This window comes from Rhizobium tibeticum (genome assembly GCF_900110205.1).
In the GTDB taxonomy this organism is placed as follows: domain Bacteria; phylum Pseudomonadota; class Alphaproteobacteria; order Rhizobiales; family Rhizobiaceae; genus Rhizobium; species Rhizobium tibeticum.
In genome coordinates, this window is the sequence record NZ_FOCV01000007.1 from 1 (window position 1) to 114,754 (window position 114,754).

The window sequence follows — 114,754 nt, forward strand, 5'->3', positions numbered from 1 at the left end:
CTGCTAAACGCAACATACAATCTTCTCATCACCTCCAACGGCCCAAGCCGGAAACAAAGGGCCGCCCAAAGCGGTCCTTTCTGCTTTCCAAACGCCGAAATGCAGAGCAAAATGCAACATGAGACAAATTGCGACCCAATTTGCTCAGGCACAATGCAGCACCGCAAAGCGGTGACGCAACCGTGACAAATCCAAAACGGATTTGCACACACCGGATAAACCGCATAGCGGTTTACCAAGATGGCGCGGGGTGGAGCAGCCCGGTAGCTCGTCAGGCTCATAACCTGAAGGCCGCAGGTTCAAATCCTGCCCCCGCAACCAAATACACAAAAGCCCGCCTCGTGCGGGCTTTTGTGTATCTCGGTAACAGGTCGAGGATCTAACCCTAATCAGGGGCCGAAAAGAAGGCCAAGCCGACCCAGCGGCACTCAAAACTGCAATGCCTGCAACCAAAACCAAATCTTTCCCAAGTTAAAAGGCAGATGGCCATTCAAGTCGCTTCAATGAAAGCTCCTCAGCGTAAGCGTCGAGGAGCTTTTTTTGTTTCTGCTCCGTTTCGAGCTCACCGGCCTCCAGCTTCTCGATGAAAATCCGCTTGCACTTCGGCGACGAAGCGGGTTGATTTCGCAATAGAGTTTCTGTCTAGTTATAAGAATAGTAAGTATATTTCAAATATTGAAGTATATTTGTTGGATAAGTTGTTTGGGTGGATGGTATGCGCATATTTTCGGACGAGAACCTTGAGGTGATACATCGTCCAGGATCATCTCCATATCTTCTGGTCACCTTTAATGAGATGGAAATGAAGGCGAACGGGAGCCGGTTCTGGGCGCAGCGATTCTGCGAGAAAGCCGACATTTCGGCGCTGGGCTTCATCAGTCGACGGCCGAACTGGTTTCCGGCGGCGAGCGTCGTCAAGGCAGTCGAAGCGGCCGCGCCCATTCTTCGTGCGGCACCGGAGCGAATACTTTACGGGCACTCGCAGGGCGGTTACGCGGCGTTGCGCTACCGCGGGCGCTTCAACGCCTCCGTTGCCATCGCCTTTTGCCCGCAAGTTTCGATAGATCCGAAGGTCGCTCCCTTCGACGGGCGGTTCGCACGGCATTTCTCGCCCGACCTGCACGCCAATATGGGGATAGCGCCGGATCACGCGGCTGGGCGCGCCTATCTCTTCTTCGATCCGTTCCACGCCGTGGACCACCGGCACGCCGCGCGGATCGCGACGCTGCAGGAGAGGACGCACCTCGTGCCGGTCCACATGACCGGCCATGGCACCGTTCGGGCTTTCACCGGGACCGAGCGCGCGCTGTCGTTGATCGAGGCCTGCCGCGGAGACGATCTTCGGGGGCTACGCGCTCTGGCCCGAGCTGCCCGCGTGGTGGCGCCGATGCGACCCTATCAGATCGCTGTGACGGCGATAGCCCGGCATCCTGCCTGGGCCGACCGATTTCATGCGCGCTTCGGTTCGTCGTTTTCTCCGGTGGAGCGAGCAAACTTCCTCTATCTTCGCGCCAACCGCCATATTCGCGACGGTGAGCTCGCGACGGCGCGGACCATGCTTGTGGACGCCATGACGTGTCAGCCGGAAAATGCCGGCTTCGCCGGCCGGCTAGCGGAACTGGACGGCCGTATTGCACGCAGCCGCAGGGCGGATGGCACCGCGCTTTCGTGATCGAAATGTTGCCAAGCCTACAAGACAAGATGGCCTTCGCGGCGGGTGAAGCCCATCTCCGATCCACCCGCGGGCTGGCCTTCTGGCCAATGCGGGTCTCCCGAAAGAGGGCACTGGTTTTTAGAACTACGAGCAAAACAAGTGCAAAGACCGGAAGCAGATCCCGTGATCCGCCTCACGCGACGTGCTTTTGATGCGCTGTTCAGGTGACCGAGGGCCACCTAGCGGCGAGGGGTTCGATCTCCATGCTGACGGAGGAACCGACGTCGGCGCGGTTACGCGCCAAGTGCGAGTTGGCAGACACAAAGCCTGCTGCGACTTGCCATCGAAAGTGCCGCCGCGGAACTCGAACCGCCTGATCATGTGCTCGCCCACAAGAGCGATGATGGCGTCGCAAGCTAAATCTCGCCGCCGGAGTTGGTTGCGTCGATCGTCTCTCAGGATGAGCGTGGTCAAAGCGCGTGCGAGAGAAGTGCAGGATTTTCCGCCATGGCGGCATCGCGTTTCTGCCGCAGCAGCGTGCGGTAGAGCTTGAAGTGGTCGCGCGCGCAACCGAGGTGGTCGGCGGGTTGTCGCATGGACGCGCGTAGCCGATCCCAGGTTTGGTTATCGCCCAATACTTCAACGATGCGGTCCGCGAGATCCTGGCTGCTTCCTGCGCGGAAGTGCAGGCCGTCCTGCCCATTCCGCACCTTCTCGGCCATCCCGCCGATGTCGGAGCAGATCATCGGCCTGCGATGTAGCAGGGCCTCCTGGATCACAACGGGCGAATTTTCCCACCAGACGGAGGGTAGAACCACCCAGTCGACCGAACGCATCAGGCGCGGCACGTCCGCGTTCTGGTAAGCGCCATAGAATCGGACGCGCTGGCCGGCGTCTGCAATAAGCTTCTTCATCCGTTCCTGGAATTCGACCGGCTGTCGCTCGAGGTTGCCGCCGAAGATCATCAGGCAGGAGTCGTCGCCCCATATGTCCTTCGGGATGCGCAAAATAGCGTCAATCAGGACGTCGACACCCTTGAATGGGGTCATCTGGCCGAAATAGGCAAAGCGGTTGCGACGCGGCTTGAGACCTTGCAGCTCGCGCGCGGGGGCACCCGCTTCCAAAGCGATCCCGTTTTCGATCACGCAGAGCTTGTCCTTATCAATGCCCCATTTGATGTAGCGCTCTGCCAGAAACCGGCTGGGCGAAACGAAGGCGTCGGCAAGGCCAAGCATCCCGCGTGCAAACAACTCCCGCTTCAAGAAATGCGAGACAGGGATGTCAGGAAAACAGCCGTGGCAGGCGATGGGGGAGGCCGTTTCGCAGAGCTGGCCGGAAGGTCGTTTCACCATTTGCCCGTGATTGTGGCAGATCGAAAGGTATTCGTGGAACGTGACCAGTATGGCCGCGTGAGGAAATGCCTCTCTAAAGGCATAGAGCGCTTCGAGACCGATACCGAGAACATGATGGAAATGCACGACATGGGGCCTGAGATCCCGCGCGAAGCGCAACAGGTCCCGACTGATCGCCTGCGTATCGCCATTGGACAACAAGAAGTGGTCGTAGTCGTCCGTGTGAAATAGCAACTCATCTTCGGCAAGGCGATAGCTCATCAGCGCGGACGCGGCATGCCGGGGTACCGGGTGGCCGACCCGGGCCAAGTAAACCGACCTAACGTCCGGCAATGCGTTTAGGCCACGATGCAGGTTGTGCGAAGCGATTTCTGCCCCGCCGAGCGACACTGTCGGGTGAGCATGCGAGACGACAAGGACACGAAGCTGCTCGTTCATGCGGGCCTCTTTTCTGGATGTTTTTCACCTACGAGGACAGGCGACCATTGGCTCTTGAAGATCTTTCGATCGATCTCTTCCACCAGAGCCGCCATTGCCGGACTGTTCCAGTCGCGTGCGTCGTCGCAGCCCCATATCTGCACCGATGGCAGCAAATAGGAGTTGATGCCGGACCGGCTGAGACGGAGACCGAGATCCAGGCCTTTTTCCTGCGCGCCCAGATAGCCGCCGGAAAAGCCGCCCAAGCGCGACAGGGCGTCCCGGGGCGTGACGCAGCATTCGAGCGAGGCCGCCGCGATGCGGGTCAGTTTCATTTCGGTAACTGCTTTGAGCGGATATCCGGCATAGCGACCCACAACTGGCTGATCGCCGTTGTCAACATCGATCCAGTTTCCCGCCCAGCGAACGGAATGGTCCTCGTAAGCCAGTACAGGCGAGATGATGCTTCCTTTCACGGTCCCAGCCGTGGCCAAGAGCTTGCCGTACCAGCCTGTCCCGCGCGGGACCAGTGAGGCGGAGAGCGACACGACCGTTTCACAGGAGAGTGCCTGCGTGCCCGCTTCAAGCATGTCGTAGAAGTCGCCTGCGCCCTTGACCGATACGAACCTGGCCGAAAGGCGATAGAACCGTACGAGTTCTTTGAGGCGGGCGGCTTGTCTGCGAAAGCGATCGGCAGGCATGGCGATCACGATCGGCGCGCGTCGGGTCTCCGGATCTAGCGCGAGCAAGGCCAGCAGCGGGGCGATGTTCTCCTCTCCCTCCCCAGCGCCGATGACGATCGGCGGGCTGCTCTCCTGATCGAAGGCGCCAGCGTCCAGGACTGCGTCGGTGACCGGCGTCGACCGTCCGGATTCGCTGAGGAACGGTACAATTTGTGTGTCGACGATCGCCGGCAACGCACAGTTCGTTGGATCGATGGAACCGATCTGGCGCAATGCCGCCAGGCGCGCCGAAACCCGCGTTGGTTTGACTGGCAAGAACGCACGACGCGAATCGCGTAGCGTCAGTTCGAAGTAGAGAGGCGCACCATGATCTTCACTGGGCAAATGGGCGTGGGCGATGAACCCATGGGCACGCTGTTCAGCTCGAATGCTCGGCGCGAAGTGCTGCTGGTCATTGAAACTGTCGGTGACATCGGGGCGATCGAGGCGCGTCCAGCGTTCGTCGAGGCAAGCCGCGCCGTCACCTCTACGAAGTCTTACCGCCGTGACGTGAGCGTCGGGATCATACAGCCAACCGGAGGCGAGGAGTTTTCCTCCATCGGCCTCAAACATATTGTCTATTCCCATCCGGACGGGAAACGGCAGGCTGGAGACGGTTTCTTTGCCATCAAAGCTGTTAGCGGCCGCGCGCAGGGATAGGAGCATGTCTGGCGCACCATGTGCGCGCGGCAGGATTGACCTGACGTGTTCGGGCGTTTCCAGCGGGCTGAGGATGCGCTTTCGGGGGTGGACTGGGGCATACCTCCAGCCGGCGCGCCCCCGAATGACCAGACCTTCGATGTCGCGCGCGCGGACATCCTTGGTTGCCGCGAGAAGACCAACAAAACCCGGGGCGCCATCGGGCGCATCCGGGCGGGAAAAGACGGCGATGCCGCACTCAGAGGCCACCGGTGTCGCATTGCCAACCACCGACACCCGGCAAGGACCGGGCGCCATGCCGCGGCTCCAGCCCTGCAGGAACGTCGCGCCTTCATGGCTTTCACCAATCAACTCGATGAAACCATCGTTTGCGTGGGCTGCCTGCAGAAGCGCGGTGACGGTCAGAAGTCCACGGCGGTTAAGGTTGCCGGCCATCATAACGTCCACAAGCCGGTCAATGACGGCGGCTGACTGAGGTCCCGCGGTTTCGGCCACGATCGCGGCTGCTTCCTCCGCGGAGGCAAGTCGGGGCGCAAAGATATAGCGTACGCTCGTTTCCTCCTCGCCGAACCGTATCGCAGTCATGGCGCGGTCCGTGCCCTCGGTCGGTAGGAGCGCCGCGAAGCCGTGCTTGGCCCTTGGGGAAGGAGCGGCCAGTCGCCATTCCGAGACAAACGCGCTTCGCGTGCCCGTTTGATCGCCGTCGACGCCGACTATCACTTCGCCGGCCACCACTTCGCCTGCCAGGACACGACCGAGACCGACAATCAGCAAGGTGGTCTCGTTTACGGGGCAGCCGATAACCCTTCCAGGGCGCATCGCCCTGTTGGCCCCATGCTTAACGGCCGTGGGGTTCCTAACCGCGGGGGACTGTTCTGTAACCAGCACGCCTCAACCTCCCCGTGTCAGATCCTGGCAATGAGCGCGAGGCCAGCGCCAGCGGCAAATCCCACAAGAGCGAACAGCAGCAGCAGCAAGGGTTTCAACTCGCCGTTCTTGCGCTTCTGCAACGCAGTCAGGTTCTTCTCCATTCCCGCCACCACCCCATCCAGCCGCATCAGATGGACATCGAGATCGTTCAGCCGCTGGCCGATATCCACCCAGAGACTTTCGACGGCGTTTCTGACGTCGGTCAGGCCAGTCCCGGTCTTGTCGGCATCGATTTCCGGTGTGCGCTGCAGCGAGCGCTGTGAGACCTGCAGCTGCCGCTGCGACGCCATCAGTACGTCGAGCTTGTCGAGCACTTTCGCCAGCGGCGCGGCGATCAGAGCTTCGGCCGCCTGCTCGTCCGGCTGCGGAACGCGCAGGGGCTGCTCGGAACCGCTTCCATTTCGCGCCACGACCACGAGATCGTTCGCGCGCGACTGGACAGGATCGGGCAATGCTATTTCAAATGCGTGATTACCGTCGCCGATACCGTTGCGCCGCAGGTCGGGACGATTGCGATCGGCAACCGTTTCGGCAATCACCTTTCCATCGAGCAGGACTCGGATGGTCAGTCGTTGGTCCGGCGAAACCGGGTCGAACGCCCAGCCGAAGATCCGGCCCATGTCGATGGCATCCACCCGGCCGTTCATCGGCTTGGCGTTGTCCTGTTCGGATGCGGCATCCGGTCGTTCAGCGGGACTTGCCATGAGTTCTCCTATGCCGGAAGCAGTGCCGGCTCGATCCGCTTGAGGTAGCGGCGGGCGGTCGTATCGATGTCGTCGGGCTTGCGAGCGTTTTCGGCGAACTGGCGCAGCAGGTTCGGCTGTTCCAATATGCTACGCATAGCCGCGGCGAGTGCTCGCGCATCGTTGGGTGGCACAGTCAGGCCGTTGACGCCATGCTCGATCATTTCAGCCATGCCCCCGATGTTGCTGGCGATGACCGGACGCCCCTGAACCTGGGCTTCCTGAATGACCAACGGCGCGTTCTCCCACCAGACGGAAGGAACAATGGTGCAATCGACCGCGGCCACCAAATCGCCGATATCTTCTCGTCGATAAGGACCCCGGGGCTGAACGCATTCCGCCGTTTCGGCGAAGCGGCGATCGACCTCGTCGACGAAGGTCTTGCTCTGGAATGGCGCGCCGCCATGGACGCGCAGCTCGAATTCGTGGCCATCGGCCAGAAGCTGGCGCGCAGCGTCGAGCAATACGGTCACCCCTTTCCAGGGATTGAGATTTCCGAAATAGCCGAAAATAGGCCGCCCGCCTTCGAGCAGCTCTCGTTGCGCGCCGGCCTTTCGGACCGGGATGCCATTGGGAATGACGCTGACCGCATCTTCGTCCAATCCCCACTGCACGAAGCGATCCTTTAGAAAAGCGCTTGGTGATACGAAGTGGTCAACCGTGCTCAGCAGGGCCTTCAGGTGCCGTTCGCGCAGGACAAAGCGATCGAGGGGAATGTCCTTGAAGCAGCCATGGCAGCGGTCCGGGCTGGCTTGATGGCAAAGCTCCTTGGTGCCGGTGCGCACCATCAGGCCGTCATGATGGCAAATCGGGTAGTAGTCATGGAGCGTCATGACGATCTGGCAGTGGGGCAGGGTGCGGCGGATAATGTGAGGGAACTCAGCGCCAAGCAGCAACAGGTGGTGGATGTGGACTACATCCGGTCGGAACTCGCGCAGCAACTCCGTTATATCCGGCACCACGCCATAGAGGTCGATCTGGCTCATGAAAAAGTGGTCGAAGTGTCCCGACCACAGCAGGAGCTCGTCTCCCGCCGGGCCGACGCCCTGAAAGCTCGTGCCCGGCCTCGCCTCGCGATGGATCTGGTTCGTGGCACCGAGAAACAGAGCCTCGTGCCCGGCGCGCTGGTAGGCGCGAAACAAGTCGTGGGCGAATATCTCCGTTCCACCCGGATGGAGGGACGGATGGTTGTGGGCGGCCACGAGAATGCGCTTGCTCATCGACCATTTCCCCGGCGCTTCGCCACGATGAAGTCCTGATGGTGGCCAGCGTTTGTGCCGCGCCAACGGCCAAGCGATTTCAGCGCGACGGAGAGACCGGCCCGTTCGAGCGCCTTGTCCAGAAAGCCTTCATCGAAGCCGATCGCGGCAAGCGGTGGCTGGTTGGGTACGAACCAACATGGGCTTTCGCGATAGCGACGGAAAGCGAGACGCGGATCGCGCCGTCCGTTTTCGTTTGCCGCGGCGATGCCGTCGACCACGAACGCGGTCATGAACAAGCGGCCCCCGGGTGACAGCACTCGGCGGACCTCGGAGAGGTAGACAAGCACCTCCGCGGGCGGCAAATGAGTGACCACGGACGTCATGATGACGAAGTCGAAATGATGATCGGGAAAGGGCAGCGCCAGCGCCTTTCCGCTGATCTTGCCGTTCGGGTTGTAGAGCTCGTGCGCGATATCCAGTCGCTGAAAGCCGAAATTGGGGTAGGCAGGCGTGATCGTACGCTGGCACCAGCCGATGCCGTCCTCGACCGGGTCGAGGCCATCGTAGCGGCTCTTTTGCGGATCGAGGTACTGGGTGAGCGGCACCGCCATCCTGCCGATACCGCAACCAATGTCCAGCACGCGGCTGTCTTCGCGCAGGCCGCCGATGCGAATAAAGTAACCGAGAAACTCCGCCCCTATCGCGCGAAAATCACCGTCTCCGACGACGACGTTGCTTGAATCCGGTTGCGGCAGAAAACGATTGCACCGAACGGAATCGATCAGCCAGCGAACACGGCCTTCATCGATCAGCCGGGCCGGCGCGGGCGGATGCATGAGTGCCGCTTGCGTCACGCCGCGTTCCTTTCCGGGATTCTCCCACCAGTGGCGGCGTGTCGATCCGGGTCTTTGCCGAATTGAATCGCCATCAGTTCGGTGATGTCGTCCTCCCAACGCTGGGTGTGTAGCCATGAATTGTATTGGCTTGCCACGCCGCGCATGTAGTCCTCGCTGCGGCGGATCGAGCGACGCTCGAAATGATACAGGCACGCTGCCGGTTCGTAGACTATCTGGAGCCCGAGGCGACGGATCTTGAGGCACAGGTCGCTGTCTTCGTAGTCGCCGATCACGTAGTCCTCGGTGTAACCACCAACGCTCTCGTAAGTGTCCCTGCGGGTCACGAGGCAAGCGCCGGTGACGCCGGGAACCTCGCGGGCATGTTGCGCCGGCGCGTAGTCGCGCGGCATGCCCTTGTGGAAATGGTGGTTCAGCCAGATCCCGCGCTGGTCGCGGCCGAAGTAGAGCCCGGCATGCTGCAGCGATCCGTCTTCGAAAATCAGCTTCGGACCGATCGCGCCCAGGTTTGGCCTTTCCAGCAACGGACGCGACAACACTTGGAGCCAGCCTGGCGCTGACGGCACAACATCCGAATTGAGCATCACCAGAATGGCGCCGCGTGCAAAACGTGCGCCGGCATTGCAAGCGCGCGCGTAGCCTCCGTTGCGATTCATCACGACGAACTTCATCGCTAGTCCGTGCAGAAGGTGCAGGCCGCCCAGCAGGTGCTCCGTCTCGTCCTGAATTTCCGGGGAATCGAGGACATAGATGATCTCAGCGTTGTCGGCGAGCCACGGATCCGTGGCCATCCCGGATAACTGGAAACGCAGGAAGTCGAGAACCCGGTATAGTGGGACTACGATGGAAACGAGGGGCGCAACTTTGGGAATGCCGTAGTCTTTGGTGCGGCTGACCTCTATGGTCTTGCCCAATCGCCGCTCGACATTCTGCAAGGAGGGGGCGAGGATTGTACGGAAGGCGCGGTCGACCGCATGCTGCGGGGGCACGGCGCGAAGGAGGTGGTTTCGTTGCATTGCGGCCTCGAAGGCCTGAGGCTTCGGGACGAGAGCCATTGTCGCTCCAGAGGCGAGGCGCATCTGAAATCGTGGCTGCAGGAGCGGCCCGGGCGATTCCGTCAGAGGGACCCAGGCAACGAAACCGGTCACATCGGTCTTACTCTTTTCATCGGTCCCTTGCGCCCATGCCGGAAATTCGTAGCTGTTCCCGTCGAGCGGCACGGCCGTGCCGTCCTCTTTGAGGTAATCGATGCCGGCGAAGGCGGTTGACGGCGCATGGAACCAGCCGCCGGCCAGAAGACCGCCGTCGAGCACCAGAGCGAGATCGACCTCTCCGGACGGATGCATCGATGACTTGGCGATCCGGCTTGTCGCCAGTGGTGCGCGAACTTGGAGGTCGATCGCCGTGGCCGCGCCGTTTTCCGGCAACGTGGCGAGCCGACGGACAATCATTTCGCGCAACTCCACCGCCTGGCGGTTTTTATCCCACCAACTCTGAAGGCTGGAATAGCGAGACTTGCCGTCGGCGAGCTGGCGGATGGCGACGCCATTCTTGCTCAGAAGGACGATGAGCAACGGAGGAGATGGGGAAGGCGCATCCGTGATGAAATGGCACGACCGCGAGCCGTGTTTCGCATTGCGCCCGAGGACAACCCTTACGGCCAAGCGTGTGATCGACGCCGCGCCGACCGCATAGATCGCTGTGATGTCGCCCAGATCCGGATTGATGGTCGTCTCAATCAGATGGCGCCCTTGCGCAACCTGACACACGATGCTGGCGGACTGCGGTTCGGGTACGAGCACGTGAAGAGCGTCTTCAACCACCATGCTGAACAGATCGTCGCTGGCAATGCGGAAGGCGCTTCGCCACACAGTCAGGAGGTTGTTCACGAACTTGATGCGAGCATCTGGCGCGAGATCAGCGAATAGGGCCTCAACATCGAGCGGCGCGAGCATGCGCGCCGGCTGCATCACGATGGTATCAATCGTGCAGCCGTCTTCAGTGCAGATGTCTACGCTCTCCGGCTGCTTTCCTGGCCTCATCGCCCAGAACATGCGTTGCCGTCCGTTGCCAAGCGGGAGCGTCATGCTGACGAGCGGTACCGGCGACTGGTCCATGGACAACAGGCACCTTGTGGCTGAGGGAAGGGCTGGGGGGAGATCCAAGATGAGGACGGCCAGATTGGCGCCGAGCCGAAAAATCTCTGCATTCCTGAAATCGCCCGTGGCGTTTATCGATACGTCGAACGTCACACGCTATCCTCTGAATTGGAATGGCGCGCCCCACGGGAGGAAGCAGGGCGCGCGGTTCACGCTCAGTGAACTGTGAAGTAGTGCTCGGGATTTGCCTGGATGTCGTCGGCATCGACATTGACCAGGGTGAGCGTGTCACCATGTCCGAGATCCACGACGACATTGCCGCCGACCTGGGTGATACGCGAGGCCAGGTCGTCGGGCGAAGACACGTCGAGGCCATTGATGCCCTTCGAGATCTGCAGCAGATCCTCGCCCGCGGTAAAGTCGAGAATGACGTCATTGCCGCCGCCGCCGTCGAAGACGAAGACGTCATGGCCAGCACCGCCTGCCAACACATCGTTGCCGGCGCCGCCGTCGAGGATGTCGCCACCATCGCCGCCATAGAGGATGTCGTTGCCCTTGCCGCCGGACAGAAGGTCGCTTCCGTGTCCCCCGAAAAGGATGTCGTTGCCCTTGTCGCCGTACAGAAAGTCATCACCCCAGCCGCCGACGAGGGTGTCGTGACCGTCTTCACCGTTCAGCAAGTCGCTGCCCTCACCGCCGAACAGGGTATCGTTTCCCTTTCCGCCGAACAGCAGGTCGTCACCATCATCACCGAACACGATGTCGTGTCCGTTGCCGCCGCTCACGAAATCATCGCCCCCATGGGCGCGAATGAAGTCGCTGAAACGGGAGCCGAACAGGGCGTCGTGGTATGCACCGCCTTCCAATGTTGCCATCTGCCTCTCCTCTTCAGGTTTCTATGCACGCGTTGCTCGCACGGGGTGCGACAATTGCGCGCCAGGAATGTGCATTGCAACAAAGAACAACGCAAGCGTCCCATGAAGAGAAAACGTCTATTTTTGAGAAATAAATTTCTTATTTTAAGTCATGTTGGTACATTGTTTCATAAATGTCGGCTTTTATAATGTAAAATACCCGCAGTTTACTTGGAAATAACTTCAAAAATTGAAACAAACTACAATTGAGATGTCGCGAGTTTATGCTCATTTCCTAGTCTTCTCTGAAGGCACGATTGAAACTCTCGGCGACGGGAGAGGTAAGGTATTCGATCGCAAGGCGTGACTTGTGGATGATCAGCACCTCCGCGGGCATGCCGGGATAGAGGCGGACATCGGGGTTTGCGTTGAAGGACGACGCGTCGATTTTGGCGCGCGCGACGAAAAACGCGGAATTTGACTTCTCATCGACCGACTGGTCCGCGGCGACATATGTGATGGCGCCTTCCATGGGCAGGCGGGAACGCTGATTATAGGCTGTCAACCGGATTTGCGTTTTGGAGCCCACGGCGATGCTGTCGATGTCACGAGGATTGACGCGCATTTCGATCAGGAGCGGCTCGTTTTCCGGAACGATCTCGAGCAGAGGCTGGCCGGGCGTGACCGCGCTGCCAGGGGTGCGCAAGAAGATGTTGCTGATGATCCCGTCCTGCGGAGAGCGGATCTCAAGACGCCGCAGCACGTCTTTTGAAGCCGTGATCTGCTCTTCGACATCCGCGAGCTCGACGCGCGCCGTCGTGATTTCGCCGGCAATCGTCGACTGAAACTCGCTTTCGATCCCGGTCAGCGCAAGCTGTGCGCCCGCTGCGGCCTTTTCTGCCCGGGCCCTGTCGCCGGCGAGTTCGCTCCGCTCCCGCGTAACCCCGCTGAGCCGGGCCTCGATCTCGATGAGTTGCGTGCGCGATACGGCGCCTTTTTTCTCCAACGTCGCCAACGCCGACCGCTGCTCGTTGATGAGGCCGAGCTGCTGGTCGGTCGCCTCGATCTGGATGCCGAGTGATTTCGCTTGTTCGAGGTACTCCTCGATGGTTTTTCTCTGGACCTCTATCCGCCCGGCCTGCATCTCGCGCCGCTTTTCGAAAAACACCGTCTCCGCCCTGATGGCGTCGTCGACGGCGACGTCCTCGGCATCGCCGAGTTCAGGTGGAAAGATGATCCGCGGCATGTTGGTCTGCTCGTCCTTCAATCGCGCCAGTTTCGCGATCAGGCCGATGCGCCGGATTTGGAGTGACCGCAGGCTGGAACGGGCGCGTGTATCCTCCAACTCGATCAGGGGTTGTCCGGCGGACACCTTGTCGCCCTCCTGAACCCGCAACCGGCTCATGACGCCGCCTTCGAAATGGCTGACGGTCTTTCGCTTCGAATCGACGATGACCGTGCCGCTGGCGACCGTCGCGCTGCTGAGTTCGGTCGAAAGCGCCCAGGCAAAAAAACCACCGAAGGACACCACGATCGTGGCGATCCCCGAGATGACAAGACGGCGGAGCGGCGAGCGGGTATCAAATTGGTCGAATTCCAGGTCCGGAGGGCTGACACTCAGCGGCACCGGCTGATGCGTCTGTAGACGCCGTTCGGAAAGGTCGGGGCTGGCTGCAAGGGGCTTCTTCTCCGTCATTGCGCAGCCACCTCGCGGCGTGCTTCGCCCGCCGTTGTGGCTGGAACCACGTCCGTGCGCGGCCCGAACTGCGTGACGCGGCCGTTTTCAAGCACGAGCAGTTTGTCGGCGACCTGCATGATGGCTGGCCTATGGGCGATTATAATGACGATGGCGCCGTCGTCGCGCGCGTGCTGGATCGCGCGGATAAGGGCCCGCTCGCCAATCGCGTCCAGGTTTGCGTTCGGCTCGTCGAGCACGATGAGGCGAGGCCGGTTGTAGAGGCAACGTGCCAACGCTATGCGCTGCCGCTGTCCTCCCGAAAGGGTCAGGTGTCCGTCACCGACGGGCGTATCGTAGCCCAGTGGCAGGCGTCCGATCATCTCGTGGATGTCGGCCAATCGCGCCGCCTCCAGCACCTTGTATGGATCGCTGTCCGCCATCCGCCCAATGTTTTCTCGAATCGAGCCCTCCAAGAGGGAGACGGATTGCGGTAGATATCCGACCACTTGGCCGAACGAACTGCGCTCCCAGAGATAGGTGTTGTTGCCGTCGAGGAAGACACCGCCTGACGTGGGGCGCAAGATCCCGACCAGCAGCCGGGCGAGGGTCGATTTGCCAGCCGCGGAGGGACCGACCACACCCAGGACCTCGCCCGGGGAGAGGGAGAACGAAATGCCCTTGATGATCGGCACATCCAGCCCCGGGGCTGCGTAAACCAGTTTGTCGACGACGATGTCGCCAGACGAATGCGGCGTGGGCATCGTTTGGCGAATAGCAAGGTCCGCCTTGAGGGTGGCCTCAAGGCGACGCCAGCCTGCGATCGCCAGCACCCATTGCCGCCAATTGTCGATGACCGAATCGAAAGGTATCAGGAGGCGTCCGACAAGGATGCTCGATGCCATCATTGCGCCGGGCGTGATTGCCTGCTCCAGCACCAGGAACGCTCCGGCCGCCAGGGTGATGATCTGGATGGAATAGCGGAGGCTGCGGGTGATGGACGACATCGCCTTGCTCCTGCTCCCACTCGCTTCAAAGCCGTCGAGGGCTTGCATTTGCAGGGCGCGCCAACGATTCGCCAGAGCCGGCAGCATGCCCATTGCCTCGATAGCCTCGGCATGTCTGAGTGATGCGCCAATCTTCGAGATAGCTTCAACATTTGTCTGGTTCGCTTCCTTGGTGAGTTGGCGTGTCAGCATGTCCGTGATCAGGCCGCCGCAAAGGAGCAGCGTCGCGGAGACGGCCCCGATGAGGCCAAACAGCGGATGCAGAACGAAAAGGGCGCCGAGAAAGATCGGTGACCACGCCGCGTCGAGGGGCGCGGTTACCGCTGACGAGGTCAGGAAGCTTCGCAGTTCCGCGATGTCCCGAAGCGACTGGGTCGCGCGCGACAGGCCCTGGTCAACGGAGGCCTGAACGGCGGCGGCAAGGACTGGCATGTTTAAACGGCGCACGAGTGCGCCACCGATGGCTTGGAAGGAGAGGGCGCGGATGAATTCCAGAACACCGAGCACCACAAGGGCGCCGATCGCCAAAATCATGAGCATGACCAGTGTCTCCATGCTCTGACTGTTGAGGACCCTGTCATGAACTTGCAGCATGAAAATGGGCATCGTAAGTTGCAGCAAATTCAGGCACACGCTAAGCGCCGCCGCATATATTAGCCCGGACACGAATACGCGCTTCCCTTGCGCGATCAGCAAGCCTGGGTTGTTTTTATCGTTGCCTCCCAATGATTGACCCTTGCTTCTTGTCTCATTTTGAACAGTATCACGCATGGCGATTTGCCTTGAATTAACGTTGTGGCCATCTGCCGGAGGACGGAATTGGTTATAACCGGGCGGGAGTGTAGTATTGCTTCGACCAATCTGGCATAGAAGGGCGGGGGTGTGCAAGGTCACACTAATTGTGGTCGATGGACATATTTGAAGATTACTTCAATTTTTGAAGTAGTTTTCCAACACGGAGAATATAGTGAACGACGATAGTGTGCTTAATCCTTCCGATCTGAATGACGATCTGAGAATTGGAAATAGGGGGCGGGCTGTGCAAGCAGATCCCGGGCATGCTCAAGATCTCGAGTTCGGTGACCTCCGGCAGATTACGTATTTTGAGCTCGCTCGCCTCATGGAGCGGGCAAGTCGACGGTTTTCAGGCTTGATCCGCGCAGAGCTCACCAAGCTTCGTGTAGATGATGTTGGGCCGGCACAGGCGATGATACTGCTCGCAATCGGCGATTCGGAGCTTTCGGTCGCCGAGCTTCTGGAGCGTGGGCATTATGTTGGTTCCAATGTTTCCTACTATTTGAAGCAGCTTGTTGACGGCGACTACATTGATCGCGTCGCCTCCCAGCGCGACAAGCGGTCCGCACGCATCAAGCTGACGGAGAAGGGGAGGCAGCTTAGGGCAAATCTCCGCGACGCGGCGACGGCCTACGAGCGTGCGGTGAAACGTGGTGATCAGGATCAACGGATGCTTGAGACGGCCTTCCAGACGCTGCACGAGCTTGAACTGGCCTGGGCCAACGCTTCACGGTTCGGCGTCTAAGCGGTGAGTGGTGCCGTGGGACTGGCCAAGGCGGACTAGACGCGATGCATGTGGCGTTTGTTCATCGCAGGGGCTTCGGCCAGTTCGCTGCCCTTGCCGCTCAACTCGCGCAGGCGGGCAATGAGGTCAGCCTTATCACCGAGACCATAGACCGGAAGATCCCATCCGTTCGGGTCGTTCGACATCGAACGGAACCAGGCCCGCGCGCAAATCCGCACATGGCCCGGCACATGGGTATTCCGGATCACCACGCGCGAATCGGCCATCGTGTTGCCGAAACGCTCGATGCCATGGTGCGGCAAGGGCTAGCGCCGGACGTTGTCGTCGGCCATATCGGCTGGGGCAGCATGATGTTCTTGAAAGACGTGCTGCCACAGGTGCCCGCATTGGGATATTGCGAGTTCTTCTACCGGCCGCAAGGCGCCGACATCGGGTTTTCGCCCGACGATCAGCCGGATCTGGAGACGCGCAAGAGGCTGCGCCTGCGCAACATCGCGCAGCTCTTGTCCCTCGAGGCCATTGAGGCGGGTATCAGCCCCACCCATTGGCAGAAAAGCCTGTATCCCACCGATGCCCAGGGGCGCATTTCAGTGTGCCACGAGGGTATCGATACGGTGCGGTTTCGACCGGATCCGACAGCATCGGTGACGCTTCCGGATGGACGTGTGCTCACTGCAGGCGGGCCTCCGATTGTCACCTTCGTCGCGCGCGACCTCGAGCCGTACCGCGGATTTCCACAGGCTTTGGAGGCTGCCGCCAAGGTTGCGCGGCAATGTCGCGATGCGCTCTTCGTTTTCGTCGGCGGAGATGGCGTCAGCTATGGTGTGCCCCCGCCAGGCGGTGGGGCCTGGAAGGACCATCTCCTGGAGACGCTGGATATGCCACGGGAGAATATCCTCTTCCCCGGCGTGGTGCCGCATTCCGTTTTGCGGCGGCTTTACCAGATTTCGTCCGCGCACCTCTACCTGACCTATCCATTCGTTTTGTCTTGGTCGGTGCTGGAGGCAATGGCGTGCGGAGCCCTGGTCATTGGGTCGGATACCGCTCCTGTCCAGGAAGTTATACGCGACGGCCGGAACGGCCTGTTGGTGCCATTTTTTGACACGGACGCACTTGCCAAGGCCATTCTCGACGCCCTGAAGGAGCCGGAACGCTATTTCGGGATGCGCGCAGCGGCGCGCCGGACGGTCGAAAATCGCTTCCGGCTGACGGACTGCCTCGATCGGCAATGGGATATTCTCGAAGGTTTGATCGGAAAATCGTTTATTCGTCGCTCGTGAATGAGAATAATCAATTATTACTTTGATTTTTAAAGTATATCTGAAGTTATTTTCTTATAAGTTGTCGATTTTTATTATTGTGCACCGCAATCGTAGTTGTTAGATTCTTGCTCGTGACGCCGCGATGATTTGAGAAAGAAACTGATTGTCTGGCGTCGTTGGTTCTTGTTCCGAAACAATTCTTCAGAGGCCGAAAGTGCGAGAGTTGATGTCCTCCGGCATTGGAAAACGACTGGCGACGAGAAAGCTGATAGCGGCATCGGATCGGGATCGGTCATGCTTCGAAGGCAGCGATATCGAGCATCTGATCGTTCACCTCGAGAATGGCCACTCTTCAGCGACATTGCAGAATGCATTTCCATTGATCGCCGTCGCCTTTTCCGACGATGGCGAGGCGGATCTGCAGGAGCGTCTGGCGCTGCTTGGATCGCTGGCGACGGTCCCCGCGGTTCCCCTCCAGCGGCTTGATCCCGTCAACAAGTCGGACAGTTTCGCGCTTCTGCGGGCGCTGGCCGAGGGTGGCGTCGGCCGGCTCGCCCAGTACAGCGCCTCGATCACCTCGGAGCTCGCGATCCTGCGCCGGGAGCGCGAAACGCTGCTGGAAAACTACCGGGCCCTTGAAGATGCGTTTCAGGCGCGAAACTGGGAGCCGGTTTCCGAGATTTTTTCCCACGATCCCTATGCCGATCCAAAGGACGACGGGATCGGGCAGCTGCTTGCCACCGCCTTTGTCGAGCAGCTGCTGCCGGTATCCAGCCTTGCCGTGGCTGGTTTTGCTCTTCACCTGCATTCGGTGCCCAGGGTCAGTGGAGAGCTCGTCGTCGCACTGAGCTACCTCGAAAGCGGCGAAGGGGTGGCCGAGTGGACCGTACCCTATGCGCAACTCGTGCCGAACTGGAATTTCTTCTCGTTGCCCCGTGCCTGCGGAGGGGCGGCGCGCACGCTTCGGCTGCGAATCTCCGCGACCGGACCCGAGACCGTCGGCGTTTCGCTCGGCTATCCGATCGCCGGCGAGCGCTATTCGGCGCGGTCGGAACTTCCGCATCCGGATCTCGACCTGCGCCCGCTGGCGTTCAAGGTGTTTACGGGACTGCCCGGCGTCAAGCCCGCCTACGCACTCAACATGATTGCGCCGAGCAATCTGCTAGAAGGTCAGTTCATCGTCGATTATCGTTTGCCGGTCGACACGTTGAGCCAGATCGCGGACGTTTCGGTCACGCCCATCGTCCCGGAATTCCAGACCGTGCGCTTCCTTGAGCATGAGCATGCGATCGTCTGCCACCCGTTGCCGAGCGGCATATCCGCGGGCGCGGTCAGTCGCGCCGTCGAGCCCGGAACGATATCCTTCTCGGCAAGCGCCGTCATTGATCATCCTCAAGGTCAGCCCGCGGCGGTCGGCTTCCTGCTCGCCCCGGCGAATTCGAATGCGCGTTCCGAAGTGGCCGAACTCGCGCGAAAGGGCGCGGCCAGGCCATCAGCATTCTTCAGCGGATGGCGCGAAGTCACGTCAAATCAGGTCGTCAACATCAACATCCAGCTGGAGCAGCCGGTCCGCGGCCCGATGGATCTGATGATCCTCAGCCGCGCAGTGACGGATTCGGTCGATTTCTCCTGGCTCAAGGTGTCCGGCTTCAGGCTGGTCAAGCAATCGACGGAAGCCGCCGATGTCCGGTAACAGGGAGCTCCCCGAACTGATCGCCGTGGCTATGCCCCTCTATGGTCACGCGGCACTCGCCCTGGAGGCGATCGAGTCCGTCCTTGCCTCGAATCTGAGTAGCTGCCGGGTCGTCATTGTCATCTCGGTCGACGGCGATCCGCGGCATGAGACGTTCGACCAACTGTTGCTCTATGCCGCTGCCCATCCTTCCGTCCATGTCGTGATCGGCCAGAACGCCGGCCCGGGCGGCGCACGCAATCGCGCCATCGAATACGTCCTCGAGTGTTTTCCCGAGGCGAAGGCCGTCTATTTCCTGGATGCCGACAATCGCGTCCTTCCCGGCACCATCCAGACGCTTTACCGGCAGCTCCAAGCCAGTGGTTGCGGGTGGGTCTACACCAATATCGACACGTTTTCCGTCAGCTGGCGCGCCCACTACGGCAACCGCTATTCGCGGTTGGTCCACTGCATAACCGACAATATCTGCGACACGGGATCGATGATCTCGATCGACGTTTTCCAGTCGGGCGTCCGCTTCAACGACGACAGGCAGAACGGCTTCGAGGATTGGGAGTTCTGGCTGTCCTGCATCGAGCATGGCTTCGTCGGAACGCCCTGCCATGACACGGTCTTCGAATACAGGCTGCGGGCGGAGAGCCGCTTCAAGGAGGCGAACCGAGACCGCGCCACGTCGGTGAGCTTCCTGCGCAAGCGCCACAAATCACTATTCCAGCGACCGATGCTGGTGGATTTCGAGCATGAGGAGTGCCCGCGCTACCTGTTTGCGCGAACGGAAGATACTGCGATCTCCTTCTTCAGCGATCCCACCAAGCCACCGGCGATGCTTCGCCTCGACGACATCATCCGGGCGTTCTGGGCCAACATCGGCGAACCCGACAATGAACACTTCCCGCCATTCATGGTCGCCGGAAGCGGCGCGGCGCTCGACCTGCTCCGGCGTTCGCGCATGCTGCCCAACGTGCTTGCCCATCTTGAGCGCCTGAGCGAGAGCAGCAACGTCGTCTTCGTCCAACTTGCCAACGATGCCGCCCAGCGCAAGATCGAGCCGATCGTTCATGGAGCGGGCGGAGAACGGATCGGCCCCGCCGATCTCATCTTCCTTTCGACCCGGCTCATCCAAGACGTGGTCCAGAACAACGCGGTGGACTGGTTCGCTTCGATTGGCAGCCAGCAAGTATGGCCGACATCGACTGTACTGAAAGTGCGCTTCCCGTTTCCAAGAAGCCTCCCGCGCCGGTCTCTCATCACGCCTCAGCAGGTGATGATCAATTGCGTCAACGCGATTGCCGCGAGCCCCCTGCGTGAGACGGCGGGCAGGCGGTGGACCTGGCGCCCGGCACGGCTCGTGCCCTACGCCGATCTGCACAAGGCGCTGCGCAAGGAAGTTGGGGGATCACCGGTTCTGCCGCTCGGGCACAGCGAAGGCAAGCGGACCGTAGCACTACTCGTGCCGAACGCCTCCTTCGGCGGGGCCGAGAAAGTCGTCTACGCGGCATGCCGGGAATTGAAGGCGGCGGGTTACGAAACCCATCTCTTCGTGCTCGGCACGTCCCGGATGGATGTGATCGATGAGTTCGATTCCAGCTTCGACTACATTCACTTCTGGGACGCGGGAATTCCGGCCTGGGGAGGGTCGGGTTCCTTCCTGGGGCAGGACTTTATCGCCGAGGGGCATTCGGTCGATTGGGAGGCGCTGAAGGGACAGCTTTCCGGGTTCGACCTGGTCATCAACAATCACGTGATGGCCGTCCATCCCCTCATCGCACGACTGCGCGCCGAAGGCACGCGCACCGCCTGCTATCTTCACGTTGTCGACAATACGGCCTTCAAGAGGCCCGCCGGGCAGCCCTTCGCAGCGATTGCCCACGAACATTGCTACGATGCCTTCCTGACCTGCTCCGAACAGCTCAAGATCTATCTGCACAGCTACGGCGTCCCGCATGAGAAAGTTTTCGCCGTTGCCAATGGGGCGAGTTTCACGGTGCCGCCCAAAGCCCTGGCGGAGGTTCTGGCGGTCAGGCGGATCGAGCGCAAGGACGACAGGTTGCGGCTTCTCTACATGGGGCGGCTCGATCAGCAGAAGGGCATCGATCGACTGGCGTCGACGCTCGCGGAACTGCGGGCCTCCAACGTCTCCTTCGACGCCCGGGCCATTGGAGGGGAAATCCTTGCCGATTCCAGCTTGTCTTGGAGCGAACGATTGAAGGACCTCGGCGTCGACGTGCGTCCGCCCGTCTTCGCCAGCAAGGATCTGATCAAGGCGCTGGGCTGGGCCGACATTCTCGTCATGCCGTCACGCTGGGAGGGCGCGCCGCTGATGATCGCCGAGGCGCAACAGCTCGGCTGCGTGCCAATCGCGACTGCGGTCGGCGCCGTGGACGAACTCATTTCCGACGGCGAGGACGGCATACTCGTCAACGCGGCTTCCGATCCTCAGGTGGTGAGGGAGATGGCGCGGATCATCGAAGAGGTCGCGCAAAATCGCGAGAGGCTCGCGCCGCTCATGGAGGGCTGCCTCCGGACTGCAGCGCGCCGGTCATGGGCTTCCTCCTTCTCGGACTTCATCGCGTGGAGCGATCACTATGTGAATAACTCATCACTGTCCCGCGCCGCAGTCTTTCGCGAGCCGCCGGTGACAAATCCCGTGGTTGCGGCGATCGGCTGATTGCCGGGCCGCCCCCTGAAACAGAAAGGTCTAGTCGAATGCGTCCACGAATTCTCGTGACGGGTATTCCTGGTCACTACACGCGCCTTGCCAATGGCGCCCATGGCTTGTCCATCTCCTATGCAGAGCGGCAGAAGCAGCCGGAATCGAAAGAGGATTTCCTGCAGGAGCTGCGCAACATCAGCAACACCGGCAACTACCTCATCGGTGAGGGCGCCCTGCGCGCACTTGCGCCGCATGCGAAGCAGGTTCCCTTCTGGCATCTCTACAATTTGAGCAAGAGCGGCGGCGGGTTCGACGAGTTCAACGCCAACTTCGACATCTGCGTCTTTACCTGCGCAAACCTGTTGCGCAAGGGGCTCTCCGCGGACGCCGAGGCGGAGGTCCTCAGCCGGCTCAACATGCCGATCGTCATGTTGGGCATCGGCCTGCAAAGCCGCAAGGACCTGGAGAACAATCTTCCTGAAGGAACCAAGCGGCTCCTGGCCATCCTGAAGGAGCGGGAGCACTACTTCCTGACGCGCGGCTACGAGTCGGCCGGCTTCCTGAAGGACCAGGGCTTCTCCTTCGTGCGCCCGACCGGCTGCCCTTCCGTCTATTTCATGCCGGACAACATGCGCCGCTCCATGACGAAGCTGTCGAGCGTAACGATCGGCAAGGCGCGGACGATCTTTTCAGGTTACCTCGGCGGCAATCAGGATGCGATCCTTGACGCCAATGCGCTGGCCCCACAGGACACGGTTCCGCAATACGTCGTTCAGGACGAGTTTCTCCACTTCGACATGAAGGTGGAGCCCAACGAAGAGGGTCGCGTCTATGATTCCGCGTCGGGCCTGATGATCGGCGATCTGGCGTACCCCGGCACGGAGCGGGAGAAGCAGCGGTTCGAGGTTCGTACTTTCTACGACACCAACCAGTGGCGCGCCTGGGCCTCGTCGATGGACTTCAATCTCGGCCGTCGTTTCCACGGATCGATCATCGCCATGCAGGCGGCGGTGCCGAGCCTGATGGTGGCGGTGGACGACCGCATGCGTGAGATGCTCGGCTTCACCGGCCTGCCCGCCGTCGACATCAACGAGATCGACAAGGCGGAGAACCGCGCCGAGTTCGTGGCCGATCATCTGGCAAAGCTCAACACGAGCGAACTTGTCGACCGGTACTCCGACCGCGAACGCGCCTTCCGCACCACGCTACGTGAAATCGGCATCGGACACTAGCGGCCCCAGGGCCATCTCTTTTCGGTTAAGAGGACAGCTATGCGTATCTTGCTTACGGGAATTCCATCCCACCTGCAGCGGACGATTGCGGACGTCTCCGGCACGACCGTCATCCATCGGCCCTATTTCGACGAGGCCAGGACCAGGAAAGGCCTGATCTCGCAGGTCAGGAAGATCGCCAACACCGGCAACTACCTGATCGGCGAAGGCGCGGCCGAAAGCCTGCGCGGCCATGACGTCACCTATCTGCCGTTCTGGCATCTCGTCAACAGTCGGGATTCGCACGAGCTCTACGAACGCGTGAACCGCGAATTCGACTTGTGCGTCTTCGCCTCCGCCAATCTCCTGCGGCCCGGTTATTCCGCCGATCTCGAAGCGGAGATCTTCGCCAAGCTGAAGATGCCGGTCGTGGTGATGGGCATCGGCATTCAGCGCAAGGAGGGCCTCAAGGAGCAGCTGCCGGCTGGCACGCTAAAGTTCCTGGAGGTCTTGAGAAACAAGGAAAGCTTCTTCCTCACGCGGGGCTATTTCACCGCCGAGTTCCTGAGAGAGCAGGGAATGAAGTTCGTCAAGCCAACCGGCTGCCCGTCGCTCTACTTCTCGCCGAACGACATGAAGCGCTCGCTCTCGGCGCTTGCCAATCCGGGACTGTCCGAAGCCCAGAAAATAGCCTTCGGCGGCTATCTCGGCAGCGTTGCCGATACGATCGTCGATGCCCACGCGCTTCTCAAACCCGACAGCGTCGCAAGCTATGTCGTCCAGGACGAAGTGGTTGCCTACAATCTCTCTCTGACCGGCGACGACAACGACATCGTCTATGACCGGGCGAGCGGGCGTATCACCGGGGGGACCGAATACAAGCATTCTGAGAAATGGCAGCGGAAACACGAGCTGCTGGTCTATTTCGACACGAACCAGTGGCGAACCGCGATGTCCGCCCGCGATTTCTGCTTCGGTCGTCGTTTCCACGGCTGCATTATCGGCATGCAGGCCGGCACGCCCGCGCTCATGATCGCGGTCGATGACCGAATGCGTGAAATGCTGGAGTTCATCGGCTTCCCCTATATCGAGGCGGCCACTTGGAACAGGGAGGTGGACAAGCGCGCTTATCTCGCCAATTTCCTCGGCAAGATCGACACGCAGGCCGTGATTGACCGCTATTCCGCCTGCGAGGCGAATTTCCGAAATGCTCTGGGGCAGATCGGACTTTGAGCAGATGACGGCGAGGCTGCGATTGCGCGCGCTACTCGCTTGCGCGCTGGCAGCGCTCTGGGCATTAGCCCCGGCGCGGCCGGCGGACGCGGACGATGTGCTCGCCGATCGCATCGGCATTAACCGGGTAAACCTTGCCTGGCTTTCCCGCGCCGATCAGGAGCGGGTGCTGAAGGAGATAGCGGCAAGCGGCATCACCCATGTCCGACTTTCACTGTCGAGACCCGTGGGCAAAAGCATCGAAGCGCTCGAAATTGCGGATCGGCTCGGGCTGAAGATCCTCCTCGAGATCCAGCTCGGGAACAAGGACTACTATCCGCCGGAGACGCGCCCTCGGACCGGTTTCGGCCGCGTCTGGGACGTTCAACGGCTTTCGGATCTCGACCTCGATCTTTACCGTGCGCACCTGCGCGCGGCGCTTCGCCGTATCGACGGCATGGGCATCCGCATCGACGCCGTCGAGCCCGGAAACGAGATAAATTACAGCGCCTACAATGGCGACCTCGTGGTCTACGAAAACCCTGGGCGGCGCACGCCGCGCAGGGTTTCGGAAGTCGCAAATCGCTCGGCGTTCGAGCGCGGCCTCGACGCCTATATCGGCACCGTCCGCGTCACCCGGGAAGAATTGCGGGCGACGGTCCACAGCGGCGACGCGCTTCTGATTTCAGCCGGGCTTTCCGATGCCGGCACTGTCGAGGCAGATCGCCGTGGCATGGAACGGCTCGATCCCTCGGCGGTTATTTCGCTCCTGCGGGAGCGGGGGATCGACGCGCTGGTCGATGGCTACGGCATCCATGTCTACCCAGGGCGCAAACGTGACGCGGCGCTTGCGCGCTACGTGACGACGGTCCTCGATTTTTGCCAGCCCGAAGGGCAGGGCAGGCCGTGCTGGGTGACCGAATGGGGCATTGCCAACACCGCGCTGTCCTGCCCGCTCGACGACCGTGAGCGGGAAGAGGCGGTCCGTGCCGTGCGCCGCGCCTTCTCTGAGATGATGGAGGAAGGGAGGCTGGAAGCAGCCTTCTACTACGACTGGGACACGCAACCGGTCTACAGCGTTTGGCGCTGCGGCGTCTTAGGCCCAGCCGGAGTCGCGGCCACCGAAACGAATACCGGCGGTGGGGTGGCAAGAGGATCGCCGTAGCCGGGAACCGGGAGATTTGATGGTGCGGGCACGCGCGTTGCCCCACCTCGAGCTATTTACCTTGCGACGTCCAGAGCTTGATCTGGCCCGGTCCGAGACCAGCCTGCCGGCGTCTATGGGATCAACGCGGTCGGCGCCAGGGCAGTCGCCGAGGCGGTGAACCGTCTCGCCCAAAACTCCGCGGCGCGCTGTCGACAGACTGTAAACCCGAATATGCCCGACGGCCCGAAAGCCCTCTCACGAAAACAACTCCCGGAAAAGGAGGGGGCCAGCCTCTTCCTCCGCGAGGGCCGCGCTGTTGGCAGCCTCGCTGAGTGCCTGGAAGGCGGATTGGTCCCCGACCCTGGTGCCGCCAAACCGCACCGTCACGGGTATCTGCCGCTCTTGTCCGGCTATGAAGGTGGTTTCGTATACCCGAGCGCGGATGCGCTCGCAGATTTTGTTGACATTTTCCATTGTTGCGTTTGGCAGATAGATCCCGACTTCGTCGGAGGCAACGCGGGCGACGAGATCACCATGGCGCACGGAAGAATGGACGATCCAAGCAATCGACTGAAGCAGTGTATCTGCCCATTGCGGTCCATAGCGACGACCGATCTCATCGAAGTTGCCGACCCTGACAACGAGAATGACGCCATCCGGGCTTTCCGCGGTGCTCACGCGCCTGCGGTCTATCGCATGCTCGACGGGGGTCGCAAATGCGTCGGCGCACAGTGTAACTATGATGGGATCGTGGTGGAGGGCGTGCTGAAGTTCTTTCTGGAGATCACGAAGCGCTTTTTTGCGTCGGTGAAGCGCAAATTGCAGCGGAAATGTAACAGCCGCCGATATCAACGCCACAGCCGTTAATTCTACCCAAAACGGACGTTCGGGAACAAGCAGGCTTAACAAGCAAACGACCGCGGTCATCCCAGCTGCCGAGGTAAGGGCGCCGAGCGTTGCGCTCTTGATATGCGCGACTATTGCGGCTGGGCGAAATCGAAATTGCAGGGTCATCGGTTAAACGGAGCTATTGCAGTGGTCGCTATATTTGACAGATTCGGCGAGAATAGCAGGTGAATAAATCCGACGGCATTTTAGCTATAGCCACCCAAAATTTTATGGTCACACCAACCCGATCGCGGCCTAAAGGGCCAAGGCCTATGCGCTCGTTCAAGAAACCCATTCGCACCTTCGGCGTTGGCATCCCGAATGTTTGCTCCTAGCACATGAAACCGTGGAGACCCCCGGTTCGATTGACATTGAGGTGAGAAAAACAAGTCTCTGTGGGCTCAGGCCCCCGCAACCAAAATTTACACGCAATATCAAAGGGCTCCGAGGAAACTCGGAGCCCTTTTTGTGTTCAAAATATCCCTAACACAACGATAGCACAAAACCGGGGGCGGTTTGACAAGTAAGCATACGGTGAAGGCTGCATATACCGCGCTTGGCGTCAAAGTTGGCAATCCCGACAAGGCCGTCGTATCCGTGTCAGGTGACGGCGGGTTCATGTTCGGCGTCCAAGAGCTGGCGACCGCTGTTCAACACAACATCGCGGTTGTAGCGATCGTCTTCAACAATAATGCCTACGGTAACGTCCTGCGCGACCAGAAGCAGACCTATTCAGGTCGCTACCTCGGTTCCGAAGTGACAAGCCCGGACTTCGTGAAGCTGGGCGAAAGCTTCGGCGTCAAGACATTCCGTGCCACGTCGCCAGACGAACTCACGTCGCTAATCATCGACGCATTGAATCGGAGTGCTCCTGTCCTTATCGAGGTTCCGATCGAGAAGGGTTCGGAGGCTAGCCCTTGGCCCTTTCTCCATCCAGCGCCGCCTATTGTGTAGACTCTGGGCTCGACGCGCGTCGCGCGGCTCAAGATCGCATTGGATAACCGATCCTTGTATTGAAAACCTCCTGTCGAAGACGCTGTTCCAAGTCTCCGAGAAATCAGAAAGTCAATTTATGTGCAAAGATGACCTACCCCTGAAACTTGATAAAATTGAGAGCTATCATGCCCATGTCTATTTCGACGGCTCCGAGCAGCGCGAGACTGCGGAATTGTTGCGGGAGGAGATAGCCGAACGTTTCTCCGTTCTCCTCGGTCGCTGGCATGATCGACCGGTCGGACCACACGCGCTTGCAATGTATCAGGTGGCTTTCTTGCCCGTCGAGTTCGCCCGTCTTGTGCCCTGGCTCATGGTCAACCGGCGCGGTCTGACCATACTCATACATCCCAACACGGGTGAGCCCAAGTCTGACCATCTTGAACGCGCGCTTTGGCTGGGCGCGGTATTGGAGATCGATTCCGCACCATTATCCGACCGTGAAGATTCAGAGGTGGAGATTGTCCCTCATACCCGTCCGACGGTCAGCCCATAATCAATCTATAGCGCGACGTTCAGGATGAGACATCGTATTGCCTCACGCAGCGATGCTCCCGCTGGCCTGATTGTCGCCTCATGGGTTTTGCTTCCCGCTTGGGGCGAAGGAGGCGGGCGCGAAGACGGTCAGGATTTCGCACCGCTCCGCCTCCTTCGTGAGCACCTAGTGCTGATCAATGGGGCGTTGCAACCTCAAGGACCTCCTACGTTATTTCCGGGAAACCGAACAGCAACGCGTGGGCTTTTTCACTTCGCCACGCCTTGAGGCGACGCTAAAGCGTTCGCGACGGCAACCTGCCACTCCTCGATATAGGCTATTGAGAATTGACCCATGTTTGAACCCAGCCCCGCGTGTTTCAGCGAGGGCTACGGAGTGATCGACATGGCATTACTGAGCCTGATTCGACGAGAGCATCTATCGATCGTTCGCGCGGCCAGTTCTGGTATTTCGCTCTCGAACAATCGCAGGAATCGTTGCTTGTAAGCCCCTGCAACCAGAATTTACAAAGACTATCAAGACTTTGTCGGCCTCCGAAGGGAGCAGTCCCTTGTCCGGCCACTCCCATCCCCGCGTGCCGGAGCTTATTCATCGAAACGAAAGTCCCCCTCATAAGCAGAACCTTGACGAACCACGCTGGTTCACCAATAATCAAAGTGAACCAAGGAAGACAGGTGCCATGACTGCTGCATTTACCGTGCGGGTTTCGGATGAAACCGCGAGCAAGCTTAATCAGATTGCGGAAAAGCTGGATCGCTCCCGTGCCTATATGGCTGCCGAGGCGATCGAGGCTTTCGTTGAGCAGCAGGAGTGGCAGCTTGCCGAGATCGAAGCCGGGTTGGCTGAGGCCGATCGCGGCGAATTTGCCAGCGCCGAAGACGTGGCGAAGGTTGTTGGGAAGTACGTCAAGTCTACCCGCCAATCATGAGCGGGAAACGTATTCGCTGGACGCTTCGGGCGTTGCGGCGACTTGATGAAATCGGCGCTCATATTGAGCAGGACAATCTGGATGCGGCAGCGCGCGTGATCGCAAGGATCGTGACCGCCGTAGATATGCTAGCCGAATTACCCGCAAGTGGGCGGCCGAGCCGCATCAAGGGCACACGTGAAGTGGTGCTGGCCGATATCCCTTACATTATTCCGTACCGTGTCAGTCGGGACATCGAGATTATCACCGTCATGCACGCCCACCAACGGTGGCCGTCGGCCTTCTAAGCCGCTAATTTAGCTTTGGGATGGGCCATTCAACCAATTGCAGGAATCGTTGGTTGCGTGCCCCCGCAACCAAATCTTCCAAAGCAACCGAAATAACCAGGCCCAGATAGCGCTGGCGATCCTAGCTCCTCCGTCGTGCTCGATTCCGACTTCACGACTTCACCGCAGTGACGGTATCGAGGAATTTACGCTTGAAGCGCTCCTCAAGCATCGTGGTTGCTTCCATTGCCGGCAGCATCGCTGCGATGCGACCGTGAACCGCAAGCGTCGCGGATGGTAGTCCCGCGACGCGCGTCGGTACTTGATGCTAATTTACCACAACCCGCCGAGCGAGTGCCATGACGTAGTCATCGGCGATATCAGCCAAAGTCAGGGCGACCTCCGGTTCATCCCACCCCGCCGCGAGAGCCCTTTGCACGAAATCGCGAAACGTCGCCGCGAGTACCTCCTCGCGACCAAGAGCTCGGCAGGGATCATTCGCGGCTTGCATTATCAGACGGATAGCTTTCATTGATGCGCCCCCTATAACGGTTTGCCTTGTTGCACCAGAAGTGCATTCGTCATGCACTCCGACTCTTGTCATGCGCTATTATGCTTCTTTTCTAATGGCTTACGCGGTGCGTGTCGTTAGCCGCCGATCCCAAAACTTGCAGCGGCGTCCATTTCTGCGGCTGGGAGGACACTTGCCGATCATTCTCCTCGCTCAGCAACGATTGGAATGACAGCGCGTTCGATAGATCGGACTAAAGTCCGATATCGCCCTAACGTCACAGTTTGGCCCGATTGCCCCGAATTTTAAGAAGCGCTTTGGCACCTCAATCCGATCCATCCGGAACGGAATCAACAGCACAAAAGCGGGTCGTGAGAATGTCATTGGGAGTAGGCTCCGACAAGGCGAGCTCCCTAGAGACCAAGGGGGATCCATGCTTCATGCACGAGAACGGCAACTGGACGGACTTCGTACTCTCGCCGTCGCAATGGTCCTATACCACCATTTCTTCGCCGTCGATGGATCAGTTTTGGGTCATCTCGGCGTGCGCCTGTTCTTCGTACTCAGCGGCTTCCTGATAACGCGGCTCCTTTTAGATGCACGTTCCGCTATCGACTATGAACCGGGCACTGCGCTGAAATCGTTCTATATTCGCCGCGCTTTGCGCATATTCCCTCCCTATTTTGCGATGTTGGGCTTCGTTTGGTTTGTAAACCTTGAAGGAGCTCGCGGTAGCCTCAAGTGGCACGCGCTTTATCTCTCGAACTTTTGGTATGCCCTCCACAATGAATGGACACCTTGGGTGTTGTGCCACACCTGGAGCTTAAGCATTGAGGAACAGTTTTATATTGCCTGGCCGTTGGTGATCCTCCTGGCTCCCCGCCGCTTCGTTGGACCGATTTGCGTCGCGGTCATCGCATTCTCGCTAGCGTATCGCTTCTACTGGCCGTTCACAGGCACACCCGCCCTCGCGCGTGATCTTCTTCCTCCTGCGTCGCTGGATGCGCTGGTAGCCGGCTCCCTCCTCGCCGTCCATCGAAGCAGGACTGAGGTTTGGCCCCGCTGGATGCGGGTAGGCGTTGCTCCCTTGACCGCCGGCACCGTCATTTTCCTATGGCTGAAAGCAGTGCCAATGACACCAGCGCTTGAATGGCTGACGTGGATCGGTGCGGAGATTTTTCCCATCGTACCCCTCGTCATGCTGGTCGGAGCTTGTTCGTTAGGCTTGCAAGGAGGGTTCGGTCGCTTCCTGGAACTCCCGCCGATCACCGCGATCGGACGCGTAAGTTACGGCGTTTACCTTTTCCATCCGATTGTGCTTTCGCTGATCGTCAAGGCTCAGGCTTGGATCCCGGTCAATGTTTCGGAGCAGGGTCCCGGTCGGTTTGTGATTGCGACCGCAACCACGTTGATACTGGCTTCGATTTCCTGGACGATCTTCGAAAAGCCGCTCAACCAGCTCAAACGCTACTTCCCCTATGTCCGCTCCAAAAGTCGGGCCCACGTTCCTTCGTCGATCAAGGCCAGTGAGGCTGACGGACGACCATATGACGTTTCAGCGTACCGCCCAAGCTATGCCAACCGCGATGAACATGGGATTTAATAGATGCCTGATCCTTTGATCTCGGTCGTGCTGCCTGTTTACAATGGCGAGCCTTACATTGCCGCTGCGCTCGAAAGCATTCTGCGCCAGGACTACGACCGCTTTGAAGTCATTGCGCTTGACGACGGCTCGACCGATCGTTCGCTGGAGATCCTTCAACGGTGTCGAAAAGCCGACGATCGTATTCGCATCGTCTCGCGGGAGAACCGCGGGCTCATTGCGACATTGAACGACGGAATCGCCTTGGCGAGTGGGGATCTTATCGCCCGAATGGACGCAGACGATATTTCCTATCCATCCCGCTTTTCGCGCCAGGTCGCACTCTTTGCCAAGCAGCCTCAGCTCGCGATCAGTGGTACGGGCATTGATCAGCTTCTCGGCAATCGCGTGGTACGCGGCAGGCCAAATCCGATCTATCAGACCGGAGATTGGCACATACTGTCGACGTTCTTTACCATCTTCTTGCACTCGACGGTGATGTACAACCGCAACGTCATCCCTGAAGACATGCTGGTGTATGACGCAGGCTATGTCCATGCCGAGGATTTTGATCTCTTCGGGCGCATTGCCCGGCAGTTCCCTGCAGCCATGATCGATGAGAGCCTCGTTGCCTATCGCATTCACCACGACAGCGTCTCAAGCCGACACAAGCAGCAGATGCGCCAAACGCACCTGAAGATCGTCGCGGAGAACCTCGAACGACAATCTCTTTGCGACGATCCCGATGCTCTTCATGCCATCGGGGCAGCGGTTACGCCGGACACGGTACGCCGTGCTGCAAATTGCCTCCTTGCGATCGAAGGGAAAATCGCGGAGCGTGTTGGTCCGACGCGTTCCAGCTACGCGCACGGAAGCTTGTGTTTCTTCTATTTCCTCTATCAACTCATTATTGATGAGCAGCGACCGGAGCTTACACACGCGTTTTTGACGCTGACAGGAAAGTGGCAGCTCATCCGGCGTCGAGAACGGTACGGACTTCGGTCCGCTGCTTATGCGCCGTGGTTGTGCCGCTTTTCAGGCGGCGCGACCCGGCGACTGGATCTGATGGCGCGCTACTATCAATCGGTGCCCGCTAAAACCGTACAGTCGCTTCAAGGGCTCGCATAGTGGGCGAGAACCACGTATTCCCGCGCGCCAGAGCCTGCCACCAGCTGAGGTCACGACAGCCATGCTAGAATTCGTTTGGTCGAGTTTTCGGCTATTGCGTCAGGCGCTCGGCCGGCAGATCTACCTGCTTGCGATTGTCGTCGTTTTAGGATTAAGCACCGCCGTCCTCGAAGGCACGGGCATCGGTCTCATTATTCCGATGCTCGGCATTATCGGCGGCGAGAAGGATCCCTCGGGGATGGCTGGGCTTTCAGCCGTCTTCCAACAGGTGGGCGCCGGTTTGGATGATCGGGCAAGGCTTATTGCGATCGCTGCCGCCATCCTCGGATTGATCACAGTGAAGAATGTGCTGGCGTTCGCCAACGCCGTGCTCACCAATTTCATCTACGGCCGAGCCGGCCACGCCATGCGAAGTTCTCTTGCCGGCCAGCTTTTGACGATTGGATACTCATTTTTTCTGCAGCAGAGCCCGGGGCGCCTGCTCAATATCATCTCCAACGAATCCTGGCGGGCTTCTGACGCAATACAGACAACCCTTGCGGCTGTCGTAAACGCATCAGCCGCCGTCATCTTGCTCATCTTCCTCTTGCTTCTTTCATGGCAGATGACCCTGTGCGTCGCGCTGGGGCTCGTTGTGATCCAGGCTATTCATGCGATCCTCTCTGCCAGCCTGAAAGGGCCGAGCCGCAACGTCACGTCGTTCAACAGTGAACTTGCCTCGAAGATGCTTCATCTCGTACATGCCGGGCGGCTCATCCGCGCATTCGGACAGGAACTGCGTGAAAAGGCGCTCTTCGATTCCTCTTCAGATGCCGTTCGAAAAGCGAGTTTCGTTCTGCAATCCCGACAAGCGATATTGCCGCCACTGACAGAGATGCTGCATTCAGCCGTTTTTTTGACGGTCGTCGTCAGCGCCTGGCTTTGGGGCGTGAGTTTTCCGATTATCGTCGCTTTCGTGGTCCTGCTCTATCGGCTGCAACCGCATGTGCGTGCGCTTCAAATGGCGTGGAGCGCGGTGCAAGGCTGGAGTGGTTCCTTGGAGGAGGTCAGATGGCTCTTGGATTCGTCTGATAAGCCAAAGCCACCGGCGGGCGACGACCCGGTCCAGGGGCTCCGCCAGCAGATTGGCTTTGACTGCGTAACGTTCAAATATCCGAGCTCGGGCTCGCGACCGGCCGTGCTGCGCGCCGCGAGCTTCGACATTCGCCAAGGTCGATCGACAGCAATCATCGGACGATCGGGCGCTGGAAAGACCACAATCGTCAATCTCCTTTGTCGATTTGTGGAGCCCGACGAGGGAGGGATTCTGATCGATGGCATCTCACTCAATCAAATCGATCCTCTCCAGTGGCGAAGACAAATTGCGCTCGCCAGCCAGGACCTCGAGCTGATTGATGGTACAATCCTGGAAAACATCACCTATGGTCACGACGTTTCGTTTGCCGACGCTGAAAACGCCGCCAAGCTTGCTGAGGCGCACGAGTTCATCGAGAAACTGCCTGACGGGTATGAGACCGTGGTCGGTTACAGGGGAGCGACCGTCTCGGCAGGTCAGCGACAGAGGATCGCGCTAGCAAGGGCGCTCGTGCGAGATCCGGAAATCCTGATCTTGGACGAGGCCACGAACGCCCTGGACGGATTGTCGGAAGCTGCGATCGTCGAGACCTTGAAATCAAGGGCCGGCCGTCGCACGACAATCGTCATCAGCCATCACCGCAGCACCATTTCATTCTGCGACGAAGTCGTAATACTTCATGACGGCAGCGTCAGGAATCAGACCTCTTTTGCCGAGGTTGCAACACTAAGCATGGATCAGCTCTACGAGCATGAAGCGCTTTCTCCCTAGGTGAGATTGCGGGACTTTCGGCGGGCGCGGGCATTGCATCGGGACTTGAAGGAATGAAGCGGCGCATCCGCTCCGGCGGTTGCCTCCGGCGCACGCTAAGGCACTTTTCACGCCAGTTTCAATCGACGGTGTCGGGATGCGTCGATGCCTTCAGATCGGCCAGACCACGGTTCGCGTCCTTGCTGCCGGTCGCCGCGGCGGCCGTGAATATCCGTTCCGCGTCGCCGTACATCTTCATGTTCAAGTAGGCATATCCCCGAAGCACCAACAAATCGATCGGCTCCTGGCGCAGCTGGGCGCGCTGATCGAGATATATCAAGGCTTCGCGATAGCGCTTGGCGTCGAAGGCGGCCAAGGCCCTGTCGGCCAAGATCGCAATCTGCAGCTCCGCCGCGCGCTGTTGTGTCTGCGGCGCCCTTGTGGCTGCAACAGCGGCATTGTTGGATAGGCCGGCCCGCAGGTAGGCGAGGCTCTGGCCATAGGCCGCATCTTCGCGCGTTTTGCGATTTGGACTGACCAGCGCTGCCTCGAACGCCTTTACCGCCTCCATCGGTCGATCGATGTCCATCAGGCACCAGCCACGCGACAGTGCCGCTTCCGGCTGGAGCAATTGCGCATTGACCGTGGTTGTGCATCCGCGCAACTGCCGCGCGCTGCGGCGAACCGTCACCGTTTGCATCGCAGGCTGGCGCGAGACCTCAACACTGGCTGGTGGGTTCGCGGCCGCATCGAGACTCGGTGCCCTAACGATCTCAGGGGGCGAGGCGGCTGCGCCTTGCGGCGCCGTCTGCCCGGGAGCGGGCAGGGGAGGTTGCGTGGTTTGCCGGTTGGTTGTCTCGCCCAACTGGGCGATGCGCTCGGATTTTCCCGCCCACAGCCGTTGGATCTCGGCCACACCCGCCCGGTCGCGCAACTGCTGGCGCGTGATGGCCAACCCGTAGGCGGACGGCTCGTCATCCGGCTTCCAGCGCAACGCCGTTTCGAACCAGCGCGCTGCCGTTTGCGGTTGGTTGAGACTGCGCGCGAACCAGCCGAATTGCTGTGCTGTCGGCACATACTTCTGCGCAATGATTTCTGCCGCGATGCGTGAAAGCACCTCTTCGCTGAGATTGGCGGGTGGCTGCAGAGCCATCAGGTTTGCCGTCGCCGCGAGATAGGTCGCGGTGGCATCCTTGGAGGCGCCACGCCATTTGTACATGATGTCCTCTGCCTCCTGGGGCTTTTTTTCCGCGATCAACGCCAGCGCCAGACCCTGGGAAGCAATTGCCGTGTCTTCCTTGTCATGGGCTGCCCGGAACCATTTCTCGGCATCCGCATAGTTCTCCCGGCGAAGCTGGTACCAGCCGAGAATAAGGCTGTCGGATGCCAGGCCCTCGGTTTCGGCAAGTCGTTGAACAATCGAAAGGTAAGCCGGCGCCACAGCGAGATCGGGGTCATCGTTGCCAGCCGCGACAAAGCGGCGGGCAAGGTCATTGCGGATGCTGTCGAACTCGCGACCGCCGTTGCCATCGGGGCGTTCGAGCGCCAGAAGATCCTGCATCGTTGCGTAGGACAGCAAAGCAGACGCTTTCTGAATGGTCGCCAGGCGCTCCTGCGGATTCGTGCAGTTCTTGAGGATATAAACATAGGCATCCCGGGCGCGGGGCGCGCGATCCGTCCTCGCGAAGGCTTCGGCAACCCGCCAGAGCACATCGATGTCGCTGCATGTCAAAAGGCTCGGCGTGTTGGCGCCGATCTGGACGACGGTTGCGTATTGCTTCAGGTCGGATGCATTGACGAGACGTGCACGGGCTTCCGCGACATCCAGTCGGTCAAGCAAGTCGGGCGGCGGCTGCCATCCCGATTCGGAGACCTGTCGATCGGCAATGGCCTTGCGAAGCTCCGCGTAGCGTCCCTCCGAATACAGTTGCCACATTTGTTCCAGTTGCCTGTCGCCGCTCTGCGGCACGGCCAGAGGGTCGGCGGGCGGCACCCAGTTCGGGTAGAGCGCCTGGAGGCGCGCGATCTCGGCCTGCAGTCGAGCCTTGTCGCCACGGCTGGCGAAATAGCGCAACGCACTCTCGTCGACTTTCGGCTGAGCCGGCTTTGCTGGCTGAGCAGCAGGAGGCTGCCCTTGCGGTGCCTGCGCGACCGTTACGGATTTTTCGGCCTCGTCACCGGTCTCGCTCTCCTGAGGCAGCAGCGGGACCGTCGTTGCGGCTTGCAGCCGATCGGCAATCGCCTGCACGTCGATCTGAGGCTTGGGGCTGATCTCCGGCCCCGTGACACGACCCATGAGCATGAATTGTGGCGCGGGCGCGTGACCGGATCCGCCGAAGCCCAGCATCTCCTGTAGTGCCGCACGATCCTTCAGGGCGGTCACCAGACCAGCCACCGCCACCGCGACAACAATTGCAACGGATGAGGATCTTACAGACACTCCGGATGCTTCTCCCCGACAAATGCCAACCCAAGAAGATGAAGGGTCGATGGATAGTAGAGCGATGGCTCAAACTGCTGCGACGACTCAGGCAGCTTCGTTCCGTCTGTCACACAGGCCACGACATCGTTAACAATTCGATAACCCGGGTCCGACAGCAGCGTCTTTGGCTTGCCGGACGCGAGGTTGATCGTCGCCGGAGTGCCGTCCTCGGCGGTCATTCCCTGGCGTAATCTTGACAGCAGAGCCTTGTCCGAAACTCCCGCGCGGACAAGGTAGAGCGGTATGCGCAGGCTGTTGTATCCGAATTCCGCATCGAAGCCCTTGGCGGGTTCCGGCATGTGATCGAGGCTCACCCAATCGCCGGGCAGCTTTCGTGGGCCGAATTGCATCGACCGCAACAGCGACAGGCCGTCATCCGACAGTTTCTGCCAAGCGTTAGACGGCGCCAGCAGCGCCATGATCGGGATCGCCTCGTAGACCCAGTAGGAGGGATTGATGATGGGGCCGTCCTTGCGATCAGAGGAATCAAAACCGCTGACGCCCGGCAGCAGCAGCATGCGTCCGCCTGAACTGACCACGACATGCGAAAGAAGCGCCTGGGCCATCTTCGCGGCCGCCTCGATATAGTCGCTTCTGTTCCAGGCAGACCCCGCAAGAGCCAGCGCATAGGCAATCAACAGATCGCCGTCCGACGCGTTGTTGACATCGGTGACATGCGGCGTAACGGCCGGATCCCATTTCCAGGCCGCCAGGCCATCGTCGCGCAGCAGCAGTTCGGTGCGCGTAAAATACCATATCTGCTCGAAGTCTGCGGGGCTGTCGGCAAGGTAGGCAAGCAGCAGACCATACCCTTGGCCCTCGCTGTGGCTGATATTGCCATTTGCACCATCGACGATGCGGCCGCTGGCATCCAGGAACTTCGCCTTATAGGCGCCCCATGCCTGCGGGTTGATCCCCGGACCTTGCGCCTGCGCGGACTGGCAGGCGGCGGCAACCGCGAAGCTTGCGGCGCAGATCAGTTTCAACAGTCTCTTCATTCGTGCCTGCCCAGCCTGGAAAGCATGCTTGCCGTGGCAACGCCGATCAGAAGCGAAAGGACGACCAGAAGGAAGGCATAGGACAGGATGTTCGTAGACAACCAGTTCGCAGCGATCAGACGATAATTTGCGATTGACCACGGCTGAGAGGCCACGAAATCGAAGCGACCGACCGGGACGCTTTCGACCTTGCCGGTCTTGCTGGAATAGGTAGTGATATGCCCGGCGACCTGCGGCCAGTTGACCCGTGCGGCAACTGCCTCGGCGCCCTCGCGCAGGTCCTCGGCGGAAGGAGCAGTGACGATGGTCCAGGACGATCCCCCCGCGGCGCTTTTGCCCTGAGCGATCAAGAAGCTGTCGTCGTTCGAGGGCGTGAAGGCTTCTTCCGACCCGGGCACGAACTGCAGCGAACTCAGCGAAATGTCGAAGTTGCGGCGAAGCCACTCCTGAAATGAGGTGATCTGCCCGCGCCATACTCCGCCGCTAACTTTCGAGCGCCAATCGTCAAAGGTCACGGAAGGTTCGGTCTGGTTCGATTGGGCCGCGGCGGGGGGCCGCCAAGAGGCCTGACTGCTCGTCGCTATGTTCAGCTGCGTCAGCACTGCCGGCGGCATCTGCGAGATCGATCCAATGAAAATGGCGTCTCGCTCGCCGATGGCGCCCGGTGTCGCAGCCGGCTCAACGTCGATCGGGCGGCCGGCAACGATCGCCATTTGTCCGAGCAGCGTAGCGGTCGCCGTCAGTGTATCGCTATCAATCCGGTCGATGAAGAGGGGCGTTGGCTGCGTGGCGCGATTATAGGGATAGCCGGTTCCAGATAGGCCGGCGAGGTTCGGACGTTGCCCGATCCGGGCAAAGTCGGGAATGTGAAGCTCGCTGGTATCGAAGAGCGCAAAGCGCGGTGCTGCGCCGGCCGTCGTACCAGGCACGCAGACCTCGTCCTCCTTCGTCATCAGGATGGCTTCAAGCGACAGCGTGTTCAAACCCGGCTTGAAATGCCGCATCGTCACGCGAATGGGCAAGTGCCGGAAGATGCCCCCCCCTGTCGACGAAATGGGCACCGTCGATGCGATGTTGCCGTTGACATAGATGTCGATATGGCTGCCGGGCAGGACATTCTGCGTAAAGGCTGCGTCGAGCAGTACTGTGGCTTCGCCATAGGCGTTCGCGTAGAAATCGGACGGCACGGCGATATTGAAACTGGTACGGAAGCGCCGTCCTGAAAACTCCGTCGTCGGCACGCCCAGCTGCGCAAACGTCAGGTTCGCGGCGGACAGAACGAGCGGCGCATCGGGCGCGCTCCAACGCTGGGTTACCAGCGTGTCGCGAACGGCCGTCGCTGGGCGATCCGTTGTCGAAACGATCGTGTCGATAGCGGACGAGATTGCTGGCCAGGACGGGCCGCTGATCAAAAGAACGGGTGCCCCAGACTTCGGGTCCGTCACGAACGAGGCCAGCGGCGCTGCTTGCGCGGCTGGCGGCGTCGCGATGATTGATTGAAGCTCGGCCGGCGTTCCAACTACGACAGTCATGCGACCCGCACCCGTTTGCGGCAACATGTCAGGCGTGAATGAAAAGGTTTCATTCGGCATGCCGCTTAGAACCGCGAGGCCCTGGGCAAGGCGTAAGAGAGGCTTTGTCGTGCCCGGCTGCTCGAGCGCCGGCACGACGAAATTGAACTGCGTCTTGCCGGTTTCGTCGACGCCGATCGCGCGGATGGCGTCTGTACTGGAAAACTTCGCGGCCTCTTGCCCAGTAAAGCTCAGATAGGTCTTTGCCGGGTCGATGTCCGTCCAAAGCTCATACGTCGATTGAACAGTGCAGTCGGTGCGATGGCGTTGGGTGGCTTCGAATGTCAGAAGATTCGCGCCCGGTTGTAGCAGTCCCGCGGGCACGTCGAAGGAGACGTTCGATGGCGCATCCGATGAGGCGATCGGTTGTTGACCGACGATCCTGTTGTTCAGAAGCACCGTTAGTTGCGACGCCTCCGGGGCAACGACGACGGCATTTTGATAGGAGAAGTTGAACTTCGCTGGCGCGGCAGCCTGCTCTGGCGTGATGTAGATCGACCACGACCTGCGATCATACTCGCCATCCAGGCCGAACTTGGCGAAAGGGATGATGTACCTTTGAACCGAGCTTTGACCAGCTCGCTGGATGGCCGGTTGCGCAGGGCGTTGCGCCTGCGCCGGGACGACTGGTGGCGCAGCCTGCGGTTGCGAGGGCGGCGTTGCCGAGGCTGATGGTGAAGCGGGTGCCATGGAGAAAGGGGCTGTGGGCGCGGCAGGCATGGGGGCGGGTGTCGGTGCAGGCGATGCAGACCGTGGGGGCGCCTCTGCCGGTGCAGGCGTGGCCGGGAATGTCAGTCTCGGCACCATCGGCGCACTGCCCTGCTCACGTTCACCGGACATGTCGAAAGGCGGCGTTTGCGCATAGGCAACCGCTGAAGCCGCGAGGAGAAACGCCAAGATCGATGTGATCTTTTTCATCGGTTGCCTGCCTTCGCGACCTGGCTCTGCCGCTCGCGTTCGGGCCGCATGCTGCGGAAAAGGTACACGAGGCCGCGGCTAGTCTGATAGAGCGACAGGCCGAGAAACCAGATCGTTCCGCGAATGAGACCTGGGTTGTGGCGGCGCGCCTGCTGGAACTGCGTCCACTGATCGGAATTCGCAAACATCAGGTCGGCGATCAGGCGGTGGTCGAAGGCGCTCTTCGGACTATATTGGCAGCCAACAGCCAGAATCTCGCCTGAAGGCTGGATATTGCGGACGATAAGCGGCAGCGTTTCGATGCTTGCGCCGCTGTGAGGCTGGAAGCGTATCTCGCCCTCGGCGCCAATCACCATCGGATCCAGCTGCTTGTTGAACACATGCAGCCGGGCGCCGTGCACCGAGACGTCCTCGATGGATGCCGTGTGCCACTTGCCGTTGACCCCGAATTCACAACGCCGGTTTACACGCACGCGACGGGACGCAGCCCGCTCGCCACGTTCGGAAACGACGCCTAGGGCGCAGCCGGCCATGATCAGGTTGATGATGTTCCAGCCGCCGACCACCAAGGTGACGTCGGCCTTATACGGCTCTGTGTAGATCCGAAAGATCGTCACCACCAGAGCAATCAGTAGTACGGCAAAGATGACGAAGAACGGTCGGCTGATTTCCGAAAGACGGCTGACCGCGATCGACTCGTCCTTCGCCGTAACCTTGAACGTTGGCTTTCGCGGATTGAGCATGACCGAAACCACTGCCGGGAGCAGGTGAACCGTCTGAACATACTCGTAGAGTTCCGAGATCCACGGCCAGCGGAAGGAACCGTAGAGGTAGTTCTGCATCATCAGGTTCACAAGCATGTATGCCAGCGTATAGGCAAGGAACTCGCCGCCCGATGCGGTGAAGATCTCCAGATCGAAAAAGAGGTAGAAAAGCGGCGCGAACAGAAAGATCGTGCGCGGAAACGGGAAGAGCCAGAAGAGCGTCGACGACATGTAGCAAAGGCGTTGCGGCAGTGTCAGGCCCCGCTTCAACAAGGGGAAGCGGAAGCGCAGAATTTGCATCATTCCCTGTGCCCATCGGCTGCGCTGGCCGATGAAGCTTGCAAAGGTCGCCGGCTGCAGCCCGGCGATCAGGGGCTTGTCCACATAGATGCTGTTCCATCCGCTGCCATGCAGCGCAAGGGCGGTTTCGCAGTCCTCCGTGATGCTGATACCGCTGAATCCGCCCTGGGATTCCAGTGCCCTTCGGCTGAGGACGGCAGCTGAGCCGCAGAAGAATGCTGCGTTCCATTTATCGAGACCGCGCTGGATGATGCCGTAGAACATCTCGTTCTCGCTCGGCATTCTCTCGAAGGTTCGAAGATTTCGTTCCAGGGGATCCGGGTTGATGAAGAAATGCGGTGTCTGGACAAGGAACAGCTTCGCATCGTCGTCGAAATAGCCGACAGTCTCGAGCAGGAAATCGCGGGCCGGCGCGTGGTCGGCATCGAATACGGCAATCAGCTCGCCGCTCGAATGCTTCATTCCGTTGTTGAGGTTGCCTGCTTTGGCATGCTCGTTTCGGTCGCGCGTGAGGTAGCGTACGCCGAGATCCTCGCAGAGCTTCTTGAGCTCGTTGTGACGCGCCGCTGCCGCCTGGGCTTCGAGAAGCTTGTTGGAGTTGCGCTTCTGCAATGTGCCGCCATCGTCCAGCAGCCAGACATGCAGCCTCTCAGCGGGATAATCCATGGCCTTGGCGGCGGCCAGCGTATTGGCGAGGAGGTGCGAGTCCTCGTTGTAGGTGGGGACGAACACGTCGACGTGGGGAAAGCGTTCTTCCTTGCTCGCCCGCGAAGGGCGCGGCGGCAGGGGCGTGGCGACGATGAACAGGCTGAGTGCCAGCATCGCCACGCTGTACATTTCCGCAAGGTAGAGCAGCAGACCGGGGATGAAGTTTTCTGGCTGATTGATCGGCGGCAGCGTGCTGGTCGTGCGCCAGTAGACATAGCGAAGAACAATTGAGGTGCCGAAGGCAAGCGCGATCAGCCTCCAGGTGCCTTCAGCCTTCAGCCCCTTGATGATCGCCATGACGGCGACGACGACAATGCTCGCAATCAGCTGGGTCTGCAGGTTCACCGGCAATGTGATCAGCGCGATCACACACAGAGAAACGAAGGCCCACGTAATGATGCTTCGGGCTTTATGCATCAAGATCCCTTTGACAATGCAGGCCAGGTGCTTGGGAACACCGACGCCTTCCCACGTCTATCTTCGGCACGCGGCCGTCATGGCCGAATCCCCTATACACTCTGGCGACGGCACCGTTAGGCCGCTCGCCGTCGCGGATCTCGGTTGCGTCTGTTCGTTCGAAGGCACTGCTGACATGCCTGGCTGTGGCAAATCGCTCGAGGCGTCCGGTAACGGCACGCGAGGACCTGTCGGCAGCGGCAACTGGGCAGGCGCCTCCTCAGCTTTCGGCTGAACGCTGCGTACGCGAACGACACGCGATTGGATGTCCGGGCGGCCAGGTTCATAGCCAAAGGCCATCGGCATGTTCCTGTAACCGGCTTGATCCGGATAGATCGGTCCCCCAGGGCGCCCGAGCGTCGGATCAATACCCTGCGGAGATCCAAATGGATTCCAGATTTCTCCGTCCAGCATCCCGACGATCGTGTAGCCGTACATGATTCCAAGCAACTGTCTTTCGGTTGCCCGCGCATCGCAGAGGCGCAACCGCACCTGGATCATTCCGAAGTTACGCGCTTGCGTATGAGCGGATCTGCTCGAGCGGATCTGCTGCCACCCATAAATACAGGTATCGCCCGAACCGCTCTCGCCCGAGGCATAGCCGAACGGTCCATAGCTGTTTTGTAGATAGGTCGTGGACCGCGTCATTTGCACACCGGGAACGGCCACAAAAGCCTCGCGGATTATCCCGTTCTCGCTGATCATCTTATACGAGGCATTTCCAGTACCGGGATTGGCACCCGACGCGCCGAGGAACTGTACCTTGAGAAAATTCTGCCCTGGCACCGATGACGACGTGTAGAGTGAAATCATCTGCTCGGTGCCGTTGCCACGCTTGTGCTCGACGACGCTGACGATCGAGGGGCCGCCAGGCGGAGGCAAGGCCAGCGCCGTCTCGGCGGGCACCGTCTCGGAAATGTTTGGGGACCTGACGTTTCCCGATGACTGACATCCGACGACGAGCCCGGCAAGCAATGCGAAGCATGACGCCTTCAGCAAACTGAACGTTTCGGGTCGCCGCAATCGTCTTTCCTCACATCCATGCGCAGATTTCGCGGTGGACTTCCGAATCAACGACCCTTGAGGCCGCTACCCATGGTAAACGACGATTATGGTTAACCCAAAGTTAATGTGAGAGCGGCAGCGGTAGCGATCCGCCCTATCTCCACGGTAACATTGAGCACGACACCAGCTCGTGAACCATTTCGGGACCGATGAGTTTCTCCAAGACCGCGCAACCGATGGAGATCATCATGCCCAGGAACGATAAAGAACTGTCGCGTGAAGAAGACTATCGCGATTTCGAAGAGCGCAATATCGATGAAGGCTGGCCTTATGCCGACAAGGAGCCAAAGCGGCCCGCTCCGGCAAATCGCCCCTATGGCGAAGCTTCAGGTGATCCCGGCCGAGACAACAACCGCGGCTTGCGGGTGGATGGTGTGGATGAGAACGGCAACGAGAACCCTGTTAAGGACCCGCTGCGCCCCGGGATGATCGATCGCGACGACAGCGACGCGCTGGAAGCGAAGGTGACGAAAAATCTCGAGAACATCCCTGATGTTGATCTCGACAGTATCGACGTTCATGCAGACGGCCATACCGTGACCCTTAAAGGAGAAGTCGAAACGATCGGAATGGCACGGAAGGTCGAACTCGCTGCCCTTGCGGTCGACGGCGTGCGGCATGTCCGGAACAAGATCGAGACAACCGGGGTCGATTCGCATATTCCCACGCACGATTGACCCGATTGCGGTCATCGGGAGCAGTAGCATTGGTGCGGCGAACCAGACGGTAGATCGCTTGCGCTTCTCAGTCAGACAAATGGGTGCCTTTCGCCAGACGTTCACGGGCCAAGGGCTGACAAATGCGCTCAATTGAAGAGTTCAGGCAGTTCCGCGCGTGCGATCTTGCTCAGCCGCTCGGCTTCGGTTTTTTCAATGGAACGGTATGGCCAACGGAGTTTCGTTCCAACCGGCCCCCACTCACCGATTGCACAAAGCAACTTGTCGAGCGCCGCATTCGAATAGCCCTGGGTCTGGCGAAATGGAACGATGTGGCTGTCCATGAAGGCGCAAATCCGTTCCTCGATCGCCAGAGCGGCGTCGATATCTTTGGCCATGAGGTCGGTCCACCATTGGGCGCCGCGCGGACTGAGGCAGGCCACATTGGAAAACGCGCCGGCGGCACCGCCGTGTTTCATCCCGGTCGCAAGATGATGGCCGGGGACGAAAAGCGCGAGCTCCGAGAGGTGTTCGCGTGCCGCCGCATACCAATCCGCATCGCCGTCGGCGAGCTTAATGCCGACAACACTAGGGGAGGGGCCGCAGATGGCGGCCAGTTCCCCGGGCGTGAGGACCCGCTTTGCATGTGGCGGATTGTAGAGGATCAGGGGGATGCCCTCGGCGCAGTCGGCCGCGCGCTTCAGAAAATCGATCGCCTCCAGATCGGCAACCGGCCACCAATCCGGCAGAATGACCTGGATCGCCAGAGGCTTCAGGGCCACCGCACGCATGATCCGGGAGAGTGCGATCCGCGGGTCCGGCTGACACGCGCCGATCACGAAAGGTATGCCGGTCCCTGCGCAACGCTCGGCAAGCGCTGCCTGGATCCTGTCGAACTCGGCTTCGGTCTGATTGTGGAACTCACCAGACGTCCCGTTGGAATAGATGCCGTCGACGCCGGCTTCTACAAGGATGTCGATCTCTTCGCGAAGTGCAGAAAAGTCGATCTCGTCGTTCTCCATGATGGGCAACAGAAGGCTCGCCCAATTGCCGGCGATCGAATGCCGTCTTTGCGTCGTCAAGGCATGGCTCCCAATGGTATGTCATCGCGAATGCAGGCCTTGAAGTGTCCCGGCGCGACTTCCCGCAGTTCCGGTACGGCCTGGCCGCAAGCCTCGATCGCGTGCGGACAGCGGGTGCGAAAAACGCAGCCGCTCGGAGGGTTGGCGGGGCTCGGGATTTCGCCCTTCAGCACCTGCCGCCCGCGCTTGGCGCCGACGTCGGTCGTGGGAATGGCCGAGAGAAGCGCGCGCGTATAGGGATGCTGCGGCCGGGCGTAGAGATCGCCGCTCGCAGCGATTTCCATGATCCGACCGAGATAGAGGACGATCACCCGATCGCAAATATACTCGACGACCGCAAGGTCATGCGAGATGAACAGCATGGTCAGCCCCAGCCGCTGCTGCAGATCGCGCAGCAGGTTTATGACCTGCGCCTGGATGGAGACATCGAGCGCCGACACCGGCTCGTCGGCGACGATCAGCTCCGGGGTCAGTGTCAGTGCGCGCGCAATGCCAATGCGCTGGCGCTGCCCGCCTGAAAACTCGTGGGCATAGCGAGTGATCGCCTCGGCGGGCAGGTCGACCTGCTCGAGTGCGACGCGGGCGCGCTCCATCCGCTCCTTGCGGGTTCCGATGCGCTGGATTTTCAATCCCTCCGTCAGGATTTCGCCGATGGTCATGCGCGGCGAGAGACTGGCGAACGGGTCCTGAAAAATATACTGCATGCGCGGGCGCATGCGGCGCATCGCCGATGGTGAAAGGCCGGTCAGTTCGACGCCGTCGAAACGGACCTTGCCGGCGGACGGCTCGACCAGGCGCAGCACCGAGCGGCCGATCGTCGTTTTGCCGCTTCCGGATTCGCCAACCAGCCCCACGACTTCGCCTTTGCCGATGTCGAAGGAAATATCCTTCAAAATGGTCAGCCGCGTGCCGTGGGAAGCGTAGTGTTTGGACAGATCGCGGACGGAAAGCAGAGGTTCGGTCATCTAGATCTCCCGCCAGCGAATGCATCGGCTCTTATGAAGCGGTCCAACGGGTTCAAGCGCCGGCACCGCCTTGCGACAGGCCTCGATCGCAAATTGACAGCGCGGCGCAAAAGTGCAGCCCGAGGGCATCTTGACGAGGCTTGGAACAACGCCCGGAATGGCGGCGAGCTTTTCGCCGGCTTGTTTCATCCGTGTTGCGTCGCCAAGCCGGGGCATCGAGGCGAGGAGGCCCTTTGTGTAAGGATGCTTCGGATTGCTGAAGACCTCGCCGACCGGCCCTTCCTCGACGATGCGGCCGGTGTACATGACGGCGACGCGATGGGCGATCTGGGCCACGACGCCGAGATTGTGCGTGACGAAAAGGATGGCCATGCCGCGCTCGCGTTGGAGCTTCAGCAGCAGATCGAGGATCTGCGCCTGGATCGTCACATCGAGTGCGGTCGTCGGTTCATCCGCAATCAGCAATGTCGGATCGCAGGCAAGTGCCATGGCGATCGTCGCACGCTGGCGCATGCCGCCGGACAGCTCGTGCGGATACTGGCCGGCGCGACGTTTGGCATCGGGGATCCCGACGCTTTCCAAGAGCGAAACGGCAGTAGCCATTGCGGCTTTTCGGGTTGCGCCGCGATGAATGCGAATTGGCTCGGCGATCTGGTCGCCAATCGTGTAGACGGGATTGAGGCTGGACATCGGCTCCTGGAAGACCATGCCGATGTCGTCGCCGCGAATGTTGCGCATCTCCTCGTCGGTCAGCGTAACGAGGTCGCGCCCGGAACCATCCTTGCGGCGCAGCCGGATGCTGCCCGCTGCGATCGATCCGATGTTGCGGGTGAGAAGGCGCATGACGGAAAGACTGGTCACGGATTTGCCCGAACCGGATTCTCCCACCAGAGCCACGGTCTCTCCTGCGCCCACGGTCAGGTCGACGTCGTTGACGGCCGTGACATCGCCGCCGCGAATGCGGAAGATTGTCTTGAGGCCCTGAATGGCAAGAATCGGTTCGGCTGACGGCATGGTGGTCACCCGCCAAGCAGACCGGTTGCACGCAGGATCTCATTGATCCTTGCTGTCTCTGCTTCATTGAGGGCGGCGCGCGGACGCGGCATGACCGCGGTATCGATAATGCCGAGGCTCTTCATTGCGGTCTTGAAGCCACCAATGCCGGCGGCACCGCCGCTGACGCGGCCCTGGGCGACCCAGACGATTTCGAAGAGATGGCAGAGCCGCTCCTGCTCCTTGCGCGCGGCGACCCAGTCCCCACGCTGGGCGGCGTTCCAGAGGCGCACATAGCCATGCGGATCGACATTGGCGATGCCGGGAACAACGCCATGGGCCCCCATCAGCAAGGCATTGTCGACGACGATTTCCGAACCGGTCATCAGGAATACGTCCGGCCGGTCGGCAAGATCGAGCAGGGCATAGCGGAAATTGCCGTCGTCGCCGCTGGAATCCTTAAGGCCGATGATCGTGCCTTCCCTGGCCAAGGTCACCGTCGTCTGGCGTTGCAGCTTGACGTGCACGCAGACCGGAATGTCGTAGGCGACGAGCGCGACGTCGACGGCGTCACGGATAAAGCGGAAGTGGTCGAGGATTTCCGATTGGCTGGTGACGGTATAAAACGGCGCGGTGGCCACCACGGCGTCGGCGCCCGCCCGCTTGGCGACGTCTGCATGATGAATGACGCGATCCGTGGTCGCATCTATGACGCCGACGATCAACGGTACGCGCCCGTTCACCACCTTTGCCGAATGCTCGATGATCTCGCGGCGCGTCTTGTCGTCGTGAAAGATTACCTCGCTTGTCGAACCAAGCACGAAAACGCCGTGGCATCCGCCGTCGATAAGATGCTCCAGAACCCGCGTATAGGACGGATAATCGACCGTGAAATCCGCATTGAGAGGCGTCACGACTGGAGGAATTACACCCTTGAATTTTTTCATTGTCTCTTTCTTTCAGTTTAGTTCAGCGCGAGGGTCGAAAGCGTCCCGAAGACCGTCGCCGATGAAGTTGATGGCAAGAACCGCGAGGATGAGAGCCCCGCCTGGGAACAGCCATTGCCAGGGATATTGTTCAAGCACCGACGTCGAGCGGGCCGCGTTCAGCATGTTGCCCCAGCTGGCGGCCGGCGGGGCAATGCCGAGACCAAGGAAGGAAAGGCCGGCTTCGAGCAGGATGGCGTTGGCGATCTGCAGCGTCGCGTAGACAACCAGGATATCGATCGAGTTCGGCAGACCGTGCCGGAGGAGGAGGTGCGGCAGGCCAGCGCCCATTCCCCGCGCGGCGATGACGAAGTCGCGCTCGCGCAATTCCAGGAGCCGCGCGCGCACCATTCGTGCCAGGAGCGGCCAGGACAGCAGCGAAATGACAAGGACGGTCGGCCAGATGCCCGTGCCGGCGATCGAGGCGAGCACAAGGAGAAAAATCACGGGTGGCAGCGTCATGACGAGATCGACAAACCGCATGCCGACGGCGTCTGCCCAGCGGCCGGCAAGGGCGGAGACGGCGCCGAAAAGAAAGCCGATGATAGCGGACAGCAGCGTCGAGGCGACGGCCACGAGGAGCGAGATGCGTCCGCCTTCCATCACGCGCGCAAACACGTCGCGTCCGACACCGTCCGTGCCGAAGACGTGTTTGGAACTTGGACCGCTGTTCATGGCCAATAGGTCAATGTCGTTTGGCTTGAAGTTCCACCAGAGCGGGTAGGACAGGATCATTGCCAACACAGGAAGAGCCAGACAGACGCCGAAAACGGCAGCGCGGTTGATCAGGAAGCGGTCGAGCGCGCGGGCGAGAGGACCGGGACTGCGGGTGGGGGTTCTGGCCAGCATGCTCAGCCCACCTTGATGCGCGGATCGATCACCGCATAGGTCATGTCCGTCAGCAGATTGACCAAGATGACGCAGGCTCCGATGATGAGTGTGGCGCCCATGATGACCGGATAGTCACGGGTTTCGACCGAATCGACGAGCAGCAGACCCATGCCCGGCCAATTGAAGACGCTCTCGATGAAGATGGCGCCGCCGATGGCAAGACCGATGGTCGAACCAATGAGCGTGACAACAGGCAGCAGCGCATTGCGCAAGGCGTGCTTGACGATCACCCAGAATTCGATGACGCCCTTGGCCCGCGCCGTGCGCACGTAGTCCTGATTGAGCACTTCCAGCAGGGAGGCGCGCATGTAGCGCATGATCAACGCTGCCTGGGCGACTGCAAGCAGGCAGGCAGGCAGGATCAGGTGATGCACCAGATCGAGGACCGAGAACGGCTCGCCGGGTGTCAGCATGCCGCCAGATGGCATCCAGTTGAGCCGTACGGCAAAGACGTAAAGTCCGATCAACGCACTGAGAAAAGCCGGGCTTGAAATGCCGGCAAGCGCAAGCACCGAGAAGGAAACGTCGGTGACCGAATTGCGTCGCACGGCGCTTATGATGCCGGTGGCGATGCCAACAATAATTGAGATGACGAGAGCCGTTCCCATGAGCAGGATGGTGGGACCGATGCGTGACATGACGAGGCCGAGCACCGGCTGATCCATGCGCTTGATCGAGTAGCCGAGATTGCCGGTCAACGCCTGCTGCAGCCAGGCCAGGTATTGCACAGGCAGCGGTTGATCGAGGCCGAGCCTGCTGCGCAGTTCAGCCAGATCAGCGGGCGACAACGGAATGTTCGGATCGATATAGGCATCGATCGGATCACCAGGGGTGAGGCGCAGCAGAAGGAAAATCAGCACGCTCAATGCGAGCAGCATGCCTATCCCGATCGCCAAGCGCCGGAGGCTAAATGTCAGCATTGCAACTCCGTCCTGAAAGGGTGGCGAACGCCACCCTCTCGTACCCATGGGCGGCCTTATTCAGCGATCGACCAATGTTGCGGATCGGCCTGGTAGGGACCACCTCCGGGAGCGGGGGTCCAGACGAAATCCTTGATCTTGGTGGAGACCACGCCATAGCGGTTCGCCACCCAGAGCGTGCCCCAGGGAAGCTGACTGTTCATGACCTTGCAGACCGTTCGGTAGCGTTCGTCACGCTTTGCCGCATCAGGCTCGGCAAGGGCCGTGTCGAGCGCGGCAGTCAGGTCGGGCATGCGGGCGCGAACGACGTTCGGGCCGGCGGGCGGAATCTGCTTTTCATTCAGCCCGACATTGATGCTGCCGGCATCCGGTCCGTTTTGCAGCCCGGCATAGACCAGCTGAAACTGCGAAATATCGGCATCCGGCTTCAGGACGATGCTGTTATAGGTCGGAGCATCGACTGCGCGCGGCACGACATTGATGCCAACCTGCGCCAGCATCGCTTGAACCGCAGCGAGCACGTTGGTCGCCAATGGCGTCGTGTAGTAGGTCAAAAGCGTGATCGGCTTGCCGCCGTTGATCTCGTCCCAGCCCGCTTCCTTCAAAAGCGCCTTTGCCTTTTCGGGATCGTAGGCGTAGGGGTCGATATCCTTCGGCACGAGCTGGTCGGCGACATAAGCGCAGTTGGCCGGCTTGGCGGCGCCTCCGTAGAGGCTCTGGATGATTGCATCGCGGTTGATCGCGTGCATCACGGCCTGACGGACACGCAAATCCTTCCAGATCGGTGATTCATGGTTGAATCCCAGGTAATTGACGACGAACGAGTTGCCTTCGATCACCTGGAAGGACGTGTCATCCTTGAACGTCGGGACATCGTTGGAATCGACATAGGTGAACTGAATTTCGCCAGCGCGAAGCGCGGCGATCGCGGCCGCCGGATCGGCGAAGTAGCGATTGATGATCTTCTCCAGAGCCGGCTTGCCGCCCCGGTAATCGGTGTTGGCGGCGAGTTCGACGTACTGGTCGTTGACATATTTGGTGAACTTGAAGGCACCGGTGCCGATCGGTGACGTCGACCACCACGGGCTCTTGGCGAGCTGGTCGACCGGTATTGACGACAGCGCATGCTCGGGCAGCATCATCACCTTGGTAAGCGTATCTATGAGGCTCGCGGATGGTGCGCTGAGCTTGATGACCAGCGTATGTTCATCGGGAGCCTCGACCGCCGATACCGGTGACAGGCGGGCTGCCAGGACGGAGCCGGTCTTGGCGTTCTTGGCGAGCCCGATCGTGAACTTGGCGTCCTTAGCCGTAAATGGCTTTCCGTCGTGCCATTTCGCGTCGGCGAGCTTGAACGTGTAGGTCAGCTGATCCGGGCTGATCTCATAGGAGGAGGCAAGGACGCCGACCGTCTTCTGCAGCTTCGCATCGTAGGTGACGAGTGGCTCGAAATAGATGCTGAGCCAGGTGAAGCCGGCGGTCGCAGCCAGTGCATTGAAATTGCCCTGAAAGCCACCGGGGCCGACGTCGAAGCCGCCCGACAGGGTTGCGGCTCGTGCCGGGCGAGTGAAGCCCGATGCGACGGTTGTTGCCATCATCGCAGCGATCGCGATCGCCGAAAGTCGAGACAGAGTTTTCATTGCGTTCCTCCCACATTTGAACTTGTCTTGTTGTTTGCGATAACTCGGGCGATGCCCTCGTAGTGGTGGTCGAGACGCCGGCGGGCTTCCTCCAGGTCCCGGGCCTCGACGGCATCGACAATGGCGGCGTGATCCCGCCAGGTGGCCATCGGATCGACATTGTCGAGATTGACGAAATCCGAGGCCTTGTAGAAAGCGAGCCAGAACACGTCGATCAGCCGGCTCAGCGTCTCGTTCTGCTGGCAGCGGAACAGTAGGCGATGAAAGAGCTGGTCGTCCTCGGCGAAGGCTTCGCCACGTTCCGCATGCGCCTTCATGCGGTTGACGGCGGCGCGAAGCTCGGCAATGTCGTCCTTGCTGATCGTCTCCAGCGTCTTGCCGATCAGACCGACCTCGAGCGTCCGGCGAATCTCGATGACTTCCTCGATCTGGCGAAGCGCGCCGCCAAGACCATAGGCAAGATTGTCGAGCAGCGGCTCGAAGGAGAACGCTTTGACGAAGATCCCGACGCCGCGACGCGATTCCAGCACACCGAGAGATTCAAGCGCCTTGATGCCCTCGCGCAGGGAGTTGCGGCTGACGCCGAGCTGGGTTGCGAGCTCGCTCTCGGCTGGCAGAAGGGTGCCCGGTTTCAAGCCATTGTCGTTGATGTATGCGCGCAGGCTCTCCTGCACGGAAACATGCAGCAGCGGGGCTCTCGTCAAGGGCTTCATGGTTTTGAGTGGCATGCCAATCCCGCTGCAAAAGTTTCAGACAAAAGACACATATCCACTTGTAGGATATCTGTCAAATGGACATGCGGCAGTGACGCGCCTGGGAGTTTGTGATGGAGGTGGGAGCCTGTAGGGAACGATGGCGTGCACCCTGCGGAAGCCCGCCACCGACAATTCGCCGGTCAGCCGGGCAGCGAGGAGTTAAAATCCGAATGTCTCTGTCTTGGCCACGGCCCTCGGCTGCATAGAAGCGCTACGCATAGCCAGCTGAAGGCAGCTTTTGCCAACGCCAAAAAAACCCGACGGCATGCCACGGTGCTGGCGTCCAAGTCAGAAACGCTGCGCTGTGGGCCTCGGGATTTTCATAATTTTAGGTTATCGTAACGATCAGTAAATCCAACTTAGAATTATGATCAGCTTCCGATATGAAGAAGCAAAGGGAGGATGCGCGTCGACCGGTGTCTTCGGCTCGAGCACGGAGCCTCATTCGGGGAACGGCGCAGCTCGGCCGGGCCGGGTGGTTTGGCAGAGCTCCCTTTGGACGGCAGAAAATTCAAAGCAATCAAGGAGAACGTTATGGACCAGAAACCCGACAGCGCAGGCAAATGTCCCGTTGCGCATGGCAATACGCCCCGTGGTCGATCCAACCGCGACTGGTGGCCGGACCGGCTGGACGTTCAGATTCTTCACCAGCATTCCGGTCTTGCCGATCCGATGGGCAAGGCGTTCGACTATGCCGAGGAATTCAAGACGCTCGACCTCGACGCGCTGAAGCAGGACCTTCACGCGCTGATGACCGATTCGCAGGACTGGTGGCCGGCCGACTTCGGTCACTACGGCGGCCTGTTCATCCGCATGGCCTGGCACAGTGCTGGCACATACCGCATCACCGACGGTCGCGGCGGTGCCGGTGCCGGCCAGCAGCGTTTCGCGCCTCTCAACAGCTGGCCTGATAATGCCAACCTCGACAAGGCCCGCCGCCTGCTGTGGCCGATCAAGCAGAAATACGGCAACAAGATCTCCTGGGCCGACCTGCTGATCCTCACGGGCAACGTCGCTCTGGAATCCATGGGTTTCAAGACGTTCGGTTTTGCCGGTGGCCGTGCGGATGTTTGGGAGCCCGAGGAACTGTTCTGGGGTCCGGAAGGCACCTGGCTGGGCGACGAACGCTACAGCGGTGAACGCGAGCTCGCGGAGCCGCTTGGCGCCGTGCAGATGGGCCTGATCTACGTCAATCCCGAAGGCCCGAACGGCAATCCCGATCCGGTCGCAGCTGCCCACGACATCCGTGAAACCTTTGCGCGCATGGCGATGAACGACGAAGAGACCGTGGCGCTGATCGCCGGTGGTCATAGCTTTGGCAAGACGCATGGTGCCGGCGATCCATCGCTGATCGGTGCCGAGCCGGAAGGCGGCGCGATCGAGGATCAGGGCCTCGGCTGGAAGAGCACGTTCGGTACCGGTGTCGGCAAGGACGCCATCACCGCCGGCCTGGAAGTGACCTGGACGCAGACCCCGACGAAGTGGAGCAATTTCTTCTTCGAAAACCTGTTCGGCTTTGAATGGGAGCTGACTGCAAGCCCGGCCGGCGCGAAGCAGTGGAAGGCCAAGGATGCCGAAGCTTCCATTCCGGATGCTTATGACGCGTCGAAGAAACATCTCCCGACCATGCTGACCACCGACCTGTCACTGCGGTTCGATCCGGCCTATGAGAAGATCTCGCGCCGCTTCCTCGAGAACCCAGATCAGTTCGCCGACGCTTTTGCCCGCGCATGGTTCAAGCTGACACACCGCGACATGGGACCGAAGGTTCGCTATCTCGGTCCGGAAGTCCCGGCAGAAGACCTGATCTGGCAGGACGTGGTCCCGGCCGTCGATCATCCGCTCGTCGACGACAAGGACATCGCTGCCCTCAAGGAGAAGGTTCTCTCAACCGGCCTCACCGCGCAGGAGCTGGTCTCGACCGCCTGGGCGTCCGCCTCGACCTTCCGCGGTTCCGACAAGCGCGGCGGCGCCAATGGCGCGCGCATCCGGCTTGCGCCGCAGAAGGACTGGGAAGTCAACCAGCCAGCGCAGCTCGCCAAGGTGCTTGGCGTCCTCGAAAGCGTCCAGAACGACTTCAATGCTGCCCAGACTGGGGCTAAGAAGATCTCGCTCGCCGATCTGATCGTTCTTGCCGGTGCAGCCGGTGTCGAGAAAGCAGCAAGGGCTGGCGGTCGTGACGTCACCGTGCCGTTCACGCCAGGCCGCACGGATGCTTCGCAGGAGCAGACGGATGTGGCCTCCTTTGCGGCGCTTAAGCCGCGCGCCGACGGTTTCCGCAACTATGTCGGCGGCCGGCAATTCATGAAGCCCGAAGAGGCTCTCGTCGACCGTGCGCACCTGTTGACGCTGACCGCACCGGAAATGGCGGTTCTCGTCGGCGGGCTGCGCGTGCTGAAGGCGGGCGAGCCCGAGCACGGCGTCTTCACGTCGCGTCCAGAGGCGTTGACGAACGACTTCTTCGTCAACTTGCTCGACATGGGCACGCAGTGGTCTCCCGTTGCCGGCAAGGAGGGCGTCTACGAGGGACGCGACCGCAAGACCAACGAGCTTAAGTGGACCGGTACCCGCGTCGACCTGATCTTCGGTTCGCACTCGCAGCTTCGCGCCCTTGCCGAAGTCTATGGCCAGTCCGATGCCAAGGAGAAGTTCGTCAAGGACTTCGTCGCAGCCTGGACCAAGGTCATGAACGCCGATCGTTTCGACCTCGTCTGATCGGCAGATCTCGCGCGGACGCGGCTTCTCAGCTGCGTCCGTGCATCCTTCTTCAGCTGGAACTTTTCCAGATGGGATGATGAAATGGGTGCCACCTCCAAAAATGGAGCGGCGGCATACGCCCAAATTCGCTGCGTCTGCTGGTCAGGATTGGCCGCGACCCCTCAAAGGCGGTGGGCTTCATTCGACTGCCTCGACGATGCGCAAGCGTGGGCTCAAGGTCATCCGATCGATTCCGGCAGATGCCGCACGTGTTGGAGCATCCGTTCACCATCATCGTCTGCTGCGGGTTTCCAAGGACACGATGCAATGGACGCTTCGTTTGACATCGTGAAAGCGAACTTGCTGCTCGCATCTCTTGATCGCGACACTCTTCACGCGCCTGAGCTGCGGGCGATCGCGGGTGGTCGAGTATGAGACACCGGCGCGCGCCGGCCCGCGATCGCCGGCAATAAGGAAGCAGAAGCGCTGTTTCGACGACCTCGCAGGAGAACGGCTAAAGCTGCTCGAGTCGGCTGTTCGGCTCGAGGAGGGGGCATCGCGCTTATCGTACCGGACCGAGCTTCCAGTCAGAGTCGCCGGACGGGCAGGCGAGACCCTTGAAGCGGGTTTCTCCCTCGAGCGTGCGCTGGGTCGTCACAAAGGCGCGGCACGAACTTTCAGGATCAACGCCGATTTCTTCAATCACGCCAACACTTCCCGTCGATGGGTTGGCCCAGGCAAGGGGCTTCACTCCGACGGGGCCGCGGCTGACTGTGTCTGCGATAACCGCCTGATCCGTCTTCGTGGCTGACGGGATTGACTGTGTCACGGCGGCGGTTTCCAGGGGTTCGACCTTCGTGCATCCCGCCAGCACCATGGCTAGAAGAGACAGCTGCAATACGCCTATGTTTGTTCGCGTCATCTGGACATCCCGATGATTGTTCTTCCGCACAGTAGCATGCAATTCTGACTGCAAACTGAGGGCTACTATAGAAATCGGAGCGGCACCAGTCGGTTCCGTTCATGCCAATACTTTGCTTGTGCGTTCCGTCACAATCTGGATGCTTTTTTCCACAAGTCGGCATTCAACGCGGGTGCCGGCGCACACCGCCTCTGTGAGATGGCCTCGAATGAAAGCGCTTCGACAACACCTCGATTGCCGATCTGCGATGTAACCCCGACGGTGTCGGGGGCAGTTGCACGCTTAGCTTCGCGTGTTTGTCGCTGCTTGTTACCGGCCTGCAGCGTCCGCCAGCCAGCTTTTTACCGCTGCCACAGAGGCCGGATGACGGGGCTTGCGTGGCGAGACGACGTAGAAATCGGAACCAACAGTGAGTTCGGTCGGCAACACGCGCAGGAGGCGGCCCGACGTTATGTCGTCCTCGACGAAGAACGTGCTCGTCAGAGCGAGACCCTGGCCAGCGATTGCGGCCTCGAGCGCCAGCGACGTCTGATTGAACCGGATGTTCTTGGCGGTCGTCGGCAGATTGTCCGGAAACGCCAATTCCAGAAACTGCGGCCAAGAATCGTGGGCGTCGTGAAGAAGCGGGTAGCGCGGGAAATTGCCATCCTGGCCGGGCGGGCCCAGCTTCTCCACCAGCAAAGGGCTGCCGACGGCAATAAGGACGTTCTCGAAGAGAAGTTCTGCGTTCAGGCCCGATCCAAGGGGTAGCCGGCCATACCGGACCGCGAGATCCACTGCGTCGGTTTGGAAGTTGGCAATGCGATCACTCGCCAGGATGCGCAGATCGATGTTGGGTTGGGCCGCCGTGAAGTCCGGCAGACGTGGGATCAGCCACTTCGAGGCGAAGGTTGGCGTCACGCTGATCGTCAGGTGAAGCTGCTCCGGCTTCAGCGTCTCCGTCGCGTCAGAGATCAGCTCGAAAGCACGGCGGACGTTTGTCACGTAGCTCTGACCTGCCTCGGTCAGCGCCAATGTTCGCGGGAGCCTGTCGAACAGCTTCAATCCCAATTCCGCCTCCAAGCCTCGTATCTGCTGTGCCACCGCACCCTGCGTTACCCCGATCTCCTCGGCTGCGAGACGGAAGTTCAAGTACCGCGTGACGACCTCGAACACGCGAAGGCCGTTAAGGGACGGAAGACGCCTGATACCTTCTGCCATTCGATAGATTTTCTACTGGTTGATGGAAGCGGAAGTGGTTCGTATTGCTGATGTCGTAGTGATATCACGCTTTGATGCGACTGTAGACGGCAATCGGTGCGGACCCTCTGGAGATAGGAGAGTGTAATGTCAGTAGAAAAAATAGCGGTGATTACGGCCGGCGGCAGCGGAATGGGAGCCGCCGCAGCAAAGCGTCTCGCAGCCGATGGGTTCAAGGTGGCAATCCTGTCATCGTCGGGGAAGGGCGAAGAACTTGCCAAAACATTGGGGGGTGTCGGTGTGACCGGCTCGAACCAATCAAATGACGATCTGCATAAGCTCGTTGATCTCGCAATCTCCACTTGGGGACGCATTGATGTGCTCGTAAACAGCGCGGGCCACGGTCCTCGCGCACCCATCCTCGACATATCAGACGAAGACTGGCACCGCGGCATGGAGGTCTACCTCCTGAACGTCATCCGTCCGACGCGCCTGGTGACGCCGCACATGCAGAAGCAGAAGGCCGGATCCATCATCAACATTTCCACCGCATGGGCTTTCGAGCCGAGTCCGATGTTCCCGACGTCGGCCGTGTTCCGCGCCGGGCTGGCGTCGTTCACCAAGATATTCGCGGAGACCTATGCGGCCGAAAACATCCGCATGAACAACGTTCTTCCCGGCTGGATCGACAGTCTTCCGGCAACCGAGGAGCGCCGCGACAGTGTTCCGATGAAGCGCTACGGCACGAGCGAGGAAATTGCCGCGACCGTTGCTTTCCTCGCGTCGACGGGAGCAGCCTACATGACGGGGCAGAACATTCGCGTCGACGGCGGCCTGACCCGTTCAGTGTGACATGGAGGGAGACGGTTGCGGAATGCGCCCCTCTGTGGACCGGCGCACTCTGGAACGTCGATCAGAAACGGATGGCTCCAAGAGCACTTGCCCCAGTTGGATAAGTCGCTCGGGTTCACGTCTGCGTTAGGAGCCAGATTCGCGAGCCGCTTCATCCAGGGCTACAAAGTCCCCTTCATCGAGAACGATGCTAGCGGCCGCAACATTTTCCTCGAGATGCTTCACCTTGGAGGTTCCCGGAATGGGCAACATCACGGGGCTGCGCTTGAGCACCCACGCCAAAGCAATCTGGCCCGGCGTCGCGCCATACTTCTTGGCCAGCATGTCAAGAATGGAGCCAGGACGGGCAAGCTCGCCTGCCGCCAGTGGGTACCATGGAATGAAGCCGATGCCCTCACGCTCGCAGTAGTCCAGCACATCCTCGCTGCCCCGATCCACGAGGTTGTAGCGATTCTGAACCGTCGCCACGGGAAATACCTTTCGGGCGGCCTTTATGTCTTCAACCGATACTTCGCTGAGGCCGGCATGGGCAATGAGGCCCTGATCCAGGAGCATCTTTACCGCCCCGAACTGCTCTTCGCGAGGGACCGCCGCATCTATGCGGTGCAGTTGCCACAAGTCGATCCGCTCGATGCGAAGCTTCTTCAGGCTGCCTTTCGCTCGTTCGAGAAGATAGTCCGGCCGCCCGTTCGGCGTCCACCGGTCCGGCCCCTCGCGGGTCAGCCCGGCCTTGGTCGCAATCAACAGCCCCTTATAAGGATGCAACGCTTCGCTGATGAGCTCCTCGGACACGTCGGGGCCGTAGGAATCAGCCGTGTCAATGAAATTGACGGCGATCTCGGGCAGGCGACGCAGAGTTGCCAACGCTCCGGCCTTATCTGCAGGCGGCCCCCAGATACCGGGTCCCGTAATACGCATCGCGCCGAAGCCGAGACGATTGATGGTGATGGTGCCGATCGAAAATTGTCCCGATGCGGCCGCTGAGATCGTGGAACTGAATGGCACGGACCTTCTCCCGATTGCCTGTCTGGTTGGGTGGCTTTACTCGGGGCTTAAGGTGGAGCGGGCAGGGAGCAATGCAAGCCACTCGGTGCAATCCGCCATTGCCTTTTGCAACGAGGCCCCGAAGTCGACAAGGGCGGAGCAAAGCACGGTCCGCGCCCGGAACCTTAGCCGGTAGCGACAGTTCCGGGTCTGCGCGCATCAGGGCCGCCCAGGTTCGACCGTACGTCCGGAAATCAGGCCCAGCCACGGCGGCAGGTGGAAGACGCACATCAGCAGGTACATTGTCGTCATGCCATCCACTGCAAAAACGTCCTGCATGGCGGAGCAGATCATATCTGCTCCGCCGCTTGCCAGGGTGACAATCGCCATGATGGCGAAGGTTGGCGCCGCTGCCAGGCGCAGCCAATCGGCGACGCCTGCTATGTTGCCGGTCGGCGTCTCGACGGATGTGCTGCGCCGTGTCGGGTCGGAGGAAAGCATGAGCATCATCCCTGGCCGTATTCGTCATGCAGCCGCCACCAGATACCCTGCTCATTGCGGCCTCGGGGCGCGCGGTCGAGCCATTGATACACGCCCCAAATGCCGTCCAGGCCGCGCGCATAGCTTGAGTAGGTGTGGTAGACGGCGCCGTCCTCGAGCACGAAGGCGCTGACACCCGGCCGGTCGCGCGTGTACGTCGCGACATCCGTCCCGGTCATTGCGGCGATCTGGGCGACTGGGCTCTCGCTGCCGCGCAGTTTCCATTCCTGCACGGTCTCGCCTTCTGACAGCACCCGTGCCGGTGGCTCGCGGCGATAGTTATACTCTATCCCGCCTTCGCGCTGCTGCTCTTCGCTGAACAAGACGCTGAAGTCGAGGTTGAAATCGCTGCCGAAAGAGGATGCCCAGTCGAAGCTCCATCCCATCCGTCGCTTGAAAGCCTGCAGCTTGGCAAGCGGCGCGCGGGAAACGGCGGTGAAGGCGACATCATGATTTTCGAGATGGACGGCGACGCCGTTGAAGCCGTCTGCGATCGACGAGCAGGAGGGGCATCCGGCCGTATAGTCGGGTCCGAACATGAAATGGTAGATGAGAAGCTGCGAACGGCCCTTGAAGAGATCGCTCAGCGAAGCGCTGCCATTGGCGGTCTCGAACCGGTATTCCTTGTCAATCCGCACCCACGGCAGTTCCTGGCGGCGCTGCGCCAGCATGTCGCTGCGTCGTGTCAGTTCCTTCTCTTCTGCGAGCAGGTCGAGCCGCGCCGCAAGCCATTCTTCACGTGTACCCGTGATGTGCATCGTCATCATACTTCTCCTGTTACCGTCTGTTGGCGTAGCATTGCCGCCACTTGCGGCTGCTTGGTGGTCGTGAGCAGACTAGAGCCGGAGTGGGAGATGGTGGGAGTGACAAGTTTGACGGGATTTTTATGGACTCGATGATCATCGCTGCGGCGAGGCTGCTCGCGACCGGTGATCTTCTCGGTGCCTTAAATAGGGTCGCGTTGCGCAACGATGCGCCTGCGCTTGCGCTTCGTGGCATCGCGATGGCGCAGCTTGGCGATCTCGTCCGGGCGAAGGCGCTGCTGAAGACGGCTGCCCGTGCGTTCGGGCCAAAAGAACCCGTCGCGCGGGCGCGCTGCCTCGTCGCCGAAGCGGAAATTGCGCTCGTCTCGCGCGATCTGACCTGGCCGGCCAAGTCACTGACCGCCGCCCGCGAGGTGCTCGAAGCGCACGATGACCGTTTGAACGCCGCACATGCACGCCATCTCGAAGCCCGGCGGCTGCTTCTCATCGGCCATCTCGACGAGGCCGAACGCCTGCTCGCCGGGGTCGATTCGGCGCCGCTCACGCCCCCCTTGCAGACGGCGTACGAACTCGTCGTCGCCGGGATTGCTATCCGCCGTCTCCAGACAGGCGTTGCGCGCGCGGCGCTGCGCCGCGCAGAAAATGCTGCGCGCGAGGCGGGCATTCCCGCACTTCGTGCGGAGGTCGAAGGGGCCTGCGAGGTGCTGAGAACGCCGGCGGCACGACTGATCAGGCGTGGCGAGGAGCGGTTCTTGCTGCTGGAGGAGGTCGAGGCGGTGCTGGCGTCAGGGGCGCTCGTGGTCGATGCATGTCGCTATGTCGTGCGCGACGGGGACGCGTTTGTTTCGCTGACGACGCGCCCGGTGTTGTTCGCGCTGGCGCGTGCGCTCGCGCAGAGCTGGCCGACAGACGCATCGCGCAACACCCTCGTTGCCCGTGCATTCAGGGCGAAGGACGCCGATGAATCGCATCGCGCCAGGCTGCGTGTCGAAGTCGGACGGCTGCGCGGCGAGCTTCACAGAATAGCGGATATCAGAGCGACGAGGGACGGCTTTGTGCTTGCACCGCGTCGCGCCGCTGAGGTGATCATCCTGGCCCCGCCCGTCGAAGAGCAGCATGGCGAGGTCCTCGCATTTTTGGCTGATGGGGAAGCCTGGTCGAGTTCGGCGCTGGCGATCGCGATCGGTGCAAGCCCACGCACAGTGCAGCGGGCGCTTGACGCACTGGCGGCAACGGGCAAGGTGCAATCCTTCGGACGCGGGCCGGCGCGCCGGTGGACGATACCGTCGCTGCCGGGTTTCCCGTCAACTTTGTTACTCCCAGGTCCACTGCCGAACGACTAGGATGAGCCCATGAAACACACCAAAGCTGAAATCCTTCGTGAATATGGCCCCTTTCCGAACGCGGACCGTGTTGCCGGCGTCACTTTTGACGGCCGGCATGTCTGGTTTGCATCCGGCGACAAGCTCAATGCCTTCGATCCCGAGGTCGGCGAGGTCGTGCACTCGATAGACGTTGCCGCACATGCCGGAACGGCTTTCGATGGACGCTATCTTTTCCAGATTGCGGAAGATCGGATCCAGAAGATCGATCCGAAGACCGGCGAGGTGCTATCGACGATCCCGGCCCCCGGCAATGGCGGTGATTCCGGGCTTGCCTGGGCTGAAGGAACGCTCTGGGTCGGAGACTACCGTGGCCGAAAGATCCATCAGATCGATCCGGATACCGGTGCGCTTCTTCGCAGCATCGAGTCCAGCCGCTTCGTTACCGGCGTGACCTGGGTCGATGGTGAACTCTGGCACGCCACTTGGGAAGGCGATGAGAGCGATATCAGGCGCGTTGAACCTGAGAGCGGGCGAGTGTTGGAACGCATCGACATGCCGCCTGGCCTGACCATATCGGGGCTCGAGTCAGATGGCGCAGATCGCCTCTTTTGTGGTGGGGGAACGAGCGGCAAGGTCCGGGCCGTTCGCCGGCCCAGATAGCCAGGCAGCCTGTTGTCTGTACCGCGAAGGCATCCGCACCGCGGACATCACCCTGCGACTAATCCAATGTCCTGCGGAAGCGGCGGACGGCGATGAGCATGGCAACCGCCATCAGGCAGGCGAGGGCGATCGCGTCATAGGCAAGGGTCTGGATATTGGCGCCCTTCAGCATGATCGCCCGGACGATCCTGATATAGTGGGTCAGCGGCAGGGCCTCACCGATCCATTGCGCCCATGTCGGCATGCCGGCGAACGGGAACATGAAGCCCGACAGCAGGATATTCGGCAGGAAGAACATCATCGCCATCTGCATGGCCTGCAACTGATTGGCCGCGATCGTCGAGAAAGTGTAGCCGATCGAGAGGTTGGTGATGACGAAGAGCGTGGTCGCTGCCGCGAGCGAGGCCGGACCACCGAGGATTGGGACGTGGAAGACAAGCAGGCCAGCGCCGATGATCAACAACGACTGGATGAGGCCGATCAGCACATAGGGCGCGATCTTGCCCAGCATGATTTCCAGCGGTTTGATCGGCATGGAGAGCAGGTTCTCCATCGTACCGCGTTCCACCTCGCGCGTGACCGAGAGAGCCGTGAAGATCAAGAGCGTCATCGTCAGGATCGTGCCGAGCAGGCCGGGCACGATATTCAGGGTCGATGAACCGGCTGGATTATAGCGACGGTGCTGGACGATGGAGAAGGCGGGCTTGGTCGGTTCGGAAAATTCGACCTGGCGGTCGTTGGCGAGAGCCGACGCCACGATGCCGGTAAGCGCACCGAGCGCCGAACTCGACGCGACCGGATCGGTGGCGTCGGCCGCGACCAGCAGCGAGGGCGTATCGCCGCGGCGAAGCGAGCGTTCGAATCCCTCGGGAATTTCCACCACGAACAGTGCCCTGCCGGATTGCAGAATCGAATCCATGTCCTCGGCGCGCGTCACGACCGAACGGATCTGGAAAAAATCTGTGTTTTGAAGGGCCGCCAAGATGGATCGGCCGACATCGGTATTCTCGCGCATCAGCACTGCGGTCGGCAGGTTGTGCGGCGTCGTGTTGATCGCAAAGCCGAACAGGAACAGCTGCATGATCGGCAAGGCGACCATCGTCGCCAGCGTTATGCGGTCGCGCGTCATCTGGATGAATTCCTTGACGGTCATCGCCCAGAAACGCCCGAAAGAGCCGCCATTGCCATTTGCCACTGTGGTCGTCATTGAAAATTGTCCTCCGAGCGGCGCATCAGATCGATGAAAGCATCCTCCAGCGTTGCCTCGCCCCTTTGCCATTTGAGATCGGACCGTTCCTGGTAAGGCGCGATTGCCTTCTCAAGCGCCTGGGGATCGCGGCCGGCAACATGCAGGCTCGTCCCGAACGGCGCGATCATGTCCACGCCCGGCTCGTTCTCGAGTTCGGATTGGAGGCGATGCACCTCCGCGCCGGAGACGGTCCACGTCACGAGGCCGGTGCCGGCGATGACTTCGTCCACCGTTCCCTGCGCCAACAGTTTGCCATAGGCGATATAGGCGATCTCATGGCAACGCTCTGCCTCGTCCATGTAATGGGTGGACACCAGCACCGAGAGACCGTCGGCGGCAAGCGCGTGAATCTCGTTCCAAAAATCCCGGCGGGCCTTGGGATCGACGCCGGCCGTCGGCTCGTCGAGGAGGAGCAGCGCCGGTTCAGGCAGGATGCAGGCACCGAGCGCAAGGCGCTGCTTCCAGCCGCCCGATAGCTCCCCTGCCAACTGCTGTTCACGGCCTTTCAAGCCGAGGCGCTCAATGGCGGCGCTTGCTTTGCCGCGGGCATCAGGCAGGCCGTAGACGCGGGCGACGAATTCCAGATTCTCCCGGATCGACAGGTCCTGATAGAGCGAGAATTTCTGCGTCATGTAGCCGACGCGGCGGCGGATGCGATCGCTCTCGGTCAGGATGTCGAAGCCGAGGCAGGTGCCATCGCCGCTGTCGGGCGTCAGCAGGCCGCAAAGCATGCGGATCGTCGTGGTCTTGCCGGAACCGTTGGGGCCGAGAAAGCCGTGAATGCGGCCCTTCTTGACCGACATCGACAGGTCATCGACTACCTTTCTGCTGCCGAAACTCTTGGTGAGGTGATGGACGTCGATCACGGTCCCGGGCGCGTCGATGGCCATTGCCGTGTCGCTCATGGACGGGCTCCTGCAGTGACATCCACCGGCTGGCCGGGGCGCAACACCTTTGGATCGGCGGGGATCGCCTCGACGCGGTAGACGAGTTTGGCACGCTCTTCGAGGCTGTAGATTACCGGTGGCGTATACTCGGCGTTCTTTGCGATGAAGCTGATCTTCGCATCGGTGGGCATGCACGCGTTACAGGCGACGCGGATCGACTGACCAAGCGAAAACAGCGCAATCTCGGTTTCAGGCACGAAGAAGCGGATGCGGATGTTCTCTGGCGGCAGGAGGGCCACGATCGGCCGGCCGGCGGGCACGACCTCACCCGTGCGGTAATAGACGGTCTCGATGCTGCCTGTTGCCGGAGCCGAGACGAAGCGGCGGGTGAGCGCTGCTTCTGCAGAGGCGAGATCGGCCTTTGCGGCTGAAACAGCCTCCCTCGATTGGCGCAGCGTCTCAATGCGGGCCGGCAGGTTGGCGAGCGTAATCTGGCTGCGGACATTGTCAAGGACGGCACGGTTAGCGGCTTCGGTGGCCGTCGCCGTGTCGAGGTTTGCCTTTGTTGCGGTGCCGCGCTCGACCAGGACGCGGGTGCGATCGAGATCCTGTGCGGCAAGCTCAAGTCGGGCGATCGCCTCCCGTTCGCTGGCGCGCAGCATGTCTATTTCTTCCGGCCGCTTTTGCTTGGCTTCGGCGAGCTCCAGTTCGGCCTGCAGGCGGGCGAGCGAAGCGCGTGCGGCGCCGACTGCGGCCTCCTCGCTCTGCGAGTCCAAACTGAAGAGCGGCGCACCGGGCGCAATTGCCTGGCCTTCAGCGACATCGAGCTTGACCAGGCGGCCGCCGTTTTCAGCGCCGATGAACAGCGTGTCAGCCTCGATCCAGCCTTGGTAGGCGCGCTGGGATTTGTCGGAAAACAGGAAAGGCAGGGCGGCAAGCGCCGCGCCGGCTACGATAACGACGATGAGGATTCGTTTCATATCGCGCCTCCTTCCGGCACGAAGAGCGTGTCGAGAAACGTGTCGAAGAGTTTCTGCGTGTCGAGATGCTCGTAGCCTTCGAACAGCGTCGTCCAAATGATCGACATCAAGGCCGGCGCCATGACCAGTTGCGGGACGTCGACCACGGCGGGATTGCGTAGCTCGCCGCGCGCAGCGGCACGGGCAAGCAGGACACGCACGATCGCGACGCCTTTGGTGATGATCTCGCGGTAATAGAATTCGGTCACAACGGGGAACATCGGACCCTCGGCGAGGATCAGCCGCAGCAAGTGCCGGCGCTCCGTCTCCAAAACCTCGCGCTTGAAGAGCGCATAGAACATCGACACGGCGGTACGTGCCGGGATCGTCTCCTTCTGCACCATGCCGCCCACTTCCCCGAGGATCGGGGAGGCAACACCGGACACGAGTTCGATGAACAACCGCTCCTTATCAGGGAAATGCAGGTAGACCGTGCCTTTGGCGATGCCCGCACGGGCTGCGACATCCTCCATCCGTGTCGCGGCGAAACCGCGCTCTGCAAAACAGGCAAAGGCCGCCGCCAGGATCTCGGCTCTCCGCTGCTCCGGATCTCGTCTTTCTCGCTTTTTTTCTGCCATTGCCTTTGCACCAAGATATGACTGACTGGACAGTCATTAACATAAAGTGCAGTTTTTTGCAAGGAAAAGAGACGAGCGTTGAAGCGGAGTCATGTGCAAATGGCAGCAGGCGCTGCCGTCCCACAAGCGTTCATCAGCCGAAAAATCGCCATTCGAGCAGGTCCGCGGAAAGGTGAGATGCAACTCCCGTATCAATATCTTAGCTACGATCATCCCAACCAGCGCGGCATGTCAGGGACAAACATCGAACCCGCTTGATTACGCCGCTTTATAAGTTTGAAATCCTGCCAATTGGCAGTATATTGACTGTCAGATGGAGATTGCCATGGTCGTAGCACAAGCAATTCGTGATAATGGGGTGCCACTGTCGCCCGTGAATCTAGGCGATGAAGGAGCCCGCGAACGGCTGACACCGGCAGCAGTGTCGGGTGTTGTTCGACTGGCCGAGATATGGCGCTTAACCAGCGCCGAGGTCTGCGCCCTCATGGGTGACGTGTCAGAGCGCACTTGGTTCAGAATGAAAAAGGGCGAATGGAGCGGGAGCCTGTCTCAAGATACGTTGACCAGGGTCAGCGCCTTGATAGGCATCTTCAAAGCCCTCCGACTGCTTTTCTCTGAACCACTCGCCGACGAATGGGTGAAACTTCCAAACAAGGGACCGCTTTTCGAAGGGCGCCGGCCAATTGACGTGATGATCGAGGGCGGTATCCCAAAGCTGCTTCTTGTGCGACGCCACGTTGACGCGTTGCGCGGTGGGCTGTGATCGAGCCGGCTCGCACGGATATTGTCCAGCGAGATACAGTCCGCCTTATATCGACCGCTAGGCTGAAGGAACCAGTATTGCTGGCTCTCGCGCCAAATCATGGCGCCATGGAGGACCTGGCCGAGTTGGAGGGTGCTACCAGCGGCCGCCTCCAAGCCCAGGAAGGTGGCCTGTTGGACCTCGATCCAAAAGAACTCGTCTTTGGCCGTCCCGGCCATACCTTCATCAATGCCGCGTTTACATATACACGCCCCGGCGGAAACCGGTTCAACGATGACGAGCGCGGTGCCTGGTACTGCGCATTTTTGGTGGAAACGGCTCTAGCCGAGGTCGCTTTTCATCTGACCAGAGAACTCGAGGCGATCAACCGCTTCGAGAACGTCACGGACTACGCAGAATTGATCTCTGACTTTGTTGGGCATTTTCACGACCTTCGCGGCGATGGTTTTTCGAGTGACGATAGTTTGAGCGCCGACCCGGCCGTCGCATATCCCGCTGGACAGGCACTGGCCAGATGGCTTCGCAAAGAGAAGGACAGTCCGGGTCTGATCTATCCTTCCGTGAGATCATCGGGGGGCGTATGCCTCGTGGCGTTCCATCCCTCACTGGTCCAAAACCTGCGCCAAGGCGGGACATGGAGACTTGAATGGCAGGGTTCTCCAGAACCGGACATCTCAAGGCTTTAATGAGCTCCCAAATGACGAACGCGATATATCTTGATGGCTTGCAACTCTCCCGCTTGCACCGGAAGCCCGAGAGGCGATGCTTGTGGCATGGACGAACCCTGGAAATGCAGGCTCGCCGAACCTCGCGGGTGAGCGCGCAGCCTGGACAATAGCAGCTGGTCGCCAATCCGTTGCCAATTTGATCGGCGCCTCACCGGCCGAGATCACTTTCACCTCAGGAACAACCGAAGCCAACAACCTTGCTATTGTCGGCGCAGCTCGTAGGGATGAGCCAAACCGAAACCGCATTATAGTTGCATGGATCCAACATTTAGCTCGAGAGCCAATTCCGATCCCGCTTTTCTTCGGGCACCGCCAAGAGTTGCCAACTGCAGGCGAATATTAGAAGTTTGTTTTTGAGCCGGGCAACAGCCGGCCTTTCTGCTGGAGGGATCGCGGATCATGACAACGGCCTCCCATCCGATAGACCCGGTCAGTCACGGCGACGCCAGGATTTGCCGGGGGTGCTGGGATCAAATGCACGTGCCCATTCCGATCCGGGGCGCGCTTGCGCTTCCGTTCCGCATATTTGGCGTCACCCGCAGCAAGATGAACCCGAATATTTGCACGATTTGCGAGCGGTCGTTTCGCTACGTCAAGAAGAAGCGCCAGATCACTGCCAGCGCCACCATCCTGTTTGCTGACATCAGAGGGTTCACAGCCCTTTCGGAACAGATTGAACCAGTCAGATTGAGCGACATTGTCAGCCTGTTCCAGGACCGGTGTGCGCAGGCGATCTGGGCTCACGACGGCATCGTCAACAAGCAAATGGGCGACGGTCTGATGGCGATCTTCAATTTTCCGATCATGCGGAAGGATCACGCTGCCGCAGCGGTTATGGCGGCAATGGACATACAGCGACGCTGCGCGGCCGCGCTCGACAGCCTTGACGCCGATCACAGGTTGGGTGTCGGTGTCGGTATTCACAGCGGCGAGGTCGAGATCGGTGAGTTTTCGAGCTTCCGCAGCGATTTTACCGCGATCGGTGGGGCCGTTAACTTGGCCGCGCGGCTGGAATCTCAGGCCCGCGCTGACGAGATCATCATATCGCCGGAGACCGCCGCTCAGGCTGCGCATCTTACCGCGGGGGCCGAGGCCCGCCTGCTCTTGCTCAAGGGGATACAGCAACCGGTGCAGGCGCGGGTGCTCATGAAGAGCTGATTTTCAGATGGTCTTTTGGCCGCTTATGAAGACACTATCGGTATCAGCCACCAAAACAGGCAGCATGATGTCAACTGCGACGGGGCAATAAGGAAACATCCGCTGTGATCGTTCAAGCCTGCATCAATGGCGCGCGGCCAACCGATTACCATCCGCGATTGCCTCTGACGCCTGAGGCAATCGCAAGGGACGCTGCTGCTGTCGTCGCTGCCGGCGCCGCGGAACTCCATTTTCACCCGCGTGCTGCTGACGGAAAAGAAAGGCTTATAGCAGTCGATGAGACGATCGATGCGGTTCGGCGCACGTGCCCGGGCTCTCTCGTGGGCGTCTCAACCGGTGCCTGGATTGAAGGTGACGAGCTGCGAACCCTGGAGGCCATTCGTCAGTGGAGTGTCTTGCCCGATTACGCGTCAGTGAACCTTTCGGAAAGCAATGCCCCGGCCGTCATGACATTACTTCGCGAAAAGGGAATTGGGATCGAAGTTGGGCTGGCATCAGTCGCGGACGCGGAACGATACATTCGCCTTGAAGCACATGAGCGGGTGTTGCGCATACTCATTGAGCTCGACAACGAGCAGGAGCTGCAAGCCGCTCGCGATGTCGCCAAGGGGATCGTCGATACGCTTCAGCGTGCCAATGTGCAGCGGCCCATCCTGATGCATGGTTTCGACGCCACCGTTTGGCCCTTCTTGCAACTGGCCAAAGAGCAGCGTTATTCCACGCGCGTCGGCCTCGAAGATGGAAAGCTTCTTCCCGACGGGGCGATCGCAGCGAACAATGCCGAGCTTGTTGCCGCCGCGGTCGCGATCTTTCGCGCTCAAGGCTGAGCGCAATGCGGGACGCCAGCACGCCAAGCATCAGCCTCGCGTTTGGCGCGCCGTAGAGTATGCTCAGCGCGGGCAGGCGGCGACATATCGCCGGCCGTAACGATCCCGGTAGTAGCACTGACCAGGCTGCCCTGCGACGTTGCCGATAACCGCGCCAGCGACGCCACCTATGGCGGCACCCACGGCGGCACCGCGCACATTGCCGGTCGCCACACCGCCAATGACCGCGCCCGAGGCCGCACCAATTCCCGCGCCCTGCTCGGTCGGCGTGCATCCGGCAATCGTCACTCCTGCCAGAAGAAGCAAAATCGATAGGCGTTTCATCTCGCTTTCCTTCCTGCTTTAAGTCGTTCGCGCGGGGGTAGATAGAGGCATTTCGGAAAAGACAATCGCTGCTTTAGTTCGCCGCCGCGGCCGGCTTCTTTCGATCAATCGACGCCGGTGTCTCCATTGCCTATTGGACCGCTTGCGCCAATTAAGATCGGGTTGCAACGAAGAGTAGGATCCTTGACATGAAAGAGCATGAAGAGAAAATCCGCCGCCGCGCCTATGAGATCTGGGAGCAGGAGGGACGCCCCCACGGTCAGGATATGAAGCATTGGCTGGCAGCCTTCAAGGAATTCGGCGAGCGAGCCGATGGTTCACCTGGCCGTGCTTCGACAAAGTCGACGGCCAAGGCGAAATCGGCAAAGCCGCGAGCTGCGACGAAATCCGCAGCTGAAAAACAAGCCGGGAAGAAGACAAAAGTGGCTGCGATCGCGATAACCGCAGCTCCCGGAGACAAGCCCCGTCGCGCGCGTTCTGCGAAGTCCGTCACAACGCATTAGATCGTCGGGGCAGCTTTTGGGCCGACTGAAGTGGCTGAGCCCGTTACTGCAAGACGCGTAGGTTTGCTTGGGCGTGCGGACGGGACTTGCGTGTCGTTGGGCGAAGGCGGCCAAATCTAGCGGCCTTCGCCCCGACGCAAGTCATGCCAGGACCTCGGCCTCTACGGCAGCTGCGACGAAAGCGTCTCGTGCGGCTTCCAGGTGCGCGAGATAATTCATGGCTTCCACGCATCTGCGCTTGGCGGCTTCAAGGTGGATGCTGTTTTGGATCGGCCACCTGTGCTCCAGATAGTCAACTGCTTCGGCAGGACCGTGGATATGCTCACAGGGGCGTGCTCCAATCCGTATAGCCACGGGCGCAGCCCACCTTGGTTCGGTTGCATGGCTGATAGTGTTCATGATGAACCTCCTCTTGCCAACAAACCATAAGCGGGATGTAGGTGTTCGTCGGAGCCGATCAACACCTGCGCCGGCATGAGACCGTGCCTCGCCATGTTGATCCCTGGGCGATTGTCGACCGGCCGGCGCGGGCCAATCAGTGCACGCTTGGCAGTTTGGCCGTTACGGCGTAGTCCTCCGCCACGAGTTCGCTGATTGCGATCAGAACCTCTTCGGCGGTAAAGCCGGAGGCGATTGTCGTACGGATCAGATCCTGAAGATCCGGCTCGATCACGTCCCGGCAGTCCTCGAGACGTTCATCGGAAACAGTCAGGCTATGCAGTTCTTCCATAATTGACCTTTCTCGGGATGGAGCTCCCGACGAGGACACCCGGCGACAATAGTCGCGACACGTTATCGGCTGGATGAGCGCCGCTTGGGGGAGGCCAAGAGGCCTTCGCGCTGCAACCTCTTGCGGGCCGCCTTGCGCTGCCTGGCGATTGCCTGTGCCCGTTCACGCACTCGTCTCTCGGACGGCTTCTCGTAGGCTCGGCGTTCCTTCATTTCGCGGAACAGACCCTCACGCTGCATCTTCTTCTTCAATGCACGCATGGCCTGTTCGACGTTGTTGTCTCTGACAATGACCTGCATCTTTTTCTCCTTGTTCCTGAGGTTCAGTGGTTTGCCTCTCAGCCAAGCTGCTGGGCGATCAGTTCCTGCAGTTCACGACGCGTGAGAAGGCAGGGGTAAGGTTTCCAGTTCTTGTCCCGGCAGCGAGCGGCGTCATCGCGCTCGCGCGGGCTCGCCGCTGGTGCGGCGAAAGTATTGGGTTTGTTCAATTGAAGTCCTTTGCCGCATGGTGGCATTCTTGACATGGCGGCCTCGGTTTCCATCACGCGGATCGGAGGAAACGCACCAAGATGCGACGCGCGGTGCGTCGACCATGTCATGTTCGAATTTTTCGGGTGACCGCCATAAGATGGGTACCCGGGCGATGCGTTGCAAGGCTTCGGCCTGTCACACGCCGTAGCGTCCGGTCAGATGCTCTATGTGGATGGCGGCATTGCGACCAGCCTTTGAAGGCATCTCTAGGTGTCGGTCGCTTGGAGATTTTGGCGAGGTCACCGCAAAACAGACGATGTGAGTTTTGCAGTGACCTCTTGATGACTAGGAAATGTAATCATCCAAGCGCATGCTACCTGAAGCACTGAAACATGGAATTTATCACATACGGTAATCCACATGTACTTTGGGAGCGGCCGCCTATTGCGCGGATTCCAGCTATGAGCCTTTTGGGGAATGTCGGGCTTGAACCGCATACTGCTGTTTGCCTGCGACCCTCTTTCGTATGATGCGTCCTTCTACCGCTGTCTACAAACCACGAGGTCGCCATTCGCAGACCTCGGTTCTCACGATTCAGTCATGCGAAGCGTGATCCGGCCGCTCCCATCCTTGTTCATAAATCGCATCCGATTAAATCGCAAAGATATTGACGTTGCGATGCGGTTCGCGTATTTAAGCGCATCCGAGTTATTCGGGCGCGAATTAAATTGGCGGAAAGGACGTCGCTATGTCCGGCGAGACCAGGTTCAGGCAGTCGATGCAATCGGCGATTACCGCCATGCAGGCCGGTGGACGCTCGATGCGTAGCGATCATCCAAACACGCCCCGGGCCTATAGCGAGTTTTCGCGAGTGCTCGATCCCACTATCTATGAGGCGTTACCCGATGATTGGCTGGTCGGAATAACGGATGTCGTCGGCTCCACGTCGGCGATCAAGTCGGGGCGCTACGAAGACGTCAACTACGCTGGTGCGTCGGTGATCGCTGCGGTCGGAAACGCGTGGGGCGACTTCGATTTTCCCTTCGTATTCCGCGGCGACGGAGCCGCATTCGCGCTGCCGCCCCAGGGGATCATGACCGCGACTTCCGCGCTGCGGCAGGTGAGCGCCTTTGCGAAGGCCAATCTCGATCTTGCTCTTCGGGCCGGCTTGCTGACGGTGGGCGAAATACGTGCCAATGGACGCGACGTGCGCATTGCCCGCTACGCCGCCTCTGAAAACGCGACCTATGCGATGTTTGCCGGCGGTGGCCTGAAATGGGCCGAGCGGCAAATCAAGAACGGGCGATACCTGGTGAAGCCAGGCAGCTACACGACCAAGCCCGATCTGACCGGCCTGAGCTGCGATTGGGAGCCGTTTCTCAGCCAGCGGGGCGAGATCCTCTCGCTGCTGGTGGAGCCATACGAAGACAGGAGCCCGGAAGCCTTCGCGTCGCTGGCAAAGTGCGTGCTTTCCGTTCTCGACGCCGGAACGCGGCAGGCCCAACCCTTGTCGCGGAATACCGCCATCGCCAAGGACAGCGCCAGGACAGTCGATCTCGAAGCCTGGCCGGCGGTCGCCTCCAACTCGGACTTCCGCAAATATGACGATGGCCTGCGTCTCACGCTGGATTGCACGCGCGAACAGATCGAAACTGTCGAAGCCATCCTGGTTGCGGCAAAGGCGCGCGGCGAGGTGAACTTCGGACTGCACCGCCAGTCCCACGCGCTCATGACCTGCTTTGTGCCATCGGGAAAGCCGGATTCGCATCTGCACTTTCTCGACGGCATGGGTGGCGGATACGCCAAGGCGGCCGAGATGATGGAGGCAAATGACCTTCCCTTGGCCTCATTGCGGTAGAAGGGATGCCGTCGGAATCGCGCGGGCGTCGGCCAGTTCGGGTGGCGTTCGATCGGTCATGTTATTTTTTACAACGCCTCGAGCAATTCCGGTGCTCGGCTTTCGATCAGCGAAGGCCTTGTCCAAGGCTACACCGCGGGGGCTCGCAAACAGCGGCGCTACGGGTTGCCGCCACGCCGAAATCTTGTGTTCGACGGTCCGTCGCGGATTGCTGGAAGCACAAGCTAAAAGCACGGCACTTTCTTTCCACTTTGCGAACAACGAAACTTGGACGGCTGCATCCAAGGGCCGAGGCGGGCGCCGAACGCATCGACGCTCACTGGCAGCGACAATAATCAATCCTTCGCCGGTCCGTCCTTTATCACCTTCAGGAGGTTGTTGCGCAGCCGCACCACGGATTTCTGCACGACCGGAAAGTCCTCACCCAGGCCGGTGGCTTCGACCAGCGGTGCTCCGGGCTCGGCCTCCACAAGATTGCGTCCGGCGGGGGTGAGCCTCACGCGGACTTGCCGTTCATCAGCAGGATCGCGTTTGCGCTGGATATAACCCAAGGATTCAAGCTTCTTGAGTATCGGTGTCAGCGTATTTGATTCCAGGAAGAGCTTTTCGCCGAGAGCTCCCACAGTCTGGTCGTCCTTCTCTGACAGGGCAACCATCGCGATGTACTGGGTGTAGGTCAGGTTCAGCTTATCCAGGATCGGCTTATAGGCGCGTCCGAAGGCGAGGTTTGCCGAGTAGACTGCGAAGCACAGAAAGTTTGAAAGCGTGTTGCCCTTGCTGTCGGTCTCGCCGGAGGAAGGCGTCTCAACCACCAGGCTCTTTGCGGTTTTAGATGCGGACATGGGAGATCCTATTCGGTTTCTCTTCGTTCCCTCTTCTATAAATCGTATCCGATTAAATCGCAATGGTATTGACAGCGCCGTTTTGTCGACCTACTTAGATCGCATCCGATTAAATCGGATACGAGCAAGCGCAACCTGAAAGGATTTTACCATGACCGAGAAGCTCCTCTTTACCGGCAAGACTCACAACAAGGGCGGTCGCGACGGTTTCACACGCAGCAGCGACGGCGAGTTGGACCTCCGGCTGGCGCAGCCGCACCCGGCCGCTGAGCGGCTTTTTGGCGCCGCATGGTCGGCCTGCTTCATTGGCGCCATCGAGGTCGCCGCAGCGCAAAGAAAGATCAAGCTCCCCGTCGATCCTGAGATCGATACCGAAATCGATCTGAACGCCGACGGAGGTTCCTACTTCCTGCGCGCGCGCCTCAATGTAAGCCTGCCGGGTATCGAGCGTGACATCGCCGAAGAACTCATCCATGCAGCGCATGAGATCTGCCCGTACTCCAAAGCAACGCGCGGCAATATCGACGTGTCGACCAACCTTATCTGAAGGGATGGAAAACGCTCTCGGCGAGAACCAATGCAGAGGTATCGCCGACACATCGTACAATGGATAAGCCCGGCCTTCGGTGAAAATGTGCCAGGCATCCGAATGAACCGACCACATAGGAGGACGATATGTCAGCTCTATCATCATCGGTCACACGGCGTAGCTTGCTTGCATCTGCAGCAGTTGCCGGCGCCGTTAGTCTCCTGCCGGGGTCATTCGCCGCAGCGGGTGACGACAGCAATGCAGTCCGCCCCTTCGAGTTTAAGGCTTCCGATGCGCAACTTGCCGATCTGCGTCAGCGCATCAACACGACCCGATGGCCGGAAGAGGAAACGGTGAACGACAGTTCGCAAGGCGTACAGTATGCGACGACCCAGAAACTCGCTCGCTACTGGGCAAACGAATATGATTGGCGCAAGGTCGAAGCGCAGCTGAATGCCCTGCCGCAGTTCATCACCACGATCGATGGGGTGGACATCCACTTCATTCACGTTCGTTCCAAGCATAAGGATGCACTGCCGCTCATCGTCACGCACGGATGGCCGGGCTCAATCATCGAGCAGTTGAAGATCATCGAACCGTTGACGAACCCGACGGCGCATGGCGGGAAGGCGTCGGATGCCTTCCACCTGGTCATCCCGTCGATACCCGGCTATGGCTTTTCAGGCAAGCCAACCACGACCGGCTGGGACCCGATCCGCATCGCGCATGCCTGGATCGCGTTGATGAAGCGGCTCGGCTATGAGAAGTACGTGGCGCAGGGCGGCGATTGGGGGGATGCGGTCACCGAGCAGATGGCTCTGATTGCCCCTCCCGAACTGCTCGGCATCCACGTCAACATGCCGGCGACCGTTCCGGCTGATATCGCCGCAGCGCTGCAGCCCGGTGGTATGCCGCCGAAGGGCCTCTCTCCCGACGAACAGCATGCCTACGATCAGCTGGACGATTTTTACAAGCACGGGCTGGGCTATGCGCTCGAAATGGCGAACCGTCCGCAGACGCTCTATGGGATCGCGGACTCGCCAGTCGGCCTCGCGGCATGGATGATCGACCACGATATCCGCAGCTACGAGATGATCGCACGCGTCTTCGATGGAAAGAGCGAAGGCCTGACGCGGGACGATATCCTCGACAACATCACACTCTACTGGTTGACGAACACTGCCGTCTCGTCGGCGCGCCTCTATTGGGAGAACAAGCTGGCCTTCTTTGCCGTCAAGAATGTCACCATCCCGGTCGCCGTGAGCGTCTTTCCGGATGAGATCTATGCGGCTCCGCGTAGCTGGACGCAGCGCGCCTATCCCAAGCTGATCCACTACAACAAGCTCGACAAGGGCGGGCACTTTGCTGCCTGGGAGCAGCCGAAAGCCTTCACCTCCGAACTCCGAGCTGCGTTCCATTCGCTGCGGTCGGCGTAGACACAAATCGGGACGGCGCCAGAGGGCGCCATCCCGTTGGTGACAGTAACCTATCGGAAAAAGGTTTCCGGGCATCCGCCGGGACCCAAGGAGAACCAGGAATGCGTGATGACCTCGAATTGCAGTTCGATCTCACTCCTCCCACTTCAGAACAGATGCAGCATTTTGTGGCCGACCTCAACGAAGAGGACCGCCATTTGCTGCTTGAGCATGGTGAGGAGGCGCCGTTCTGTGGCGTGTTCCTCCACGAGCGACGCGAGGGCCTTTATACCTGCCGCCTGTGCGGTCTTCCCCTGTTCAGGGCTGTTGCGAAATTTGAAAGCGGCACGGGCTGGCCGAGCTTCACGGCTCCGGTCGCGAAGGGTCATGTGCGGCATATTCGCGATACCCGCTACGGCATGGTCCGAACGGAGATCGTTTGCGCGCGTTGCGGTGCGCACCAGGGCCACGTCTTTCCGGACGGCCCGCCTCCGACCGGTGAGCGCTTCTGCATAAATTCAGGGTCGCTCGAGTTCACGCCAAAGGGGCAGCCACTTCCTGACAAGCTCGGCCGCGGTGGCCCAGAAGGCGAGTCGGCGAGGTAGTTGACCGTCGCAGGGGCACATTGGTCGCCAATGGCCGACCATGGCGGTAGCGGTAAGGTGCTACCGCCCCCAGACCACAGCTTCCTCATGCCTCTTGATCAGGTGACGCAGGCTTTCGAATCCGGAGCGTATATGTTGCGCGAACTGATCGACCGCAGGCGATCGCGCCGAGTCCGCCCGCGTGAGAATTGCCAGCGCTCGCTCCGGATGCGGGATCGTCAGTGGATTTTTCCTTGCGCAATGCGAAAACCACGCTGTGCGGCATGACGGTCAGGGCGTCGGCCGCCTTGAGATAGTTGATCACGCTCATCAGCGAGCCACCGGAATAGCGGATTTTGATCTCGGTTGCGCCAAAGGAGAGAAGCAGGGCGCGAAGATCGGCGAGCAGCGGACTGCCAGGCGGCGGGGCGACCCAGGGATAATCGAGAAGCTGGCTTGGCTGCGGGCGGCGCTTCAGCAGCAGCGGATGCGTGACGCGGCAGGCAATCACGTTGCGCCCCGGCAAGATCTGCTGGAATTCCAAGCCGGAGCCTTCATCGAGAATGTCGATCGGGCAGATGGCAAGGTCGATCTGGTCGGCCTTCAGCGCAGCCCGGAGATCAGGAAAGTAGCCATAGCTTTGATCGATCCGAACATCGGGATGTGTAACCTGAAACTCGGCACACAACCCTGCGATCAGCGCATCCATGAAGAAGGGCGTGCCTCCGACGCGCACGACGCCGCTTTTGCCGACGCGGAAGCTTTCCACCAGATCCGACGCTTTCCGGGACGCGGCCAGCATCACCAGCCCTTGCTCAGCCAGTGACAGGCCAAGCGACGTCGGCTGCAACGGTCTGCGACCTTTGATGAACAATGGCTCGCCGAGACGCATTTCAAGCATCGACAACGTGCGCGAGACGGCCGGCTGCGCGAGTCCGAGGAGGGCCGCTCCCTCGGTCACACCGCCGGTCTTGACCACAGCGGCGAGCTGTATCAGGTGACGTTCGTCAATCTTCATAACGATCTGTTATATTAAAGTTGAATCAAATCATCAATCAGCCAGTGCTGGCCTGCTAAGTTACTCTGACAACGATGCGAGTGCTTGGGAGGGACGCATGCCGCCGGCAGCCGATGCGCTTATTTTCAGTGAAGCCACTTCCTCCGACGTGTTTGCTGAGCGCATGCCCTCCGGCAAGGGCGACCAGTTGCCCCGCCTCATGGCGGCAGTCGCCAAGCACACGCATGAACTGATCAAGGAATTCCGGCCCACCCAGGATGATTGGCGCAGGGTGATCGCGTTTTTGACGGAAGTCGGCCATGCCTCCGATGAACGCCGTCAGGAGTGGGTGTTGCTCTCCGACCTGATTGGTGCGTCGGCGCTCGTGGAAGAGATCAACTCGCGGCGGCCGAAAGGCGCAACCCCCAACACCATCCGCGGCCCATTCTTTCGCAGTGATGTGCCGGAGCGCCCGCTGGGCAGCTCGATTTCGCTTGATGGCGTGGGAGAGCCGCTTTGCGTCTCGGCCCGGATCATCGACCTCGACGGGCACCCGATCCCGTCGGCCGAGCTCATCACCTGGCAGGCCAATGCCCAGGGCCTCTATGAGAACCAGCAGCCGGATCTGCAGCCCGAGCACAACCTGCGTGGCCTTTTCCACGCCGATGCCGACGGAAGCGTCAACTACCGCACGGTCATGCCGAAAGGATACAGCGTCCCCGACGACGGCCCGGTCGGACATTTGCTGGCAGCCGCGGGCTATCCCCTTCATCGGCCGGCGCATCTGCATTTTGTGGTCCGCGCTTTAGGTTTCGAGACGATCACCACGCATGTCTATGATCAAAACGATCCCCATCTCCATGAGGACGCGTTGTTCGGCGTCAAACCTGAGCTGGTCTTGGACTTTTGCCCGGTTCTCGCAGACGTGTCGCAGATAAAGCAGGTCGATTTCACCTTCGTGATGGTGCGGGCAAGACCGGAGAAAGCAAAATGAGCCTGTCCTTTCACTATGCCGGCAGCCCGGCCCATATCGTTTTCGGCGAAGGGGCTAGCCAAGAGGTGGCAAACTGGATCGCGAAGATCGGTTGCCGGAGAGCCTTGGTTCTGTCCACGCCACAGCAGAAGACTGACGCGCAGGCACTGGCTACGAAGATCGGGCCGCTGGCCGTCGGCGTGTTCAGCGGCGCCGTCATGCACACGCCTGTCGATGTCACCGAGACGGCAATGAAGCTGGTCGGGGAAAGCGGGGCCGATTGCGTCGTGTCGCTCGGCGGCGGCTCGACGACGGGGCTCGGCAAGGCCATCGCTTATCGGACGAACTTGCCGCAGATCGTCATTCCAACGACTTACGCAGGCTCAGAGGTCACGCCGATCCTTGGTCAAACCGAGGGTGGTCGCAAGACGACGGTCAAAGATGCCAAGATCCTGCCCGAAGTGGTGATCTACGATGCCACGCTGACAACGGGCCTTCCGGTTGGTTTGTCTGTGACCTCGGGTCTAAACGCCATGGCCCATGCTGTCGAAGCGCTCTACGCGCAGGACCGCAACCCGATCTCGACCCTCATGGCTGTCGAGGGCTTGCGCGCCTTCCGGGCGGCACTTCCGGAAATCATCGCGACGCCGAGTGACCTCACGGCGCGGGCGGGCGGTCTTTACGGCGCCTGGCTTTGCGGCACAGTGCTCGGAGCGGTTGGCATGGCCCTGCATCACAAGATTTGCCACACGCTTGGCGGCACCTTCGACACACCGCATGCCGAGACGCATGCGATCATGCTGCCGCACACGGCGGCCTTTAATGCCGTGGCGGTGCCGGAGCTTCTTCAGCCTGTGGCAGAGATTTTCGGAGAACCGGTCGGCGGGGGGCTTTGGGACTTTGCAAAGTCGATCGGCGCGCCGCGGGCGCTGCGTGATCTCGGCCTGACCGAAGTCGACCTCGACAAGGCAAGCCAGATCGCGGTCGAGAACCCCTATTGGAATCCTCGACCGATCGATCGGCAATCGATCCGCGCATTGCTGCAGCAGGCCTGGGAGGGCCGCCGGCCGGAGAATTAGTCGCCGCACAAGGGGGAATGGGAGGAGAATGAGATGACAACCAGACGCGAATTCCTGAAACAGACGGCAGCCACCGGCGTGCTTGCCGCCACATCCGGGCTGGCTTTGCCGGCGTTGGCACAGAAGAGCTCGATCAAGCTCGGCTATGTCAGTCCGCAAACCGGACCGCTTGCCGCCTTCGGCGAGGCCGACAAGTTCGTGATCGAGAACTTTTTGGCGACGACCAAGAAGATGGGCCTCGATTATGAGGTTGTCGTCAAAGACAGCCAGTCCAATCCCAATCGTGCCGCCGAGGTGACCAAGGAACTGATCGTCACCGACGAGGTAAACCTGGTCCTCGTTTCCTCGACGCCTGAAACCACCAACCCGGTGTCCACGACCTGCGAAGCCGAAGAAATGCCTTGCATTTCCACGGTGGCGCCGTGGCAGCCATGGTTCATCGGCCAGCAGGCAAATCCCGGCGCCCCGAATTCCTGGAAACCATTCAACTTCGCCTATCACTTCTTCTGGGGGCTCGAGGACATCATTGCCGTCTTTACCGGCATGTGGGGCCAGGTCGAGACCAACAAGAAGGTCGGCGGACTGTTTCCCAACGACGGCGATGGCAACGCGTGGGGAGATAAGGTCGTGGGCTTCCCGCCGGTGCTCGAGAAACTCGGCTATACGCTGACCGATCCAGGCCGCTTCCAGAATCTTTCGGATGATTTCTCCGCGCAGATCAACGCATTCAAGCAGGCGAACGCCGAGATCGTCACCGGTGTCGTTATCCCGCCGGATCTCACGACATTCTGGAATCAGGCGAAGCAGCAGGGCTTCAAGCCAAAGGTTGCCTCAGTGGGTAAGGCTCTGCTTTTCCCGCAAACGGTGGAATCGCTCGGCGATGCTGGCCACAATCTCTCGACCGAGGTCTGGTGGACGCCAAGCCACCCATTCAAATCATCACTGACGGGCGAGACGGCGGCGCAGGTCGCTGATGCCTTCACCAAGGCGACGGGCCGGCCCTGGACACAGCCGATCGGATTTGCGCACGCGCTGTTCGAACTCGCGGTCGATGTCATGAAGCGAGCCGAGGATCCGAGCGACGGCGAGACTGTGGCCAAGGTCATTGGTGAAACGAAGCTTGATACGCTTGTTGGGCCGATCGCCTGGGGCGACGAGAGCCTGCCGCCCTTTGCGCAAAAGAATGTCGCCAAGACGCCCCTTGTCGGAGGCCAGTGGCGGCTGAAGCAGGGTGGCAAGGGTTATGATCTCGTCATCGTCGAGAACGCCACGGCACCCAACATACCGACCGGGGGAAAAATGGAGCCGATCGCCTGAGCGCGTCAGCGCTCATGAGGTGAGCGGGGAGCCGTGGAGGCGGCTTTCTTCGTGGGAGAGAGATGGATGCCAATATTGGAACTGGAAGGTGTCTCGAAGACGTTCGGCGCGTTGACCGTCGCCGAACAGATTTCCTTTGCCGTGGAAGACGGCGAGGCACTCGGCATCATCGGCCCGAACGGCGCCGGCAAGTCGACGGTGTTCAATCTGATCAATGGCAACATCTCTGTAGACAGCGGCGCAATCCGTTTCAGAGGCTCCGACGTGACCAATACCACGCCGATGGCGCGGTGCTTTGCCGGAATGGGCCGCACCTTCCAGATTCCGCAGCCCTTTGATCAGCTTACGGTGTTCGAGAACCTGCTCGTGGCCGGATCGTTCGGCGCGCGAAAGCGGGAAGGGGAGGTTGCCGATCGCTGTGCAGAAATCCTCATCGACACCGGTCTGATCGACAAAGCCAATGCAATGGCCGGCAGCCTCACGCTGCTGCAGCGCAAGCGGTTGGAACTGGCGCGCGCGATGGCAACCGATCCGAAACTCCTGCTGCTCGACGAGATTGCCGGCGGGCTGACGGAAGGCGAGTGCCGGGCGCTGGTGGCGACCATCCGCGGCCTGCACAGCAAAGGCATTGCGGTGATCTGGATCGAGCACGTCCTGCATGCGCTGAACGCCGTGGTCGGTCGTCTGCTTGTCCTGCATTTCGGTCGCGTGATCGGCATTGGAAAGCCCGACGAGATCATGAACTCGAAGCAAGTTCGCGAAATCTACCTGGGGATCGATGTGTGATGCCACTTCTCGAAACCCACGCACTGACGGCTTCCTACGGTGACTTCCAGGCGCTGTTCGGCATCGATATCAGCCTGGAAGAGGGCGAGACGCTGGCGATCATCGGCGCGAATGGGGCCGGCAAGACGACGCTGATGCGGTCGCTGTCGGGCGTCCTAAAAAACGAGCCCGGTTCCATCAGCTATCGGGCAGAGGCGATCGGCGCGCTGGCCGCCCCCGATGTGATGTCGCGCGGGATTGCCATGGTGCCGGAGGGCCGGCGGCTGTTTCCATCGTTGAGCGTCGAGGAGAACCTGTTGATTGGTTCCTATGGCCGCAAGGCCACGGGCCCCTGGACGCTCGAGAGCATCTATGCGCTGTTTCCGATCCTCAAGCAGCGTCGGCGACACCCTGCCACGGCACTGTCCGGCGGCCAGCAGCAGATGGTAGCGATCGGCCGGGCGCTGATGTCGAACCCGGACGTGCTCCTTTGCGATGAAATCAGCCTTGGTCTGGCGCCGGTCGTGGTGCGCGACATCTATGCCGCCTTTCCACGAATCCGGGAAACCGGAGCGGCGATCATCATCGTTGAGCAGGACATCGCTCAGGCACTCAAGGTCGCCAATCGGGTCTATTGCATGATGGAGGGCCGCATCACGCTCTCCGGAAAGCCATGCGACCTCGACCGCGATGCCATTCATAAGGCTTATTTCGGAGCAGATGGTCATGAACTGGCTTGATACGATAGCGCAAGGCATCTTGCTCGGCGGGCTTTATGCGCTTTTTGCCGCGGGACTAAGCCTGGTCTTCGGCATCATGCGGCTGGTCAACCTTGCGCATGGCGACCTGATCGTCTTCGCCGCCTTTCTGATCCTGTTGCTTGTTTCCCTGTTGGGGCTTCATCCTTTCTTGGCCGCGCTCATTGCGGCTCCTCTCATGTTCGCAGCCGGTTGGGTCCTTCAATACCACTTGCTCAACCGCACGCTCGGAAAGGATATCCTGCCGCCTCTGCTCGTCACGTTCGGTCTTTCGATCGTCATCCAGAATGGCTTGCTGGAAGGCTTTACGGCCGACAGCCGTCGGATATCAACCGGCGCGCTCGAGACGGCCTCCGTTTCGCTGGGGCCGATCAATGTCGGTGTCATGCCGATGCTGACCTTTGGCTCAGCGATCCTCGCCATCATCGCGCTGAACCAGTTGATCTATCGCACCTCGATCGGCCGGGCGTTTCGTGCCACATCCGACGATGTCACCACGGCAGGCCTGATGGGCATCCGGCCGCAACGCATTTTTGCCATGGCGACAGGCCTTGCCATGGTCTTGGTGACCATCGCGGCACTGTTCCTCGGAACGCGCGCCAATTTTGATCCGACGTCGGGACCGGCGCGGCTGATCTATGCCTTCGAAGCCGTTATCATTGGCGGGCTGGGCTCACTTTGGGGAACGCTGGCCGGCGGCATCATACTTGGTGTCGCGCAGACGATCGGGGCGGCCGTCAATCCGGAATGGCAGATCCTCGCCGGGCATCTCGCTTTCCTTCTCGTCCTCCTGTTCAAGCCGCGCGGCCTTTTCCCGCGCGCAGTGGATTGAGCCGTCATGGAACAGTTGCTCGCACCAACCTTCAAAGTCGAGACCCGTACGGGCGCTTCCGCGCCAGTCGCCGTCATGGCTGCCATCGCGGTGGTCCTTGCGTTCCTGGCGCCGCTTCTGGTGTCGCGCGGTGCGGTCCAGGACCTGTTCTTCATCCTCACCATGCTGGTGCTGGCGCAATGCTGGAACCTGCTTGCCGGATATGCCGGCCTGATTTCGGTCGGCCAGCAACTCTTCGTCGGCTGCGGGGCTTACGCAATGTTTGCTCTCGTCAGCCTGTGGGGGCTCGATCCCGTAGCGGCGGTGTTCGTCGCCGGTGTCTTTGCGGTAATCGTCGCCGTACCGACGGCCTTTTTCACCTTCCGCCTTTACGGTCCCTATTTTGCCATTGGCACATGGGTCATCGCCGAGGTCGGTCGTCTCCTCTTCGCCCAATGGAAGGCGCTTGGGGGCGGAACCGGCACATCGTTGCCGCGTGACGCGACGCGCGACATGATCGGCGTCGACCTGTTGAAATCCCTTTTGCGCATGAAATCGGCAGAGGCCGGCGATGCGCTGACCTATTGGCTCGCGCTGGTACTCGCCTTGGCCACCATCGGAGCCATCTACTCTTTGCTGCGATCGCGGCACGGGCTGGGTCTTGCGGCTGTCCGGGACAATGAGCAGGCGGCACGCGCCGTCGGCGTCGATGCGCGGCGGATGAAGACCATGGTCTACCTAACCGCGGCATTTCTGACCGGCTGCTGTGGCGCGCTGGTCTATGTCCAGAAGCAACGCATCTCGCCGGATGCCGCGTTCTCGGTGATCGACTGGACGGCCTACGTGATCTTCATCGTCGTCATCGGCGGCATCGGTACGGTCGAGGGGCCGATTGTCGGCGTCATCGTTTTCTTTCTGTTGCAGAACCTGCTTGCTGGCTATGGCTCCTGGTATCTCTTGATCCTCGGCCTGGTCGCCATCGTCACGATGCTGTTTGCGCCGCGCGGGCTTTGGGGCCTGTTTTCCGACCGCACCGGCATCCAGCTTTTTCCGGTTCGCCGAATCCTCAAAGGCGGACCTCTCGGACACAAGAAGATAGGAGAGCCAAATGGCTGATATCACAACGGACGTCCTCATCATCGGAACCGGCCCTGCCGGATCTGCAACTGCGGCGCTGCTGTCGACTTACGGCGTCGAGAACATGGTGATTAATCGCTTCCGATGGCTCGCCAATACACCGCGCGCCCATATCACCAATCAGCGCACGATGGAGGTGCTGCGCGATCTCGGTCGCGATGTCGAAGACGAAGCCTATATGTTCGCCGCCGAGCAGGATCTGATGGGTGAGAACGTCTTCTGCACTTCGCTGACGGGTGAGGAAATCGGCCGCATGAAGAGCTGGGGCAAGCATCCGCAGTCTCGCGCCGAGCATCAACTCTCCTCACCCAGCCTGATGAACGACCTGCCGCAGACCTTCATGGAGCCGCTGCTCTTCAAGGCCGCCTGCTCGCGTGGCACGCAGGCGCGCATGTCGACGGAGTACGTCAGCCATGAGCAGGATGCCGACGGCGTCACCACCACCTGTCTCGACCGGCTGACGGGCAAGGAATTTACCGTCCGTTCCAAGTTCCTGGTTGGCGCCGATGGCGGCAATTCGAGGGTCGCCGAACACGCGGGCCTTTCCTTCGAAGGCAAGATGGGTGTCGGCGGCTCGATGAACATCCTGTTCGAGGCCGATCTGTCGCGGCATGTCGCGCACCGCCCCTCCGTGCTTTACTGGGTGCTGCAGCCGGGCGCGGATGTCGGCGGCATCGGAATGGGCCTGGTGCGCATGGTCCGGCCCTGGCACGAATGGCTGATCGTCTGGGGCTACGACATCAACCAGCCGGCGCCTGACGTGACCGAGGATTTCGCCATCAAGGTGGTTCGGGACCTCGTCGGTGACCAGGAGCTCCAGCCGAAGATCAAGTCGGTCTCGACCTGGACCGTCAACAACATGTACGCAGTGGCGATGTCCAAGGGCCGTGTCTTCTGCATGGGAGATGCCACCCACCGGCATCCTCCGTCGAACGGACTTGGCTCCAACACGTCGATCCAGGACGCCTTCAATTTCGCATGGAAGCTGTCCATGGTGCTGAAGGGACAGGCCGGAATCGGTCTGCTTGATAGCTACAATGCCGAGCGTGCGCCGATCGCCAAGCAGATCGTGACGCGAGCCAACAAGTCGATCGAAGAGTTCGGCCCGATCTTCAAGGCCCTCGGCCTTCTGGACTCCGTCGATCCTGTCAAGATGCAGGAAAACATGGACGCGCGCTGCAAGGATACTCCAGAGGCGGAGAGGCAGCGCAAGGCGATCCGGGAAGCGATCGCCTACAAGGTTTACGAGTTCGACGCGCATGGCGTCGAGATGAACCAGCGCTACAGGTCAAGTGCCGTCGTTACCGACGGCCGGCCGGAGCCGGCTTTCGCGCAGGACCCGGAACTTCACTACCAGCCGACGACATGGCCCGGCGCACGGCTGCCGCATACTTGGCTGTTCAATCACGGTGGTGAGAAAGTCTCCACCCTCGACCTGACCGGCCACGGCGCCTTCACGGTTCTGACTGGTATCGGTGGTGATGGCTGGCTAGCGGCCGCCAGGGCACTCGCAAAGGAGTTCAATATCCCGATCGCCACGCACATGATCGGCCCTCGCCAGCAATGGCAGGACCTGGTTGGCGATTGGGCGAATGCGCGCGAGGTCCGCGATGCCGGCGCCATTCTCGTGCGGCCCGATCACCACGTCGCCTGGCGTGCCGATGCAATGGTTTCCAATCCGGAAGCCGAACTGCGCCGCGTCCTGAAATCCATCCTTGATAAGTGAGAGCGACATGGAAGCGCACGAGAAGGGCTTCTTCACGGAAGACGATTCGGTCGCCGTGGTGACCGGCCGCAACGAGAACGCCAAGGATCAACGCCTGAAGCAGGTGATGGACGTCGTCACCCGAAAGCTTCACGAAGCGGTAAAGGAAATTGAGCCGACGCAGGATGAGTGGATGAAGGCCATCTTCTTCCTGACGCAGACGGGGCAGATCTGCAACGAGTGGCGGCAGGAATTCATTCTCCTTTCCGATGTCCTCGGCGTTTCCATGCTGGTCGATGCGATCAACAATCGCAAACCCTCGGGTGCCTCGGAGAGCACGGTGCTTGGTCCGTTTCACGTTGCCGACGCACCGGAACTGCCGATGGGCGCGAACATCTGCCTCGACCAGAAGGGCGAGGACATGGTCATCGAAGGCAGGATTCTCGATACCGACGGACAGCCGATCACTGATGCGCTGATCGACGTCTGGCAGGCCAATGACGAGGGTTTCTATGATGTCCAGCAGAAGGGCATTCAGCCGGATTTCAACCTGCGGGGCGTCTTCCGCACCGGCCCGGATGGGCGCTACTGGTTCCGGGCGGTGAAGCCCAAATATTATCCGATCCCGGATGACGGCCCGGTCGGGCAACTGCTGAAGGAACTGGGCCGCCATCCCTATCGGCCCGCGCATCTCCATTACATCATCAAGGCCGACCGCTTCGAAACACTGACCACCCATATATTCGATCCCGATGATCCCTACATCAATTCCGATGCAGTGTTCGGGGTAAAGGAGAGCCTGCTTGCCGAATTCCGGCGGACGCGCGATCCCGAACGGTCGAAACAGTATCAATTCGCCGGCGATTTCTGGGAGGTAAAACACGACTTTGTCCTTGCCCGCGCGAACGATGAGTGCCGCGGCGGGTGATCACTCAGCCGATCGGCGGCAGCGTTAACCGATTATCAACGCTGCCGCACGACTCCGGCGACATTTGTTCGCAAATGACGCTGGGGTCCGCCCACAGATGATTGCGCTGCGCGCAGACCCGTCTATTTTGGCGCAGAGCGTTGACGCGCAGCGCAACCGGGGCAGGGATCATGAAAGCCGCCTTCCACACGACCTTGATGATCTTCGCAACCTTGCTGCCGGCCATGGCGGCTTGCGCATCGGACGGCTGGAATCCTGACGGCAGGGGTACGAGCACCTGGCAGGTGTCGCCATCGGAAGGCACCTGCAACGTCAGCCTAGCGACGAACAGGGCCCGGCGTGCCGGCATCTACCGGACCGACCTGGTCTATCGCGACGAGAATGTTCTGACGTTGAGAGGATTGACCGGGTGGGGCGATCGCCGCGAAATCACCTTTGCCAACGTCCGAGGATGTCCCGAGATCGGCCTTCAGAATCTGCAATAAGGACATGCCCGCACAGTGGTGTGATCTGGTCGGTGGTTTGTAACACATGTTTCGCTTCCGATGACCGAGGGGATCCCGGGACCGCTCTTGCGTGACCTGCCATAGAGGTCCCCAGGCTGCGTCGAACGGCGTATGCTACCGTAAGATACGTTGGGCAGGTGGCCCGTAGCGCTTATGCTGCATGTGCTAAGAAGCGCGTGGCTGACTGTGTGGCTATTCATTCACGAAGCAGACGCCGATCGAGAATATCATCCGAGCATGAATCTTTGATCTCTCGCTGAGAGGGTGAACGAGGAGATTTGGCATGCGGTATCCTTCCTATCTTCCGACAGCTGATTTCGCTTCTCAACTTGGTCCTTTCGGCTTCTTCTTCGACTATGCCTTGGATGCCGCCCAGCGTAGCGTGCTGTTCTGGGATGTCATGCGCAAACGTGGCAACCAGTATCGGGCGCATGCCGAAGCAACCGCGCCGCATGTGCTGAGCTTCACGCCCGAGGTCGTGCTCGACGGACGTATGCTCGAGAGACCCGTCAACTACGCGCTAGTGCGGATCGTCCCGCCTGACGGAGTGGAGATTGACCAGACACGCCGACCCTTCGTTGTCGTCGATCCGAGGGCCGGGCACGGGCCGGGTATCGGCGGGTTCAAGGCGGATAGCGAAATAGGCGTCGCTCTGAGAACCGGGCATCCATGCTATTTCATTGGCTTCCTTCCGCACCCCGTTCCGGGCCAGACGATCGAAGACATTGCGCGTGCCGAAGCGATCTTTCTGGAGAAGGTCATTTCGCTGCATCCGCAGGCGGACGCCAAGCCCTGCGTGATCGGAAATTGTCAGGCGGGCTGGGCCGTCATGATGCTCGCTGCCATGCGCCCGGAATTGTTCGGATCGATCATCATTGCCGGTGCGCCGCTTTCCTACTGGGCGGGTGAGCGCGGCAAGTATCCGATGCGCTACACAGGTGGACTCCTCGGTGGCAGCTGGCTCACCGCTCTCACAAGCGACCTTGGCCACGGAACCTTCGACGGCGCCTGGCTGGTGCAGAATTTCGAGAACCAGAACCCGGCCAATACGCTCTGGACCAAGCACTATAACCTCTACTCGAAGATCGATAACGAGGTGCCACGTTATCTGGGCTTCGAGGAATGGTGGGGCGGGCACGTCAGCCTGAACCGCGAAGAAATCCAGTTCATCGTCGACGAGCTCTTCGTCGGCAACAATCTTGCGGCCGGGCGGATCGAGACATCGAAGGGCGAGGCGATCGATCTGCGCAACATTCGCGCGCCGATCGTCGTCTTCTGCTCGAAGGGAGACAACATCACGCCTCCCGCGCAGGCGCTCGGTTGGATATTGGATCTGTATGATGACGTGAACGAGATCCGTTCGCACGGGCAGACCATCGTTTACACCGTGCACGAAACGATCGGCCATCTCGGAATCTTCGTGTCCGCGAGCGTCGCCCGCAAGGAGCACGGGGAATTCTCCAGCAATATCGACCTGATCGACGCGTTGCCGCCTGGTCTCTATGAGGCGACCTTCGAGGCAAGGACCGATGAGACGATCGGCGGGGATCTCGTCGAAGGTGATTGGATCATGCGCTGCGAGGTAAGAACGCTCGAAGACATCCGTGCGCTGGGCTGCAATGGCGCCGAGGACGACCGCCGGTTTGCAACTGTCGCCAGGGTCTCGGATATCAACCTGTCCCTTTACCAAACTTTCATCCAGCCATTCATGCGGGCGATGGTGCCGGAATGGGCGGCTAACCAGTTGCGTGAGAGCCATCCGCTCCGGATGCAGTATGAGCTGCTTTCGGACCGCAATCCCTTGATGGCGCCGATCGCGGATCTTGCCGTCGATGTGGCGGACGAACGGCGCCCCGTTGCTGCTGACAATCCCTTCCTGGCGTTGGAACAGGCATTTTCCAGGCAGATTGTTGCGGGACTGGATGCATGGCGTGAAGGAATGGAGGCCCTGAGCGAGGCGACCTTCCTCTCGGTCTACGGCTCTCCGTTCCTGCAGGCGGCAGTCGGCATTGATCCGTCGAACACAAAGCCGCAGAGGCGGGCAAGCAAGACGGCATTGCATGCGCAGGCCCTCAAGGCGAGGATCGAGGAACTCAAGGCGCGAATGGGTAGTGGGGGACTTCGGGAGGGCCTGGCACGCAGCCTGCTCTACGTTGCCATGGCGAACGGTGCAGCCGACGAGCGTGGATTTGCTGCCATCCGCCGGATGCGGCGCACCGAGGATGGAATGCCGGCAATGACGCTGGCGGAGTTCAAGGCGTTAATCCGCGATCAGTTCCTCATGCTGGTGAGCGATGAAGAGGGTGCCGTCACTGCAATCCCTTCCTTGTTGCCGGCAGATGAGGGCCTCCGTCGCCAAGCATTGTCCTCTCTCCAACAGGTTTTGAGCGCGCGTGGCCCGCTCTCTGAAGAAGCCGAACAGCGTTGGGAGAGGATCATCGGGCTCTTCGATCTTTCCGGAGAGCCGCTTGCCGGTCCCGTATCGCCGCCGAGGAAGCCCGCGCCGTTCAAGGCTGTCGGGCGAGCAAACAAGCCGAAGGTTGCCTAAACGTCGAGGACTTGCACTCGTCTTTCAACACGGAGCACGCGCAGATGCCGGATTTGGACAGGATTGAGAAAGAGCCCGGTCGCCATCGGAAATATGAGCGGCTGATCGCAGCGGCAAAACAAGTCCCGCCGATGCGAACGGTCGTCGCCCACCCTTGCGATGAGACATCCTTGCGCGGAGCTGTCGAGGCGGCCGAGGTTGGGCTGATGCGACCGATCCTTGTCGGGCCGGGAGAAAAGGTGCGTGCGGTCGCCAAATCGCACGACCTCGATATCTCGCCGTTCGAACTGGTCGACACGCCCCACAGCGATGCAGCGGCGGCCAAGGCCGTGGCGATCATCCTCGAAGGCGGTGCAGACCTGCTGATGAAGGGAAGCTTGCACACGGATGAGCTCATGCGGGCCGTGACCTCGTCGACCACGGGGCTTCGCACGGCGCGCAGGATCAGCCACGTCTTTGTGATGGATGTGCCGAACTATTCGGAAACGCTTTTCATCACCGATGCCGCAATCAACATTGCGCCGGATCTCGATGCCAAGCGGGACATCGTTCAGAACGCAATCGATCTTTTCACACAGGTCGGCCTAGGTGTGCCGCGGGTGGCAATCCTTTCGGCTGTCGAGACCGTCACGTCGAAAATACCGTCGACTATCGACGCCGCAGCCCTTTGCAAGATGGCCGAGCGTGGTCAGATCACGGGCGGCATTCTCGAAGGCCCGCTTGCCTTCGACAACGCTATCGATCCGGAGGCGGCCCGGATAAAGGGGATCCAGTCGCCGGTTGCCGGCCGAGCCCAGATCCTCGTCGTTCCCAATCTCGAGGCTGGCAACATGCTGGCGAAGAACTTGACGTTTCTGGCGCGGGCGGATGCGGCTGGTATCGTCCTTGGAGCGCGCGTGCCGATCATCCTGACATCGCGGGCTGATTCAGTGCGGGCGCGCCTTGCCTCCTGCGCTGTCGCAGTCCTGCTCGCCGATGCGCGCCGTCGCACGGCGCCGATTGGGGGCGGTTGACGCCATGGACACCATCCTCATTGTGAATGCCGGTTCGTCCAGCCTGAAGTTCGAAGTGTTTTCGGTGGCGAATTCACTGGCCCGGCTGGTCAAGGGACGGATGGAGGGGATCGGCACTGCGCCGCACCTAACCATCAAGAGCAGTGACGGAAAGCGACTGGCAAACGAAAACTACCCACCCGAAGCCGTTCCCGACCTGCCGGAGGCGATGCGTCTGGTCGGGGAATGGCTGCGGCAGCGGCAGCAGGGCCGGCTGATCGCCGTCGGCCACCGGGTCGTCCATGGTGGTCCCAACCATTCCCGCCCGGCGCGCGTCAATGCGGAGTTGCTTCGCGAACTGGAGCAGTACGCGCCGCTGGCGCCTTTGCATCAGCCCAACAATCTCGCGCCGATCCGCGTGCTGATGGAGCGCCAGCCGCAACTTGTGCAGGTCGCCTGCTTCGACACCGCCTTTCATCGCGGCCATGACCCCATGACGGACCACTATGCCATTCCAGCACGTTATTTCGATGAGGGCGTCCGACGCTATGGCTTTCACGGGCTGTCCTACGAATACGTGGCCGGAAAGCTGACCGAGATCGCACCCCGTCTCGACAGCGGACGGGTTATCGTTGCGCATCTTGGAAGCGGCGCATCGATGTGCGCGCTTTATCAAGGCCTGAGCGTCGAGAGCACGCTCGGATTTACGGCTCTCGATGGTCTTCCGATGGGCACGCGATGCGGACAGATCGATCCAGGTGTGCTTCTCTACCTCCTCCAGCAGCATGGCATGACGGCACCGCAACTGCAGGACCTTCTCTACAAGGAATCGGGCCTCAAGGGGCTTTCCGGCATCAGCAACGATGTGCGCGATCTGCTTGCCAGCGACGACGCCGGCGCAAGGCTCGCGCTCGACCATTTCGTGCATCGCATCAGCCTGAATGCAGGCGCGCTTGCTGCCGCCCTCGGTGGACTGGACGCCTTCGTGTTCACGGCTGGCGTTGGCGAAAATTCGGCAGTCATGCGGGCCCGGATTGCCAAGAAGCTTGGTTGGCTTGGAGCGTCCCTCGACCCGGAGCGAAACGAGGCCGGCGACCTTCTCGTCTCGAGCGACGACAGCAAGGTCGCCATCTATGTCGTGCCGACCGACGAGGAACTGATGATCGCGCGTCATACGCTCGCGCTTATCACGGCGTAGCGAGATCACGCGCCACACTCCAGGTTTTAAGGCTGAAGAGAGGGTTGCTATGATTCCCGAGGTAAAGGCCAAGCTTCTCGAAGGAAAACGCGGACTGGTGGTCGGCATTGCCAACGACCAGTCGATCGCATGGGGCTGCGCCAGGGCATTCCGCGCCTTGGGCGCGGAGCTGGCGGTGACTTATCTCAATGACAAGGCGAGACCCTACGTCGCGCCATTGGCTGAGGCGCTGGAAGCTCCCATCGTCATGCCGCTCGACGTCGCGGTGCCCGGAGAGTTGGAGGCCGTGTTCGAGCGCATCACCGAGCAATGGGGCGAGCTCGATTTCGTCGTGCATTCGATCGCCTTCTCGCCGAAGGATACGCTGCAGGGGCGTGTCGTCGATGTGCCCCGCGACGGGTTCCTGAAGACAATGGACATTTCCTGCTGGTCGTTCATTCGTATGGCACATCTCGCCGAACCGCTGATGAAACGCGGCGGTACACTGTTCACCATGACCTACTATGGCAGCCAGATGGTGGTGAAGAACTACAATGTCATGGGGGTGGCCAAGGCGGCGCTGGAAAGCGCGGTTCGCTACATCGCAGCCGAACTTGGACCGCGGGGCATTCGTGTGCATGCCATCTCGCCCGGCCCCCTCGCGACACGGGCAGCCTCTGGCATCCCCGAATTTGAGGAACTCCTGAGCAAGGCCGAGGAAACGGCCCCGACCCGCAGCCTCGTCTCGATCGACGACGTGGGCATGGCGACGGCCTTCTTGGCGCATGACGCGGCGCGATTGATCACCGGCGATACGATCTACATCGACGGTGGTTATCACATCATGGATTAATGCGGCGCGGGCTGGTGCTGTGCGAAGCACTGTCGATGCACAGGCACCACGACCCGTCGCTTGCAATGTGAGCGGCGGGTCTGGCGTAGACCTTCGACAGGCTCAGGACCTTGCTGCCGCGGCGCGCTGTTTGCGGTATTGCACGGTCGGAAGGCCGCCCCAGCCCCAATTGTCAAGATCGACTTCCTCGATAACGACGTAGGTCGATTCGAGCGGTTTGTTGAGCACGTCGAGCAGCACCTGGCTGACGCCCTCGATGATCGCGGCTTTCTCTTCGGCGGTTACCGAATTGCGCTCGGGTGTGGTTCCTTCGCGGGTAACCTGTACGGTGACGATGGGCATTGCAGTCTCCTTTCGCGGGTTTGATTGAAATGGCGCTATGCTGCGTGCAGAGCGTCGATCGCGTGTTCCAATGTTTCGACATGGGCATATCCGTTGCCGACCCGGCGCAGGCTGCATTGCTGCGCAAGGAACAAGGTCGGGAAGCTCGTCACCCCCATCGATCGTGCCCTGATGAAATCGGCGCAGGTGGCGTCGATCGTGCTCTTGCTCTGCCACACCGAAAGGAACTCGTCCGGGGTGACAAAATGGCCATCGGCACTCAAGGCCTCGGCACCGACCTTGGCGAGAAGCACGCCGTCGGTGGTATCGAGGGCAGCGACATAGAATGCATGCTGGAAGGCGCGGAAGACCTTTAGCAAGTCTGCTTCCGAGGCCAGGATACGCGCCGCCACGACCGCCCTGCAAACAGGTTCGGTGTCATACACAAAGCCCTCGCGGGCCATCAGTCCGTCCCGATTGAAGGGAAGACCGCTTGCCTGTTCGACCTTCGCCCAATGTTCCAGGCGAAAACGCTTGCCCGCCTCGTCAAGCACATCCGTCGCACCGGCGCGCAAGCCTGCGACGACGATCTCAAGCGACATCTCTGGATGACGCTCCTGCAGCGCTGTCATTTCCTTTCCGAAGCCGTGGCACCAGGAACACATTGGGTCGGCGACCAGCACCAGTTTCATTTTCCACCTCATTTCAGCTCTGTCTTGTCGGCGACCGCGGCCATTCGGGCTCGCGGTCGCGGGGATGAAGTTGGTTAGGCCGGACCGAACCAACGTCGCAGTGCCTACCAGCGGCCTGCGTTCTGACCGCCATCGACGTGGAGGATCTCGCCGGTCACAAAGCTCGCGCTCTCAAGATAGAGGACGGCATCGACGATATCGCGAATTTCGCCCATCCGGCCGACCGGATGCAGGGTCGAAAGCGCCGCGTGCGTTTCCTGCGGATGCATCGGCGTTTTGATCACGCCCGGCGAGACCGCGTTGACGCGAACGCCGCTCTTTGCGTACTCGATGGCCAGTTCCTGGGTGACCGCGTTCAGACCACCCTTGGTCAGGGAAGCGAGAGCTGCGGGCACGCCGGCGATCGGCTGATTGACCAGGCTGGTCGTGATCGTGACGATGTGACCCGAGCCCTGCTTCAGCATTTCCGCGATTGCGCGCTGCGTGATGTGAAAGAAGCCAGCGACATTGACGCTCATGTTATGGTCGTAGTCCTGCGGGGTGAATTCGGTGAATGGCTTCGCCAGGAAGACACCGGCGTTGTTCACGAGCGTGTCGATGCGGCCGAAACGCTCACGCGCTTCGCGCACGACCCGCTCTGCAGTCTCGGGCTTGCTGATATCGCCGGGTACGGCGAGGATGCCCTTATCGGAGCTGGCCTCGATCGATCGGGAGGTGGCGACGACGCGATAGTTGCGGTCGCGGTAAGCCTGAACCAATGCTGCGCCGATGCCTTGCGATGCGCCGGTGATAATGGCGACCTTCTGTTCCGTGCTCATGATGTGATCCTTTCAAGTGCAGCGGCCGTTAGAGTTGCAGCCGCCCTACGCCCTCGGCGTTGGTGCAATTGATTTAGATCCATTCGACATTTGAGAGAATTGCCGTCGTTTGAGCGACAATCAACCGAATTTCGGCATAATCAGGCGAGTACGCCTGCTGCCGTTGCCATGCGCGCGAATTCGGAACGCAGGCGGGGCGTTGCAAAGTCCACGAAGGCTCGAACCTTTGGCACCGACATCCGGCCCTGCGGTGCGAGCAGATGCACGGGCAGCGGCGGGTGTTCTGCGTCCGCGAGCACGATCTTCAACGGTCCGTCGCGCACATAAGAAGCGACATGGTAGGAATAGAGCCTCGTCAGGCCGCCGCCAGCAGCGGCTGACGCGGCGGCGGCGCGAACGCTGTTGACGATGCACCGCGGCGTGAAATGAACCGTCCGCGGGATCGTAGAGCCCTTCGCCGGTGTGAAGCTCCAGGAATCCAGGCCGAAGTTGCTGAATGCGATGATCTGGTGTTTCGCCAGGTCCCCGGGTTCGTCGATGCGCGGATGGTTTGCCAGATAACGAGGAGAGGCGACCACGACGCGTCGCACGTCGCCACCGAGACGGGTGGAGACATGGGAGGAATCCGACAAGTGGCCAATGCGCACGGCAAGGTCGACGCCTTCGTCGACCAGGTTGACGAACCGATCCAGCATGAGAAACCGGACAGAGACCGTCGGGTGAAGGTCAAGGAAGTCGTCCAGTATGGGGCGCAGCACCTCTTCTCCAAGAATCGGCGGTGCCGAAATGGTCAGCGTTCCGCGCGGTGCGGAGCGCTCGCCCCCGGCGAGCATGTCGGCTTCTTCAAGATCGACGAGCACACGCCGGCAGGCTGCCGCATAGCGCTGACCTGCCTCGCTCAGCTTCAGCGTCCGGGTTGTCCGGTGCAGCAGTTCGACGCCGACATGCGCCTCGAGGAAGCTGAGCGCCCGGCTCACCGCCGTCGGCGATCGTTTCAAGTTGCGGGCTGCTCCGGCCAGACTGCCCTCGTCAATTGCCGTCACAAACACCTTCATGGCGTCGATGCGATCCATTGTGTCGCCCCGCGGAATAGTGATTGCCTGGCGGCGAGTATTCACCCGAAATCGGAAGGAAGTAAATATCGGGAGGTAAAAGCAAGACAGGCCGCGCCACCGCGCTATCTGTCGGGTAGGCCGCAGCGGATCCAGAATCTTTCAGGTTGGATGACGAGGCCCTGCGGCGAGCAATGCTCGCGACTGCGAGGGTAGCCGGCCAAACCGCGTCTTGCGTTCGCTCAACAAAGGGAGACTGACGATGAAGATCCTGATGGTTTTGACTTCGCATGATCAGCTCGGAAACACCGGAAAGCTGACCGGCTTCTGGCTCGAGGAGTTTGCTGCGCCCTACTACGTGTTCAAGGATGCAGGTGCCGAGATCACCTTGGCCTCGCCCAAGGGCGGGCAGCCGCCGATCGATCCGAAGAGCGACGAGCCAGCCAACCAGACGGAGGCAATGGCCCGCTTCAAGGGCGATCCCGCGGCGCAAAAGGAGCTGGCAAACACCGTAATGCTTAGCGACGTCAAGGCGGACGGCTTCGACACGGTCTTCTATCCTGGTGGCCACGGTCCGATGTGGGACCTCGTCAACGACAGGAATTCGATCGCGCTGATCGAAAGCTTCTACAATGCCGGCAAACCGGTCGCCGCTGTCTGTCATGCCCCCGGAGTTCTGAGAAAGGTGACCTATCAGGGACAGCCTCTTGTCAAGGGCAAGCGTGTCACGGGCTTTGCCAACAGCGAGGAGGAGGCCGTCCATCTCACGGAGGTCGTGCCTTTCCTCGTCGAGGACGAGCTGAAGCGGTTGGGCGGGCACTATGAAAAAGCCGGCGACTGGGCCGATTTCACCATCGTTGATGGGCGTTTGATCACGGGCCAGAACCCGGCTTCGTCGACCTCGGCCGCCAAGGAACTGTTGAAGCTTTTGAACGCATGAGCCTACGGCTGGCGCTGCTTGCATTCTGATACAATTCTCAGGAAACGCGACACATCCGGGATACTTCGGGCTGATCCCATGCAGTCACCATCAACGACCAGTGCGCGAGCATCGGTCAACTGCAGGGGATGACAATGATCCTATTCCTGATCGCTTATCTTGCAGGGGCCCTGACCATCGTCAGCCCCTGCATCCTTCCGGTCCTGCCTTTCGTGCTGTCGCGAGCAGGTCAGCCGTTTAAAAGAAGCATCCTGCCGATGCTGATCGGCATGATCGTGACCTTCGCGGGCGTGGCAACGCTTGCCGCTGTCGGCGGAAGCTGGGCCGTGCATGCGAACGAAATTGGCCGATATGTTGCCATTGCGTTAATTGCCGGCTTCGGCGTGACGCTGCTTTCGCCCCGTATCGCGGCGGCGGTAACGCGGCCAGCCGTGGCATTGGGCAGCCGTCTGTCGCAGCAAGCGAGCGGCAAGAAGGCTAGCGTTGGTACGTCCTTCCTTCTCGGCGTCGCGACGGGTCTTCTTTGGGCGCCCTGCGCCGGCCCGATCCTCGGACTGGTCCTCACCGGTGCCGCCCTGCAAGGGGCAAACGTGCAGACCACCCTCCTGCTGACGGCCTACGCCGCAGGTGCCGCCACCTCGCTCGCAATGGCTGTTCTTGCCGGGGAGAAGGTGTTTGCCGCGATGAAGCGATCGCTCGGCGTCGGCGAGCGTCTGCGGCAGGGCCTTGGCGTTGCCGTACTGGCAGGCGTTACGGCGATCGCGCTCGGGCTCGATACTGGCCTGTTGTCGCGTCTCTCCTATGCCAGCAGCAAAGGCATCGAGCAGTCGCTGCTGGACAGGCTGCAAGGCGCTGGCAGTGCCGCTGGGAAGCCGGCAGGCAATGCGATGGCACTTGCTGCCAACGATGCGCGCAAGGAATACCAGAGCGACTTGCCGGTGCTAGGCCGCTTCCAGTCGCTCGACGGTGCGGTGGAATGGTTGAATTCGAAGCCGCTCACGGCCGAAGAATTGCGCGGCAAGGTGGTTCTCGTCGACTTTTGGACCTACTCCTGCATCAACTGCATTCGGACGATCCCCTACGTTCGGGCCTGGGCAGAAAAGTACCGGGACCAAGGATTGGTCGTGATCGGGGTCCATTCCCCCGAATTTGCCTTCGAGAAGCGGATCGACAATGTCCGTCAGGCGGTCGACAAGTTCCAGATCGGCTATCCCGTGGCGATCGACAACAACTTCAAGATCTGGCGGGCATTCGGCAACAACTACTGGCCGGCTCACTATTTCATCGATGCGAAGGGCCAGATCAGGCACACCCAGTTCGGTGAAGGAGACTACGAACAGTCCGAACGCGTCATCCAGGATCTGCTGGCGGAAGCCGCAGGCAGCAAGAAGGCTGACACGGTCACTGTCGCGCCCGATGCCAAGGGCGCCGAGGCGGCGCCCGACCTTGCGCGCCTGCAGTCGGGTGAATCCTACATCGGCTACCTGCGAGCTGCCAACTTCATCTCGCCGGAAGGGACCGGGGCAGACGCCGCCCGTGATTACACCGCGGGAAAGCCGCGCCTCAATGAATGGGGTCTGACGGGCAAGTGGACGGTAGGGGGCGAACAGGCCTCGCTTGAGCAGGCCGGTGGAGGCATCACCTACCGGTTCAGTGCACGAGATCTCCATCTCGTCCTTGGGCCTGGAGCGGGCGGCAAGAAGGTCCGCTTTCAGGTGACGGTGGACGGCGTAGCGCCGGGGGCAGACCATGGTTCGGATATTGATGCGCAAGGCAATGGCAGTGTTTCGGAAACGCGCCTCTACCAACTGGTGCGCCAGTCGAAAGACGTGCGGGAGCGGACGTTCGAGATCCGCTTCCTCGATCCGGGTGTCGAAGCTTTCGTATTCACCTTTGGTTGAGAGGATAGGGCCATGAAAGATCGAGAGAAAACCCTTTTGGCCTCAATCGGCACCATCGCACGCCTCGGCCTTGTGGCCCTGGCGGTGATCGGTGGCGGCGGCCTCGCACTGAAATTGAATGGCGGATCGCCGTCCGAAGAGACCAAGCGCATTCCTCCGGCCCTCCATGATGTGGCCGCGACATCTGGAACGCAAGCGCTGGTGCTTGCCGGCGGCTGCTTCTGGGGCGTGCAAGGGGCGTTCCAGCATGTTGCCGGCGTTGTGAGCGCCACGGCAGGGTATGCCGGCGGGAGTGCCGCGACTGCGACCTACGAAATGACGGAGACCGGGCAAACCGCTCATGCCGAAGCGGTGGAGATCGTCTTCGATCCGACGCAGATCACCTACGGCCAGTTGCTGCAGATCTTCTTCTCCGTGGTTCACGATCCGACGCAGGTCGACCAACAAGGGCCCGACGTCGGGAAGCAATACCGGTCGGCGATCTTTCCGCTGAACGACGAGCAGGCGAAGGTCGCTTCCGACTACATCGCCCAACTCGGTCAAGAAGGCGCTTTCAGTCGCCCGATTGCGACTTCGACCGAAGTCGGAAAAACGTTCTATCGCGCTGAGGCCTATCATCAGGACTACGTCTACAACAATCCGAGCCAGCCCTATGTGTATGCCTACGAGCAACCGAAGATCGAAGCTCTGAAGCGGCTTTTCCCGGCGCAGTATCGGGAGCGTCCAGCGCTCGTCGCAGAGCAGGCAGGCTGACCTTGGCCAGGGCTATGCGGCGGTGGCGTCGCTCGGCGGCATCGAGGTGACTATAATCCAAACTTCGGTCAGTCGAACGAGTCTGATCCCCGCCTACATCGCGATACAGTCCTCGGGGCATTCGAACACATTTGGGATACGCGCGGTCGTCACGCTCGAATTCTACCCGCTCCGGAAAGATCAGAATTTTCTGGGATTGGCCCAAACGGGTCAAGCAATTGAGGAGAAAGCAATGCGCATTCTAGTCACCACCTTTACCGTGCTTGCGCTGTCAGCCGTGCCATGCGCCTGGGATACCGCTCCGGGGGAGCCGCCAGCGATCGCCGCACTCTTCTCCTGGTTATCGCCTCCAACTGATGCAGGGTCGAAGCAAACCGCGCAGACCGCGAATGCCTTCGTGGCGACATCGGCCGATGAGGCACTGCCCCAACGCGCGAATTACTAAGGAGATCCGCGATGAAACTCTTCGAAGACAAGATCTCGTCGGCCGCATCCCGTGTCCCCCGCGGGTGACGGCTCGCCTTGGCACCTTTCCAGGAGCCGGGCCACAGGAAATTGCGGACTGGAGCCGTCATTGGATCCGCGTTGGATTGACTGCAGTGGAGGAATTACTCGCGCGGCGGCAGACAGATCGATATGCGGCCGGCGATGCGCCGTCGATGGCCGACATTTGCCTCTTCCCGCAGGCGGTCAATGCCGAACGGGCTGGTCTCTCGCTCGACCAGTGGCCTCGCATCACAGCGGTTGTCGCGAGGCTTCGCGCGATTCCCGCCTTTGCCGAAAACGGTCCGGCTCCCCGAACTTGAGTGGCCTTGAGCTGCACCTCAGGTCGCTCAGTTGCAGGCGAATGTATACCAATGTATCTCTCGACCTGATCCCTACACCAGCATTCAATTCCCGCCATCGGGCACACATTGGATATACACGCGTACCGGCTTCTAGGAATGTCTTTAACGCAATCTGGAGAACATCGATGGCAGAGGAAATCAATCAACAGAGGCGGCGGTTCATGGGCGTCGCGGCCCTGACTGTCGCTGCTGCGCAACTGGGCGTCATCGGGACGAATGTTGCGCAAGCGGCGACGCCAACTGCTGCGCGCATTCCCACCATCGCGCCAGGGACCAACACCTCGTTCGGCACAATCAAGCAGATCGATGCAGGTCTGCTCAACGTCGGTTATGCCGAACTTGGTGCGAGCGACGCGCCTCCGGTCATTCTCCTGCACGGCTGGCCCTATGACATCCACACCTACGTCGACGTCGCACCGCTGCTTGCCGCGGCTGGCTACCGCGTCATCGTGCCCTATCTGCGTGGTTACGGCACGACGCGGTTCCTTTCCGACAAGACGATGTGCAACGGTCAGCAGGCCGCAATCGCCGCAGATATTATCGCGCTCATGGATGCACTGAAGATCGACAAGGCGCTGATTGGCGGTTGTGATTGGGGAGCCCGCACGGCCTGCATTATCGCCGCCCTCTGGCCCGAGCGCTGCAAGGCGCTGGTTTCCGTCAGCGGCTATCTCATCGGCAGCCAGGAAGCCAACAAGGCGCCATTGCCGCCGAAGGCCGAACTTGCCTGGTGGTATCAGTTCTACTTCGCCACCGAACGTGGCCGCGCAGGCTATGCGCAATACCGGAGCGAGTTTGCAAAACTCATCTGGCAGCTTGCATCACCGAAGTGGAATTTCGATGACGCGACCTTCAATCGCAGCGCGGCCGCCTTCGAAAATCCGGATCACGTCGACATCACCATCCACAACTACCGCTGGCGCATCAGCGCCGCCGAGGGTGAGCGGAAGTATGACGAACTCGAAGCGCGGCTTGCCAAGTTCCCAGTCATCGGCGTGCCTGCCATCACGCTGGAAGGCGATGCCAATGGTGCGCCTCATCCGCAGCCGGAGGCCTACGCCAAGAAGTTCTCGGGCAAGTACGAACATCGACTGATCACCGGCGGCATCGGTCACAATCTACCACAGGAGGCGCCGCAAGCCTTTGCGCAAGCCGTGGTCGACGTCGATCGATTCTGATCGTTCATCGGGCGTGGTCGCGGCGGCCAGCCGCGGCTTTCCGGTTTCGCCTTCATTCCGGACTCTGGACCTGGCGTTAGAGCGTTTAGGCGCTCACGCCGGGTTTTTTATCATGCACGCGTCATGAAGGTGAGGTCCTGCCCACGCAGCCCTTCGCACTTCCTCCGGCGCGGTCTGCGTCCCGCACCTTGGCTGAGCGGTCAGCCGCTGACGGGCGGTTCGTATCGTATTGTATCCGCACCGCGTTTGCGTGGGAGTTGGCTACATTTCAGCACCGCGACGAAACATCTCAGACACGTACGGAGCGTCATCTGCGGTTCGACAGCGAGCCAGGCAATCAGGCTTCGGCGGCATCCATTCTGTCGAAAGGAAGAACATCATGAGCGAGAACCAGAAAGTAATCTACACCGGCAAGACGCACACGACCGGCGGTCGCGACAGCGCATCGCGCAGCTCCGACGGTCGCCTCGATACCAAACTGTCCTCGCCGGGCAGCGCGGGGCAGGGAACGAACCCTGAGCAGCTCTTTGCCGCTGGCTGGTCGGCCTGCTTCATCGGCGCGATGGGCTTTGCCGCCAGCGGCCTGAAGGTCGCACTTCCGGCCGACCTCGCCGTCAACACCGAAGTGGACCTCTGCAGCAGCACGGGCGGCTACTCCCTTCAGGCACGCCTCAACGTCAGCCTGCCGGACATCGACCACGAAACTGCTCGGGCTATTGTCGATGCAGCGCATCAAATATGCCCATATTCCAAGGCAACGCGCGGCAATATCAACGTCACCATAAACCTCGTCTGACGAGATAAGAAAAACGGTTCCCCCGCCAGATGGGTGTGATGTTGAGGAGCGGCAGCTGTCAAAGGCTGCCGCTCTTTTGCCGATAGTCAGGCGAATGTTTCCAGTGGCAACCGCAAGGCGGCTCAAGCTGTTGTTCGATTGATGGCTATTTCGGCCACAAGCCCGCCGCCGTCCCGATTGCGCAGCGCCAGCGATGCACCGATCGCCGTAGCAAGCTGTACGGCAATGGCGAGGCCGAGCCCGGTTCCGCCGGTATCGCGATTGCGCGATTGCTCCAGGCGAAAGAAGGGCTTGAGGACAGCTTCCAGCTGGTCATTGGGAATCCCGGGACCGCGATCAAGCACTCTGACGACTATGCTCTCGTCGGCGCGGCGTTGCACTTCGATCTCGGCGCTGCCGCCGAACTTCAGCGCGTTGTCGATGAGATTGGTGAGAACGCGCCTCAGGGCGTGCGGCCGTGTCATGATCGCACCGCCGCTCATCTCAATTATCGCAACGTCCTTGCCGGTATCCTGGTAGTCATAAACAAGGCTTTCGATGAACGAGGAGAGATCGATGCGCGAGGCTTTCTCGACATTGCCATGGGCGCTGCGAGCATAGGCGACACCTTCCTTGACAAGACGTTCGATCTCGCCGAGATCCTGCATCAGCTTATCCCTATCGCCGAAATCCTCCGCCATCTCCGCCCTGAGCTTCATGCGGGTGATCGGCGTTTGCAGATCGTGCGATATGGCTGCGAGTATTTGTACGCGCTCCTCAAGATATTGCGCGATGCGTTCGCGCATTGCGTTGAAGGCGGTTGCGGCATAAGCGACTTCGCTCGGTCCCGTCTCGCTCAGGCGAGGGGTCTTCACGTTCGGGTCGAGCGTGTCGGCGGCTCGTGCGAGATTGACGAGAGGGCGGATTGCCTGACGCACGGCAAACCAACTGCACAGCACCAGCAACGCCAACTGCGCGGCGAGCACATAAGGCAGCCAATCGGCCAGCGGCATGACGCCATGCGGGTTGATGTCTATCGTCAATGGCGCACCATCGCTCAGTGACAGATGTGCCTGGAGTCGAAGGTCGGCGCCGGGAATGGTCTCCATCTCGATCGGATACTTTGCACCGATCGCGGCGCGAACCTTGGAAGCGATTTCAGCGCTGCGCGCCTCGAGGGTCGGAGTGCCGGGCAAGCCGGGTCCCAGCACGAAACGATAACTCCCCCGATCAAGACGATCGAGCCAATCGGCGCGTTCGTCGGCCGGTAGGCGATCGAGAATGGCGATCGAGGTCGCGACGTCGTTTTCGAGGGTGTTGAACATGACCGACTTGGCGGCCGTGTAGCGCTCGAAAAATAGCACCGTGAACGACATGGCATGCGCGATCGCCAGACCAGCAAGCAGAATAAGAAACAGCCGCGCCCCGAGGGTGCGCGGCCACAGAGGAAATCCATTCAGGAAGGCGTGCGTCGCCATCAGCGTGCCTCGGTGATCTCGATCGGCATGGAGAAGACGTAGCCCTCGCTGCGGACGGTCTTGATGTAAGTCGGCTCTCGGGCGTCGTCGCCAAGGCGCTGGCGCACGCGGCTGACGAGAAGGTCGATCGAGCGGTCGAAAAGCTCGGCGTCGCGGCCCTGTGTCAGGTTGAGAAGCTGGTCGCGGTTCAGCACGCGCTGGGGATGATCGATAAAGACGCGCAGCAGCCGATATTCGGCACCGCTGAGTGCGATCACTGTCCCGTCGGAATCGACGAGATGGCGCGCCGTCGTATCGAGCTTCCATTTGCCGAAGCTCAGCAATTGGCCGGCTTCCGACACCTGCAGATTCGGTGGCAGCATGCGCGTGCGCCGAAGGACGGCCTTGATGCGGGCCAGCAATTCACGCGCCGAAAACGGTTTGGCGAGGTAATCATCCGCACCCATCTCGAGACCGATGATGCGATCCATTTCATCCGTACGCGCCGTCAGCATAACGATGGGAACGGCCTTGCGGCGTCCGGCACGCAACTCGCGGCTGAGAACGAGGCCGTCGTCGCCTGGCATCATGACGTCGAGGATGATCAGATCGACGGAATTCGCTTCGAGGAAGGAGCGCATATGCCGGCCGTCGGCAACTGCGGTCACGCGAAGGCCATTCTTCTTCAGGTAGCTCGACACGAGCTCCCGGATTTCGCGATCGTCATCGACGATCAGGACGTGGTCGATGTGCTCCATCGCGCGATCTCCATTATTCTACTGCTAATGACGCCCTTGATGTATCCGCCGTATGTTGACGGCGTCTGGGCGTGCATGTTGCTGTATCCCGCGGCTCTTTGAATACAGTGTGATACAATGTCAGCGCTTTCATTTCCTCCGATAAATCATGAAAAATCGCTCGAACCGCTCGGTCGTCGTTTGGCGGGAGCTATCCGGCAAACAGGCTGCGGATCAGGTCGGAGGTCGACCCCTGCCAAAGCTCGCCTTCTCCCGTTCCTGCCCATAACGACAGAAGGTCGGGCGAACCTTTTGCGGCGGACGCGCCTCGCAAGTCACGGGTAAACTTGTTCTGCGCGGGAAACGGCATGACGGCATCCATGTTCGGCGTCATCTCCTCCATGAAGCGGTTCTCGATACCTCGGGCAAACCGGCCTGAAAAGACGCGTGTCGTTCGGGTCTTTCGCATCGGAGCATCGAGTTCGGACCGGTAAGGAGCCGACGTGCCGGCCTCACTGGTGGCCAGGAAAGCCGTGCCCAGCTGCACCGCTTGCGCGCCCGCGGCGAGGGTGGCGCGAATGTCCGAGGCGGTCATGATGCCGCCCGCCGCGATCAACGGCACGCGCACTTTCCCCGTGCATTGAGCGAGAAGGTCGCGAAGCGCGATCTCCGGATCGGCGGCGTCGGGTTCGAAGATACCGCGATGGCCGCCGGCCTCGAAGCCTTGGAGGGTGATCGCATCAACGCCACTGTCTTCGAGTGCCTGTGCTTCCTCCGGTGCGGTCGCCGTCCCGATGAGCATAATGCCGGCATCTCGTGCCGCTTTCGTATGATCTGCCGACAACAGGCCGAAGACAAAACTGAACACGGCCGGCCTAATCCTCAGAATGGTCTCGAATTGGGAGTCGAAGTCCTCTTCGAAAGGTGCTGAGAATTGCGGGGTCGGCAGATCAAGCTCGGCGCGATATACGGCCGTGGCTGCTATCGCCCGCTCCACCGCGGCCGGATCAACGGTTGGGGCGGCATGAGGAATGAAAAGGTTGATCGCGAAGGGCTTGTCCGTGCGCTGGCGTACCTTGTCAGCGAATTCAACGATGGCTGCGGGATTGGAATAGGCGGCCCCGGCCGAACCCAGCGCGCCAGCAGCCGAAGCTGCGATCACCAGTTCGGGCGTTGAGGGGCCACCGGCCATCGGCGCGACGACAAGGGGGTAGTTCAATCCAAGCTTGCGAAGAGGTTCGCCGTCGATCTCGGTTGGCACGTCCAATCTCCTTTTCCTGCAGGGGCGTCGTTTCCTTCATTTCGCGGAACAGGCTGTATTGCGCTGGACAACGCTCGATGAGCCCTATCTTGCACGTAGCAGGTGTCGCGACTATTGCGCCCAATCGCTTGCTTCGACAAGCTGCTCGCAGCAGGTCTGTGCACGGAATGTGGCGGTCGTGCCAGAGCCGACGCTCGACAGCAACGCGTCCTTTGAGCTGATTGAACTGACCGCTAGGATTATGTCGAGCACAAACTGTCGGGTTCCCGTTTAGCCAACCGTCTTCAAGACAGACAAGCTCTGGAGGGCAGCGATGACTATTACAATTACCGCCTTTGAACGGTCGCCTGATGGCGGCAAGGGTCTGGCGCGTGACATGCGCGTTCGCTGGGCGCTCGAAGAAGTTGGCCAGCCTTACGACGTCCGCCTTCTTTCGTTTAAAGCGATGAAGGAGCCCGCGCATCTCGCGCTTCAGCCTTTCGGGCAAATTCCGACCTATGAAGAAGACGATCTGGCCTTGTTCGAGTCGGGGGCAATCGTGTTCCATATCGCGGAGCGCCATGCCGGCCTGCTGCCAGACGATGCGAATGCCAGGGCGCGCGCGATCACATGGATGTTTGCCGCGGTCAGCACGATGGAGCCGCCGATCGTCGATCGCGAAATCGCCCGATACCTAGAGGGCGACAAGACCTGGTACGAAGAGCGCCGGTCTCTCGTCGAGGAACGCATCCGAAAGCGGCTGAGCGAACTTTCCGATCGACTTGGCGATGCCGACTGGCTCGACGGCGAGTTCAGCGCCGGTGACCTTCAGATGGTGTCGGTGCTGCTCAGGGTGAAAGGATCGGGCATACTGGCCGAATACCCGAACCTGTCGGCCTATGTCGCTCGCGGTCAAGCGCGGCCCGCATACAAGCGTGCATTCGACGCTCAGTTGGCGGTTTTCACCGCCGCATCGTCCGGCTCCTAAAGGTGCGCTTGGCGGCTCTGTCAATGGCTCATTAGCAGGGGAACAGTGGCATGGGACAGCAGGCGATAGGTGACGCGGCCGAGAAGCAGTTCGAGCAGATAGCCGTGCTTGAACGCGCCGATCAGAATGCAGCTGGCGTTGACCGATGTACCAAAGTCGAGAATGGTGTTGCCGACCGAGCGGCCCGTTGACGAGGTCACGACGACCTCGGCATCGAGTCCCAGCTGCCGGCACATTTCCGTCGCGGTGGTCTCGTAGTGCCTGTTCGGCTTGTCATCGACGCAGAGCACGGTAATGCGGTTGGCGGCGTCCAGCCAGCGCCGTGCGGCGACCATCGTGCGCCGCGCGTGGTCATGCGGCTTCCAGCCGATCAGGACGTGGTCCAGCAGACGTCCGCGATAGCCATTGGCCGGCGGGACGAGCACGAGCTTGCCTTCGTGAAAGAGGACGTCATGGAAGGCGTCACGAGCGTCGAGATTGCCTCGATAGGGCGTGACGACAAGCGACGCGTTCCGGCAGACGTTGCCGACGCAACGGCGCAGGTCACCCTGGCAATCGCCGAGCACCAGGCTTTGCCGGTGAGGCGCGCTCAGTCTCCACTCGTCGAACAGCCGCTTGATGCGTTCGAACCGTTCGTGGGTCGAACCTTCCTCGAGGTCTCGGAGCATCTGCAATTCGATTTCCTCGGCCGATACGAGCATTGCCAGCGGATCGGCCCCGATATGTACGGCGGCGATGCTGTCCTTTACGGCGTCGGCCGCGTCGTCAGCCAGGTCGAGACAGGACTGTGCCGAGGCCGGATCGGGCAAAAGGACGACAATATCGGCATGCTCGGTGAGATCGCGAACGTTACGCGGAGCTTGCCCTGAGTCAGGCGCGCCGAAGCCTGGTGACCAGTTGCGGTGATCGGTGGTTGTGGTGATCAAGCTGGCCCTCCTTCCTGGATCGGCCTCGCACAATTACACTGCAATAATACGCCAATCTGATCGGTGTTGAAATCGTCTTGGCGGACGAAGGCGAGCTATTTTGAACGCCAAGCCCGCGGCTGCCGGATACCAATGCTCATTCTGGCGGTCTTGCGCCTTGATCGCGACCTGCTAGAATCTGCCGTGCCAAGCTTTTGTGTTGGCTGCATTTTTAGGTTCCTCTGGCTATTTGCGGGGCGCGCGATGGAGACGCCAGTTACCTCTAAAGTGAGCTACGGCGCGGAGCCCGGATTGCGCTTCGCCCTGCTCTTGGACGGGTGTGGTGGCTGCACACAGCTGGACATTGCTCGGGCGCGACGATGGAAGCCGGAAGATGGGATCATCTGGCTGCATTTCGAGCGCGACCATGTGGCGGCTGCCGATTGGATCAACAGGGAAAGCGGCCTCGATAGCTTCGTGACGGAAGCCCTTCTCGAAGAGGAAACACGGCCGCGCGTCGAGCCTGTCGCCGACGGTCTGCTGATCATCCTTCGGGGCGTGTGTGCGACGGCGCCGGACGAAGAGCCGGAGCAGCAGACCGACATCGATCTCGTGCCGCTACATATGTGGATCGACGTCAACAAGGTCATTTCCCTGCGTGACAGCGGCCACTACATCACCGCACTTCGCGACATTCGCCAGGCGCTCGAGAAAGGCAAGGGCCCGCATCGCACCGGAGACCTGCTGGCGCTGATCGGCGACAAGCTTGTGCGCGACCTGGAGCCCGTTCTCGACGCCATGGACGAGGAGGTGGACGAGCTTGACGAGATGATCTTTCACGGCGAAGCAAGCGAGGTGCGCCAGCGCCTCAAGCTGTTGCGCCGGCGTTCTGTACAGCTTCGCCGCTATCTGGCGCCGCAGCGCGATGCATTGAACCGCATCGAACATGATGACGCGCCATGGCTCCTGGAGCGCGACAAACTGCGCATGCGCGAGGTCATCGACAAGCTGATGCGATTCATCGAGTACCTCGATGCCATCCGCGACCGCACCGGTATCCTGCACGATGACCTATCGACGGTGATCAGCGAACGCATCGCACGCAATTCCAATCGGTTGGCGGCGCTGGCGGCCCTGCTGCTGCCGCCGAGCGTCGTGGCCGGGCTGTTCGGAATGAATGTCGGAGGCATTCCGGGGGTCAACGACGCCTGGGCATTCGTCATCATCGTGATGTTCGTGACGATCACATCCGTTGCGACGCTTTGGTTGCTTCGGCGGATCGGCTGGCTTTAGACAGCGACCGTGTTCTGTGCGCAGGGCATCCGTGCCTGCGCCTCGGCTCGTGACGGAATACGGTGGCGTGGCGGCGGTGAATGCACCGTCCGGCAATGCCTTGCCGATCAGTTCGCTGCGAAGCAGTAGAACAGACCGTCGCCTCCGGTCGTCTTGAAGGCTTCCACGGTGCAGCCGCCACGTGTCGGATGCGAGGCGTTCCACGACTTGGCTTCCGCTGAATCATTTGGTCCCGTCCGGTCGCTGTGGCCGACGATCGCGACACCTTCTGCGCCGCCCATCGTCCAGTTGCCGCATGTTTGAGGCGCCGCGGTGCCATCGGCTTGCGAGCCGGTCAGGATGTCGTGGCGGTTCGGTGTGTCGCCGCGGCCGTTGATGACTTCGCCCTTCTCGTTGAGCGCGGTCTGCTTGGTCAGGTTGTTCTTGTCGCTGTGTAGGGAGGCCACGTCGTCGGCGATTTTTTCACCCTTGGCATTATGCCATGGCCCGGATCCGATGCGATCCTTTGCGTTCTCGGCGTCGGTGGAAAGATAGGCCTTCCAGGTCTTGCCAGTGGCGCCCGCGGCTGTGGCAAGTGTGTTGCAATAGGCGTCGGCACCGGCGAGGCCGCCGAGATCGCCGCCCTTGCCGGGATTTGCACTGGTCACGAAGAAACTCATCGCGGTGTCCTGAGCATGGACCCCAACCGCTGAAAAGGCGAAAGCGGCTGCGATATAGGCAAACCTGCGTCTCATGGCGTCTCTCCCTGGTTGAAATTTCTAAGGAGCGAAGCGTATTGCAGGTAAGCCTTCGCGTAAAATCGAAATCGCGTGATGGAGCCTTGCAACTTGGTGTGCCCTCATGCCGAAAGGCTACGGCTTTCAGGTTTATTTCGCGGCGCACTCCGTGTCGCTGCCGTATCCGCCCTATCCGAGGTTTCAGTCAAGTCGCCGTGATTTCAACCACGCGTTCTTGACAATGGATTCGCGTGGTAAATATCTGTCACGAACCGGCTTCAGACGTAAGGCCTCAGGACAGCATGATCGACACGCGTTTTTCGACCGCTCTACAGATTGTCATCAGTGTCGCCGTCAACGAAGAGGCAAATCTGCGCACCACGAGCCAATCACTTGCACAAGGGCTGGACACCAGCGCCAGCTTTGTCCGCAAGCTGCTGCTGCCGCTCAACGAGAACGGTATTCTCGCTACTGCCCAGGGCGGCAAGGGCGGCATCCGTTTGGCGCGTCCGCGGGACCAGATATTGCTCAGCCAGATCTATGCTGCTGTCACCGGCGACAAGAAGATCTGGGCGACCAGGCATGACATTCCGCATGAGGGGCTTGTGGGCGAGAATATCGGAGACCTCTCGGAGTTTCTTTGCGATCGCGCCGAGCAGGCCGTCGTCGACATGCTTGGTTCGGTGACCATTCACGACAGCGTAGCGGAGCTACGCCGCCTCGAGGCGCTAAAATCTGCCGGCCATCAGCCGCCGACGGATGGAAGTCTCGTGCGCGATCGCCACGCCGCCGAATAATTTCGTCCGCAAGACGAAAAGGGGTGGCCGGGCAGGGAACCCGGGCCACCCCTCCTAACTGATCGGAGGTCAATCTGATCAGAAACGTTAAAGAGGCGCCGCATCGCCTTCTCCGTGACCTTAGTCGCGAAGCAAGGTGAAAACGCGGCGCCGTTTTCGATTAGAATGCGCGCTGGAGGCGGAAGAAGCCCGACGTTACATCGTTGCCGATGTCCGGATCGAGGTAGTTGACGGTCGCCTTGGCGTAGAAGTTGTCGACGATCTGATAGTCAACCGTCAGACCAACCTTCCAGGCGTCGTTGTTGTCGTTGAAGTCGCCAGCGACGATGCCGTAGTTGCCATAGTACTGGGCGGCCGGGGTGATCTTCAGCTTGTCGGTCGCCTTGATGGCGTACTCGGCGGCGATAGCCCACTCAGCGGCCTGATAGTAGGAGTTCGGGCCGCTGGAGTAGACCGCTGCGAGGCCGAGAGTGCCCGGACCGATAGCGACGGTACCCATGGCGCGGACGGCGCCTTCTTCGTTGTCGGTGTCGTAGCCGGCTGTGACCTGGTATCCGAATACGCCAGCCTTGCCGCCGATGCCGATCGCTACGCCGACGTTGTTCGGCTGTTCGCCGGCACTGTAGTAGCCGTCTTCCAGCTCATCAACGCTGATACCAGCGTAGAAGTTGTCGGCTTCGTACTGATAGCGGATCGAGTTGTGCAGCGTAATCTTGCTGCCGATGTCGTCCGTTTCGCCCGACAGGCCATCGTCCCACCAGCTGTAGAACAGACCGGCGCGGATGCCGGCGATGTCGATGTAGGCCGAGTCGAGCTTTGCGATCTGTCCGGACGCATTGTCGGCATTCGTCTGCAAAACGATGACGCCCGTCAGCGGACCGTATTCGGTGTCGCTCTTGGCAGTGAACTGGAGCTGGCCGCGGGTAACGGCATCCCAGTCAGAGGTGCCGGTGGTGGACGCGCCGCCCGTGACAGCGTTCGGGGAAGCGTTGACCTGGAAACGGATGTAACCGCTGATCTTCAGGCAGGTTTCCGTGCCCGGGATGTAGAAGTAGCCGCTGCCGTAAGCGTCGCAGACGCGGACATATTCAACCGGTTCCGGCTCAGCAGCAACGATGGCGTCAGCGGCCTGCGCGCTCGAGATGGCAGCCAAGGCCGCCGCCGAGCTCATGAGAATCATCTTAATGTTCATAATCAGTCCAATCTTCTGTCGATTGGGCACAGGTCGTCACTGCCGAAAGCCGGCTCTACCTACCCCAAATTGTTTCGTACAAGCCCTTGCGGGAAACGCGGTACGTCCGCGGCGCCAAATTACATTTCCGAATAAATGTATCAATAATAGATACAATCAAAATTGAGTTTTGCTGCAAAGCGGAATTCGGGTGTTGCACAAAGGCAACTGTCGGTTTTTGCGCAAGGAAACGTTTACCGACGCTGGTTATAACCGTTTGTTACTCAACGCGTTTTTGAAACGGATGGTTTCAAAACAATAATGTTGCGCTGCAGCATCGATGGCGCCGCAGCAGCCCGTCCTCTCTTCAAGCGGGCGCTGCGATCATGGTGAAACGCGCCTCAATGTCGTTTCTTCATTCATAAGCGCGGCCGTCATGGAATCGCGCGGATCGAGCCTCAGAGAACAATCCGCGTCGATCAAATGTTCCAGCAGATTTCTCAGCCCGTCACTGAAGTGCCGGCTCGCCTCGGCGGCTTCGTGGCTCGCAAGTGTCGCGGAGCCGATGATTCGAACGCCGAAAACGTTGATTGTTTCGTCGACACGCATCAGCGCGCAATTGCCACCACTTTCGGCCGCAAGATCGACAATCACCGTTCCGGGGCTCAACCGCGAAAGCATGGTCTCGTCAAGCAGCATCGGAGCGGTTTGACCGGGTATCACGACATTGGTCGTGATCAACTGCATCTTGGACAGAGGATCGCAAAGCTCTTGGCGAAGCCGTGCCAAGTCTGCGGACATGCCGAGGAATTTGGCACCGAGTCGTTCGATCTTTGCTTGTGTATCCCTCTCCAGGCCAAAGCCGTGGGTCAGCGCGCCGAGACGGCGCGCGGTCGCCAGTGCCTGCAGGCTTGCTGCGTCGCTGCCCAATGCGGCCATTCTGACCGGCCGGACAAAGCTTCCGTCCACCATCAGCATCGGATGCGAAATGCCGAACTGCCTGGCCGCTTCCAGTATGGCGGCGTGGCCGGTAATGGCTGCCTGTCTCGATGAAATGTCCGCACCCTTGACGCCCTGCATCCCGGAAAGCCTGGCGATGTCGAGATGGAGCGGCCGTTGTCCAGCTGGTAGACCGGTCACCGGTGCTGCGTTCGAACCAAGGAAAATCAGAACCGCTGTCGCTGGAAAGATCCGCGTGGCTGCCGGCCGCCGCACACTGACGAATACATCCGAAGAGGATGCCATCTGAGCAAACTCGGCGGGCTCGGCGCCTGCAGCGATATAGGCGTCGTCTGCGTGCCCGGCGCCGATGCCGCAGCTGCGCTCGAAACGAATCGACATACGCGCGCAAAGCCGCCGCACGTCGTCCGGCGTCAACGCGACGCGACGCTCACCGGGATGTGTTTCCCGAAGCAGCCCGGCACGGACGCGGATAACATTGGACATTCATTGCTCTGGAAGAGAGGTAAATCGAACTGTGGCGCGCGAGCGATATAGGCTGACTCTTCCATAGTTTTATGACAGTTTCGTAATTTTATTTTGGGCAGTTTCGCGGGTTTTCCCTTTTCGCAACTGCTGATAAGTCCTTCATTTTGCAGGATACTGTTTGCAGCTTGCATGAGCGATGTCGAATAAGGCTGTTCGCCGTGCGAGATCAGGTTTTGCCCGGAGGCATTTGGATGTAATGGTCAGTCATCAGGCGCTTGGCTGCTGGAGGCATTGGTGAATTTCTATTCGGTTTATGATCAAGGTTTTGTCCGCGTGGCGGCCTGCACGCCGAATTGCGAGATCGGCGATCCCGATTTCAACGCGCAGGCAACATTGGAACTGGCGCGGCAGGGACATGCCGAGGGCGCTGGCCTGATGGTATTTCCCGAACTCGGAATCTCCAGCTACTCCATCGACGACCTCCTCGGGCAGGACGCGCTTCTCAAGGGCGTCGATGCTGCGATTGCGGAGATTGTCCGGGCAAGCCGCGATCTCACGCCGGTTCTTCTTGTCGGCGCGCCGCTGCAGAACGGCGGGCGGCTCTACAATTGCGCGGTCGCCATTCATGCCGGTCGCATCCTCGGCGTCGTTCCGAAGATGCATCTCCCGAACTATCGCGAGTTCTACGAGAAACGCTGGTTCGCGTCTGGGCGAGGCGTGCGCGGCGACAGCATTCGTGTGGCCGGCGAGACGGTGCCGTTCGGAACAGACCTCATCTTCGCAGCCGAAGATATGGAAGATTTCGTTTTTCACATCGAGATCTGCGAAGATCTCTGGGCGCCGGCGGCCCCGAGTGATTTCGGCGCGCTGGCGGGTGCACTGATCCTCGCCAACCTTTCGGCCAGCAACATAACGGTCGGAAAGGCCGATACCCGTAAGCTTCTGTGCTCGGCACAGTCGGCGCGTAGCCTGTCGGCTTATGTCTATTCGGCCGCCGGCCCTGGCGAATCGACGACGGATCTGGCGTGGGACGGTCAGGCTTGCATCTACGAGCTCGGCAGTCTGCTTGCCGAAACCGATCGGTTCCCGACGTCGTCGCAGATATGCGTGGCTGATATCGATGTCGAGAGGCTGCGGCTCGAGCGGTTGCGAACAGGCACGTTCAATGATGCGGCCACGCTCAACCTCACGGCCGGGCACGAATTCCGGCGCGTAGCATTCCAGTTCAAGAAACCGAAAGGCGACATAGGCCTGAAGCGCGATGTTGCGCGCTTCCCCTTCGTGCCCGCTGATGAAAGCCGCCTCGATCAGGATTGCTACGAAACGTTCAACATCCAGGTGCAGGGGCTGATGAAGCGGCTACGCTCGACCGGCATCAAGCGGCTTTGCATCGGCATTTCGGGCGGTCTCGATTCCACCCATGCCTTGCTCGTCGCGGCGCGCGCCTTCGACCAGCTCGGCTGGCCGCGTTCGGACATCCTCTGCTTCACCATGCCGGGATTCGCGACGGGCGACGCCACCAAGTCGAACGCTTGGGCGCTGATGCAAAGCATGGGCGTCACGGCGGAGGAAGTGGATATCAGGCCACTGGCCCTGCAGTTGCTCAAGGATCTGAAGCATCCCTTCGGCAGCGGCAAGCCGGTCTACGATACGACCTTCGAAAACGTCCAGGCTGGTCTGCGCACGGACTTCCTGTTCCGAGCCGCAAACCAGCGCAGTGCGCTGGTGCTGGGTACCGGAGACCTGTCGGAAATTGGTCTCGGTTGGTCGACCTACGGGGTCGGCGACCAGATGAGCCACTACAACGTCAACGCATCGGTGCCGAAGACCCTGATCCAGCATCTGATCCGCTGGGTGATCCGTTCCGGTGATTTCGATGCGCAAGCGAATGCGACCTTGGAGAGCATTCTCGGCACGCTGATTTCGCCCGAACTGGTTCCCGCCGATGAGAACGGCGTCATGCAGAGCACGGAGGACAAGATCGGGCCATACGATCTGCACGACTTCGCCCTCTACTACACGACGCGTTTTGGCCTTCGCCCTTCGAAAATCGCCTTCCTTGCCTACAATGCCTGGCGCGATGCCGGGGCGGGCGTCTGGCCGCCGCATTTCCCCGCCGACAAGCGCCGCAGTTTCGATCTGCCCGTCATCAAGCAC

105 protein-coding genes, 1 tRNA gene and 2 pseudogenes (1 of these 108 cut by a window edge) are annotated in these 114,754 nt (G+C 60.5%); 57 read left to right on the forward strand and 51 right to left on the reverse strand.

The window, feature by feature from the left end; genetic code table 11:
- From BSG20_RS36970 to BSG20_RS09425, 3 genes are all read left to right on the forward strand, one after another.
- Positions 1-186 (forward strand): hypothetical protein (locus tag BSG20_RS36970; protein ID WP_210216953.1); only part of this gene is annotated, 186 nt, incomplete at its 5' end.
- A gap of 58 nt (positions 187-244) precedes the next feature.
- Positions 245-321: transfer RNA gene (locus BSG20_RS09420), tRNA-Met, on the forward strand.
- A 394-nt stretch (positions 322-715) separates the two neighbouring features.
- Complete coding sequence (locus BSG20_RS09425) at positions 716-1,672, forward strand: alpha/beta fold hydrolase domain-containing protein (protein ID WP_072374040.1); 957 nt, start codon at positions 716-718, stop codon at positions 1,670-1,672.
- Between the two features lie 452 nt (positions 1,673-2,124).
- Here the strand turns inward: BSG20_RS09425 and BSG20_RS09430 are convergent, their stop codons facing one another.
- From BSG20_RS09430 to BSG20_RS09470, 9 genes are all read right to left on the reverse strand, one after another.
- On the reverse strand, positions 2,125-3,444 hold the full coding sequence (locus BSG20_RS09430) for a glycosyltransferase family 4 protein (RefSeq protein ID WP_072374042.1): 1,320 nt from the start codon (positions 3,442-3,444) through the stop codon (positions 2,125-2,127).
- Entirely contained in the window at positions 3,441-5,624 is a 2,184-nt protein-coding gene (locus BSG20_RS09435) for a glycosyltransferase family 2 protein (RefSeq protein WP_072374045.1), read from the reverse strand. Before BSG20_RS09435 ends, BSG20_RS09430 begins: the two co-directional genes overlap by 4 nt.
- An 86-nt stretch (positions 5,625-5,710) precedes the next feature.
- On the reverse strand, positions 5,711-6,439 hold the full coding sequence (locus tag BSG20_RS09440) for a hypothetical protein (RefSeq protein ID WP_072374049.1): 729 nt from the start codon (positions 6,437-6,439) through the stop codon (positions 5,711-5,713).
- An 8-nt stretch (positions 6,440-6,447) separates the two neighbouring features.
- A complete protein-coding gene (locus tag BSG20_RS09445) occupies positions 6,448-7,698 on the reverse strand; it encodes a glycosyltransferase family 4 protein (RefSeq protein WP_072374052.1) in 1,251 nt (416 codons plus the stop codon).
- Positions 7,695-8,534 carry a class I SAM-dependent methyltransferase gene (locus BSG20_RS09450; RefSeq protein WP_072374055.1) on the reverse strand — a complete coding sequence of 280 codons (840 nt, stop codon included), beginning with the start codon at positions 8,532-8,534 and terminating at the stop codon, positions 7,695-7,697. The genes BSG20_RS09445 and BSG20_RS09450 overlap by 4 nt, the downstream gene beginning before the upstream one ends.
- Entirely contained in the window at positions 8,531-10,786 is a 2,256-nt protein-coding gene (locus BSG20_RS09455) for a glycosyltransferase family 2 protein (protein ID WP_072374058.1), read from the reverse strand. Before BSG20_RS09455 ends, BSG20_RS09450 begins: the two co-directional genes overlap by 4 nt.
- A gap of 62 nt (positions 10,787-10,848) precedes the next feature.
- A complete protein-coding gene (locus BSG20_RS09460; protein WP_072374060.1) occupies positions 10,849-11,508 on the reverse strand; it encodes a calcium-binding protein in 660 nt (219 codons plus the stop codon).
- Positions 11,509-11,782: 274 nt separating this feature from the next.
- The gene (locus BSG20_RS09465) at positions 11,783-13,183 is read right to left on the reverse strand and encodes an HlyD family type I secretion periplasmic adaptor subunit (RefSeq protein ID WP_072374062.1); all 1,401 of its coding nucleotides are present in this window, start codon (positions 13,181-13,183) and stop codon (positions 11,783-11,785) included.
- Positions 13,180-14,940 carry a type I secretion system permease/ATPase gene (locus BSG20_RS09470; RefSeq protein WP_072374063.1) on the reverse strand — a complete coding sequence of 587 codons (1,761 nt, stop codon included), beginning with the start codon at positions 14,938-14,940 and terminating at the stop codon, positions 13,180-13,182. The genes BSG20_RS09465 and BSG20_RS09470 overlap by 4 nt, the downstream gene beginning before the upstream one ends.
- 268 nt (positions 14,941-15,208) lie before the next feature.
- On the opposite strand from BSG20_RS09470, the gene BSG20_RS09475 reads away from it, so the two are divergent.
- From BSG20_RS09475 to BSG20_RS09505, 7 genes are all read left to right on the forward strand, one after another.
- Entirely contained in the window at positions 15,209-15,709 is a 501-nt protein-coding gene (locus tag BSG20_RS09475; RefSeq protein ID WP_244541309.1) for a MarR family transcriptional regulator, read from the forward strand.
- Positions 15,710-15,753: 44 nt separating this feature from the next.
- On the forward strand, positions 15,754-16,989 hold the full coding sequence (locus BSG20_RS09480) for a glycosyltransferase family 4 protein (protein WP_072374067.1): 1,236 nt from the start codon (positions 15,754-15,756) through the stop codon (positions 16,987-16,989).
- Positions 16,990-17,197: 208 nt separating this feature from the next.
- Positions 17,198-18,664 (forward strand): DUF6212 domain-containing protein, encoded by a 1,467-nt coding sequence (locus BSG20_RS09485; protein WP_093041095.1) that lies wholly within the window; start codon positions 17,198-17,200, stop codon positions 18,662-18,664.
- The gene (locus BSG20_RS09490) at positions 18,654-21,332 is read left to right on the forward strand and encodes a glycosyltransferase (RefSeq protein WP_072374069.1); all 2,679 of its coding nucleotides are present in this window, start codon (positions 18,654-18,656) and stop codon (positions 21,330-21,332) included. Before BSG20_RS09485 ends, BSG20_RS09490 begins: the two co-directional genes overlap by 11 nt.
- A 38-nt stretch (positions 21,333-21,370) precedes the next feature.
- Positions 21,371-22,549: a polysaccharide pyruvyl transferase family protein gene (locus tag BSG20_RS09495; RefSeq protein WP_072374071.1), complete on the forward strand. Its 1,179-nt coding sequence runs from the start codon at positions 21,371-21,373 to the stop codon at positions 22,547-22,549.
- Positions 22,550-22,588: 39 nt separating this feature from the next.
- Positions 22,589-23,761, forward strand: coding sequence for a polysaccharide pyruvyl transferase family protein (locus BSG20_RS09500; protein WP_072374073.1), 1,173 nt, complete (start codon positions 22,589-22,591; stop codon positions 23,759-23,761).
- Between the two features lie 4 nt (positions 23,762-23,765).
- Positions 23,766-24,905, forward strand: coding sequence for a glycoside hydrolase (locus BSG20_RS09505; RefSeq protein WP_072374597.1), 1,140 nt, complete (start codon positions 23,766-23,768; stop codon positions 24,903-24,905).
- Positions 24,906-25,142: 237 nt separating this feature from the next.
- Here BSG20_RS09505 and BSG20_RS37310 read toward each other — a convergent pair whose 3' ends face one another.
- On the reverse strand, positions 25,143-25,565 hold the full coding sequence (locus BSG20_RS37310) for a diguanylate cyclase domain-containing protein (protein ID WP_244541306.1): 423 nt from the start codon (positions 25,563-25,565) through the stop codon (positions 25,143-25,145).
- Positions 25,566-26,324: 759 nt separating this feature from the next.
- Here BSG20_RS37310 and BSG20_RS09515 point away from each other — a divergent pair.
- The 4 genes and pseudogenes from BSG20_RS09515 to BSG20_RS09530 all read left to right on the forward strand — a co-directional run.
- A pseudogene (locus tag BSG20_RS09515) lies at positions 26,325-26,729 on the forward strand (thiamine pyrophosphate-dependent enzyme); the annotation flags it as partial.
- 118 nt (positions 26,730-26,847) lie between these two features.
- The gene (locus tag BSG20_RS09520) at positions 26,848-27,264 is read left to right on the forward strand and encodes a DOPA 4,5-dioxygenase family protein (protein ID WP_072374077.1); all 417 of its coding nucleotides are present in this window, start codon (positions 26,848-26,850) and stop codon (positions 27,262-27,264) included.
- A 679-nt stretch (positions 27,265-27,943) separates the two neighbouring features.
- A complete protein-coding gene (locus BSG20_RS09525; protein WP_072374079.1) occupies positions 27,944-28,192 on the forward strand; it encodes a CopG family ribbon-helix-helix protein in 249 nt (82 codons plus the stop codon).
- Positions 28,189-28,479: a type II toxin-antitoxin system RelE/ParE family toxin gene (locus BSG20_RS09530; protein WP_072374081.1), complete on the forward strand. Its 291-nt coding sequence runs from the start codon at positions 28,189-28,191 to the stop codon at positions 28,477-28,479. The genes BSG20_RS09525 and BSG20_RS09530 overlap by 4 nt, the downstream gene beginning before the upstream one ends.
- Before the next feature lie 307 nt (positions 28,480-28,786).
- Here BSG20_RS09530 and BSG20_RS09535 read toward each other — a convergent pair whose 3' ends face one another.
- Positions 28,787-28,990, reverse strand: coding sequence for a hypothetical protein (locus tag BSG20_RS09535; RefSeq protein ID WP_072374083.1), 204 nt, complete (start codon positions 28,988-28,990; stop codon positions 28,787-28,789).
- A 412-nt stretch (positions 28,991-29,402) separates the two neighbouring features.
- On the opposite strand from BSG20_RS09535, the gene BSG20_RS09540 reads away from it, so the two are divergent.
- From BSG20_RS09540 to BSG20_RS09550, 3 genes are all read left to right on the forward strand, one after another.
- Positions 29,403-30,572, forward strand: a complete 1,170-nt coding sequence (locus tag BSG20_RS09540) for an acyltransferase family protein (RefSeq protein WP_072374085.1) — start codon at positions 29,403-29,405, stop codon at positions 30,570-30,572.
- Positions 30,573-30,575: 3 nt separating this feature from the next.
- Positions 30,576-31,679, forward strand: a complete 1,104-nt coding sequence (locus tag BSG20_RS09545; RefSeq protein ID WP_072374087.1) for a glycosyltransferase family 2 protein — start codon at positions 30,576-30,578, stop codon at positions 31,677-31,679.
- Between the two features lie 61 nt (positions 31,680-31,740).
- Positions 31,741-33,525, forward strand: a complete 1,785-nt coding sequence (locus tag BSG20_RS09550) for an ABC transporter ATP-binding protein (RefSeq protein ID WP_072374088.1) — start codon at positions 31,741-31,743, stop codon at positions 33,523-33,525.
- A gap of 118 nt (positions 33,526-33,643) precedes the next feature.
- On the opposite strand, the gene BSG20_RS09555 is transcribed toward BSG20_RS09550, so the two are convergent.
- From BSG20_RS09555 to bcsN, 5 genes are read right to left on the reverse strand one after another with little or no spacing between them, the layout of a single operon-like run.
- A complete protein-coding gene (locus BSG20_RS09555; RefSeq protein WP_072374090.1) occupies positions 33,644-35,944 on the reverse strand; it encodes a cellulose synthase in 2,301 nt (766 codons plus the stop codon).
- Positions 35,935-36,984 (reverse strand): family 8 glycosyl hydrolase, encoded by a 1,050-nt coding sequence (locus BSG20_RS09560; RefSeq protein ID WP_072374092.1) that lies wholly within the window; start codon positions 36,982-36,984, stop codon positions 35,935-35,937. Before BSG20_RS09560 ends, BSG20_RS09555 begins: the two co-directional genes overlap by 10 nt.
- A complete protein-coding gene (locus BSG20_RS09565; RefSeq protein WP_072374094.1) occupies positions 36,981-39,473 on the reverse strand; it encodes a cellulose biosynthesis cyclic di-GMP-binding regulatory protein BcsB in 2,493 nt (830 codons plus the stop codon). Before BSG20_RS09565 ends, BSG20_RS09560 begins: the two co-directional genes overlap by 4 nt.
- Positions 39,470-41,662 (reverse strand): UDP-forming cellulose synthase catalytic subunit, encoded by a 2,193-nt coding sequence (gene bcsA, locus BSG20_RS09570; protein ID WP_072374096.1) that lies wholly within the window; start codon positions 41,660-41,662, stop codon positions 39,470-39,472. The genes BSG20_RS09565 and bcsA overlap by 4 nt, the downstream gene beginning before the upstream one ends.
- A gap of 57 nt (positions 41,663-41,719) precedes the next feature.
- The gene (bcsN, locus tag BSG20_RS09575; protein ID WP_177309822.1) at positions 41,720-42,724 is read right to left on the reverse strand and encodes a cellulose biosynthesis protein BcsN; all 1,005 of its coding nucleotides are present in this window, start codon (positions 42,722-42,724) and stop codon (positions 41,720-41,722) included.
- Positions 42,725-42,954: 230 nt separating this feature from the next.
- Between bcsN and BSG20_RS09580 the strand changes: the two genes are divergently transcribed.
- The gene (locus tag BSG20_RS09580) at positions 42,955-43,443 is read left to right on the forward strand and encodes a BON domain-containing protein (RefSeq protein WP_083539894.1); all 489 of its coding nucleotides are present in this window, start codon (positions 42,955-42,957) and stop codon (positions 43,441-43,443) included.
- Between the two features lie 128 nt (positions 43,444-43,571).
- Here the strand turns inward: BSG20_RS09580 and BSG20_RS09585 are convergent, their stop codons facing one another.
- Genes BSG20_RS09585 through BSG20_RS09620 form a run of 8 tightly spaced genes read right to left on the reverse strand, consistent with a single transcriptional unit; the run spans position 43,572 to position 51,627 of the window.
- Positions 43,572-44,504, reverse strand: a complete 933-nt coding sequence (locus BSG20_RS09585) for a dihydrodipicolinate synthase family protein (protein ID WP_072374098.1) — start codon at positions 44,502-44,504, stop codon at positions 43,572-43,574.
- Positions 44,501-45,469 carry an ABC transporter ATP-binding protein gene (locus tag BSG20_RS09590; protein ID WP_072374101.1) on the reverse strand — a complete coding sequence of 323 codons (969 nt, stop codon included), beginning with the start codon at positions 45,467-45,469 and terminating at the stop codon, positions 44,501-44,503. Before BSG20_RS09590 ends, BSG20_RS09585 begins: the two co-directional genes overlap by 4 nt.
- A complete protein-coding gene (locus BSG20_RS09595; RefSeq protein WP_072374605.1) occupies positions 45,470-46,483 on the reverse strand; it encodes an ABC transporter ATP-binding protein in 1,014 nt (337 codons plus the stop codon).
- A gap of 5 nt (positions 46,484-46,488) precedes the next feature.
- Positions 46,489-47,409, reverse strand: a complete 921-nt coding sequence (locus BSG20_RS09600; RefSeq protein WP_072374104.1) for a dihydrodipicolinate synthase family protein — start codon at positions 47,407-47,409, stop codon at positions 46,489-46,491.
- 12 nt (positions 47,410-47,421) lie between these two features.
- Positions 47,422-48,297 (reverse strand): ABC transporter permease, encoded by an 876-nt coding sequence (locus tag BSG20_RS09605; protein WP_072374107.1) that lies wholly within the window; start codon positions 48,295-48,297, stop codon positions 47,422-47,424.
- Between the two features lie 2 nt (positions 48,298-48,299).
- Positions 48,300-49,259, reverse strand: coding sequence for an ABC transporter permease (locus tag BSG20_RS09610; protein ID WP_072374110.1), 960 nt, complete (start codon positions 49,257-49,259; stop codon positions 48,300-48,302).
- A 56-nt stretch (positions 49,260-49,315) separates the two neighbouring features.
- Positions 49,316-50,899 (reverse strand): ABC transporter substrate-binding protein, encoded by a 1,584-nt coding sequence (locus BSG20_RS09615; protein WP_072374113.1) that lies wholly within the window; start codon positions 50,897-50,899, stop codon positions 49,316-49,318.
- On the reverse strand, positions 50,896-51,627 hold the full coding sequence (locus tag BSG20_RS09620) for a FadR/GntR family transcriptional regulator (protein ID WP_072374116.1): 732 nt from the start codon (positions 51,625-51,627) through the stop codon (positions 50,896-50,898). The genes BSG20_RS09615 and BSG20_RS09620 overlap by 4 nt, the downstream gene beginning before the upstream one ends.
- A gap of 561 nt (positions 51,628-52,188) precedes the next feature.
- Between BSG20_RS09620 and katG the strand changes: the two genes are divergently transcribed.
- Positions 52,189-54,369 carry a catalase/peroxidase HPI gene (gene katG / locus BSG20_RS09625; RefSeq protein ID WP_072374119.1) on the forward strand — a complete coding sequence of 727 codons (2,181 nt, stop codon included), beginning with the start codon at positions 52,189-52,191 and terminating at the stop codon, positions 54,367-54,369.
- A 544-nt stretch (positions 54,370-54,913) separates the two neighbouring features.
- Here katG and BSG20_RS09635 read toward each other — a convergent pair.
- Positions 54,914-55,273: an RT0821/Lpp0805 family surface protein gene (locus BSG20_RS09635; RefSeq protein ID WP_072374125.1), complete on the reverse strand. Its 360-nt coding sequence runs from the start codon at positions 55,271-55,273 to the stop codon at positions 54,914-54,916.
- A 309-nt stretch (positions 55,274-55,582) separates the two neighbouring features.
- Positions 55,583-56,473 (reverse strand): LysR substrate-binding domain-containing protein, encoded by an 891-nt coding sequence (locus tag BSG20_RS09640; RefSeq protein ID WP_177309823.1) that lies wholly within the window; start codon positions 56,471-56,473, stop codon positions 55,583-55,585.
- Between the two features lie 126 nt (positions 56,474-56,599).
- On the opposite strand from BSG20_RS09640, the gene BSG20_RS09645 reads away from it, so the two are divergent.
- Entirely contained in the window at positions 56,600-57,304 is a 705-nt protein-coding gene (locus BSG20_RS09645) for an SDR family oxidoreductase (protein WP_072374128.1), read from the forward strand.
- A gap of 126 nt (positions 57,305-57,430) precedes the next feature.
- Here the strand turns inward: BSG20_RS09645 and BSG20_RS09650 are convergent, their stop codons facing one another.
- The 3 genes from BSG20_RS09650 to BSG20_RS09660 form a co-directional block, all read right to left on the reverse strand.
- Complete coding sequence (locus tag BSG20_RS09650; protein WP_072374131.1) at positions 57,431-58,309, reverse strand: aldo/keto reductase; 879 nt, start codon at positions 58,307-58,309, stop codon at positions 57,431-57,433.
- A 198-nt stretch (positions 58,310-58,507) separates the two neighbouring features.
- The gene (locus tag BSG20_RS09655) at positions 58,508-58,789 is read right to left on the reverse strand and encodes a hypothetical protein (RefSeq protein ID WP_072374611.1); all 282 of its coding nucleotides are present in this window, start codon (positions 58,787-58,789) and stop codon (positions 58,508-58,510) included.
- A gap of 5 nt (positions 58,790-58,794) precedes the next feature.
- Positions 58,795-59,592, reverse strand: coding sequence for a DUF899 domain-containing protein (locus tag BSG20_RS09660; protein ID WP_072374134.1), 798 nt, complete (start codon positions 59,590-59,592; stop codon positions 58,795-58,797).
- Positions 59,593-59,714: 122 nt separating this feature from the next.
- On the opposite strand from BSG20_RS09660, the gene BSG20_RS09665 reads away from it, so the two are divergent.
- Both BSG20_RS09665 and BSG20_RS09670 read left to right on the forward strand, forming a co-directional pair.
- Positions 59,715-60,935, forward strand: a complete 1,221-nt coding sequence (locus BSG20_RS09665; protein WP_072374137.1) for a helix-turn-helix domain-containing protein — start codon at positions 59,715-59,717, stop codon at positions 60,933-60,935.
- Positions 60,936-60,944: 9 nt separating this feature from the next.
- Positions 60,945-61,577: a Vgb family protein gene (locus BSG20_RS09670; protein ID WP_072374140.1), complete on the forward strand. Its 633-nt coding sequence runs from the start codon at positions 60,945-60,947 to the stop codon at positions 61,575-61,577.
- Positions 61,578-61,635: 58 nt separating this feature from the next.
- On the opposite strand, the gene BSG20_RS09675 is transcribed toward BSG20_RS09670, so the two are convergent.
- From BSG20_RS09675 to BSG20_RS09690, 4 genes are read right to left on the reverse strand one after another with little or no spacing between them, the layout of a single operon-like run.
- Positions 61,636-62,784 carry an ABC transporter permease gene (locus BSG20_RS09675; protein ID WP_072374143.1) on the reverse strand — a complete coding sequence of 383 codons (1,149 nt, stop codon included), beginning with the start codon at positions 62,782-62,784 and terminating at the stop codon, positions 61,636-61,638.
- The gene (locus tag BSG20_RS09680; protein ID WP_072374146.1) at positions 62,781-63,731 is read right to left on the reverse strand and encodes an ABC transporter ATP-binding protein; all 951 of its coding nucleotides are present in this window, start codon (positions 63,729-63,731) and stop codon (positions 62,781-62,783) included. Before BSG20_RS09680 ends, BSG20_RS09675 begins: the two co-directional genes overlap by 4 nt.
- Complete coding sequence (locus BSG20_RS09685; RefSeq protein WP_072374149.1) at positions 63,728-64,693, reverse strand: HlyD family secretion protein; 966 nt, start codon at positions 64,691-64,693, stop codon at positions 63,728-63,730. Before BSG20_RS09685 ends, BSG20_RS09680 begins: the two co-directional genes overlap by 4 nt.
- Positions 64,690-65,310, reverse strand: coding sequence for a TetR/AcrR family transcriptional regulator (locus tag BSG20_RS09690; protein WP_072374152.1), 621 nt, complete (start codon positions 65,308-65,310; stop codon positions 64,690-64,692). The genes BSG20_RS09685 and BSG20_RS09690 overlap by 4 nt, the downstream gene beginning before the upstream one ends.
- Before the next feature lie 325 nt (positions 65,311-65,635).
- Here BSG20_RS09690 and BSG20_RS37315 point away from each other — a divergent pair, with 325 nt between their 5' ends.
- The 5 genes from BSG20_RS37315 to BSG20_RS09710 all read left to right on the forward strand — a co-directional run bounded on the left by BSG20_RS37315 (position 65,636) and on the right by BSG20_RS09710 (position 68,786).
- Complete coding sequence (locus tag BSG20_RS37315) at positions 65,636-66,073, forward strand: MbcA/ParS/Xre antitoxin family protein (RefSeq protein ID WP_083539895.1); 438 nt, start codon at positions 65,636-65,638, stop codon at positions 66,071-66,073.
- 107 nt (positions 66,074-66,180) lie between these two features.
- Positions 66,181-66,759, forward strand: a complete 579-nt coding sequence (locus tag BSG20_RS09700) for an RES family NAD+ phosphorylase (protein ID WP_244551809.1) — start codon at positions 66,181-66,183, stop codon at positions 66,757-66,759.
- A gap of 76 nt (positions 66,760-66,835) precedes the next feature.
- Complete coding sequence (locus BSG20_RS38800) at positions 66,836-67,144, forward strand: aminotransferase class V-fold PLP-dependent enzyme (protein ID WP_072374161.1); 309 nt, start codon at positions 66,836-66,838, stop codon at positions 67,142-67,144.
- A gap of 56 nt (positions 67,145-67,200) precedes the next feature.
- Positions 67,201-67,959 carry an adenylate/guanylate cyclase domain-containing protein gene (locus tag BSG20_RS09705; RefSeq protein WP_072374164.1) on the forward strand — a complete coding sequence of 253 codons (759 nt, stop codon included), beginning with the start codon at positions 67,201-67,203 and terminating at the stop codon, positions 67,957-67,959.
- 104 nt (positions 67,960-68,063) lie between these two features.
- The gene (locus tag BSG20_RS09710; protein ID WP_072374166.1) at positions 68,064-68,786 is read left to right on the forward strand and encodes a 3-keto-5-aminohexanoate cleavage protein; all 723 of its coding nucleotides are present in this window, start codon (positions 68,064-68,066) and stop codon (positions 68,784-68,786) included.
- Positions 68,787-68,849: 63 nt separating this feature from the next.
- Here BSG20_RS09710 and BSG20_RS09715 read toward each other — a convergent pair whose 3' ends face one another.
- The gene (locus BSG20_RS09715) at positions 68,850-69,110 is read right to left on the reverse strand and encodes a YMGG-like glycine zipper-containing protein (protein ID WP_024316101.1); all 261 of its coding nucleotides are present in this window, start codon (positions 69,108-69,110) and stop codon (positions 68,850-68,852) included.
- A gap of 188 nt (positions 69,111-69,298) precedes the next feature.
- On the opposite strand from BSG20_RS09715, the gene BSG20_RS09720 reads away from it, so the two are divergent.
- The gene (locus BSG20_RS09720) at positions 69,299-69,613 is read left to right on the forward strand and encodes a DUF2934 domain-containing protein (protein ID WP_072374169.1); all 315 of its coding nucleotides are present in this window, start codon (positions 69,299-69,301) and stop codon (positions 69,611-69,613) included.
- Positions 69,614-69,754: 141 nt separating this feature from the next.
- On the opposite strand, the gene BSG20_RS09725 is transcribed toward BSG20_RS09720, so the two are convergent.
- The 4 genes from BSG20_RS09725 to BSG20_RS36385 form a co-directional block, all read right to left on the reverse strand.
- Positions 69,755-70,012: a DUF982 domain-containing protein gene (locus BSG20_RS09725; RefSeq protein ID WP_072374172.1), complete on the reverse strand. Its 258-nt coding sequence runs from the start codon at positions 70,010-70,012 to the stop codon at positions 69,755-69,757.
- Between the two features lie 136 nt (positions 70,013-70,148).
- On the reverse strand, positions 70,149-70,343 hold the full coding sequence (locus tag BSG20_RS09730) for a hypothetical protein (protein WP_072374175.1): 195 nt from the start codon (positions 70,341-70,343) through the stop codon (positions 70,149-70,151).
- Positions 70,344-70,405: 62 nt separating this feature from the next.
- The gene (gene rpsU / locus BSG20_RS09735) at positions 70,406-70,642 is read right to left on the reverse strand and encodes a 30S ribosomal protein S21 (protein ID WP_072374178.1); all 237 of its coding nucleotides are present in this window, start codon (positions 70,640-70,642) and stop codon (positions 70,406-70,408) included.
- Between the two features lie 38 nt (positions 70,643-70,680).
- Positions 70,681-70,830: a hypothetical protein gene (locus BSG20_RS36385; RefSeq protein WP_167371555.1), complete on the reverse strand. Its 150-nt coding sequence runs from the start codon at positions 70,828-70,830 to the stop codon at positions 70,681-70,683.
- 803 nt (positions 70,831-71,633) lie between these two features.
- Here BSG20_RS36385 and BSG20_RS09745 point away from each other — a divergent pair.
- The gene (locus BSG20_RS09745) at positions 71,634-72,671 is read left to right on the forward strand and encodes a DUF3095 family protein (RefSeq protein WP_072374613.1); all 1,038 of its coding nucleotides are present in this window, start codon (positions 71,634-71,636) and stop codon (positions 72,669-72,671) included.
- Positions 72,672-73,006: 335 nt separating this feature from the next.
- Here the strand turns inward: BSG20_RS09745 and BSG20_RS09750 are convergent, their stop codons facing one another.
- Positions 73,007-73,513: a MarR family winged helix-turn-helix transcriptional regulator gene (locus BSG20_RS09750; protein WP_072374184.1), complete on the reverse strand. Its 507-nt coding sequence runs from the start codon at positions 73,511-73,513 to the stop codon at positions 73,007-73,009.
- 151 nt (positions 73,514-73,664) lie between these two features.
- On the opposite strand from BSG20_RS09750, the gene BSG20_RS09755 reads away from it, so the two are divergent.
- The 3 genes from BSG20_RS09755 (at position 73,665) to msrB (ending at position 76,062) form a co-directional block, all read left to right on the forward strand.
- Positions 73,665-74,060, forward strand: coding sequence for an organic hydroperoxide resistance protein (locus tag BSG20_RS09755; RefSeq protein ID WP_072374187.1), 396 nt, complete (start codon positions 73,665-73,667; stop codon positions 74,058-74,060).
- A gap of 128 nt (positions 74,061-74,188) precedes the next feature.
- Positions 74,189-75,478: an epoxide hydrolase family protein gene (locus tag BSG20_RS09760; RefSeq protein WP_072374190.1), complete on the forward strand. Its 1,290-nt coding sequence runs from the start codon at positions 74,189-74,191 to the stop codon at positions 75,476-75,478.
- Positions 75,479-75,579: 101 nt separating this feature from the next.
- Positions 75,580-76,062 carry a peptide-methionine (R)-S-oxide reductase MsrB gene (msrB, locus tag BSG20_RS09765; protein ID WP_072374193.1) on the forward strand — a complete coding sequence of 161 codons (483 nt, stop codon included), beginning with the start codon at positions 75,580-75,582 and terminating at the stop codon, positions 76,060-76,062.
- A 60-nt stretch (positions 76,063-76,122) separates the two neighbouring features.
- On the opposite strand, the pseudogene BSG20_RS09770 reads toward msrB, so the two are convergent.
- Positions 76,123-77,059: pseudogene (locus tag BSG20_RS09770) on the reverse strand (LysR family transcriptional regulator).
- A gap of 97 nt (positions 77,060-77,156) precedes the next feature.
- Here BSG20_RS09770 and BSG20_RS09775 point away from each other — a divergent pair.
- From BSG20_RS09775 to fabI, 14 genes are all read left to right on the forward strand, one after another.
- The gene (locus tag BSG20_RS09775; RefSeq protein WP_072374196.1) at positions 77,157-78,032 is read left to right on the forward strand and encodes a dioxygenase family protein; all 876 of its coding nucleotides are present in this window, start codon (positions 77,157-77,159) and stop codon (positions 78,030-78,032) included.
- Positions 78,029-79,090 carry a maleylacetate reductase gene (locus BSG20_RS09780; RefSeq protein ID WP_072374199.1) on the forward strand — a complete coding sequence of 354 codons (1,062 nt, stop codon included), beginning with the start codon at positions 78,029-78,031 and terminating at the stop codon, positions 79,088-79,090. Before BSG20_RS09775 ends, BSG20_RS09780 begins: the two co-directional genes overlap by 4 nt.
- Positions 79,091-79,123: 33 nt before the next feature.
- A complete protein-coding gene (locus BSG20_RS09785) occupies positions 79,124-80,407 on the forward strand; it encodes an ABC transporter substrate-binding protein (protein WP_072374202.1) in 1,284 nt (427 codons plus the stop codon).
- 66 nt (positions 80,408-80,473) lie between these two features.
- Complete coding sequence (locus tag BSG20_RS09790) at positions 80,474-81,193, forward strand: ABC transporter ATP-binding protein (RefSeq protein ID WP_072374205.1); 720 nt, start codon at positions 80,474-80,476, stop codon at positions 81,191-81,193.
- Positions 81,193-81,912 (forward strand): ABC transporter ATP-binding protein, encoded by a 720-nt coding sequence (locus BSG20_RS09795; RefSeq protein ID WP_072374208.1) that lies wholly within the window; start codon positions 81,193-81,195, stop codon positions 81,910-81,912. The genes BSG20_RS09790 and BSG20_RS09795 overlap by 1 nt, the downstream gene beginning before the upstream one ends.
- Entirely contained in the window at positions 81,899-82,762 is an 864-nt protein-coding gene (locus tag BSG20_RS09800) for a branched-chain amino acid ABC transporter permease (RefSeq protein ID WP_072374211.1), read from the forward strand. The genes BSG20_RS09795 and BSG20_RS09800 overlap by 14 nt, the downstream gene beginning before the upstream one ends.
- Positions 82,763-82,768: 6 nt before the next feature.
- A complete protein-coding gene (locus tag BSG20_RS09805; RefSeq protein ID WP_072374214.1) occupies positions 82,769-83,857 on the forward strand; it encodes a branched-chain amino acid ABC transporter permease in 1,089 nt (362 codons plus the stop codon).
- Positions 83,850-85,604 (forward strand): FAD-dependent oxidoreductase, encoded by a 1,755-nt coding sequence (locus BSG20_RS09810; protein ID WP_072374217.1) that lies wholly within the window; start codon positions 83,850-83,852, stop codon positions 85,602-85,604. Before BSG20_RS09805 ends, BSG20_RS09810 begins: the two co-directional genes overlap by 8 nt.
- Positions 85,605-85,611: 7 nt before the next feature.
- The gene (locus tag BSG20_RS09815; RefSeq protein WP_072374220.1) at positions 85,612-86,511 is read left to right on the forward strand and encodes an intradiol ring-cleavage dioxygenase; all 900 of its coding nucleotides are present in this window, start codon (positions 85,612-85,614) and stop codon (positions 86,509-86,511) included.
- Positions 86,512-86,681: 170 nt separating this feature from the next.
- Positions 86,682-86,996: a hypothetical protein gene (locus BSG20_RS09820; RefSeq protein ID WP_072374223.1), complete on the forward strand. Its 315-nt coding sequence runs from the start codon at positions 86,682-86,684 to the stop codon at positions 86,994-86,996.
- Between the two features lie 304 nt (positions 86,997-87,300).
- Positions 87,301-89,565, forward strand: a complete 2,265-nt coding sequence (locus BSG20_RS09825) for a DUF3141 domain-containing protein (protein WP_072374226.1) — start codon at positions 87,301-87,303, stop codon at positions 89,563-89,565.
- Positions 89,499-90,578, forward strand: coding sequence for a phosphate acetyltransferase (locus tag BSG20_RS09830; RefSeq protein WP_370874270.1), 1,080 nt, complete (start codon positions 89,499-89,501; stop codon positions 90,576-90,578). Before BSG20_RS09825 ends, BSG20_RS09830 begins: the two co-directional genes overlap by 67 nt.
- Positions 90,579-90,582: 4 nt before the next feature.
- Positions 90,583-91,755: an acetate/propionate family kinase gene (locus BSG20_RS09835; RefSeq protein ID WP_072374231.1), complete on the forward strand. Its 1,173-nt coding sequence runs from the start codon at positions 90,583-90,585 to the stop codon at positions 91,753-91,755.
- Between the two features lie 49 nt (positions 91,756-91,804).
- On the forward strand, positions 91,805-92,587 hold the full coding sequence (gene fabI, locus BSG20_RS09840) for an enoyl-ACP reductase FabI (protein WP_072374234.1): 783 nt from the start codon (positions 91,805-91,807) through the stop codon (positions 92,585-92,587).
- A 102-nt stretch (positions 92,588-92,689) separates the two neighbouring features.
- Here the strand turns inward: fabI and BSG20_RS09845 are convergent, their stop codons facing one another.
- The 4 genes from BSG20_RS09845 to BSG20_RS09860 all read right to left on the reverse strand — a co-directional run bounded on the left by BSG20_RS09845 (position 92,690) and on the right by BSG20_RS09860 (position 95,491).
- Complete coding sequence (locus tag BSG20_RS09845) at positions 92,690-92,929, reverse strand: tautomerase family protein (protein ID WP_072374237.1); 240 nt, start codon at positions 92,927-92,929, stop codon at positions 92,690-92,692.
- A gap of 35 nt (positions 92,930-92,964) precedes the next feature.
- Positions 92,965-93,600: a DsbA family protein gene (locus BSG20_RS09850; protein WP_072374240.1), complete on the reverse strand. Its 636-nt coding sequence runs from the start codon at positions 93,598-93,600 to the stop codon at positions 92,965-92,967.
- Between the two features lie 104 nt (positions 93,601-93,704).
- The gene (locus BSG20_RS09855) at positions 93,705-94,418 is read right to left on the reverse strand and encodes an SDR family NAD(P)-dependent oxidoreductase (RefSeq protein WP_072374243.1); all 714 of its coding nucleotides are present in this window, start codon (positions 94,416-94,418) and stop codon (positions 93,705-93,707) included.
- Positions 94,419-94,558: 140 nt separating this feature from the next.
- The gene (locus BSG20_RS09860; protein ID WP_072374246.1) at positions 94,559-95,491 is read right to left on the reverse strand and encodes a LysR family transcriptional regulator; all 933 of its coding nucleotides are present in this window, start codon (positions 95,489-95,491) and stop codon (positions 94,559-94,561) included.
- Positions 95,492-95,732: 241 nt separating this feature from the next.
- On the opposite strand from BSG20_RS09860, the gene BSG20_RS09865 reads away from it, so the two are divergent.
- The 7 genes from BSG20_RS09865 to BSG20_RS09895 all read left to right on the forward strand — a co-directional run bounded on the left by BSG20_RS09865 (position 95,733) and on the right by BSG20_RS09895 (position 101,886).
- On the forward strand, positions 95,733-96,410 hold the full coding sequence (locus tag BSG20_RS09865) for a type 1 glutamine amidotransferase domain-containing protein (protein ID WP_072374251.1): 678 nt from the start codon (positions 95,733-95,735) through the stop codon (positions 96,408-96,410).
- A 134-nt stretch (positions 96,411-96,544) separates the two neighbouring features.
- Positions 96,545-98,311, forward strand: coding sequence for a cytochrome c biogenesis protein DipZ (locus BSG20_RS09870; protein WP_072374617.1), 1,767 nt, complete (start codon positions 96,545-96,547; stop codon positions 98,309-98,311).
- A gap of 12 nt (positions 98,312-98,323) precedes the next feature.
- Positions 98,324-99,064, forward strand: coding sequence for a peptide-methionine (S)-S-oxide reductase MsrA (gene msrA / locus BSG20_RS09875; RefSeq protein WP_072374254.1), 741 nt, complete (start codon positions 98,324-98,326; stop codon positions 99,062-99,064).
- A 232-nt stretch (positions 99,065-99,296) separates the two neighbouring features.
- Entirely contained in the window at positions 99,297-99,509 is a 213-nt protein-coding gene (locus BSG20_RS09880; RefSeq protein ID WP_072374620.1) for a hypothetical protein, read from the forward strand.
- Between the two features lie 154 nt (positions 99,510-99,663).
- Positions 99,664-99,870 (forward strand): glutathione S-transferase C-terminal domain-containing protein, encoded by a 207-nt coding sequence (locus BSG20_RS38610; protein ID WP_244541308.1) that lies wholly within the window; start codon positions 99,664-99,666, stop codon positions 99,868-99,870.
- 167 nt (positions 99,871-100,037) lie between these two features.
- Positions 100,038-101,090: an alpha/beta fold hydrolase gene (locus BSG20_RS09890; RefSeq protein WP_072374257.1), complete on the forward strand. Its 1,053-nt coding sequence runs from the start codon at positions 100,038-100,040 to the stop codon at positions 101,088-101,090.
- Between the two features lie 379 nt (positions 101,091-101,469).
- Positions 101,470-101,886 carry an organic hydroperoxide resistance protein gene (locus BSG20_RS09895; RefSeq protein ID WP_072374260.1) on the forward strand — a complete coding sequence of 139 codons (417 nt, stop codon included), beginning with the start codon at positions 101,470-101,472 and terminating at the stop codon, positions 101,884-101,886.
- 122 nt (positions 101,887-102,008) lie between these two features.
- Here BSG20_RS09895 and BSG20_RS09900 read toward each other — a convergent pair whose 3' ends face one another.
- From BSG20_RS09900 to BSG20_RS09910, 3 genes are all read right to left on the reverse strand, one after another.
- Positions 102,009-103,343: a sensor histidine kinase gene (locus tag BSG20_RS09900; RefSeq protein ID WP_072374263.1), complete on the reverse strand. Its 1,335-nt coding sequence runs from the start codon at positions 103,341-103,343 to the stop codon at positions 102,009-102,011.
- Positions 103,343-104,080 (reverse strand): response regulator, encoded by a 738-nt coding sequence (locus tag BSG20_RS09905; RefSeq protein WP_072374266.1) that lies wholly within the window; start codon positions 104,078-104,080, stop codon positions 103,343-103,345. The genes BSG20_RS09900 and BSG20_RS09905 overlap by 1 nt, the downstream gene beginning before the upstream one ends.
- Before the next feature lie 190 nt (positions 104,081-104,270).
- Positions 104,271-105,320 carry an NAD(P)H-dependent flavin oxidoreductase gene (locus BSG20_RS09910; RefSeq protein WP_072374623.1) on the reverse strand — a complete coding sequence of 350 codons (1,050 nt, stop codon included), beginning with the start codon at positions 105,318-105,320 and terminating at the stop codon, positions 104,271-104,273.
- A 313-nt stretch (positions 105,321-105,633) separates the two neighbouring features.
- Between BSG20_RS09910 and BSG20_RS09915 the strand changes: the two genes are divergently transcribed.
- Complete coding sequence (locus BSG20_RS09915; protein WP_072374269.1) at positions 105,634-106,287, forward strand: glutathione S-transferase family protein; 654 nt, start codon at positions 105,634-105,636, stop codon at positions 106,285-106,287.
- A 20-nt stretch (positions 106,288-106,307) separates the two neighbouring features.
- Here BSG20_RS09915 and BSG20_RS09920 read toward each other — a convergent pair whose 3' ends face one another.
- Positions 106,308-107,213 (reverse strand): universal stress protein, encoded by a 906-nt coding sequence (locus BSG20_RS09920; RefSeq protein WP_072374272.1) that lies wholly within the window; start codon positions 107,211-107,213, stop codon positions 106,308-106,310.
- A gap of 243 nt (positions 107,214-107,456) precedes the next feature.
- Here BSG20_RS09920 and BSG20_RS09925 point away from each other — a divergent pair, with 243 nt between their 5' ends.
- On the forward strand, positions 107,457-108,485 hold the full coding sequence (locus tag BSG20_RS09925) for a CorA family divalent cation transporter (RefSeq protein ID WP_072374625.1): 1,029 nt from the start codon (positions 107,457-107,459) through the stop codon (positions 108,483-108,485).
- 107 nt (positions 108,486-108,592) lie between these two features.
- Here BSG20_RS09925 and BSG20_RS09930 read toward each other — a convergent pair whose 3' ends face one another.
- A complete protein-coding gene (locus BSG20_RS09930; RefSeq protein ID WP_072374275.1) occupies positions 108,593-109,219 on the reverse strand; it encodes a hypothetical protein in 627 nt (208 codons plus the stop codon).
- A 284-nt stretch (positions 109,220-109,503) separates the two neighbouring features.
- Here BSG20_RS09930 and BSG20_RS09935 point away from each other — a divergent pair, with 284 nt between their 5' ends.
- Complete coding sequence (locus BSG20_RS09935; protein ID WP_072374278.1) at positions 109,504-109,998, forward strand: RrF2 family transcriptional regulator; 495 nt, start codon at positions 109,504-109,506, stop codon at positions 109,996-109,998.
- 160 nt (positions 109,999-110,158) lie between these two features.
- Here BSG20_RS09935 and BSG20_RS09940 read toward each other — a convergent pair whose 3' ends face one another.
- Both BSG20_RS09940 and BSG20_RS09945 read right to left on the reverse strand, forming a co-directional pair.
- On the reverse strand, positions 110,159-111,190 hold the full coding sequence (locus tag BSG20_RS09940; RefSeq protein ID WP_072374628.1) for a porin: 1,032 nt from the start codon (positions 111,188-111,190) through the stop codon (positions 110,159-110,161).
- Positions 111,191-111,553: 363 nt separating this feature from the next.
- Positions 111,554-112,615, reverse strand: coding sequence for a Rossmann-fold NAD(P)-binding domain-containing protein (locus tag BSG20_RS09945; protein WP_072374281.1), 1,062 nt, complete (start codon positions 112,613-112,615; stop codon positions 111,554-111,556).
- A 276-nt stretch (positions 112,616-112,891) separates the two neighbouring features.
- Here BSG20_RS09945 and BSG20_RS09950 point away from each other — a divergent pair, with 276 nt between their 5' ends.
- Positions 112,892-114,754, forward strand: partial view of an NAD(+) synthase gene (locus BSG20_RS09950; RefSeq protein WP_072374284.1) — the 5' portion only. It continues 189 nt past the right edge of the window; 1,863 of the gene's 2,052 nt are visible here — the first part of the coding sequence; it begins with the start codon at positions 112,892-112,894; its stop codon lies beyond the right edge, outside the window.

Coding starts and splice junctions, on each gene's coding strand:
- BSG20_RS09425 (WP_072374040.1), top strand. CDS start 716: ATGCGCATATTTTCGGACGAGAACCTTGAGGTGATACATCGTCCAGGA.
- BSG20_RS09430 (WP_072374042.1), bottom strand. CDS start 3,444: ATGAACGAGCAGCTTCGTGTCCTTGTCGTCTCGCATGCTCACCCGACA.
- BSG20_RS09435 (WP_072374045.1), bottom strand. CDS start 5,624: ATGCGCCCTGGAAGGGTTATCGGCTGCCCCGTAAACGAGACCACCTTG.
- BSG20_RS09440 (WP_072374049.1), bottom strand. CDS start 6,439: ATGGCAAGTCCCGCTGAACGACCGGATGCCGCATCCGAACAGGACAAC.
- BSG20_RS09445 (WP_072374052.1), bottom strand. CDS start 7,698: ATGAGCAAGCGCATTCTCGTGGCCGCCCACAACCATCCGTCCCTCCAT.
- BSG20_RS09460 (WP_072374060.1), bottom strand. CDS start 11,508: ATGGCAACATTGGAAGGCGGTGCATACCACGACGCCCTGTTCGGCTCC.
- BSG20_RS09465 (WP_072374062.1), bottom strand. CDS start 13,183: ATGACGGAGAAGAAGCCCCTTGCAGCCAGCCCCGACCTTTCCGAACGG.
- BSG20_RS09470 (WP_072374063.1), bottom strand. CDS start 14,940: ATGCGTGATACTGTTCAAAATGAGACAAGAAGCAAGGGTCAATCATTG.
- BSG20_RS09480 (WP_072374067.1), top strand. CDS start 15,754: ATGCATGTGGCGTTTGTTCATCGCAGGGGCTTCGGCCAGTTCGCTGCC.
- BSG20_RS09485 (WP_093041095.1), top strand. CDS start 17,198: ATGTCCTCCGGCATTGGAAAACGACTGGCGACGAGAAAGCTGATAGCG.
- BSG20_RS09490 (WP_072374069.1), top strand. CDS start 18,654: ATGTCCGGTAACAGGGAGCTCCCCGAACTGATCGCCGTGGCTATGCCC.
- BSG20_RS09495 (WP_072374071.1), top strand. CDS start 21,371: ATGCGTCCACGAATTCTCGTGACGGGTATTCCTGGTCACTACACGCGC.
- BSG20_RS09500 (WP_072374073.1), top strand. CDS start 22,589: ATGCGTATCTTGCTTACGGGAATTCCATCCCACCTGCAGCGGACGATT.
- BSG20_RS09505 (WP_072374597.1), top strand. CDS start 23,766: ATGACGGCGAGGCTGCGATTGCGCGCGCTACTCGCTTGCGCGCTGGCA.
- BSG20_RS09520 (WP_072374077.1), top strand. CDS start 26,848: ATGTGCAAAGATGACCTACCCCTGAAACTTGATAAAATTGAGAGCTAT.
- BSG20_RS09525 (WP_072374079.1), top strand. CDS start 27,944: ATGACTGCTGCATTTACCGTGCGGGTTTCGGATGAAACCGCGAGCAAG.
- BSG20_RS09530 (WP_072374081.1), top strand. CDS start 28,189: ATGAGCGGGAAACGTATTCGCTGGACGCTTCGGGCGTTGCGGCGACTT.
- BSG20_RS09535 (WP_072374083.1), bottom strand. CDS start 28,990: ATGAAAGCTATCCGTCTGATAATGCAAGCCGCGAATGATCCCTGCCGA.
- BSG20_RS09540 (WP_072374085.1), top strand. CDS start 29,403: ATGCTTCATGCACGAGAACGGCAACTGGACGGACTTCGTACTCTCGCC.
- BSG20_RS09545 (WP_072374087.1), top strand. CDS start 30,576: ATGCCTGATCCTTTGATCTCGGTCGTGCTGCCTGTTTACAATGGCGAG.
- BSG20_RS09550 (WP_072374088.1), top strand. CDS start 31,741: ATGCTAGAATTCGTTTGGTCGAGTTTTCGGCTATTGCGTCAGGCGCTC.
- BSG20_RS09560 (WP_072374092.1), bottom strand. CDS start 36,984: ATGAAGAGACTGTTGAAACTGATCTGCGCCGCAAGCTTCGCGGTTGCC.
- BSG20_RS09565 (WP_072374094.1), bottom strand. CDS start 39,473: ATGAAAAAGATCACATCGATCTTGGCGTTTCTCCTCGCGGCTTCAGCG.
- bcsA (WP_072374096.1), bottom strand. CDS start 41,662: ATGCATAAAGCCCGAAGCATCATTACGTGGGCCTTCGTTTCTCTGTGT.
- BSG20_RS09580 (WP_083539894.1), top strand. CDS start 42,955: ATGCCCAGGAACGATAAAGAACTGTCGCGTGAAGAAGACTATCGCGAT.
- BSG20_RS09590 (WP_072374101.1), bottom strand. CDS start 45,469: ATGACCGAACCTCTGCTTTCCGTCCGCGATCTGTCCAAACACTACGCT.
- BSG20_RS09595 (WP_072374605.1), bottom strand. CDS start 46,483: ATGCCGTCAGCCGAACCGATTCTTGCCATTCAGGGCCTCAAGACAATC.
- BSG20_RS09600 (WP_072374104.1), bottom strand. CDS start 47,409: ATGAAAAAATTCAAGGGTGTAATTCCTCCAGTCGTGACGCCTCTCAAT.
- BSG20_RS09605 (WP_072374107.1), bottom strand. CDS start 48,297: ATGCTGGCCAGAACCCCCACCCGCAGTCCCGGTCCTCTCGCCCGCGCG.
- BSG20_RS09610 (WP_072374110.1), bottom strand. CDS start 49,259: ATGCTGACATTTAGCCTCCGGCGCTTGGCGATCGGGATAGGCATGCTG.
- BSG20_RS09615 (WP_072374113.1), bottom strand. CDS start 50,899: ATGAAAACTCTGTCTCGACTTTCGGCGATCGCGATCGCTGCGATGATG.
- BSG20_RS09620 (WP_072374116.1), bottom strand. CDS start 51,627: ATGCCACTCAAAACCATGAAGCCCTTGACGAGAGCCCCGCTGCTGCAT.
- katG (WP_072374119.1), top strand. CDS start 52,189: ATGGACCAGAAACCCGACAGCGCAGGCAAATGTCCCGTTGCGCATGGC.
- BSG20_RS09635 (WP_072374125.1), bottom strand. CDS start 55,273: ATGACGCGAACAAACATAGGCGTATTGCAGCTGTCTCTTCTAGCCATG.
- BSG20_RS09640 (WP_177309823.1), bottom strand. CDS start 56,473: ATGGCAGAAGGTATCAGGCGTCTTCCGTCCCTTAACGGCCTTCGCGTG.
- BSG20_RS09645 (WP_072374128.1), top strand. CDS start 56,600: ATGTCAGTAGAAAAAATAGCGGTGATTACGGCCGGCGGCAGCGGAATG.
- BSG20_RS09655 (WP_072374611.1), bottom strand. CDS start 58,789: ATGCTTTCCTCCGACCCGACACGGCGCAGCACATCCGTCGAGACGCCG.
- BSG20_RS09660 (WP_072374134.1), bottom strand. CDS start 59,592: ATGACGATGCACATCACGGGTACACGTGAAGAATGGCTTGCGGCGCGG.
- BSG20_RS09665 (WP_072374137.1), top strand. CDS start 59,715: ATGGACTCGATGATCATCGCTGCGGCGAGGCTGCTCGCGACCGGTGAT.
- BSG20_RS09670 (WP_072374140.1), top strand. CDS start 60,945: ATGAAACACACCAAAGCTGAAATCCTTCGTGAATATGGCCCCTTTCCG.
- BSG20_RS09675 (WP_072374143.1), bottom strand. CDS start 62,784: ATGACGACCACAGTGGCAAATGGCAATGGCGGCTCTTTCGGGCGTTTC.
- BSG20_RS09680 (WP_072374146.1), bottom strand. CDS start 63,731: ATGAGCGACACGGCAATGGCCATCGACGCGCCCGGGACCGTGATCGAC.
- BSG20_RS09685 (WP_072374149.1), bottom strand. CDS start 64,693: ATGAAACGAATCCTCATCGTCGTTATCGTAGCCGGCGCGGCGCTTGCC.
- BSG20_RS09690 (WP_072374152.1), bottom strand. CDS start 65,310: ATGGCAGAAAAAAAGCGAGAAAGACGAGATCCGGAGCAGCGGAGAGCC.
- BSG20_RS37315 (WP_083539895.1), top strand. CDS start 65,636: ATGGTCGTAGCACAAGCAATTCGTGATAATGGGGTGCCACTGTCGCCC.
- BSG20_RS09700 (WP_244551809.1), top strand. CDS start 66,181: ATGGAGGACCTGGCCGAGTTGGAGGGTGCTACCAGCGGCCGCCTCCAA.
- BSG20_RS38800 (WP_072374161.1), top strand. CDS start 66,836: ATGCTTGTGGCATGGACGAACCCTGGAAATGCAGGCTCGCCGAACCTC.
- BSG20_RS09705 (WP_072374164.1), top strand. CDS start 67,201: ATGACAACGGCCTCCCATCCGATAGACCCGGTCAGTCACGGCGACGCC.
- BSG20_RS09715 (WP_024316101.1), bottom strand. CDS start 69,110: ATGAAACGCCTATCGATTTTGCTTCTTCTGGCAGGAGTGACGATTGCC.
- BSG20_RS09720 (WP_072374169.1), top strand. CDS start 69,299: ATGAAAGAGCATGAAGAGAAAATCCGCCGCCGCGCCTATGAGATCTGG.
- BSG20_RS09725 (WP_072374172.1), bottom strand. CDS start 70,012: ATGAACACTATCAGCCATGCAACCGAACCAAGGTGGGCTGCGCCCGTG.
- BSG20_RS09730 (WP_072374175.1), bottom strand. CDS start 70,343: ATGGAAGAACTGCATAGCCTGACTGTTTCCGATGAACGTCTCGAGGAC.
- rpsU (WP_072374178.1), bottom strand. CDS start 70,642: ATGCAGGTCATTGTCAGAGACAACAACGTCGAACAGGCCATGCGTGCA.
- BSG20_RS09745 (WP_072374613.1), top strand. CDS start 71,634: ATGCGTAGCGATCATCCAAACACGCCCCGGGCCTATAGCGAGTTTTCG.
- BSG20_RS09750 (WP_072374184.1), bottom strand. CDS start 73,513: ATGTCCGCATCTAAAACCGCAAAGAGCCTGGTGGTTGAGACGCCTTCC.
- BSG20_RS09755 (WP_072374187.1), top strand. CDS start 73,665: ATGACCGAGAAGCTCCTCTTTACCGGCAAGACTCACAACAAGGGCGGT.
- BSG20_RS09760 (WP_072374190.1), top strand. CDS start 74,189: ATGTCAGCTCTATCATCATCGGTCACACGGCGTAGCTTGCTTGCATCT.
- msrB (WP_072374193.1), top strand. CDS start 75,580: ATGCGTGATGACCTCGAATTGCAGTTCGATCTCACTCCTCCCACTTCA.
- BSG20_RS09775 (WP_072374196.1), top strand. CDS start 77,157: ATGCCGCCGGCAGCCGATGCGCTTATTTTCAGTGAAGCCACTTCCTCC.
- BSG20_RS09780 (WP_072374199.1), top strand. CDS start 78,029: ATGAGCCTGTCCTTTCACTATGCCGGCAGCCCGGCCCATATCGTTTTC.
- BSG20_RS09785 (WP_072374202.1), top strand. CDS start 79,124: ATGACAACCAGACGCGAATTCCTGAAACAGACGGCAGCCACCGGCGTG.
- BSG20_RS09790 (WP_072374205.1), top strand. CDS start 80,474: ATGCCAATATTGGAACTGGAAGGTGTCTCGAAGACGTTCGGCGCGTTG.
- BSG20_RS09795 (WP_072374208.1), top strand. CDS start 81,193: ATGCCACTTCTCGAAACCCACGCACTGACGGCTTCCTACGGTGACTTC.
- BSG20_RS09800 (WP_072374211.1), top strand. CDS start 81,899: ATGAACTGGCTTGATACGATAGCGCAAGGCATCTTGCTCGGCGGGCTT.
- BSG20_RS09805 (WP_072374214.1), top strand. CDS start 82,769: ATGGAACAGTTGCTCGCACCAACCTTCAAAGTCGAGACCCGTACGGGC.
- BSG20_RS09810 (WP_072374217.1), top strand. CDS start 83,850: ATGGCTGATATCACAACGGACGTCCTCATCATCGGAACCGGCCCTGCC.
- BSG20_RS09815 (WP_072374220.1), top strand. CDS start 85,612: ATGGAAGCGCACGAGAAGGGCTTCTTCACGGAAGACGATTCGGTCGCC.
- BSG20_RS09820 (WP_072374223.1), top strand. CDS start 86,682: ATGAAAGCCGCCTTCCACACGACCTTGATGATCTTCGCAACCTTGCTG.
- BSG20_RS09825 (WP_072374226.1), top strand. CDS start 87,301: ATGCGGTATCCTTCCTATCTTCCGACAGCTGATTTCGCTTCTCAACTT.
- BSG20_RS09835 (WP_072374231.1), top strand. CDS start 90,583: ATGGACACCATCCTCATTGTGAATGCCGGTTCGTCCAGCCTGAAGTTC.
- fabI (WP_072374234.1), top strand. CDS start 91,805: ATGATTCCCGAGGTAAAGGCCAAGCTTCTCGAAGGAAAACGCGGACTG.
- BSG20_RS09845 (WP_072374237.1), bottom strand. CDS start 92,929: ATGCCCATCGTCACCGTACAGGTTACCCGCGAAGGAACCACACCCGAG.
- BSG20_RS09850 (WP_072374240.1), bottom strand. CDS start 93,600: ATGAAACTGGTGCTGGTCGCCGACCCAATGTGTTCCTGGTGCCACGGC.
- BSG20_RS09855 (WP_072374243.1), bottom strand. CDS start 94,418: ATGAGCACGGAACAGAAGGTCGCCATTATCACCGGCGCATCGCAAGGC.
- BSG20_RS09860 (WP_072374246.1), bottom strand. CDS start 95,491: ATGGATCGCATCGACGCCATGAAGGTGTTTGTGACGGCAATTGACGAG.
- BSG20_RS09865 (WP_072374251.1), top strand. CDS start 95,733: ATGAAGATCCTGATGGTTTTGACTTCGCATGATCAGCTCGGAAACACC.
- BSG20_RS09870 (WP_072374617.1), top strand. CDS start 96,545: ATGATCCTATTCCTGATCGCTTATCTTGCAGGGGCCCTGACCATCGTC.
- msrA (WP_072374254.1), top strand. CDS start 98,324: ATGAAAGATCGAGAGAAAACCCTTTTGGCCTCAATCGGCACCATCGCA.
- BSG20_RS09880 (WP_072374620.1), top strand. CDS start 99,297: ATGCGCATTCTAGTCACCACCTTTACCGTGCTTGCGCTGTCAGCCGTG.
- BSG20_RS09890 (WP_072374257.1), top strand. CDS start 100,038: ATGGCAGAGGAAATCAATCAACAGAGGCGGCGGTTCATGGGCGTCGCG.
- BSG20_RS09895 (WP_072374260.1), top strand. CDS start 101,470: ATGAGCGAGAACCAGAAAGTAATCTACACCGGCAAGACGCACACGACC.
- BSG20_RS09900 (WP_072374263.1), bottom strand. CDS start 103,343: ATGGCGACGCACGCCTTCCTGAATGGATTTCCTCTGTGGCCGCGCACC.
- BSG20_RS09905 (WP_072374266.1), bottom strand. CDS start 104,080: ATGGAGCACATCGACCACGTCCTGATCGTCGATGACGATCGCGAAATC.
- BSG20_RS09915 (WP_072374269.1), top strand. CDS start 105,634: ATGACTATTACAATTACCGCCTTTGAACGGTCGCCTGATGGCGGCAAG.
- BSG20_RS09925 (WP_072374625.1), top strand. CDS start 107,457: ATGGAGACGCCAGTTACCTCTAAAGTGAGCTACGGCGCGGAGCCCGGA.
- BSG20_RS09930 (WP_072374275.1), bottom strand. CDS start 109,219: ATGAGACGCAGGTTTGCCTATATCGCAGCCGCTTTCGCCTTTTCAGCG.
- BSG20_RS09935 (WP_072374278.1), top strand. CDS start 109,504: ATGATCGACACGCGTTTTTCGACCGCTCTACAGATTGTCATCAGTGTC.
- BSG20_RS09940 (WP_072374628.1), bottom strand. CDS start 111,190: ATGAACATTAAGATGATTCTCATGAGCTCGGCGGCGGCCTTGGCTGCC.
- BSG20_RS09945 (WP_072374281.1), bottom strand. CDS start 112,615: ATGTCCAATGTTATCCGCGTCCGTGCCGGGCTGCTTCGGGAAACACAT.